Source organism: Amycolatopsis jejuensis, assembly GCF_000717335.1.
Classification (GTDB): Bacteria; Actinomycetota; Actinomycetes; order Mycobacteriales; family Pseudonocardiaceae; genus Amycolatopsis; species Amycolatopsis jejuensis.
Map to the genome: position 1 here is coordinate 1 of NZ_JNYZ01000014.1, position 114,381 is coordinate 114,381.

The window sequence follows — 114,381 nt, forward strand, 5'->3', positions numbered from 1 at the left end:
CGCAGCAAGGAAGGTGGGCGCAGCAAGGAATGTGGGCGAGGAAGGTGGGCGGGGCAGGGAAGGTCGGCGGGGCAAGGAATGTGGGCGCAGCAAGGAAGGTGGGCGCAGCAAGGAATGTGGGCGAGGAAGGTGGGCGGGGCAGGGAAGGTCGGCGGGGCAAGGAAAGTCGGCGGGGCAGGGGAGGTGGGCGAGGGTGGGTCAGGGCATGGCGGAGCAGCCGAGCGGGGGGAGTGAGGCGTTGCGGGGGGAAGTGAGGCGTTGCGAGGGGAAGTGAGGCGTTGCGAGGGGAAGTGAGGCGTTGCGAGGGAAGATGAAGCGTTGCGGGGGAAGATGAAGCGTTGCAAGGGAGGAAGGCGGAGCGGACGTCGGCGCACTAGGGGCAGGCCGGTCACGGGGGCAGGGTGAAGGCAGGGGAGGGCGAAGGCAGGGCAGGGCGAAGGCAGGGCAGGCAAAATCAGGGGTGGGCAAGAATTAGGGGTGCGCAAGGATGGGGCGGGGGCAGGCGCGCGGAGGACTATACCGAGTGAAACGGGCAGACAGGGCAGGTGAGCCAGAAAAACGGCAGGCCAACGAAACGCCGAAAGCGAAACCGAGGCAAATGCAAGGAAAAGCGATTCCCGCGCCACGAGCGGGCCCGATGCGCGGGCTACCTCAACACAACAGGGAAACCCACCTCAAGAAACCCGCCGCCGCAAGAAGTACGCGGTGGTGCCTACCGCCAGCACCAAGCAGCCACCGACGACGGACGACAGGGGCAGGCTGAACGCCAGCACCACGCACCCCACCAACCCCGTCACTGCCACGGCCTTCGGGGCGGCGTTCTCGGTCCGGCTGAGCGTCAACGCAGCAGCATTTGCCACCGCGTAGTACGCAAGGACCGCAAACGACGAGAACCCGATCGCGCCGCGGAGGTCGGTCGTTGTGGCCAGGATGGCGACCACTACCCCTACCGCCAGTTCCGCGCGGTGTGGCACCTCGAACCGCGGGTGTACGGCCGTGAGTGCGCGGGGGAGGTGACCGTCGCGGGCCATGGCCAAAGTAGTTCGCGAGACGCCCAATACCAGGGCCAGCAAGGAACCCAGCGCGGCCAGCGTCGCGCCTCCGCGCACGACCGGGGACAGCCACGGCGTCACTTCGGCAAGCGGGTCCGGGCTGGTGGCAAGGCGATCCGGCCCGAGGGTGACCAGCAGAACCACTGCGATGACGGCGTACACCACGAGCGTGAGGCTCAGCGCGAGCGGGATCGCCCGGGGGATGGTGCGGGCGGGGTCGCGGACTTCTTCGCCCAGGGTGGCGAGGCGGGCGTAACCGGCGAAGGCGAAGAAGAGCAGACCGGCTGCTTCGAGGATGCCGTTGCCGTGAAAGGGAGTCCAGGAAACAGCAAAGCCCGCAGAAAAACCGGAAAAGGAGACGAGTGCAAGTACTGCAAGCGTAACACAAACGATCACCCGCGTGGCAAGGGCTGATCGTTGCACGCCGAGGTAGTTCACGCCGGTGACGACAGCGATGACGCCGACTGCGAGCACGCTCCGCCAAGGCTGGCCGAGTCCGGGAGCGGCGTAGGCGACGACGGTCAACGTCATGGCTGCGCAGCTTGCCGTCTTGCCGGTGATGAAACCCCAACCCGCCAAGTATCCCCAGAATTCACCTAGCCGTGCGCGTCCGTACACGTAGGTGCCACCGGATTCCGGATACTGCGCCGCGAGCCGGGCGGACGACGTCGCGTTGCAGTAGGCGACCAGTGCGGCCACGGCGAGCGCTGGCAGCAGTCCGGACCCGGCTGCCTGCGCTGCCGGGGCGAAAGCGGCGAAGACGCCGGCGCCGATCATCGAGCCCAGGCCGATGAAAACGGCGTCGGTCAGGCCTAGTTTGCGGGCCAGTGGCATCGCGAGTCCTCCTGTAGTCCTGGGACAGCGAACCATGAGACGCGCATCTGGCATAGGGTCGAGTCTCGTGCCCACGTTTTCACGACTGTCCGCCGACGGACCCGTCCGCGACGGCATTCCCGACCACGGCCGTGTACCGCGCTACTACGCCGTGAAGGTCGAGCTGTTGACCGTGATCGCCGAGCTGGGCGAAGGCAGCGCCTTACCCACCGAACGCGAGCTGTGCGAGCGCTTCGAGGTGTCGCGCGCGACAGTGCGGCAGGCGGTGAGCGAGTTGGTCCTCGAAGGCAGGTTGTCGCGTCGGCAGGGCAGTGGTACGTACGTCGCCGCGCCTAAGCTCGTACAGCCTCTCGCGCTCGTCAGCTACACCGAAGGCCTACGCAGGCAAGGTATCCGTCCTGGCCGCACGCTCATCACCCTCGAGCGCCGCGCAGCGGGTCCCGCGTTGGCTGTCGACCTCCAGATCGACCAGTCCGCCGAGGTGATCCACCTCGAACGCGTGCTGCACGCCGACGATGAACGCGTCGGCCTCGAATCGACGTACCTGCGTGCCGACCAATTCCCGACGCTCCCCGAGGCGTTCGACCCGGAGCAGTCGCTGTACGCCTACCTGCGCGACGAGCTGGGCGTGGTGTTCGACGGCGCCGAGGAACGCGTCGAAACAGTGCTCGCGACACCCCGCGAAGCGCTGCTCATCGGTACGAATCCGGCGTTGCCGATGCTGCTCATGCACCGGGTTTCGTGGGGTCCGGACGGCAAGCCGTTCGAACGCGTCCGCTCGCTCTTCCGCGGGGACCGGCTGAGCTTCGTCACGCGCCTGGGGCGGACAGAGCAAGAGATAACAGAACGGTAACTCATCCGGTCCAATATTCCAGGCCGATTCACCGGGCGTTCCCGGTCCGGACAGGCTCCGTTGACGGCAAACAGCGACCGTTGCGGCCGTGCGAATCCTCATCGTGGGCGGCGGCGTGCTCGGCACCCTGCACGCCTGGCAAGCTGTGGAACGGGGACACGACGTCCTCCAGCTGGAACGCGAACCCGAAGCGCGCGGAGCGTCTGTACGCAACTTCGGGCTCGTCTGGGTCAGCGGGCGCGCTGCTGGGCCGGAGCTGGCGACGGCCGTGCGCGCGCGGCAACTGTGGGAGCAGATCGGGAAACGCGTGCCTGCGCTGGGTTTTCGACCCAACGGCTCGCTCACTGTGGTCCGTACGGACGCGGAACTGGCTGTCGCGCACGAAGTCGTCGCAGCTGCCGATGAACGCGGCTTCAAACTCCTCGACGCCCACGAGACCCGCAAGCTGAACCCGGCGCTTCGCGGTGACTTCGCCGGAGCGCTGTGGTGTGAACGCGACGCGGCGGTCGAGCCACGTACCGCCCAGCCCGCGTTACGCGAAGTCCTTGCCACGACTGGACGTTACCGCTGGCTGCCCGGCCGCGAGGTGCGAAACCTGACCGCGACCGGGGTCGTCGACGATCACGGCGAACGGCACGAGGGTGACGTCGTGCTGGTCTGCACGGGGGCTTGGCTCGGCGGGCTCGTCCGCGAGATCGCGGGGGAGATTCCGGTACGGCGGGTCCGGCTGCAGATGGCGCAGACCGAACCGCTCGGCGAACCGTTGCCCACCAGCGTTGCGGACGGCGACAGTTTCCGGTATTACCCGGCTTACCGCGGCGCCGCCCTCGATGCGCTCAACGAAAGCCAGCCACAGAGCGAAATCGCTGCGCAGAACGCCATGCAACTGCTGATGGTCCAACGCAAAGACGGTTCACTCACTATCGGCGACACACACGAGTATACCCAGCCGTTTCCCTTTGACGTCAACGAAGACCCGTATGAGCACCTCAAGAAGGTCGCAACAGCATTGCTCGGCCGTCCGCTGCCACGGATCCGGCGGCGCTGGGCAGGCGTGTACGCGCAGGCGACCGACCCGGCGGCAATTGTGCACCGAGAACGCTTGTCCGACAACGCTTTCCTCATCACCGGCCCAGGCGGCCGAGGCATGACCTGCTCGCCCGCGATCGCCGAGGACACCGTCAAGGAGCTGGGATTATGACCACCGAACTCGTCGTACTCGACATGGCCGGCACCACCGTCGCGGACGATGGCCTGGTCGAACGGGCTTTCACCGAAGCCATCGGAGGAGGAGTGTCCGAAGAGGACCTGCCCAAGATGCTCGACTACGTCCGGGAAACCATGGGCCAGTCGAAAATCACTGTGTTCCGCGCCCTGCTACCCGAAGACCGCGCCCAGCGTGCAAACGCCGAATTCGAAAGCGCGTACGGACGTCTCGTCGTCGCAGGGGAGTGCACGCCGATCCCCGGCGCCGAAGAAACGATCCGCAGCCTGCGTGACCAAGGCGCACGCGTCGCGTTCACCACCGGCTTCGCCCCGACAACCCAGCGCGCGCTGCTCGAAGCGCTCGGCTGGGAAGACCTCGCCGACCTCGCGCTCGCGCCCGGCGAAGGCGTGCGCGGCCGTCCGTACCCCGACCTCGTGCTGGCCGCTGCGCTTCAACTGCAAGTCAGCGACGTACGCAACATCGCCGTCGTAGGTGACACACCGTCCGACGTACGCACTGGTCTCGCCGCCGGTGCCGGGTTCGTCGCGGGCGTGCTCACCGGCGCGGGCAGCCGGGCCGACCTCGAAGGCGCCGGTGCCACCCACGTGCTTGATTCCGTCCGCGACCTCGAAGGAGCCATCCAGTCATGAAGATTTGGAAAGCGACCGTCCTCGCCACCCTCGCGCTCCTGCTGTCCGCATGCGGCGGTACGGCGGGCGGTTCGTCCGGCGACCAGACCGTCACCGTGTACACCGCGGACGGCCTCGAAGACTGGTACACCGCCCGCTTCGCCGAGTTCAAACAGCAGACCGGGATCACCGTGCAGGCGGTGACAGCCGGGTCCGCGGAGGTCGTTTCGCGCGTCAGCAAGGAAAAAGCCAACACTCAGGCTGACGTCCTGGTCACGCTGCCGCCCTTCGTGCAGCAGGCGGCAAAGGAAGGCCTGCTCACGGCGTCCACCCCGAAGGGCGCCGACCAGGTACCCGCAGCGCAGAAAGACCCGCAGGGCCGCTATTTCGCGCTGATGAACAACTATCTCAGCTTCATCCACAACGCCGCCCAACCTGCGCCGAAGACGTGGAACGACCTGCTCGACCCGCGCTACCGCGGCCGTCTCCAGTACTCCACGCCGGGCGAGGCAGGCGACGGTACCGCGGTGCTGCTGCAGGCCCAGCACGTGCTCGGCGACCAGGGCGCGCTCGACTACCTGGGCAAACTGCAGGCGAACAACGTCGGCCCGTCGTCGTCCACCGGGAAGCTGCAGCCGAAGGTCGCCAAGGGCGAGTTGCTCGTGGCCAACGGCGACCTGCAGATGAACCTCGCCGAGATCGACAAGAGCGGCGGGTTCTCGGTGTTCTTCCCGGCCGACGCGCAGGGTCGCCGGTCCACCTTCGCGCTGCCGTACTACGCCGGTCTCGTCGCGAACGCACCGCACTCCGGCAACGGACGAAAGCTGCTAGACTTCTTGTTCTCCCCGGAAACCCAAACCAAGACCAGCGACGCGTACGGCATCCCGGCCCGTTCGGACGTAAAACCGCAAGGTCCGAAGGCGGAAAAGCTCACCGCGGCGATGTCCGGCGTCGACGTCTGGAACCCCGACTGGAACGCGGTTCTCGCTCGGCTCGACGCCGACCTCGCCGCCTACCGGAAAGCCACCGGACAATGACCCCGGCCGTCGAATTCCGGGGTGTCTCCGTCCACTTCGGACCGACCCAGGCGCTGGCGCCGCTCGATCTCACCGTCGCCCGCGGCGAAACTCTGGCCCTGCTGGGTCCGTCCGGCTCCGGCAAGTCGACCGCGCTCAAGGCACTCGCCGGGTTCGTCCGGCCGAGCGCCGGGCGCGTGCTGCTCGACGGCCAGGACGTCACCGACCTGCCGCCGCACCGCCGCGGACTTGGCGTGGTGGTGCAGAGTTATGCGCTGTTCCCGCACCAGCGCGTGGCGGACAACGTCGCGTTCGGCCTGCGAGCGCGCCGGATGCGCCGCGCGGACGTGACGCGGCGGGTCGGTGAGGTGCTGGACCTGGTCGACATGAGTGCGTACGCGCGACGGTTTCCGCGCGAGCTGTCCGGCGGGCAGCAGCAGCGGGTCGCGCTGGCACGCGCGCTGGCGATCCGTCCGTCCGTGCTGCTGCTCGACGAGCCACTGTCCGCATTGGACGCTTCGTTGCGCGAGGACATGGTCGCCGAACTGCTGCGATTGCGCGCCGAACTGCCGGACACGACGCTGATCTACGTCACCCACGACCAGGGCGAAGCCCTCGCGCTCGCCGACCGGATCGGCGTCCTGCGCGACTCCCGGCTGGTCGAAATCGGTCCGTGCGAACAGCTTTACCGCCGTCCGGCCAGCGAGTTCACCGCGAGCTTCCTCGGTGCGGCCAACCTGATCCCGGTCGAGCTCGTGCGCGCGAACGGGACAGTCGCGACGGTCCGGCTGGCCGGACGGGAGCTGGCCGCCGAACCGTCCGGACCGCTCGAACCGGAGCGGCCGGTGGCGCTCGGCGTGCGGCCGCACCGGATTTCGGTCGGCGAACCGGGGCCGGAGACCTTCCCGGCGCTCGTGCGCGGGGTACAGTGGCGAGGTACCGGATACCGGCTCGACCTGCGGCTCACCGACGGTGCCTTCGACATTCGCGCTGAAGTGCCGGACACTGCCGGGCTGCCCGCGGTCGGCGATCGCGTCGGAGTGTCCATTCCGGACGGTTGCCCGCTGGTGGGAGTCGGATGACCAGCCTCGCCGCCGGTACCGTTTCCCCGGCCCGCCACTACCGGATCGGCTGGCTGCTGCCACCCGCCATCGTGGTGGCCGGATTCTTCGGCTACCCGCTGGTACTGGTGGTCATGCAGTCCTTCACCGCGCCGGACGGCAGGTTCGGGCTGTCCGTGTGGACGGACGTGCTGTTGTCCCCGGAATTCGGCCGTGCGGTGTGGCAGACTGTGTTGCTGGCCTTGGGTTCTACCGTCGGCTGTGTGCTGCTCGGTGGTTTCCTCGCGCTGGTCGTCGCATTCGTCCCGTTCCCTGGCGCGACGCTGCTGGCCCGCTTGGTGGACACGGTCCTCGCGTTCCCGTCGTTCCTGATCGCCCTGGCATTCACGTTCCTCTACGGCGGCGCGGGCGTGTTCGGCACGGCCGGGTTCCTGTACTCGCCGTGGGGCGTGCTGCTGGCCGAAATCACGTTCTACACGCCATTCGTGATGCGACCGGCACTCGCCGCGTTCGGCCAGGTCCCGGCGGCGCAGCTGGAGGTGGCCGCGAGCCTTGGCGCCCGTCCGGGACGCGTGTGGTGGCGGGTCCTGCTGCCGGAAGCGTGGCCGTCGCTCGCGTCCGGGGCGTGCCTGGTGCTGCTGCTGACGATGAACGAGTTCGGCATCGTGCTTTTCCTTGGTGCCAAAGGGGTTTCGACGTTGCCGATGCTGGTGTACGGCAAGGGCATCGTCACCTTTGATTTCCCGTCCGCGTCCGTGGTCGCGGTGGTGAACGTGGTGCTGTCGCTGGCGCTCTACACGGTGTACCGGCGCGTGGCCGGGGGAGGAGGACGGCGTGCTGCTGTGGACCAGACGTAGCCGGATGCTGGTGTGGCTGGTGTTCGGCGTGGTGTTCCTGGGGGTGGTGGCCGCGCCGCTGGTGATGATCGTGCTGGCGTCGTTCGCCGGGCACTGGACGGGCGTGCTGCCCGGCGGGCTGACCGGGGCGAACTACGTGCAGGCGCTGTCCGGCGAGACGTTCGCGAGCCTGTCGGTGAGCGTGCAGACCGGCGTGATCACCTCGCTGGCCGCGGTGCTGCTCGGGACCTGGGCTGCGCTGGCTGTCGACCATGCGCCGCCGCGGGTGCGCCGGATTGCGGATTCGGTGTTCCACCTGCCGATCGCGGTGCCATCGGTGGTGCTGGGGCTGGCGTTGCTCGTGGCGTTCAGCCGTCCGCCGCTGGCGTTCAACGGAACTCGCTGGATTGTGCTCGCTGGACACCTGATGATTCTGCTGCCCTTCGCGTACAGAACGGTTTCCGCTGCGCTGCACCGCGTTGACCCGCTGCTGGCGCAGGCCGCGGCGAGCCTCGGCGCTCGCCCGCTGCGGGTACTGCTGCGAGTCCGGTTGCCGGTGTTGCTGCCCGCAATGTCGGCTTCGGCCGGTTTGGCGCTGGCGATGTCGATGGGCGAGCTGGGCGCGACGATGATGCTGTACCCACCGGACTGGCGCACGCTCCCGGCGACCATTTTCTCCCTGACCGACCGTGGACAGGTTTTCCTCGCCTCGGCCAGTACGGTGCTGTTGCTGGTGGTGACGTTGGCAGGAGTGGTGCTGCTGGGGCTGGTGCGGGGCCGGGCTTCCGTGCGGTGAAATTCCCGCCGGGTCCGCATGCAACCTCCGGCGCGTCGATTCCGTCCGCGAGGTATGCGGACAACAGGGAAAATCCTGGGAGCGAGCGCGCTGCTGCTGGCGGTGGCGGCGTGCGGGGCGAAGGGGACGCCGGTTTCGTCCTCCCCGTCAACAACGCCGACAACGCCGACAACGCCCACGTCGGTCTCGGCGCCCCCGCCGGTGGCTTCTGCGCCACCGAAATCCCGGCCGACACAAGGGGTACCGCCGGGCGACACCGCGCCTGCGGCAGGTCAGATCGACGCTTCGGCGATGCCCGCGGGATATCCGCACGACGTCACGCTCGCCGAAGGTGGTGCAGTGGTGGTGATCCAGGCGGAGGAAGGCGGATGCGACCACCTCAGCGCGAAGGCCGGGACGCAGACGGCGAAGGAGGTCGTCGTTCTCGTGACGCTCACCAAGGCACCCCACGGCCAGATGTGCCCGATGCACATCCGCGAGGTTTCGCTGCCCGTACGGCTTTCCGAACCGCTCGGCGGACGCCAGCTCATGCTGCGGCCGGGTCCGTGAAGATCGCGTGCAACCCGGTGGCGCGGTCGTTCCGTCGTAGGGGCATGAGGTATTCGACGAAGCTGATCGGAACGGCGCTCGTCCTCGCCGCGGTGACCGCGTGCGGCAATCCGGCGGGGATGGCGGCGGCACCGGCGTCCGGAGGCCCGTCCACGGCACCCGCCTCCCCCACCTCTTCACCGGCTAAACCGCAGTTCACCGCCCCGCCGGGCAGTACCCCGGTGCCGTTCGCGCAGGTCGATTCCACGGCGCTGCCGAAGACGTTCCCGCGTGAGGTGTATTCGGACAAGGGCGGCACCGTGCTGTGGGTGCGCGCCGAGGAGGGCGGCTGCGGGCACGCACTCGGCGCGGCAGCTGTGCAGGACTCGCAGCGCGTGGTGGTGGACCTGAGTGAAACCAAGGCGCAGACGGGTCAGATGTGCACGATGGACCTGCGGCACCCGGTGATTTCGGTGCCGCTCGCCGCGCCGCTCGGGGAGCGGACGGTGGTACTGAAGCAGTCACCGCCGCGGTGACTGCTTCCCCCGGTTGGCCGGGCGACTTCGTCGGGGGGCCGCCCGGCCAACCGGTACCGCCAGTCAGAAGGCTCTAGGCTCGGCCGCATGGGTACTCGCCAGGTTTCGCGCAGCACCGTCGTCGCCGCGCCGCCCGAGCAGATTTTCGCGCTGCTCGCCGATCCCGCGCAGCATCCGCTGATCGACGGGTCCGGCACCGTGCGTGCGAGCCGTGGGTCCGCGCCCGCGAAGCTATCGCTCGGCGCGACTTTCGGGATGGACATGCGGATGGGCGCGCCGTACCGGATCCAGAACACCGTGGTCGAGTTCGAGGAGAACCGGCTGATCGCCTGGCGGCATTTCTCCGGACACCGCTGGCGCTGGCTGCTCGAACCGGCCGGTGACGCGCACACTTCGGTCACCGAGACCTTCGACTGGTCCACCGCGCATTCGCCGCTTGCGATCCGGCTGCTCGGCTTCCCGAAGCGCAACGCCGAGGCCATCGAGAAAACCCTCGCCCGGCTGGACGGGATGTTCCCCGGCTGACCCCGGCGTCGGTACTCAGCGGAAACTGATCTGCAGCACGGGTTCGCTGGTGGCTTCGAAGAAGTCGTTGCCCTTGTCGTCGATCACGATGAACGCGGGGAAGTCCTCGACCTCGATCTTCCACACGGCTTCCATGCCGAGCTCGGCGTACTCGAGGACGTCGACCTTCTTGATGCAGTCCTTGGCCAGCCGCGCGGCCGGGCCGCCGATCGACCCGAGGTAGAACCCGCCGTGCTCCTGGCAGGCCGCGGTGACCTGCTTCGAGCGGTTGCCCTTCGCGAGCATCACGAGTGAGCCACCGGCGGCCTGGAACTGGGCGACGTACGAGTCCATGCGGCCCGCGGTGGTGGGCCCGAACGACCCGGACGCGTACCCGTCGGGCGTCTTGGCCGGGCCCGCGTAGTACACCGGGTGGTCGCGGAGGTACTGCGGCATCTCCTCACCGGCGTCGAGGCGCTCGGCGATTTTGGCGTGTGCGATGTCGCGGGCCACGACCAGCGGACCGGTGAGCGACAGCCGCGTTTTGACCGGCAGCTGCGCGAGCTGCGCACGGATGGCGTCCATCGGCTGGTTCAGGTCGACGGAGACGACCTCGTCGGACAGGTCGTCCTCGGTGACGTCGGGGAGGAAGCGAGCCGGGTCGCGTTCAAGCTGCTCAATGAACACGCCGTCGGCGGTGATCTTGGCCTTGGCCTGCCGGTCGGCCGAACACGAGACGGCGATGCCGACCGGGCAGCTCGCGCCGTGCCGCGGCAGCCGGATCACGCGGACGTCGTGGCAGAAGTACTTCCCGCCGAACTGCGCGCCGATGCCGAACTGGCGCGTCATCTCCAGGACCTGCTGCTCGAGGTCCGGGTCGCGGAAGGCGTGGCCCAGTTCGGAACCCTCGGTGGGGAGGGTGTCGAGGTAGCGGGCGGAGGCGAGCTTGGCGACCTTGAGGTTGAACTCGGCCGACATCCCGCCGACGACGATCGCCAGGTGGTACGGCGGGCACGCGGCGGTGCCGAGGCTGCGCAGCTTTTCGTCGAGGAAACGGGCGAGGCGCTTCGGATTCAGGACGGCTTTGGTTTCCTGGTACAGGAACGTCTTGTTCGCGCTGCCGCCGCCCTTGGCCATGAAGAGGAACTCGTACGACGGGTCTTGGGCGTCGGTGTCTTTGTGATAGAGCTCGACCTGCGCGGGGAGGTTGGTGCCGGTGTTGCGCTCGTCCCAGAAGTTGACCGGGGCCATCTGCGAGTAGCGGAGGTTGAGCTGCTGGTAGGCGTCGAAGACCCCTTGGGAGAGGGCGCGCTCGTCGTCGCCGCCGGTGAGGACGCCCTCGGTCCGCTTGCCGATGACGATCGCGGTGCCGGTGTCCTGGCACATGGGCAGTACACCCCCGGCCGAGATGGCCGCGTTGCGCAGCAGGTCCATCGCGACGAACCGGTCGTTGCCACTGGCCTCGGGATCGTCGACGATCGCGCGGAGCTGCTGCAGGTGTGACGTACGCAACAGGTGCTGGATGTCGGTGATCGCGGTGCGGGCCAGCGTGGTCAGCGCCGTGGGCTCGACCTTGAGGAACTTCCGCCCGGCCGCCTCGACGACCTCGACGCCGTCGGCGGTGACCAGCCGGTACTCGGTGGTGGTGTCCTTGCCGAGCGGCAGGACTTCGGTGTGCTGAAACGTGGTGGACGGCACAGCCAGGCTCCTTTGCCCTGATCGGGATTGGCTCACGGTACTCAGGTGCCGTGGCGGAAGCGCAGGGACGCGGGGGCGCTGTGGGGTACAGCACGCTGGTTGGGGGTGGTTCTGCGTTTGGGGTGGTCGGCGGTTGGGTGGTTCTGGGGCTTGGGGTGGGTTCGGCGGCTTGTGGTGGGCTCTGCGGCGTGGGGTGGGTTCGGCGGTGTGGGTGGGTTCGGCGGTGTGGGGTGGTTCGGCGGTGTGGGTGCGTTCTGAGGTGCGGGCGCCTTCTTCGGTATGAGGTGCGTCCTGCGGTTTGGGATGGGTTCTGCGTTCGACCCTGCGACCGGCACGGTTGCGGCAGGCTGGGCATGCCGCGCGGCAAGCCAGGGCGTGCGGCAAGTCGGGATGTGTGGCGAGCCGGGATGTGCGGCAAGAGGTGCCGTGCGGATTCCGCGCAGGTTGTGGTCGGGAGGCCGGGCCCACCCCGACGGACCCGACCTCCCGGGGAAAGCGGGCCAGATGCGCACACATCCACCCGCGTGACTCGCGGAACCCCCGCCGGCGCGTTGACCGGACGCCGCCCGGCGGGGGTCGCGCCCGCTTGCTACCCACTCCTCCGGACCACCAAACGCGAACGTGACGCAGAAACCACGATCGGGCGCGCAGTGCGGTGGTGGGATTGCTCTGAGTAGTCGCGATCGGACTACGGGAAGGGGAGAAAAGGGACGGAACGGGCTTCTCAGCTGGGTCGAGCGGCGGGACGATCCCCAGTTGCTGGGGTTGCTGGGGTTGCTGGGGTTGCTGGGGTTGCTGGGGTTGCTGGGGTTGCTGGGGCGATGAACCTGCACCGACCTGACGATCTTCCGCGGAACGTGCGCAACCCTCGGCACCAAAGGCACCGAGGGTTGCGCGCAAACGAAATCAGCAATCCGGCAATGGATCCGGGCGCTCGTCGACGGGACGTGGCCCGCCGAGTGGATCGTGAGCCACCAGCGAAGCGACGCTTACCGCGCGGATCGCGAGGTACCACCCAGGCGACGCTTGTCAAAGGGTTCGCGAGTCACGGGTGACGCGGCGTTTGCCGAGCGGGTCGCGAGCTGTCGGCGGAGTGACGTTGATCGGGCCGGTTGCGGGTCACCGGTGACGCGGGGTTTGCCGAACGGGTCGCGAGGTACCGTCGAGGCGACGCTTGCCGAAGGGTTCGCAAGTCACCAGAACAGCGGCGTATGCCGAGCGGGTCACAAGTCACCGGAAAAGCGCCGCTTACCGGACAAATCGCCAGCCACCGAGCCACCCCCGCGAACACAGACGTCGCCATACCGCCCACCAAGCGACGGCCGACCCTCCCCGGAAACCCCGGCCCCGGGGAGGGGTCCGCAACGAAACTCGCAGTCTCAGCTGGCGTAAGCCCGCAGTCGATCCGCCCTCTCGCCCTGGCGCAGCTTTGCCATCACTTCCCGTTCGATCTGGCGGACTCGTTCCCTCGACAGGCCGAAGTGCTTGCCGATCTGGTCGAGGGTGCGGGGCTGGCCGTCGTCGAGGCCGTAGCGGAGGCGGATGACGTGCTGTTCGCGGTCGTCCAGCGTTGCCAGTACCCGGCGGAGGTCGTCTTGCAGCAGGCCCGAGATCACTGCACTCTCGGCGTCCGTCGCTTCCGAGTCCTCGATGAAGTCGCCCAGGGGGGCGTCTTCCTCGGTGCCTACCGGCATGTCGAGGCTCACCGGGTCGCGGGACTGGTCGAGCAGGTCCGAGATCTTGTGCACCGGGATGCCCGACTCGGCGCTCAGCTCGTCGTGCGTTGCGTCGCGGCCGAGTTGCTGGTGCAGGTCACGCCGGATCCTCGCCAGCTTGTTCACCTGTTCCACGAGGTGCACCGGCAGCCGGATGGTGCGGCCCTGATCCGCCATGCCCCGGGTGATCGCCTGGCGGATCCACCACGTCGCGTACGTCGAGAACTTGAACCCCTTGGAATAATCGAACTTCTCCACCGCGCGGATGAGACCCAGGTTCCCCTCCTGGATCAGGTCGAGCAGCGGCATTCCCCGGCCGGTGTAGCGCTTCGCCAGCGACACCACGAGCCGCAGGTTCGCCTCCAGCAGGTGGTTCTTCGCCGTGTGCCCGTCGCGCACCAGCGCGCTCAGCTCCTTGCGGCGCAGCGGCGTGAGGTCCGTGGCGGTGTCCAGCATGTGCTGGGCGAACACCCCCGCCTCGATCCGCTTCGCCAGCTCGACCTCGTCGGCCGCGGTGAGCAGCGCGGTCTTGCCGATGCCGTTCAGGTACACGCGCACCAGGTCGGCGGCAGGGCTCTGGGCGTCGAGGTCGGCGTCGGTGAGTGCCCCCACACCCGACGGCTCCTCGGTCTGCTGTGCTGGAATCCTGCGCTCGCGAATCCCGCGCGCTTCGCGTTCGAGAGTCTGGACTGACATTCTGCCTCCCCGGTCACGGGCTGAACGTGTCTCGCCGGCACCTGCGGAACGAGGCCTGTGGAATCCCGTGCCCGCGGGCCCAGCCGGCTTTGCTGGACATCCGTCTCAACGCTCCGGGTAAGTCAAACGTTCCCGGCTCGCCGAAATGAGGACGGACAGCTCCGTCCCGCGGTTGCTCCACCAAAACTGAGGTTTTGCTGAGAACCGCTTCGCGCCCGGGAAATGCGCGTCGATCGCGCGCCCCGCCGTCGATGTTACGCGCGTTTCGCGGTTGTGGTCTAGACCTCAATGAGAACGGTGAACGGGCCGTCGTTCACGCTTTCCACCGCCATCATCGCGCCGAACCGTCCGGTCGCCACGGTCGCGCCGCGTTCCCGCAGTTCCGTGACCACCGCATTCACCAGCGGCTCCGCGGTTTCCGGGCGGGCGGCGGCAGTCCACGACGGGCGACGTCCTTTCCGCGTATCGCCGTAGAGCGTGAACTGTGACACCACGAGCAATGGTGCATCGGTCGTCGCGCATGATTCTTCGTCGCGCAGCAATCGCAGTTCGTGCAGTTTGCGCGCCATCGGCACGGCTTTGCCGCGATCGTCGTCCCGGTGCACGCCGAGTAACACGAGCAGCCCCGGTCCGGTGATCTCGCCGACAATCTCCCCCTCGACGGTCACGCTCGCGCGGGTGACCCTTGCCACCACCGCCCTCATTGCGCCGAACCCGCAACGAGCATTCCGTGCCGGACCAGCTCGCGGACGATCGGCAACGCCGCCGCGGCCAGCTCACCCGGGTCGAGGCCCTCCGCGGCGGCCAGCAGCTCCAGCAGGTCCGACAGCGGCAGCGCGCCGCGGCATCCGGCCAGCAGCCGCGTGGTGAGCTCGTCGACCTCGTGCTGCCAGCCCGGCCCGTCGGTGCGGTGCAACCGGCGCACGGTCGTTTCCCATCCCTCGTCGCCGGGGGAGTCGACCCGTTCGAGCAGCACCGTTTCCGGGACCCGGAATGCGACGTCCAGTACCCCGTCGCCGTGTGTGCGCAGCCATTCGACGCGGTCGAGCCAGTTCGCGGCCTCCGGACCGAGCGGGTCGTCGTACGCCTGACGGAGGTCCTCGCACACGACTGCCGGCGTCCGGCTGTCCGCACGACGCAGCGTGACAAATCCGAATCCGATGCCCTGTACATCATTTGCGGCAAACCAATCCAGCCACGCCGCGGCCTTGGCCCGGCCCTCCGGTGACCGCGGATCGATGCCTTCGTCACGCAGCCAAGTCCCCACGTACAGCCCGGGATCGGCGACATCGCGCTGAACGAACCACGCGTCGGTCTCGGGCGGCAGCCATCGCGCCACCCGGTCGGCCCAGTCCTCGCCGCGCCGGTGCAGCCACGACGCGAGCAGTTGCCCGATCCCGCCGTCGGTGAGGAAACCCGGCAGCTGACGGACGACCAGCGCGCTCGCGTCGTCGCCGGCCAGCCCGGAATCGCGGTACGTGTAGTCCACCCGGGGCGGTCCGACCACGAACGGCGGATTGCACACCACCTGGTCGAACCGGCGCCGTGCGACTGGTGCGAACCATTCACCGCGCCGCAGTTCCACGTCCAGCTCGTTCAGCCGGAACGTGCCCGCGGCCAGTGCGAGCGCGCGGGCCGACACGTCGGTCGCGGTCACGCGCTGGGCGTGCCGCGTCGCGTGCAGGGCTTGGACGCCGTTGCCGGTGCCCAGGTCGAGGAGGCTGCCGACGGGACGACGGCTCGTCGCGCGGATCAGGCTCAGCGACGCGTGCCCGACGCCAAGGACGTGGTCCTCGGGGACGGTGTGCCCGAGGAGGTCGGCGTCGAGGTCGGAGACGACCCACCAGGAGCCTTCCTCGTCGCCGTGCGGGCGGATGTCGAGTGCGGCCCGGAATGCGTCGCCGTCGGCCCGCAGGATGCCTGCGGCGACTGCTTCGTCCGCTGACAGCGGCGAAAATGCGGATGAAACGGTCTTTTCCGGCTCTGCTTGGCCGAGCAGGAACAGCCGGATGAACGTGCCGAGGTCGCCGGCGTCGAGGCTGGCGCGACGGGCGGGTTCGGGCTCGCCGCGGCCGAGTGCCGCGTGTGCCGTGCCGCCGAGCGCGGCGACTACGCCGTCAGCGTCGTAGGCGGTGCGCTGGAACGCTTCGCGCAGCCGCGCGCAGACGTCGTCGGAAAGGTCGGGAAGAGGCGTGTTCGTGCTCACGGTGGGTAAGCCTGCCACGATGTGCATCGTGACCACCGAGACCACCGACCGTGTCCTGGCTCCACTCGACGCGGTATTACCCGAGCTCGAAGCTCTGTACGTCGATCTGCACCGACATCCCGAACTGTCGTTCGCCGAGACGCGTACGGCGGCGGAGCTGGCTCGACGGCTGACTGATGACGGCTACGAGGTGCACACGGGCGTCGGACGCACGGGGGTCGTCGGCGTCCTGCGAAACGGCGAAGGGCCGACCGTGCTGCTTCGCGCCGACATCGACGCGTTGCCGGTCGAGGAGCAGACAGGGCTGTCGTACGCGAGCACTGCGCGCGGTGTCGACAAGGACGGGCGCGAAGTGCCGCTCATGCACGCATGCGGACACGACATGCACGCAACGTGGCTTTCCGGCGCCGCGCACCTTCTCGCCGCTTCGCGCGACGCGTGGTCCGGCACACTCATCGCGCTGTTCCAACCGGGCGAAGAAGCCGGTGACGGCGCCGCTGGCATGGTCCGCGACGGTGTCTTCGACCTGACCGGCCGTCCCGACGTCGTCCTCGGACAGCACGTCGCGCCTGGTCCGGCCGGCTGGGTGCTTACCCGCCCTGGCGTGATCATGGCGGCCACCGACACACTGCGCATCACCCTGCACGGCCGCGGCGGTCACGGCTCGCGTCCCGAGACCACTGTCGACCCGGTGGTGCTCGCTGCGTCTGTCGTGCTCAAGCTGCAGACGATCGTGTCGCGCGAGACCTCCGCGACCGAACCGGCAGTGGTGACGGTCGGCTCACTGCACGCCGGTACCGCGGCGAACGTGATTACCGACAAGGCGGTGCTGGAGGTCAACACGCGCGCCTTCGACGACGCTGTGCTGCTTCGGCTGCGTAAGGCTGTCGAGCGCATCGTGAACGGTGAAGCAGCTACCGCGGGTGCGCCCCAGCCGCCGACCATCGAGGTGACGGCGTCGTACCCGGTCACCTCTAACGACGACACTGTCTCCGCGGAGCTGACCGAAGCGTTCCGTAGCCACTTCGGCACCGACGTCACCCAGCCCGCGCCGATGGTCACCGGCAGCGAGGACTTCAGTGAATTCGGTCGCGCGGCCGGTGTTCCATCGGTGTTCTGGCTGGTGGGCGGCTTCGACCCGCACGAGGTGATCACCGCGATGACCGAAGGCCGCTTCGAGCGCGACATCCCGTCGAACCATTCGCCGCGGTTCGCGCCGGTGCTGCACCCGACCCTGCGCACCGGCGTCGAGACGCTGGTCGTCGCCGCGTTGTCCCGATTTGCCCGCCCGGGTGTCGCGGACGGGCGGTGAGTGGGACGATGGAGAACGGAGGTGGTGCTGTGAACGCACCTGCCCACGGACCGGATCCCCGTCGGCCGGAACCGGTTCTGATCACCGGCGCCGAGCCGTCGCTCGACGATCAGCTCGCGGCGCGGAAGCGGAAGTACGTCATCATGATGGTCTGCCGCATCCCGTGTCTCGTCCTCGCGGGCCTGACGTACCACACGTGGTGGCTGGCGATGACGTTCCTCGTGATTTCCGTGCCGCTGCCGTGGATCGCCGTGCTGATCGCCAACGACCGCCCGCCGCGCAAGTCGGAGAACCCGAACCGCTACGCCCGCGACGCGAAGCAGATCGAACCCGCGAACCACCAGGTGATCGACGGCTGAGCACGGCCGGGCCCAAGTCCGTGAAGGGAACCATCACGGAACCAGATTCCCTCATGGTTCCCTTCACGGACCTACATTCTGTGAAGGTGGCCTTCACGGACTTCGGCTCACGGCTGCGGGCCCACGCGGCTCACGGCGAGTGCGCCGAGGCGGGTACCCGCGCGCAGAATGTCCACTGTGGACTTTCCGGCGAGCCACGTGGTGAGCACCCCTGCGTCGAAGGCGTCGCCCGCGCCCGTGGAGTCCACGCAGTCGGCCGTCACCGCGGGGACCGACGTCACGCCGCTGCCGTCGATCCAGCTCGCGCCGTCCAGGCCCGCGGTGACCACCACCGCGCCGACCGAGGCCAGCAGTTCCGCCGCGGACTCCGGGTCGGCGGACCCGGTGAGCGCCACGAGCTCCTCGGTGTTCGGCATGAGCAGATCGGTGCCGCGGACGTCGTCGAGGAACGCGGCCGGGTCGTGGATGTGCGCGGCTGCCTGCGGGTCCACCGACGTCGTCAGCCCGGCTTCCTTCGCCGCGGCGAGCGCCGCCAGCCCGGCCGGGCGGGACGACGGGTCGAGCAGCACGTAGCCGGACAGGTGCAGATGGCTGGAACCGGCGAGCGCCTCCGGCATGACGTCGGCCGGGCAGAAGCGCTTGTTCGCTCCGCGGTCGGCGAGCATGCTGCGTTGCCCCTCGCCGTCGACGAGCACTACGACACAACACGTGGCCGCCTCGGGGTCGACTGCGAACGCGCACCGGACGCCCGCCGCCTCCAGCTCGGAGCGGATCAGGCGACCTCCGGCGTCGTCGCCGATGCGGGCGACGAGCGTGGTGTCCGCGCCGAGGGAACGCAGCCACAGCGCGGTGTTCGCGCCCGAACCGCCGCCGGTGAAGCGGATGCCCGCCCGCGCGTCGCCGCCATGCGGGAGTGGCTGGTCGTGCCGCGCGACCACGTCCAGCCCGGCATCTCCGACCACCACGATGCCGGTCACGACAGCGCCACCGCGACCTCGGCCGCGACCTTCGCGTTCGACAGCACCAGCGCCTCGTTCGCGTCGATGCTCACGCCGCCGCTTTCGGTGTGGAAATGCTCCAGCAGCACCGGCGTCACCTCCGAGCCGTGTACCTCGCTGTCCGCCAGTTTCGCCAGCCCCTCGCGGAGCAGCCGGTCGTGCAGCCCACGGTCCATTTCGGACTCTTCCGGGATCGGATTCGCCAGCAGTACTCCGGAATTCGCGTACGTGCGGTGCGCGGCGATGACCGCGGCGGCCTGCTGCGCGTCGTCCACGCGCCAGCCGACCGGATGCCCGGACGAGCGGAGGTAGAAGGCCGGGAAATCGCCGGTGCGGTAACCGAGCACGGGTACCGAGTTCGTCTCCAGCACTTCGAGCGTCGCGGCGATGTCGAGCACCGACTTCACCCCGGAACACACGACGACGGTCGGCACTTTCGCGAGCACGCCGAGGTCGGCCGAGACGTCCCAGCTCTGCGCCGCGCCCAGGTGTACGCCGCCGAGCCCGCCGGTGGCGAACACGCCGATCCCGGCCGCGGCGGCCAGCGCGGAGGTACCGGCGACCGTGGTGGCGCCGGACTTGCCGAGGCCCACGGCGGGTCCGAGGTCGCGCAGGGACAGCTTGTCGAGACCGGCATCGGGCGCGCACACGCGTTCCAGCTCGGCAGGGGACAGGCCGATCACCGGCCGTCCGTCGAGCACCGCGATGGTGGCCGGTACGGCACCGCCGTCGCGGACGACCTGCTCGATCCGGCGGCCGACGTCGAGGTTCCGCCCGTACGGCAGACCGTGCGAAAGGATCGTGCTCTCCAGCGCGACGACGGGGTGGCCGTCATGCAACGCGGAGGCGACTTCTTCATGGACGAACAGCGGTGTGGTCACGGACGAACATCATCTGCGATCGGCCTGGGCACTGCGGCAGCGGGTCAGCTCGGCCTGCAGATTCGTGCGGGCCGCAGTTTCCCAGCGTGACCGCGCGCTCTCGGTGAGGTACAGCGAAATGGCGTAGCCACTCCGCGCCGTGCTGCTCGTCTTGACCGGGTACAGCGTCGTACACGACATCGTGCGCCGCTCGAGTTCGGACCACGGGGCTGTGCCCGCATCACGGTCGCCGCCGAGATGCATGAGCGTACGCAGCTTCGTGTGGCATGCCGCCTCCTGGTGGTCGGCGGGCTGGTCAGGGGAGCGTAGCCGGGCATTCCGGGAGGCGCATGGCTGAGGCATGATGGTGGGGTGAGCACCGAGACGCTGACCAAGCCGGAGACCGACAGCACCGAGTCGACCGACGACGACACCCCGAAGATGTTCCACTACGTGCGCAAGAACAAGATCGCCGAGAGCGCGGTCATGGGCACGCACGTGGTGGCGCTCTGCGGCGAGGTCTTCCCGGTCACGAAGTCGCCCAAGCCGGGGTCCCCGGTGTGCCCGAAGTGCAAGAAGATCTACGAGCGCATGCGTCCCGGCGGCGACGACTGACCGGTCTGTCCGGGAACAAGATCCGAACAAACGCGAAAATCCTTCACGTGGGGGCTGTGCATCCGGTGGGGAACTGGTAGACCTGCAGTCCGCCAGCTGTCTCCCCGCAGGAGGGTCCGCGTGCGCAAAACCGGGATCGTGCTCTCGCTCGTCGTGCTGCTCACCAGTCTGACCGGCGCTGTCACCACCGCCGTCGCGGGCGCGGTGACCGGATGGACCACCATCGGGTCCGACCGGGCCCGCCCGCTCGACGAGAGCCAGGGCCTCGCCACCGTCGTCCGGCCGTCGGGCACGTCGATCCGCTACACCGGCATCGGCACGGTCGACGCCGGGCTCGCCGCGCGCGGCTGGAAGCACATCGGCGACCCGGGGTCGGCGCAGGGCTGGTACGTCGAGCCCTACCAGCGGGAAGATCGCGGCGCGAAGCTCTTCCGCGTCGAAGCCCCCGACGGCACCCGTGCGGACTACCAGCACGCGCTGGAATCGTGGGAGGCGAACAACAATTCCTTCGCCGCCGTGTCCCCCGACGCACGCTGGCTCGTGTCCGGCGAGTGGGGCACGATGGACCGCCTGCTCGTGCTCCCGATGCCCGGCGTCGCGGCCACCGACCCGGCGAAGAACCTCCCGTACGCCTCCGCGATCCGCCTCGACCACCGGGTACGGGACATCCAGGGCTGCGATTTCGTGTCCCTCACGCGCTTGCTGTGCTCGTCCGACGATCCGGACGGCAGCCTCTTCGGCACCACCAAACCGTTGCTGCAGGTGGATCTCGCGGGGCCGGTGTCGGGCTCGGACGTCGCCGGGCACGTGACGTCGCTCGGCCAGCTGCCGCTGCGAAGCGGGTGCAGCGGCAACTTCGAGACCGAAGGCATCGACTACGACGAGCGCGACGGGACCCTTCGCGTCGTCGTGATGTCACCCGGCGCGTGCGTTGCGTTCGACAGCAAGACGTGGCGGTTCCGCCAGGAGTAGTTCAGCCGGACGACTGGTGCCGATCCGGTTCGTCACTCGGCTCGGCATCCTGCTCCGACTGCCGTTTCGGCCGTCGCAGCGGAATCGTCGTGCGGTCCCACAGCCGGCGCCCGTCCTCGGCCCGCATGCGTTCCGTCGCGCGTTCCATCTCCAGCCGCCGCCACCTGCGCCGCTGCCGCCGGGTCGCCTTGGCCGGCCAGAGCTCCTGGATCGCGCTGTTGAAATACGCGCCCCCGACCACCGCCAGGCCGATGAAGAACATCAGCAGCAGGAACGCGATCGGAGCGGCCAGCGCGCCGTAGGTGTACCCGGTCTTGGTGATCCAGTTCAGGTAGATCCGCAGGCCGACACTGGACACGAGGAACACCACGCCGGCCAGCATCGCGCCCGGCAGGCCGCGGTGCCACGGCAGCCGCCGCGGCAGCGCGAGCTTGTACAACGTCGTCAGCGCCAGCACGATCATCACGCCCAGCACCGGGTAGTACAGCGCGCCGACCCACGCCGACACGGTGCCGCGCCAGTCGACCGGGAAGAACTGCGTCAGCAGGTCCGGCCCGATCGCCAGCAGCGGCAGCCCGATCACGAGCCCGACCAGCGCGCCGAGGTACAGCAGCAGTGCGAAGATCCGCTGCCACACCTCGTTGCGGACGCCGTACTGGTCGTGCGCCACGGTGATCGCGTCGACGAACGACGACATCGCCGACGAACCCGCCCACAGCGAGATCAGGAACCCCACCGACACGATCTCGCCCTTGCCGACGGTGAGGATGCTGTTCACCGTCGGTTCGATGATCTCGCCGACTGCGTTGGTGCTGAAGATGGTGTGGCTGAAGGTGATGATGCGGTCGTGCACCGCGGTGACCACGCCCTGGCCGAACCACTCGCCGACGAACCCGAGGCTGCCGAGCAGTCCGAGGAGCAGCGGCGGCAGGGACAGCGTCTGCCAGAAGGCCGCCTCGGCCGCCTCGGAGAAGATGTTGCCGTCCCACGCTTTCGCGAGCGTGCGCGTGAACAGGCGCCACGGCCCCTTGCGGACTCGCTTCTCCGGCCGTCGCGTGTCCGGCTGCCGTTCGTCCGGCGCTGTCTCCGGCCGCCCGCCGTCCGGCTGCTCGTCCGGCCGCCTGTCCGGCCGCCTGTCCGGCACTGCCTTCTCCGGCCCGGCCTTCCCGGCGTCCGGCGTCACCTCACCCATGGTGTGTCACAGCATGGTCCATGCGCGCGGTTTTGGCTCGTCACCCCCACCGGGAAGGCGCGTGTCGGGCAACGTCACCCGTGGCGGTGCCGGGCACCCGCGGGTGCTGAAGGTAAGCTGACCGGCGTGCCCTCATCGCGGCGGCCGGCGTCGGAGCCGGTGCCACAGTGGGGGTTTTCGCACGTCACGGTCGCGCCGAGCGGCCCGAGGAGGGGGTGAACCGAGTCTTGTCCGAGACGATCCAGCCGGTACTCGGGGCACCGCCCGCGGAGAAGGACAGCACCGCCCGGCCGCTGCGGGCCTGGCAGCGCCGCGCGCTCACGAAGTACCTGGCCGGCAAGCCGAAGGACTTCCTCGCGGTCGCGACCCCCGGCGCGGGCAAGACCGTCTTCGGCCTCCGGATCGCCGCCGAGCTGCTGTCGGACCGCACGGTCGAGGCGATCACCATCGTCACGCCCACCGAGCACCTCAAGCACCAGTGGGCGGCCGCGGCCGCGGCGGCGGGGATCGCGATCGACTCGAACTTCCGCAACACCACCGGCGTCACGTCGCGGGACTACCAAGGCGTCGCCGTCACGTACGCGCAGGTCGCCGCGCATCCCACGCTGCACCGCGTGCGCACGGAGAACCGCAAGACCCTGGTGATCCTCGACGAGGTCCACCACGCGGGGGACGCCAAATCGTGGGGCGACGCCACCCGCGAAGCGTTCACCCCGGCAGTGCGGAGGCTTGCGCTGACCGGCACGCCGTTCCGCAGCGACGATTCGGCGATCCCGTTCATCACCTACGAACCGGACGCGGGCGGGTTCCAGCGCAGCAAGGCCGACCACTCGTACGGGTACGCCGACGCGCTCGCCGACGGCGTGGTCCGGCCCGTCGTGTTCCTCGCCTACTCGGGTGAGGCGTCGTGGCGCACCAGCGCGGGGGAGGAGTTCACCGCACGGCTGGGCGAACCGCTCACCGCCGAGCAGAACGCCCGTGCCTGGCGTACCGCGCTCGACCCGGCGGGCGAGTGGATCCCGTCGGTGCTGCAGGCCGCCGACACGCGGCTGTCGCAGGTCCGCCAGGGCGTGCCAGACGCGGGTGGCCTGGTCATCGCCACCGACCAGGAATCCGCCCGCGCGTACGCCAAGATCCTCGAACGGCTGTCGGGCGAACGGCCCACGCTGGTGCTGTCCGACGATCCCAAGGCGTCCGGCCGGATCAAGGAGTTCTCCGAGACGTCCGAACGCTGGATCGTCGCGGTCCGGATGGTGTCCGAGGGCGTCGACGTGCCGCGGCTGGCCGTCGGGGTGTACGCCACGAGTGCGTCCACGCCGCTGTTCTTCGCGCAGGCCATCGGCCGTTACGTGCGGGCCCGGCGCAAGGGCGAGACGGCGAGCGTGTTCCTGCCCAGCGTGCCGGTGCTGCTGGAGCTGGCCAGTGAGCTGGAAGCGCAGCGCGACCACGTGCTCGGCAAGCCGCACCGCGAGAAGGAAGGCTGGGAGGACGAGCTCCTCGCCCAGGCCAACCGTACCGAGGACGAGCCCGGCGAGGAGGAGAAGGCGTTCACGTCGCTGGGTGCCTCGGCCGAGCTCGACCAGGTGATCTACGACGGCAACTCGTTCGGCACCGCGGTCTTCTCCGGCTCCGACGAGGAGCAGGAGTACCTCGGCCTGCCCGGGCTGCTGGAGCCGGACCAGGTCCGCGCGCTGCTGCGCAAGCGGCAAGAGGAGCAGCTCGCCGACGACAAGCGGCGCAAGCCGAAGGAGGACGACGCGCCCGCGCCGGCCGCGCGCCCGCAGTCGGTCAGCGAGCGGCTCGGCACGCTGCGCAAGGAGCTCAACGCCCTGGTCGGGATGTATCACCACCGCACGAAGAAGCCGCACGGCGCGATCCACAACGAGCTACGCAGAGTGTGCGGCGGTCCGCCCACCGCCATGGCCACCGTGGAGCAGCTCGAGGAACGGATCGTCACGCTCCGGTCCTGGTAACCGCCGGTTTCGGGGGCTTCACCGGATCTGTCCGGGTGCACTTCCGGGCATACTTCGCGGCCGGACCGGACAAGACCGGACAGTCTTTCGCTACGCTGGGTGCGTGGCGCGGATCACTCTGTCAGCACAACCCTGCCTGACCCCCTGCGTTGCCGAACCGTGTCCAATTGGTGTCATTTAATCGATCCAGCCATCTTCCGCGGAGCCGCTCAGCGGCATATGTTGTCGGCCACAACATATCTGCGTCGGTGCGCCGGGCCCTCTTCCGGACCACCCCGCGAGCACGATCGGAGAAGGAACGAGGATGCGCAGCAGAACCCTTACCCTCCTCGCCGCGACGGTGAGCGCCGGACTGGCGCTGTCCGCATGCGGTGCCAACAGCTCGAACTCCGGGAGCTCGGGGAACAGCTCCTCGTCCGCGTCGGCCCCGGCCGGGGGCGGCGCCAGCGGCAAGGTCGGCGTGATCCTGCCGGAGACCGCCACCTCGGCCCGCTGGGAGGCCTTCGACAAGCCGATGCTGCAGGCCGCTCTCCAGCAGCAGGGCTTCACCGCGGACATCGAGAACGCACAGGGCGACAACCAGAAGTTCTCCACCCTCGCCGACGGCTTCATCAGCCAGGGCGTCAAGGTGCTGATCATCGCCCCGTCCGACCCGGCGGTCGGCGCGGCCATCGAGGCCAAGGCCAAGCAGGCCGGGATCCCGGTCATCGACTACGACCGCCCGAGCCTCGGCGGGTCGGCCGACTACTACGTGTCGTTCGACAACGAGAAGGTCGGCGAAATCCAGGGGCAGGGCCTGGCCGACGCGCTGAAGAGCAAGCAGGGCGCCGAAGTCGTGCAGATCGAGGGCGCGCCCACCGACAACAACGCGACGCTGTTCGCCGCGGGGCACGACAAGGTCCTCAAGCCGCTGTACGACTCGGGTGCGCTGAAGCTCGTGCAGAAGCAGGCCATCGACAACTGGGACGCCCAGGTCGGCGGCACCACGTTCGAGCAGATCTTCACGCGGGTCAACGGCAAGGTCGACGGCGTCGTCGCGGCCAACGACGAGCTGGCCGGCGCGGTGATCACCGTGCTGAAGAAGAACGGGCTCAACGGCAAGGTCCCGGTCACCGGCCAGGACGCGACGGCAGCCGGTCTGCAGGCGATCCTGCGCGGCGACCAGACGCTGACGATCTTCAAGCCGATCAAGCAGGAAGCCGAGAACACCGCGAAGCTCGCCGCCGCGCTGGCGAAGGGTGACAAGGCGGGCGCCGACGCGATCGCCACCGGCAAGCTGCACGACCCGAAGAACAACCGGGACCTGAAGTCGGTGCTGCTCACGCCGCAGCTGATCACGGTCAACGACGTCAAGATGGTGGTCCAGCAGGGCTACGTGAAGGCGTCCGACATCTGCGGTGGCGACCTCGCCGCCAAGTGCAGCCAGTACGGCATCTCCTGACGCCGTAACCCCGCCAGAGCAACCGGGCCGGGACGCGTCCCCCGACCGCGTCCCGGCCCGGTTCCCCACGCGAGAGACAGCGAATCCATGAGCGAGCCCATTCTCGACATCTCCGGCCTGAACAAGAGCTTCGGCCCGGTCCACGTCCTGCACGACGTGGACTTCGCCGTACGGGCGGGCGAAGTGACCGCGCTCGTCGGCGACAACGGAGCCGGCAAGTCCACTTTGGTCAAATGCATTGCCGGCATCCACCCGTACGACACCGGGGTCGTGCGGTTCGCGGGCGAGGACGCGCACATCCGCGGCCCGAAGGACGCCGCCGAGCTGGGGATCGAGGTCGTCTACCAGGACCTCGCCCTCGCCGACAACCTCGACATCGTGCAGAACATGTTCCTCGGCCGCGAACGCGGCAGCAGCTGGCTGCTCGACGAGGCCAGCATGGAGAAGGCCGCGCGCGAAACACTGGCGTCGCTCGGCGTGCGCACGGTGAAATCCGTCCGCACGCTCGTTTCCGCGCTGTCCGGCGGGCAGCGGCAGACCGTCGCGATCGCGAAATCGGTGCTGTGGAACAGCAAGGTCGTGATCCTCGACGAGCCGACCGCGGCGCTCGGCGTCGCGCAGACCCGGCAGGTGCTCGACCTCGTCCGCCGTCTCGCCGAGCAGGGCCTCGGCGTGGTGCTGATCAGCCACAACATGGCCGACGTGTTCGAGGTCGCCGACCGCATCGACGTGCTCTACCTCGGCCGGCTCGTCGCCGAGGTGCAGACGAAGGACGTCACGCACAGCCAGGTCGTCGAACTCATCACCGCAGGCCGGTCGGGCGACCTCGGCCTGGCCCGCCCCGAAGCCGTCGCGCTGTGAGCAGCGAGAAAGAACCCGCCATGACCGACACTTCCTCCCCGTCCGCGACCTCCGACAAACCGGACGCGCCGGCCGGGGCGATCACCGACTTCGGCATCGACACCACGTCGATGTCCACCGGCGAGGCGATCAAGGACTACTTCGCGCGGATGAAGGACGGCCAGCTCGGCTCGATCCCCGCCGTGCTCGGCGTGATCGTGCTGGCGATCCTGTTCAGCGCGCTGTCTGCCGACTTCTTCACCCTGCGCAACATCGCGAACCTGCTGGCGCAGGGCGCCGGGCAGACCATCATCGCGATGGGCATCGTGTTCGTGCTGCTGCTCGGTGAGATCGACCTGTCCGCCGGTACCGCGTCCGGCGTGTGCGCGTCGCTGATGGCGCTGCATTACGTCCACAATGGAAACCTGCTGGGCTCCATGGGCACCGGCGTGTTCATCACGTTCATCGCGGTGCTCGTGCTCGCGGTGGCGCTCGCGGTGCTGCAGCGGATCTGGGCCGGGGCGGCGATTTCGCTCGTCGGCATCGTGGTGATCCTGGTCGGCTCGCCGGTGAACGCGTGGGTCGAGATCCTCATCGCGATCTGCACCGGTACCGCGATCGGCTGCATCACCGGGTTCCTGGTGTCGAAGATCGGCATGCCGTCGTTCGTCGTCACGCTGGCGCTGTTCATCGTGTGGCAGGGCGTGATCCTGCAGTTCATCGGCGAGGGCGGCACGCTGCCGATCAGCACGAGCGACACGCTCAACGCGGTCGCCAACGGCAACCTGTCGGTGGCGGGCAGCTGGATCCTGTTCGTGGTCGCGGCGGGCGGGTACGCGCTTCTTGCGCTGGGCCAGCACTTCTCGCGGCAGCGGCGCGGGCTCGTGGTGCAGCCGACGCCGATCGTGCTGTTCAAGGTCGCCGCGGTCGCGGTGCTGTCGGCGATCGCGACGTACCTGCTCACGGTCAACCGCTCGTCGAATACTCTCGTGGTGATCGAAGGCGTGCCGTACGTGGTGCCGATCGTGCTGGTGCTGCTGGTCGCGGGCACGTACGTGCTCAACCGCACGCGCTACGGGCGGCACCTGTACGCGGTGGGCGGCAACAAGGAGGCCGCGCGGCGGGCCGGGATCAACGTGCCGAAGCTGCGGACGAGCGTGTTCGTGATCTGCTCGTCCTTCGCGGCGATCGGCGCGATCGTGTACTCGTCGAAGATCGGCGCGGTCAACCCGCAGGCCGGTGGCCTCAACACGCTGCTGTTCGCGGTCGGCGCCGCGGTCATCGGCGGTACGTCGCTGTTCGGCGGCAAGGGCCGGATCATCGACGCGGTCATCGGTGGTGCGGTGCTGGCGATCGTGAACAACGGGCTCGGCCTGCTGCAGCAGAAGCCCGCGGTGGTCAACATCGTCACCGGCCTGGTGCTGATGCTGGCCGCGACGGTCGACGCGTTGTCGCGACGGCGGGCTGAGGCATCGGCCCGCTGAGGGCGGATGGGAAGATGACCCGGTGAGCAGCTCGCCCGTTGCCCGCCCGGACGAGGTGCGCAGGCACAACCGCACCACTCTGCTGCGCCTGCTGCACGTCGGCGGGCCCAGCACCAGGGCGGCACTGGCCACCGAGCTGGGGCTGAACCGGAGCACCATCAAGACGCTGGTCGACGGGCTTGCCCAAGCCGGTGTCGTCGAGGAGAAGGTGCCGCGGCCGGGGCGGGGGGCGGGCCGCCCCTCGCTGCTGGTCCTGCCGCAGCCGCACGCGGCGGTCGTGCTCGCGGTCGACCTGCAGGTCGAGCACGTCGCGATCGCACTGGTCGGGCTGGGCGGCCAGATCCTCGGCCGCAACAGCTGGAACCTGCACTCCCGGACCCGGACGCCCGACGAGGTCATCACGCACGTCATCGAGTCGGCCCGGATGCTGGCCGGTGACCTCGGGGTCGAGCCGGTGGCGGCGGGGGTGTCGGTGCCGGGGGTCGTGCGGCGGGCGGACGGGCTGGTGCACGAGGCACCCAACCTCCGGTGGACGGATGTCGCACTCGGGGACCGGCTCACGGCGGTGCTGCGGGTACCCATTCTGGTCGGCAATGATGCCGAGCTGGGGGCGGTCGCGGAGCATCTGCGGGGAGCGGCCCGGGGATCGTCGGATGCGGTTTACGTGTCGGCGGATGTCGGCGTGGGGGGCGGGGTGATTGCGGAGGGGTCCTCGCTGCGCGGGGGAGCGGGGTACGTCGGGGAGATCGGGCACATGGTGATCCGGCCCGGCGGACGGCCCTGTTACTGCGGGAGCAGCGGATGCTGGGAGACGGAAATCGGCGAGGCTGCGCTGTGCCGCGCGCTGGGGCTGCCGGAGGACACGCCGCGCGGGGCGATTCTCGTGGAACTGCGTGAGCTGGGGCGGGATCCTGCTGCGGCGCTCGCTCGGTTGGGGGAGTTTTCGGAGTGGCTCACGCTGGGGTTGGTGAATGTGGTCAACCTGCTGGGCCCGCAGCTGGTGGTGCTGGGGGATCTGCTGACGGTGCTGCCGGAGTCGGTGGTGCATTCGGTGGGGGAGGAAGTCCGGCGGAGGAGCCTGGTTTCGCGGGCGGTCGGGGGGACGCGGATCGTGAGCTCGGCGCTGGGGGCGGATGTGAAGCTTTTGGGGGCGGCTGAGGTGGCTTTCGAGGTGGTGCTGGATACGGTGTGATCCGGTGGGTGCGTGGCCGGTGGGGCACCCCGAAGCTGGATTGTGACTACGTGCGGAGGGTGCTTGTCAAGGCGGGAAAGATGCCTTGACAAGCACCCTCCGCCCGTGTTTCTGGCTTCGTATCGGGGTGCAGGGCGCGGGCTGGGTGCCCGGTCTCGTGGGGTTCGTGCGTGCGGCCTGGGTGGTGGGGGAAGGGCCGTGAAGGGAACCATCACGGAATCAGATTCCCTCATGGTTCCCTTCACGGACTCGTGTTTCGTGAAGGGAACCCTTCGCGGACTTCGGCTGCGCCCTTTGGGGCGCCTGCCTGCGGCAGAGGCCTGTCTACGGGGACCGCTCCGGGGCGGCCGCTCACGGCAGCGGTTGCCTGCCCGTGACTTGGTCTGACCCCGGGCCTAGCCCTTGATCCCGGCGTGGCTCCCTGAACGTGGCCTGGCTTCACGGCTGGATGCCGCCACGGACCCGCGCCGGGGCTTGGTTGCAGGCGGTGGTTCCGTTCTCTGAGCCCGGGCGGCCGCACATCCCGGCCTGGCCTCATCACCCCGGCTTGGCCTCCTGACCCCAGCTTGGCCCCTGAGCCCGGCTCGGCCGCACATCGCGGCTTAGCCCCGCTGACCTCGGCCTGGCCCGTCGACCTCGGCCTGGCCCGCTGACCCCGGCCTGGCCCGTCGACCCTCGGCTCCTGGCTTGGCCCGTCGACCCCGGCTCGGTCTCGCGTCCGGGCCTGGTCCGCTAGTCCCGGCCTGGCCCCTGGCTCCGGCCTGGTCCCGCCAACCGGGCCTGACCCGGCCAACCCCTCCGAAACCCCCGCAAATAGCCGGAGGCGGCAAGCGCCAAATGCGCTGCCGCCTCCGGGACTGATGGTGGGTGGGCTACTTCTGGATCTCCGCGGCCAGTTCCTTGAGCTTGGCCTCGTGTTCGCGGGCGTGGTGCCCGCAGAAGAGGAGCTCGCCTCCGGAGTTGAGGACGGCGCGTACCTGTGCTGCTGCTCCGCACCGGTCACAACGGTCGGCGGCGGTCAGTTCGGGGCGGGTGAGCGTGGGTGATGTCATGGGGGTCTCCCTCCGTCCCGGTACCGGTTGCCCGGTACCTCGATCCAGCTACGCCCACTTCGGTGGTGATGCCGTCGGCGGGATGCTTCCGGCTCCGCTGTGTCGTGCTTCCACTCTTGCAGACGTTCGGCGGCCCGCAAGTGTTCCCGCGCCGGTGGGAGGTGCGTCACGCCGAATTAGCCCGGTTGCCGCAGCCGTGTCTCACCCCGTAGGACCAGACCACCCGCGTGCGAGCGTTTTCCGTGGTCAGGCACTATGCGGGGGTGGGCTCTGCACTCTCCGGGAAACGCTTCGGCGCCATTCCGGCTCCGGTCTTGTTCGTTCTCAGCGGAATTTCCATGTATGCCGGTGCGGCCATCGCAGTCGACCTTTTCGGGCACGCCAGTCCGTCCGGGGTTGCGTGGTTGCGATGTCTCGGGGCGGCGGTCGTCCTGCTGCTGTGGCGGCGGCCTCCGCGGGCGGCATGGCGCGGGAAGCGGCTGCTGCTCGCGGGCACTTTCGGCGTCGTCACCGCCGGGATGAACGTGGTCTTCTACGAGGCGATCGCGCGGCTGCCGCTGGGGACCGTCGTCGCGCTGGAGTTCGCCGGGCCCGTCGTCGTGGCGGCGATCGGGTCGCGGACCCGGCGGGACCTGATCGCGCTCGTGCTGGTGGCCGCGGGGGTGGTCGCGATTGCCGACGTCCGGCTGGCCGGCAGCCCCCTCGGCGTCGTGTTCGCGCTGGCCGCGGCGGCTGCCTGGGCGGGGTACATCGTGCTCGGCAAGCGGGTCGCGATCGGCGGTGACGGTCTCGATTCGCTTGCGGTCGGGTTCGTCGTGGCGACCGTCGTGCTGTCGCCGCTCGTCCTCGGTACGGCGCAAGTGTGGTCTTCGCCACGTATGTTGCTTCTTGGCATCGGAGTAGGCGTGCTGTCCACCGTCGTGCCGTATGCGCTCGACCAGGTGGTCCTGCGCCGGCTGGGCCAGGCGCGGTTCGCGGTCCTGCTCGCCCTCCTGCCGGTGACCGCGACCGTCGTCGGCTTCCTGGTGCTGGCGCAGGTACCGAGCATCGTCGAGGCCGTTGGGACGCTCGGCGTGGTTGCCGGGGTGGCGTTGCGCAGCCGGGACGACGGCCCGGTGCCCGAACCGCCCGGCTGAACGGATGGCCCGCGGCGCCTCGTCCCGCGATACTGATCCGGAGCCCGAGGAGGTTGCCATGACCAAGGCGGCGTCGGCGGCGGCGAAGGATCTGGCTGCGGCGGGGGTCGGGGGCGTCCACCTGGCCTGGGCGGACAACAACGGCATCCCGCGCTCGCGCGTGGTCCCGGTCGGCGGGCTGGCCGACGCGGCCGTCCGCGGCGTGGGCGCGACCTCCCTCTTCGCCGTCTTCGACAGCCACGACGCGATCACCTTCAGCCATCCCGGTCTCGGCACTCCGTCCGGCGACATCCGGCTCGTGCCCGTCATCGACCGGCTGCGGCGGCTCGCCGGGCAGCCCGCGCTGGCCTGGGCACCGGTGCACCAGCTGGCCGCGGACGGGTCGCCATGGCCGTACTGCCAGCGTTCCGTGCTGGAACGCCAGGTTGCCGAGGCGACCCAGCGGGGGCTGGAGTTCCGGGCCGGGTACGAGCTCGAGTTCACCGTCACCCCGGCCGGGAGCGAGGACGTCGTGGCCGCGCCCGGGCATCGCGGACCGGCGTACAGCCCGCATGCGCTGGTCGGTCTCGACGGGTTCGTCGGCGCACTGCTGCACGACTTCGCCGCCAACGGTCTCCAGATCGGCCAGCTGCACGCGGAATACGGCGTGGCACAGCTGGAACTTTCGCTGGCGGCCACCGATCCGGTGTCCGCGGCCGACGACCAGCTGCTCGCCCGCCAGACCATCCACGCGGCCGCGCACACGCACGGGCTTGCGGTGAGTTTCGCACCACTCGTCGGCCTCGGCACCGCCGGGAATGGCTGGCACCTGCACACTTCGGTACGTCGCAAGGGCCGAAACCTCTTGTCCGGCAACGGGGTTCCGGCCGACGAAGGGGCGAGCTACCTCGGCGGCCTGCTCCGGGACCTGCCTGCGCTGACCGCGATCACGGCGCCGAGCGTGCCGTCCACGATGCGGTTGCGGCCGGGGTTCTTCGCCGGTGCCTACGCGTTTTGGGGCGTGGAGAACCGCGAGGCGCCGCTGCGGTACGTCCCGGGGTCGGCGCTGCTCGGTGCCGACCACGCGAATGTCGAGCTGAAAACGTCGGACGCGTCGGCCAATCCGTATCTCGCCATGGCGGTCGTGCTCGCGGCCGGGATGGCCGGGATCGAGGACGCGGTGGTGCCACCGGACCCGATCGCGGAGGACCCGGGCGGCTGGAGCGAGGGGGAACGTGACACGCGGGGCGTGCTGCGGCTGCCGTCGAGTCCGTCCGAACAGGACAGTGCGCTGCTGGCGAATTCGCGCGTGGCCGGGGTTTTGGGGAACGAGCTGCTCGGCGCGTTCCGTGCGGTGCGTGCCTCGGACGCGGCGTGGGCCGCCGAACGGGCGCCCGAGGAGATCGTGGCGGCACACCTGTGGCGGTACTGAACACCGGCTTGTCCGACGTCCATTGGCTGCCCGGCGGTGCCCGGCTGGTGGCCGAGGCGCGGGCGGAACTTCCGCAGAAGGACGGTCTCGCTGCGGCGTTCTGTGCATTGGCGGTGTTACGGGCGGCCGGAATCGCGGTGGCCGACCAGGACGAGGTCGCGAAGGCTGCCGGCACAGTCCGCGCGCCCGACGTCCCGCCAAGGGGTGCGTTGTCCCGCAACGACTTCCGCCTCGAACTGCCGTACGACGCGGCAACCGCAGGCACGTCGGCGGCGGGGCTCGCGCAGGCGATCCGGACGTTGTCCGGCGGCAGGCTGGCGGTGGTCCCGGCGCGGGGAGACTGGCGGCCCGAGACGGTCTCGGACCTCTTGCTCGGCCTGTGGGAGCTGCCGCGCGTGGCGGTGCTGGCGCGGGTCGACCCGGCGGAGCTGGGCTCGCCGGACACCCCGGAACGTGCCTTGCTGGACTACCTCGACACCGGCATCCCTCCCTTGTGGACGAACCGGTGGCGCCCGCCCGCGCCGCACCACGTGCTGATCGCCGGGGTGCGGCTGGGTGCGGCGGGGACCCTGCTGTCCATTGTGGACACCTACCGCGAGCTGGGTGACGACGGCGTGCACGACCAGCCGGTGGAATGGGTGGCCGCCGGGCTGGAGTCGGTGCTGCTGGTGGCGGACGCCGAAGTCGGCCCGGTGCTGGCGCAGGCGGTCAGGTACGCTGGTCTGCAGTAGCGAAACGAGAATGCTTGCGGCCGTAGAGGAAATAGATCAGCAACCCCACGGCCAGCCATGCGGCGAAGCGGAGCCAGGTGAGCACGTCCAGGTTCAGCATCAGGTAGAAGCACGCCGCCGCGGCGATGATCGGCACGATCGGCGAGAACGGCACGGTGAACGGGCGCTGCAGGTCCGGACGGCGTCGGCGCAGCACCGGAACCGCCACCGCGACGATGATCATCGCCGACAGCGCGCCGATGCTGACCATGTCGGCCAGCGCCGAAATCGGGACGAACGCCGCGAGCGCGGCGATCAGGACGGCACCGCCGATGGTCATCCGGTGCGGCGTGCCCCATCGTGGGTGCACGGTGCCGATTGCCTTGGGCAGCAAGCCATCCCGGCCCATCGCGAAGCCGATCCGGCCGATCGTCACCAGCTCGACCATCATCACCGACGTCAGGCCGGTGACTGCGCCGAGCGAAATCAACGCGCCGACCCAGTGCTGGCCCACGCGGTCGAAAGCGTCGGCGAGCGGGGCGCCGGTGTCGATTTCGGTGTACGGGACCATCCCGGTGAGCACGATCGACACGCCCAGGTACAACACCGCGCACACGGCCAGCGCACCGAGAATCCCGACGCGCAAGTCCTTGCGCGGGTTGATGGTTTCCTCGCCGAGGTTCGCGAGCGCTTCGAAACCGGTGTACGCGAAGAAAACCACGGCCGCCGCGGTGACCACCCCGGCGATGCCGTACACGGACTGCTCGAGCCCCAGCGCCGCCTGCACCACGGGCTGGTGCAGCGCCGACGGGTTGTCCGCCGGCGGGCGCGCGGGCGGCACGAACGGCGTGAGGTTGGCGCCCTTCACGTAGAACACGCCCACCGCGAGGATCAGCACGCACACCGCGACCTTCACCAGCACCAGCACGTTCGTGAGCCACGCGGACTCCTTGATCCCCATCACCGCGACGACCGTCAGCACCGTGATGATCAGCACCGCGCCGACGTTCACCGTCGCTTCTTCGCCGAACCACGCCGGGGAGAGCCCGAGCAGGTTGGCGAGGTACCCGGACCAGCTGCGGGACACCACGGCGGCGCCGAGCGCGAACTCCAGCAGCAGGTCCCAGCCGATGATCCAGGCGAACAGCTCACCGAGCGTCGCGAAGGCGTACGTGTACGCGCTGCCCGCGGTCGGCACGCTCGACGCCAGCTCGGCGTAACAGAGCGCGGCGAGCCCGGCGACCACCGCGCCGATCACGAACGACAGCGTGACCGCCGGTCCGGCGTGCGTCTTCGCCTCGACCCCGGCGAGGGTGAAGATGCCGGTGCCGATGATGATGCCGACGCCGAACCCGACCAGGTCGCGTCCCCGGAGCCGCCGCTTCAGCTCGCCCGATTCCTGCCGCTTCAGGACCTCGTCGACGTCGAGAGTTCTCCGCTCACCCATGCGAGCACGTTAGAAGGTCACGGCCACCTGCGCAGGGTCAACCCGGTGGCTTGATGCCCTGGTCCTGGGCGAGGATGGCCGCTTGCACCCGCGAGCGCAGGTCGAGCTTGGCCAATACGCGCGAAACGTGCGTTTTCACCGTGGTCTCGCCGATGTGCAAACGGGCACCGATTTCGGCATTCGAGGCACCGGCGCCGAGGCAGCCGAGCACCTCGCGCTCGCGTTCGGTGAGCTCGGCGAGCCCGGACGGCGCCGGCACCGGCTCGGCCGACGTCCGGGCGAACGCGCTGATCAGCCGTTTCGTGACCTGCGGCGCCAGGACCCCTTCACCGGCGGCGACAAGCCGCACGGCCTCGATCAGCCGTGGTGCCTCGACCGACTTCAGCAGGAACCCGGCTGCTCCGGCACGCAGCGCGGCGTGCACGTACTCGTCGAGGTCGAACGTGGTGAGCACGAGGACCTCGGCCAGTCCCTCGGCGATCAGCGCCCGGGTGGCGGTGATCCCGTCGGTACCCGGCATGCGCACGTCCATCAGCACCACGTCCGGCCGCAGCGCGCGGGCCTGGCGCAGCGCGATCTCGCCGTCGGCCGCCTCGCCGACCACCTCGATGCCCTCGGCGTTACCCAGAATCAGCACCAGCCCGGCGCGGATGGCGCCGTGGTCGTCGGCGACCAGTACCCGGATGGTCATGTTCCTCCTCCGGCGAGCGGGAGTTCCGCGTGCACGAGCCAGCCCGGTCCGGACGGGCCTGCCTGCAGTGTCCCGCCGACGGCGTGCGCGCGCTCGCGCATGGTCAGCAACCCGTGCCCACCGCCGTCGGAGCGCGGGGCGCCGCGAAGCTCGTTGCCGATCTCGACGGTGAGCGCGCTGCCGGTCGCCTGCAGCTGCACCGTCACCCGGCCGCCGGGCGCGTGTTTCACCGCGTTGGTGAGGGCTTCCTGCGCGATCCGGTACGCGGTGAGGTCGACTGCCGCTGGTAGCGCTGTTTCGTCCACAGTGGAATCCACAGTGACCTCCATCCCGGCCGCCCGCGCGGATTCCACGAGTCGCGACAATTCCGCCAGCCGGGCCGGAGCCGTCACCTCTTCGCCGTCGGACTCCGCCCGCAGCAGGCCGATCATCGCGCGCATCTCGTCCAGCGCGCGCACGCTGTTCTCCCGGACCGCGGTGAGCACGGCCTGCGCGGTTTTCGGGTCACCGGCCATCGACAGCGCTGCTTCGGACTGGATCGCGATCGCGGACAGGTGCCCGGCGATGACGTCGTGCAGGTCCCGGGCCATCCGCGCGCGCTCCGCCGCGACGGCCGCCCGCTGGTCCAGCGCGGCGATGGTGGCGAGCTGCTCGGCATTCGCGCGTTCGGACTCCGCGATGTCGCGGTGCTGCCGGACGTTCGCGCCCCACCACACCGGTACCAGCACGACCGGTAGCACGCCCAGCGCACCGAGCAAGGCCATCCGCCAGTTCGCCGCACCCCAGAGGATCGCCAGGAACACGGTGAGCGAGGCGACGGCCGCGGTGCCGACCAGGACATGGGTCGCCCGCCGGGTGCCGTAAAGCGTTGCGGCGTAAAGGAAATCCGTGTAGATGGCGACAACCGGCAGTGACGGCCCGAGCGCGACGTCGACAACCAGGACCCCGGTGGCGACCAGCAGCCCCCACGGCACCTTCCGGCGCAGCATCAGGATGGCGCACATCGCGCCGAGCTCGGCGAAGCGGACCCAGACCCCGTACGGATCGCCGCCCGGCAGGAGCCGGTGGATGCCCACCAGGTAGAGCGCCGTGCCGCCGGCGAGGAAGACCAGCGCGACGAGGGCGTCTTGCTGCCGCGGCGGCAGCTCGCTCGGCCGGGGCAGGTCACGCAGGAGCACGTCACCATGACAGCACATCGGGCCGTCGCGGTCGTCCTACGAAGTGATGACCCCCCGATCGTGCTGTCAGCCGACGCGCGCGAGGGCCCGCAGCCGCGACAGTGAGGGCATGGACGTGATTCTGCACAGCCCGCTGACTTTCGCGATTGTGGCGTGCGAGATCGGCTTCTGGGTGCTCCTCGTGGGTGGTCTGGTGGTCCGCTACCCGTTGCGCCAACGGCGGGTCAGCACCGTGCTGCTCGCTGCGGTGCCGGTGGTCGACCTGGTGCTGCTCGTGGTGACCGTGATCGACCTGCTGAACGGCGCGGTCCCGAACATCACGCACGGACTCGCCGCGGCTTACCTCGGTTTCTCCGTCGTGTTCGGGCCGTCGATGGTGCGGTGGGCCGATGTCCGGTTCGCGCACCGGTTTGCCGGTGGACCGCCGCCGGTACGGCTGCACGGCCGGGAGAAGGCCCGCAAGGAGTGGCGGGACTGGGGTAAGTGCGTGCTGGCCTGCGCAATCAGCGCGGGACTGCTGCTGGCCGCCATTTTCGTCGTCGGACGGCCCGGCCAGGTCCAGCCGCTGTGGGACTGGCTCCCGCGGCTGGGCACGGTCACCGGCATCTGGTTCCTCGTCGGGCCGCTGTGGCAGGAGATCTTCAAGCCGTCGTCGAAAGCGCAGGTGCGGTGATGGTGGAGCTGTTCGGCATTCTGCTGGTGGTACAAGGCGCCGGCGGGCTGATCAACCGCCTGGCCGGATCGGCGAACCCGAGCTGGTTCGTGCAGCTGCACCTCTTGCCGCCGCAGCTGCACGTGATCGCGAGCGTCGTGCTGCTGGTGGCCGGGGCGGCGGTGCTGTTCAGGCATCAGGCGCGAAAACGGCGTTCGGGGAGCTAGACTCGGACGATGGCGGCCGGGCCTCTCGTGCTCTTCGCCGTGGTCAGCGTTGCTCCCTCGGCGTTGTTCTGGGCTGCCCTCAAGCTTCCGGCCGGATACCGATGGCTGCGCGGATTGCGTACGGCGCCGGTCCCGGCGGGGCCACCGCTGGAGCGGGTGGCCGCCGATCTGCGCCGGGTACGCCGCACGCTGGCGCAATTCCCGTCCGGCACGCCCGCCGCCCGCCGGATCGGCACCCGGCAGGCGTACGACGAGCTGCTCGTCACCGCGTGCCGTGAGGTCGGGGTCGTACATCGGCTGGACGGGCTGCCGGAGGGCGTCGAACGGGACCTGGAGCGGTTGCGGGTGGAGGACTCACTGAGCCGGGAGGGGCTCGTGCTTTCCTGAGCGGGTGGATTTTCAGCTGAGGTCCGTCGATGCATCGCTCCGACGACCCGTAGCTCCGGAATCGGCACGGGCAGACCCGGATCGAGCCCGAATTCATGCGTAACGAATACCTGTCCGCGCCGTATTTCGCACCGATTGCGCCGTTGCTGCCGCGCACGCTCGTCGCGGACTTCACGCATCAGGTGATCGGCCGGGACTACGTGCTGCAGGCCGTGCTGGCCGGGCAGCCCGGTCCGGAGGTCCTGCGCGGCTTCGCACCGGAGGCGCGCACGCCGTACTTCCACCGGCTCGGCGAGATCACGCGCGCCGTGCACGACGTGCGCGGTCCGGGGTTCGGCATCGTGGCCGGACCGCATTTCGCAACCTGGAGTGAAGCGTTGATCTCGTACTTCGCGGACAACGCGGCGGACGTCGAGGACGTCGGTCTCGATGCGACGGACCTGCGCGCGGTGGGCGCCCACGCCGAACGCGAAGCCGCGCTGCTCGACGAGATCACCGAACCACGGCTGATGCACGGGGACCTGTGGCACGCGAACGTGATGCTGTCGCCGGACCTGGACATCACCGGAGTCTTCGACCACGACCGCAGCTGGTGGGGCGACCCGGCGGCGGACTGGACGATCTATCTGGCGTCGGCGAAACCGGACAGGAACGCCTTCTGGGACACGTACGGCCACCTCGACGACTCCCCGGCCGCCCGCCGCCGCGCGTTGTACTACCGTGCCCGGCACATCGGCGCCGTGCGGTTGGAACGGCATCGGCTGGGTAAAGCGGGTCGGCTGGTGGAGTCGTATGCCGAGCTGGCCGAGGTCCTGAACGCGCTGGCTTTTCCGTCCTGACCCGCGGTCCAGACCGCCCCAATGTGGCATTGGGTGCATGCGACGCAACGAATGTGGCGTTGGGTGCGTCAGACGCAGCGAATGCCACATTGGGGTGGTTGGGTCAGGAGGGGTCGGAGCCGCGTAGGGCGGCCCACCAGAAGCCGAATGCGGCGATCAGGACGGTGACCGTGAGCCAGCCGGTGAAGCCGCTGCCGTCGACGAAGGCCCAGAACGCGCCGACCACGGGGGCGACCGCCAGCACCGGCAGGTCGGCGCGGAACTGTCGGCCCAGCGAGACCGGACGCACAGCGGCGAGGGAGCGGTCGTCGTCCGGCAGGGACGGGTTGTCTGTGCGGCGGCCCCGCGGCTCGCTCGTGCGTACCGCACCCGCTGGGTAAAGCACTTCGCCGTTGATGCGGACTGCCACGTGCCGGTTGGTGCGCACGTCGCCCAGTACCTCGACCGGCGTGGGGGACGGCAGGCTGATCAGCGTCGGCGAGAAGTACACCGGAATCCACCGTGGCGTCGCGGTTTCCGTCTCCAGCCACGACCGTGTGAGCAGACCGCGTTGCACCTTCACCCGCCGCATCGCAACCGACGGGCCCGAACGCCGCCGAGAAGGCTGCACGAACCTCGTAAAGAACAGAAACCCGTTCACCGCCAGCATGGCCAGCACGGCGACCACGGTGACCGTCGCGTACGTCGCCGCACGGTCCGCGGTTACCAGCGAAGTGGCGCCGCCGGTGATTGCGCGGGTTGGGGCGGCCGGGTCGTACCGCACAGGAACGCGCGTGCCGAGTGGCGGGGGAGTGGTGTCCAGCTCGATGGCGGCAGTGGCCTCGGGCTGGTCCGGCACCGGGAACCGCACGGTGACAGTGTTGTCGTCGCTGTCGTCGCTGTCGTCGACCCGCGCGACCACCCCGGTGGCACTCGCCGTGAGCCCCGCCAGCCGCGCCCGCGTGCTCTGGAAATCCAGCAGCTGCAACGAAAACACCACGGCGCACGCGACGAACACGGCCGCGCTCGTGGCCAGGACGTACCGCACCGGCCGCAGGGAACTCCGCACGGAAAACCACCCTAACTGTCCACAACGGAGAGAGCGGCGCAGGCCGGAGCCCACGCCGCTCTCCCGGGAAACGTCGCTACTTCACGAAACCGATCTTCGTGTAGTCGTACGGGTTGTTCGCGTACCCCGGCGAACCGAAGTTGCCGAGCGTCTTGCGCACCGCGAACGCGCCGGTGGACTGGAAGATCGGCAGCTGGTGGCCCAGTGCCCAGATCTCCTTGTCCGCGGCGTTGATGTCCGCGGCCCGCTTGGTGTCGTCCAGTTCCTGCGACGCGGCGTCGAGCAGCTGGTTCGCCTTGTCGCTGCCGATCCGCCCGTAGTTCTGGCTGATGTTCTTCGGGTCGAGGTAGTAGATGCCCTTGCTGCCGCCGATCGGGAACGAGTTCGAGATCCAGCGGAACAGCGTGAGGTCGAAGTTGCCGACGTTCACGAAGTTCTTGAAGAACTCGGTCGTGGGCACCGGCTGGATGTCGACCCCGACGCCGATCGCTTTGAGCTGCGACTGCAGGATCTGGCCGGTCTGCTGGCTGATCGGCGTGCCGGACGGGATCACCAGGCGCAGTTTCAGCTGCTTGCCGTCCTTGGCGCGCAGGTCACCGGACTGCTTCCAGCCCAGCTTGTCCAGCTCTGCCTTGGCCGCGTTCGCGTCGAACTGGTACGGGCCCGCGTTGTCCTCGTAGGTCTTCGCGCCCTTGAGGTACAGGTGGTTGCCCAGCGGCGAGGTGTCCTTCTGCATCTGGCCGAGGATCGACTTCGCGATGGTCACCCGGTCGACCCCGCGCAGCACGGCCAGCCGCAGGTCCTTGTCCCCGAGGATCGAGGACGACGCGCCGTTCAGCGTCAGGTGCGTGTAGTCCGGGTACGCGGACTGCCGCACCGCGGCGTTCGCGTCCGACTGTGCCCGCTTGAACGCGTTGATGTCGTTGTTCAGCGGGTAGTAGTCGATCTGCCCGTTGGCGAAGGCGTCCGCGAGCGCCGGCCGGTCGACGACCTTGTACGTCACCGTGTCGAGCTTCGGCTTGTCGCCCCACCAGTTCGGGTCACGCTCGAATACAGCGGTCTTGCCGGTGTAGTCCACGTTCTTGATCTTGAACGGACCCGCGGTGATCGGTGCGTTCTGCGCCCACGACTTGTTGAACGCGGTCGCGTCGGCGTTCAGCTCCTTCGGGTACAGCGGCGAGAAGAGCGACTTCCACTCCGCGAACTTCTTCCCGAAGGTGACCTTGACGTCGAGGTCGTCGGTGCCCTTCTCGACCTTCGCGATGTCCTCGTACCCGGTCGTGCTGGACACCTGGTACGCCGGGTCCTTGCCGTTCAGCACCTTGGCCTGCGCGGCGAAGTCCTCCCACGAGAACTGCCTGCCGTTGCTCCACTTGGCCTTCGGGTTGATCTTGTACTCGATGACCTGCGGGTCCTGGCTGACGATCTCGGCCGAGGTGAGGTAGTTCTTGTCCAGGCCGACCGTCGCGTCCGCGTTCTGCGGGAACGGGTACGGCAGGATCGCGCCGAACATGCTCGCGCCGTCCAGCACCGTGCCGTCGACCTGGTAGTAGTTCCAGTTGTCCGGCAGCTGGTCGACCGGCCACTTGAAGTCGCCGCCGTCCTTCAGCTTGTCCGGCGGCTGCTCGTTGATGTCCGCGGTCTTGACCGCCTGCGAACCGGCGTCCTGCAGGCCGTTGCCGCCGCTGGTGCCGCCGCCGCACGCGGCGAGCAAGAGCCCCAGTGCGGCAACGGGGGCCACGAGTGCGGCCATTCTCCGTCGCATGTGTGTACCTTTCTTCTCTGGTGTGCCAACGGAAATGTGGCTACACGACTTCGCGGGTCCGGGCGTAGTGGCACGCGACGTCGTGGTCGCTCGCGCGGGGTTCGCGCGGCGGCTCGACGTCGATGCACTTCCGGCGGTCCTCTTCGGACAGTCGGGAGAACACGAAACAGCGCGTGCGGAACCGGCAGCCGGACGGCGGGTCCGCCGGGCTCGGCAGGTCGCCGGTGAGGATGATCCGGCTGCGTTCACGCTCCTTGGCCGGGTCGGGGATGGGAATCGCCGACAGCAGCGCCTGCGTGTACGGATGCTGCGGGGCCTCGAAAACCGTGCGCACGTCACCGATTTCCACGATCTTGCCGAGGTACATCACGGCCACCCGGTCGGCGATGTGCCGTACCACCGACAGGTCGTGCGCCACGAAGAGATACGACAGGCCGAGCTTCGCCTTGAGCTCGTCGAGCAGGTTGATCACGCCCGCCTGGATCGACACGTCGAGCGCGGACACCGGCTCGTCCAGCACGATCAGCTTCGGCTCCAGCGCGAGCGCGCGGGCGATGCCGATGCGCTGGCGCTGCCCGCCGGAGAACTCCGCCGGATACCGCTCGGCGTGCTCGGCGCGCAGGCCGACCAGCCCGAGCAGCTCCGGTACCCGCTTCGCGATTTCCGCCTTGGCGAACCCGTGCGTGACCAGCGGTTCGGCGATGATGTCGCCGATCGGCAGCCGTGGGTCGAGCGCGGTCATCGGATCCTGGAACACCACCTGCAGGTCACGCCGGATCGCCGTGCGGTCCTTCCCGCCGAGCTTCGCGACGTCCTTGCCGAGCACCGCCACCGACCCCGCCGACGGCGCGGCCAGCTCGAGGATCTCCATCAGCGTGGTCGACTTGCCGCAACCGGATTCGCCGACCAGGCCCAGCGTTTCGCCTTCGACGATGTCGAAGCTGATCCCGTCGACCGCCTTGACCGTGCCGACCTTCCGCTTCAGCACCACCCCTTTCGTGACGTGGTAATGCTTCTGCAGGTCTTGCACGTCGAGCACGGTGGACCGGTTTTCCCGCGGCACGGACGCGACCTCGGCCTCCGCGATCACGTCGGCGCCGTACACCTCCGCGGCATCGGTGCCGCCGAGTTCCTCGGTGCGGATGCACGCGGCCCGGTGCGTGGTGTCCACCGGCGCGTTCGGATTGCCCGGCGTGATCGGGTACAGCTCCGGCTCGGCCTCGCGGCACGCGGCGATCGCGAGCGGGCAACGCGGCGCGAACGGACAGCCGGACGGCAGGTTCACCAGCGACGGCGGCTGCCCCTCGATCGGTACCAGCGGCTGCTTCTCCCGCGCGTCGACCCGCGGGATCGACCCGAGCAGACCCAGCGTGTACGGCATCCGCGGCTGCGCGTAGATCGTGTCCACCGGGCCCTGCTCCACCGCGCGCCCGGCGTACATCACCATCAGCCGGTCGGCGAACCCGGCGACCACGCCGAGGTCGTGCGTGATGATCACGATGCCCGCGCCGGTGACCTCCTGCGCGGTCTTCAGCACCTCCAGCACCTGCGCCTGCACCGTCACGTCGAGCGCGGTGGTCGGCTCGTCGGCGATGATCAGGTCCGGGTCGTTGGCGATCGCGATGGCGATCACCGCGCGCTGCCTCATCCCGCCGGAAAACTCGTGCGGGAAGGCCTTGGCCCGCGCCGCGGCATTCGGGATCCCGACCAGGTCGAGCAGCTCGACCGCGCGATTGCTGGCTTCCTGCTTGGACATCGCGCCCCGCGCATGCACGAGCAACGCCTCGGCGATCTGCGCGCCGACCGTGTACACCGGGGTCAGCGCGGACAGCGGGTCCTGGAAGACCATGGAGATCTTCTTGCCCCGGATCTTCGACAGGTCGGTGTCGGACTTCCCGATGAGCTCGGTGTCCTGGAACCGGATCGACCCGGACACCCGCGCCTGCGGCGGCAGCAACCCCATCACGGCGAGCGAGGACACGGATTTCCCGGACCCGGATTCGCCGACGATCCCGAGCACCTCACCGGCGGCGACCTGGTAGTTCAGCCCGCGCACGGCATGCACGCGGCCGGATTCCGACGGGAAGGACACTTCGAGATCCGAGACCTCCAGCACGGTATCGGTGGGTTTACCCGTTTCCGCGCTCAGTTCGAGTGCGGTGCTCATGCCGCCTCCGCGGTGAAAAGTACGTCGGCGGCGCTCATGCTTCTGCTCCCACGGTCTTCAAGGACTTGGTCTTCTCCGCGATCCGCTTGCGTTCCTTGCGCCGCGAACGGCTCGACGACGGGTCGAGCGCGTCGCGCAGGCCGTCCCCGGCGAAGTTCACCGCAAGCACGGTGAAGACGAGGAACCCGGCCGGAATGTAGAAGAGCCAAGGGAAAGTACGGACCGCTTCCGACCCGGTGGCGATCAGCGTGCCCAGCGAAACGTCCGGTGCCTGCACGCCGAAACCGAAGAACGACAGCGAGGTTTCCATGATGATCGCGACGCCGACGTTGATCGTCGCGTCGATGATCAGCAGCGACGCCATGTTCGGCACGATGTGCTTGAAGATGATCCGCCACGACGGCTGGCCCATGAAGCGCGCGGCTTTCACGAACTCGCGTTCGCGCAGCGTCAGCGTCATCCCGCGGACGATCCGCGCGGTGATCATCCACTGGAACAACGCGATCAGGCCGACCAGGATCAGCCACGTCTTGCCGCGGAAGGCGGGCGACAGGATCGAGATGATCAGGAACGGCGGCAGGATCAGCAGCAGGTCGACGAACCACATCGCGATCCGGTCGGTCCAGCCGCCGAAGTACCCGGCCGCGGCGCCGACGATCGACGCCACCCCGGTGGAGAACAGCGCGGCCAGCAGCCCGATCGTGAGCGACTTCTGCAGCCCGCGCATGGTCTGCGCGAACATGTCGCCGCCGATCTGGTTGGTGCCGAACCAATGCGTGCCGTCCGGCGGCATCAGGGTGGCGGCCGGGTCCAGCTGGTCGTAGGCCCATGGCGCGTACCAGGTGTAGGTGAACGCCGCGAGGTAGAAGAGCACGATCAGGGCCAGCCCGCCAACCGCGAGCTTGTTGCGGAAGAACCGCCGCGCGACGAGCTTGCCGCGGCCGGAGGAGCTGCCGCTCGTCTCGGTTTCGGCGACGGTGACGGTGTTGTCGGCGGTGTCGGCGAGGTCGGCCTCGTTCAGTGGCGTGGCCATCAGATCCTCACCCTCGGGTCGAGTGCGGCGTAGAGCACGTCGGCGAGCCAGCCCGCGAGCAGCACGCAGACCGCGATGAACAGCGTCACGGTGGCGACGATGTTGGTGTCCTGCTTCTGGATTCCGGTGACGAGCCAGTCGCCCATGCCGTACCAGCCGAAGATCTTTTCGGTGAAGATGCCGCCGGTGATCAGCAAGCCGAAGCCGAACGCGAACAGCGTCGCCATCGGGATCAGCGCAGTCCGCAGGCCGTGCTTGAAGAGCGCGCGCCGCCGGGTGAGCCCCTTTGCCTGTGCGGTGCGGAGGAAGTCCGAGCCGAGGACGTCGAGCATCGCCGAGCGCTGGTACCGGCTGTAGTAGGCGACCTGGGTGAGCACGATCGCCAGCGTGGGCACGATGATGTGCTGCAGCCGGTCGAGGACCACGTCGCCGAAACCGCCGTCGACACTGCCGGATTCGCCTTGCACGATGAAGAACTGGTACCCGCCGAGCAGGTTGTCGTTCACCGATTGCGCGCCCGCCTTGAGGATCGTGGCGATCACGAACACCGGCGTCGACAGGATCACGAACGAGAACGTGGTGGCGAGATAGTCGCTGATCTTGTACTGGCGGATCGCGCTGACCACGCCGACCAGGACGCCGATGATGATCCCGATCGTGATGCCGAGCAGGAAGAGCCGCAGGCTCACGCCGGCGCGGCGGAACAGCTCGTCGGTGATCGGCTGGTCGGCGACCGTGCGGCCGAAGTTGCCCTGCAGCACCCCGGTCAGCCAGGTGAAGAACCGTTGCGGGATCGGCTGGTTCAGGTACAGCTCGGCGGCCTTCGCGTCGATGGTCGCCTGCGGGGCGGGCGGGTTGCGCAGCTTGAGCGCGTCCAGCGGGCTGAACGACAGCGACGCAAGGGAAAACGCCGCGAACGTCGCGACGAGGCACAGGGCGAGGTAGTTGACGAGACGGCGGAGAAGGAAACCGATCACGGCCGCCTCTCTTCACCGGGGCCGGAGGATCCGCTCCGCGCCGCCGGGCTCGTGCGCAATGGAGTTTTCGCTGAAAACACTGGCGGGTTGCTGCCTTCCGAATACTGACGCTCGTTGCAGGCGCAGCATATTCTCGATCACCGGCGTGATCTTCGTTCCCAGGCAACCAAACAATCACGATTTACGCGGACAGGTCGTGAAGAACCGACTTTCGCATGTTGCGTTCGCCGCGGGTTCTCGGTCGGTGAAGGTCCGAGTACCGGCGATGAGTGTTCCGGAACGGTTCCACGTCGTTCCGGTGAACGCCTGTGAACGGGAAACGCAAGTCCGTGAAGGGAACCATCACGGACTCAGATTCCGTGATGGTTCCCTTCACGGACTTGCCGGACGCGGGGAGTGTCCACAGTGGCCGGAAGGGGCGGGAAACGAAAAACCCCGCCACCGCGGAATGCGGGGACGGGGTTTTCCGGAAAAGTGGTTCAGTCCAGATAATCGCGGAGGACCTGCGACCGCGACGGGTGCCGCAGCTTCGACATCGTCTTCGACTCGATCTGGCGGATGCGTTCCCGCGTGACGCCGTAGACCTGGCCGATCTCGTCGAGCGTGCGCGGCTGGCCGTCGGTGAGGCCGAAGCGCAGCCGGACCACGCCCGCCTCGCGCTCGGACAGCGTCTGCAGCACCGACTGCAGCTGGTCCTGCAGCAGCGTGAACGACACCGCGTCGACCGCGACGACCGCCTCGGAGTCCTCGATGAAGTCACCGAGCTGCGAATCGCCCTCGTCGCCGATGGTCTGGTCCAGCGAGATCGGCTCGCGCGCGTACTGCTGGATCTCGAGGACCTTCTCCGGCGAGATGTCCATCTCCTTCGCCAGCTCCTCCGGGGTGGGCTCGCGCCCGAGGTCCTGGAGCAGCTCGCGCTGGATCCGGCCCAGCTTGTTGATGACCTCGACCATGTGCACCGGGATGCGGATGGTGCGGGCCTGGTCGGCCATCGCGCGGGTGATCGCCTGGCGGATCCACCACGTGGCGTACGTGGAGAACTTGTAGCCCTTGGTGTAGTCGAACTTCTCGACCGCGCGGATCAGGCCGAGGTTGCCCTCCTGGATGAGGTCCAGGAACGCCATGCCGCGGCCGGTGTAGCGCTTGGCCAGCGACACCACGAGCCGGAGGTTGGCCTCCAGCAGGTGGTTCTTGGCCCGCTCGCCGTCGCGCACGATCCACTTGAGATCGCGGCGCATCTGGGTGACGAGCTTCTCGCCCTCCTCCTCGGCGGTGCGCACGCGCTCGGCGGCGTAGAGCCCCGCCTCGATCCGCTTGGCGAGCTCCACCTCCTCCTCGGCGTTCAGCAGTGCGACCTTGCCGATCTGCTTGAGGTAGGCCCGGACCGAGTCGGCCGACGCGGTGAGCTCGGCGTCCTTGCGCGCCTGGCGCAGTGCCTCGGACTCCTCCTCGTCCCAGACGAAGTCCGGGTTGTCCGAGGACTTGCCGCCCTTCTCCGCCGCGGCGGCACGGCGGCGCGCGGCCGTCGAGCCCTCGGCGGGCCCGGCCGTGCCGGACTCGGTGGATCCCGCGGCGGAGTCGTCGGAGTCGTCGTCTTCGTCGTCGGAGTCGGGCTCGTCGTTGACCGTCTCGTCGACGACGTCGACCTCGACCTCTTCGAGGTCCGACAGATCCGGGCTCTCGAGATCGGCTTCGTCGAGGTCCTCGGGACCGTCGGGATCGCCGTCTTCGGTCTTGGGACCCTTGGCCGCCGCCTTCTTGGCCGGTGCCTTCTTGGCCGCAGGTTTCTTCGGGCCGGCCGGCTTCGCCGGGGGCTTCGCCGCTCCGGTGGCTGCCTCGTCGGCTGGCTCGCCGGCTGCGGTCGCTGTCTTCGTCCCGCCTCGGGTTGCGGTTCTTGCGGCTGCCACTTACGCCCTTTCGCAGCGGTCGATCATGACGAGCCGAGATGTCGCCACCTCGGCTGCCTCACATTCGGGGAACACGCCTCGGCCTGCGGTTTTCCGTCCGCAGCTCCTGCGCCGTGTTCCATTGTAACGACGTCGGCCCGGTGCGTCGCGAAGCGATCACCCTCCGGCCTGCCGCCCGGTACCTCGCCGTGACCCTTCCGAGACCTGCGGGTCAGTGCCCGGCGCCGTCGACGGCGGCCGCCGCGGCACCCACGATGCCCGCGTTGTTCTGCAGCGACGCGACGAGCACCGGCGTGCGGATCTCCAGCAGCGGTACCCACTTCTCGGCCTTCTTACTCACGCCGCCGCCGACGATGAACAGGTCCGGCCAGATCAGGTTCTCCAGCACCGAGAGGTACCGGTGCACCCGCTTGGCCCATTGCGAGTACGACAGACCTTCGTTGTCCTTCACCGAAGCGGCGGCGCGCTTCTCCGCGTCGTGCCCGTCGACCTCCAGATGGCCGAATTCGGTGTTGGGCACGAGCTTGCCGTCGTGGAAGAGCGCGCTGCCGATGCCGGTACCGAAGGTGAGCAGCGCGGTGACGCCGGTGCGCGCGGCCGGGTCGCCGAACCGGATCTCGGCGAGGCCTGCCGCATCCGCGTCGTTCAGCATCGTGACTTCTTCGACGCCCTTGCCGAGCCGCTTGGCGAAGAGCGCTTCGGCGTCGGTGCCGATCCACTTGTGGTCGATGTTGGCCGCGGTGTGCGCGGTGCCCTTCTTGACGACCGCGGGCAGCGTGACGCCCACCGGGCCTTCCCATCCCGCCGTACGGACGATCTCGGCGACCACCTCCGCCACCGCGTCCGGGGTGGACGGCTGCGGCGTTTCGATCCGGTGGCGGTCGCCGATGAGCTGACCCCGTTCCAAATCGACCAGCGCGCCCTTGATTCCGCTGCCGCCGATGTCGATTCCGAAACCTCGGGTGGCCGTCACTGACGTGGTCCCTTCTCGCACGATTCAGAAGTCTGCTTCGGAGACTTTAACCGGATGTGGTGACATGGCGGGTGTGGGAGTGAAGCAGAACGAGCTCAAGGACATCGCCGAGCAAGTCGCGGTCGAGGCCGCGCACCTGGTGCGGTCGGCGTGGGTCCGGATGCAGTCCGGCGGTGCGGTCGCGGTGGACACGAAGTCGGCGGAGACCGACGTCGTCACCGCGGTGGACCGCGAATCGGAGGAGCTGGTGCGCGCGCGGCTGGCGCGGCTCCGGCCCGGTGAGGCGGTGCTCGGCGAGGAAGGCGGCGGTACCGCAGGCGGCGGGGTGACCTGGGTGGTCGATCCGATCGACGGGACGGTCAACTTCCTCTACGGCCTGCCGTCCTTCGCCGTTTCGGTCGCCGCGCAGGTCGACGGGGTCTCGGTGGCGGGAGCGGTCGTGGAACCGGTGAGCGGACGGCGCTGGACCGCGGTCCGCGGCGGCGGTTCGTGGCTCGACGGGCGGCGGCTGTCGGTGTCGGCACCGGCCCGGCTCGACCTCGCGCTCGTCGGCGTGGGGTTCTCCTACGCGCAGGAGCGCCGGGTCCGGCAGGGACGGCTGGCGGCGGACCTGGTGGGCCGGGTCCGCGACATCCGGCGGCGGGGCGCGGCGTCGCTGGACCTGTGCGCGGTGGGCGCGGGCTGGCTCGACGGGTACTTCGAGCACGGCCTGCACCGCTGGGACTGGGCCGCAGGCGCGCTGGTGGCCTCGGAGGCGGGCGCGACGGTACTGCTGCCGGGCGAAGCACCGGACCTGGGGGAGGACGCGACGTACGCGGCGTCTCCGGCCGTCGCAGCGGAACTCAGGGCCACGCTGGCCGGTGCGGGCGCGGCCGAGGTGTGACTAGCAGGTGACAGCGCGCGCCGAGGCCAGGAGCGTCTGGTCGATCACCGGCGCGCCCGTTCCGGCGGACTGCTCGTTGCTGCCGCCGCCCTGGTGCGCCTTGGACCACTCGGTGAGCTGCTTCAGCACCTGCACGGCCTCCGGGCGCGGCTGGATCGAGGTGAAGAGCGTGCCGGTGGTGAGGTCGACGCTGGCGTCCTTGCGGTTGTCGTGCACCAGCTCCGCGCACGGCGCGACCAGGCTGACCGTGCGGGCGGCGGCCGCGCCGTTGTCGCCGTAGCGGATCTGGCCGCGGCACCGGGCGTCGCCCTTGGGGTACGCGGCGTCGTTGCCCGGTTCGCCGATCGCGGTGAAGCCCAGGTCGCGCAGGGCAGTGGTGGCGATGCCGCCCTGCCCGCGCGTGGTGCTCGCGTTGAGCACCTTCATCGCGACCTTGTCCGGCGGCACCGGGGAGCGGTCGTCGAGGCCGTTGTGCGGCATGCGCGTGTACGTGACTCCGGCCGGTGCGGTGGGGTCCGGGCTGCAGCGCACAGCCTCGTCGACGTCGCCGCGGCCGACCACGGCGTTCACCCACACGAACACGGCGCCGAGCGCGAGGATGCCGATCACGATGAGCGCGGGCAGCGGACGGTGCTTGCGATACGGCCGCGCACCACGGTTCCCCGGCCCGTTCCCCGACGCCACCCTGCCCCGTCCCTTCCCCTCGCGGAACCCGTCCGCACCCCGGCTGCGTGTTCGCCGGTGTACTCACCGGCATCGTCGTAGCCGGTGAGCCTAGGCGTTACCACCGGAACCCGGTGGCGCGGGTCACCTTCACCCGTATTGCGTACGCGCCCTCCGTGTCGATCGCACCACGGAGGGCTCCGCGGGAGCAAGCGGACACGGCGTGCGGGTGACGTTCGCGACCTCCGGGCAACCCGGACGGAGGATGGGCGTCTCACCTGCGCGTTCCCCCTCTCGGGTGACACTGGCGGGGCATTGCCCGACTCGGTGTGGCACGCGCGCGCCGGTGAGCTACCCTTCCCGGGCTCCGGCCGCCGGACCAGGGCCGACCGGGCTGAGACCTGGGTCACTGGCACGCCGGGCACAAACAGGGGCGCTGGAACGTTGACCAGCGGCACGACCGATCCCGGGCGCCTCCGGGACCGGTGCACCACGACACGCTGAATCGCAGGGGTGAGGGACACCATGGCTACCGACTACGACGCTCCGCGCCGCAGCGAAGCCGACGAGCTGGCCGAAGACTCGTTGGAGGAGCTGAAGGCCCGGCGCAACGAGAACCAGTCCGGCGTCGTCGACGTCGACGAAGACGCGACCGCGGAGAACTTCGAGCTGCCCGGCGCGGACCTCTCGGGGCTCTCCGGGGAAGACATGACCGTGAAGGTCGTGCCGAAGCAGGCGGACGAGTTCACCTGCTCGGTCTGCTTCCTGGTGCACCACCGCAGCAGGCTCGCGGAGGACAACGGCGGACGCCTGATCTGCCGCGACTGCGCCTGAGCCGGGGATTTTCGCGGGGACACACGGGGAAATCGCGGACGCGGCAGCCGCCGCGAGCCGGGTACAAGGGGGTCGGCCTTCCGGGGCCGGCCCCCTTCCCTGTCTCCCGGCCGGGTCAGGCGCCGCGGAGCAGGTCCGCGATGCGACCCGGTTTGCGGGTGCTGAAGAGCCAGTACGGGGTCGGGTCGGCCGGGTCGGTGAGGCGGACCCGGACCGCCAGGCCCACCCAGCCGCGGTGCAGCACGAACGCGGCCGGGTCGCCGTCGCGGCCGAGGGCGTGCCGTTTGGCGTCCTTCTCGACGATCTCGACCTCGCCGACGTACCGCAGCGGCAGGTGCGCGTCGCCCACCCAGAGTTCCGGCTCGTCGCCGCCGGTGACCCGGATGCGGGCACGGCCGAGCGACAGCAGCAGCGCGGCCATCACCGGCACCGCCACGGCCAGCGGGATCCACATCGGGATCGACGGGTAGCCGAGGTGCAGCTCGACGCCGAGCAGGATCGCCCCGAGCATCGGCAGGGGCCAGCCCCACCACGGCAGGTAGAGCCGTTCGGAGTGTGCGACGGTGCCCGTCGCGGCGGTGTTCACGCGGTCAGCCACGGGACAAGGGTAGTCTCGCCGCCCGTGTCCAGCGTTCAGGTCCTCCTCCAGCGGCTCGACCCCGATGTCCCGCCGCCCGTCTACGCCCGGCCCGGTGATGCCGGGGCCGACCTCGTCACCACCTCGGATATCGTGCTCGGACCCGGCGAGCGCGGGGTCGTCGGCACCGGGGTCGCGATCGCGCTGCCGCCCGGGTACGCCGGGTTCGTGCACCCGCGGTCCGGGCTCGCGGCCCGGGTCGGGCTGTCGGTGGTGAACACCCCCGGCACGATCGACGCGGGCTACCGCGGCGAGATCAGGGTGTGCCTGATCAACCACGACCCGCGGGAGAAGATCGTGCTGTCCCGCGGCGACCGGATCGCGCAGCTCGTGGTGCAGCGGGTGGAGCACGCGGAGTTCGTCGAGGTCACCACGCTCGACGAGACCGAACGCGGCGCGGGCGGCTACGGCTCGACGGGCGGGCACGCCACACTGGTACCCGGCGCCGGAGACACCGGCGCGGGCACTGGGGAAGGAACGGAGAAGTAGTGGGGATTTTCGGACGCAAGCGCCGGTCCGGCGACGACGAGACCGGGGGCGTGACCTCCCAGAACTCCCAGTCCTCCGAGCACGACGGTGCTGCCGAAGAGGGCGTGGAGCCCGCCGACCAGCTGTCGGAGATGTCGGACGGCCCGTTCGACGCCACGGTCGCGGAGGAAGACGGCATCCCCCGCATCGACCTGGGCTCGGTGCGCGTGCCGGTGCCCGACGGGTCGCAGGTACAGGTGGAGATGGACCCCGAAGAGGGCGGCGTGCGCGCAGTGCACGTGGTGACCGAAGTGGGACAGATCACGGTCAGCGCCTACGCGGCCCCGAAATCGGGCGGCCTGTGGCGCGAAGTGAGCACCGAACTGGGCGACCAGCTCCGCGCAGACGGCGCAAAGGTGAACATCGGCAGAGGCGAATGGGGCATGGAACTGTCGGCAATCGTCGGCGACGTGGCCCTGCGCTTCGTCGGCGTGGACGGCCCCCGCTGGATGCTCCGCGGCGTCATCGCGGGCCCGCAGTCGACCGCCGCGCAGGCTCCTGAGGTACTGCGCGCAATCGTCCGCCGCACGATCGTCGACCGCGGTGCTTCGCCGATGCCCGTCCGCACCCCGCTACCGATCACCCTCCCGGACGCGGTCGCCCAGCACATCGCAGAACAACAGGGCTGACCCCGCCACGCAACAAGGCTGTGAAGGGAACCATCACGGAATCAGATTCCGTGATGGTTCCCTTCACGGAACTTGGTCCGGCAGCCCAAGGTGACGGTTGCTGCCTTGCGGCAGGTCCCGGGCGTCAACGCTGACCGCGGAGCCAGAGCCAGCCGACCATGGCCAGCAACGCGGCCACACCTCAGCCCACCCGAGGCGGTACCCCGCGGATAAAACCCAAGGTTCCCTTCACCGCCTTCACCGCCTTCACCGACCGAGGGCACGAAGAAACGCCAGCACGGCCGCCCGCCCGAGCGCTTCCCGGTCAGCCCCCACCGCAGCCAGCGAAGTTTCGACATATCGCCCCCTCGGCAACGCCTCCGCCCAAGCCCGCGCCGCCCCGGCCGGATGTACCGGATCGTCCCCGCACCCGGCGACCCCGGCCGGAACGTCCAGGCTTCGGAGAGCAGCCAGCGACGGCGCAGGCCTCGCGGCTGCCTCCCGCAACCCGGCCGCCAACCCGTCCCCGTGCCGCCCCCAGGCCCGTCTCAACTCGGCGGCAATCCACGGAGGGCTCCCCGCCTCGGCCCACCGGACCGCGGCCTCCACCCCCTCCGCAGCCACCAGATCCGCCGTGAGCGTCGCTGCAACCGCCGCGGGTGCTTTCCCCGGTTCGCCGTACCAAGCCGGGAGCGCCACCAGCAGCCCCTCGCATCGCCCCGGATTCGCCACCGCCCACTCCGCCGCCAGGTGGGCCCCGTACGAAATGCCCCCGACCAGCAGCGTCCCGTGCCGCCGGGCCAGCCGGTCCAGCTCCTCCAGGAACCCCTCCGCAACGTCGCCCCCGCCGGTGGGCGCAGGGGTGACCAGCGGCACCCCGAGTGCCGCCATCGGCCCTCCGAACACTGCCCGGACGAACACCTCGTCGGAGCCAGTTCCGGGCAGCAGCACTGCCGCCGGGTACCGGATTGCGGACGTCACGTTGCGATCTTGCCCCAAACCCGTTTCCCTGGCTGAGACCGAAGCTACGCTGGATACGCACGGGCCGAACGAAGTCGGGGGCCCCGGAGCACAGGAGCACACCATGTCCGCCAAGGACGGCGGCTACTTCAGCCGGTTGGTTCGCAAGCTGACCAGCGACGTCGAGGACCTCGACGCCGACGAGATGTCCGAGAGGTCCGGGGCCGAGGGCGCGCAGCGCGCCTGCGACTGCCGGTCCGGCGAAGAGGTGACCGTGCTCGGCAGGCTGCGCAGTGTCGAGCTGTCGCCGACCGACGGCCCGGCCTCCCTGCAGGCGGAGCTGTTCGACGGTACCCAGGGCGTGACGCTAATCTGGCTGGGCAGGCGCCGGATCCCCGGCATCGAGCCAGGCCGCACCGTCAAGGTCCGCGGCCGGATGGCCGAAAAGGACGGGCAGAAGGTGCTTTACAACCCGTATTACGAACTCCAGAGCCCGGTAGGATGATCAACGCTCGTGACTGAACCCGCTCCCCGCGACGCGAAAGACGGACCCGGCAGCGGGGACGACGACCAGCGCCAGCCCACGATGATGGAGCAGATGGGCGGGGTATCCGGCCTGTTCTACTCCTCGGTGCCGGTGATCGTGTTCGTGCTGCTCAACGCGTTCTTCGGGCTCACCGCCGCGATCTGGGGGTCGCTCGGCAGCGCCGTGGCCATCACCGTCCTGCGCGTGGTGCGCAAAGACCCGCTGCAACCGGCCATTTCGGGCTTTTTCGGCGTGGCGATCGCGGCGTTCATCGCTTTCCGCACCGGATCGGCGAAGGGGTTCTTCCTCTTCGGCATCTGGGCGAGCCTCGTGTACTGCGGCGTGTTCGTCGCGTCGGTGCTGGTCCGCTGGCCGCTGGCGGGGGTGGTGTGGAACGCGCTCAACGGCAAGGGCACGGCCTGGCGAGCGGACAAGCCGTCGCGCTACGGCTACGACATCGCCACGCTCGCCATGGCGGTCATCTTCGCCGCCCGCTTCGTGGTGCAGCGCTGGCTCTACGACGGCGACTACACCGGCTGGCTGGCGTTCGCGAAGATCGCGATGGGCTACCCGCTGTACGCGATCGGCCTGCTCGTGGTGGTGTGGGCGGTCCGCCGCTCGGACAAGCGCCTCAAGGCACTGGCCGAGTCCGCCCCGGAGCCGGAGACCGACGCCCAGGCAGAAGCCCGCCTGCGGCAGAAGTACGCGCAGGCGCCGACCACCGAAACCTGAAAGCCGTGAAGGGAACCATCACGGAATCAGATTCCGTGATGGTTCCCTTCACGGACCTTGGTCCGGCAGCCCAAGGTGACGGTTGCTGCCTTGGGGCAGGTCCCAGGGTGTTGGGCAGCTGCCGAGAGGGTCACGCTGGGCGTTGACGCAGGTTCGCGCTGGCCAGCAGGTTTCCGTGAACCTGCAGTAATTCTCGTGGCTCGTCTGGCTCGTCATCCACTATCACCGGCCCGTGGCCCCGCGCGAGGGAACGGGGACTGACCAGCGCCAACGCTGACCGAGGAGCCATGGCTAGCCGACCATGGCCAGCAACGCCGCCAGACCCCAGCCCGCCCAAGGCGGTACCCCACGGTCAAAACCCGAGGTTCCCTTCACGGACCTTCTCAGTAACCCAGGGCAGTGCGGATTTCCGGTTCCACGTCCGAGGTAGCCACGAACAGCAGCTCGTCGCCCGGCTCCAGTGGGTCCTCCGGCTGCGGCACGATCACCCGGTCGCCGCGCAGGATGGTCACCAGCGCCGCGTCGCGCGGCAGGGCCAGCTCGCTCACCGGCTTGCCCGCGAGCGGCGTCTCCTCCGGCAGCGTGAGCTCCACGAGGTTCGCCTGGCCCTGCCGGAACGTCATCAGCCGGACCAGGTCGCCGACGCTCACCGCCTCCTCGACCATCGCGGCGAGCATCCGCGGGGTCGACACGGCCACGTCGACGCCCCACGCGTCGGTGAACAGCCATTCGTTGGCCGGGTTGTTCACCCGCGCCACCACGCGGCGGACGGCGAACTCCGTCTTCGCGAGCAGCGACACCACCAGGTTGGCCTTGTCGTCGCCGGTCGCCGCGATGACCACGTCGCAGCGCTCGATGCCGGACTCCTCGAGGATCGACACCTCGCACGCGTCGCCGAGCACCCAGTCCGCCTGCGGGACGGCCTCCGGCTCGAACTGGTCGGACTCGCGCTCGATCAGCATCACCTGGTGCCGCGCGTCGATGAGCTCGGTGGCGATGGACTGCCCGACGGCGCCCGCGCCCGCGATCGCGACCCGCATCAGTTCTCCTCCTCCGGGGCGCGAGCGGCCACGCTCGTCACGTCTCCGACGGTGCCCGACACCGCCGCGACCCACACGTCGTCGTCGGCCTGCACCACGGTCTTCGTGTCCGGCAGCACGGCCGTGCCGAACCGCATCATGAACGCGACCCGCGCGCCGGTCGCCTCCTGCAGCTCGCGCACGCTGCGGCCGATCCAGTCCTCGTGCAGCGGCAGCTGGAGCAGCGCGACGTTGCCGGACGGGTCGCGCCACGCGGAGGCGACGCCGTCGGGCAGCAGGGTGCGCAGGAACCGGTCGGTGGTCCACGGGACCGTCGCGACGGTCGGGATGCCGAGCCGCTCGTACACCGCGGCCCGCTTGTGGTCGTAGATCCGCGCGACCACGTGCTCGATGCCGAAGTTCTCGCGCGCGACCCGCGCGGAGATGATGTTGGAGTTGTCGCCGCTCGACACGGCCGCGAAGGCGCCCGCGCGCTCGATCCCGGCCTCGATGAGCACCCGGCGGTCGAAGCCGACGCCGACGACCTGCTGTCCGTGGAAGTCGCTGCCGAGCCTGCGGAACGCCTGCTGGCTCTTGTCGATGACGGCCACTTCGTGGCCGAGCCGCTCCAGCGCCGCGGCCAGGGATGCGCCGACCCGGCCGCATCCCATGATCACCACGTGCACGCTTAGCCTCCTCGCAAGGGGGTGCCGATGACCCGTCCGTAGGTACCCGTGGGCACCCGCGCCGAACCTACCCTGCCGCCTCCCGGTGAGCTCCACCGTCCTCCCTGCCACGGCCCCCGGCGCAGCGGTGCCGCTCCGCTGTAGATTCGTGCAGGTGTCGAAGTTCCCGACCGTGCTGAAGCGGCTGGTCCTCGGGCGTCCGTTCCGCAGTGACCGGCTCTCCCACACTCTGCTGCCCAAGCGCATCGCGCTGCCGATCTTCGCCTCCGACGCGCTGTCCAGCGTGGCCTACGCGCCGGAGGAGATCTTCCTGACGCTGAGCGTCGCGGGCCTGTCCGCGTACGCCTTCGCGCCCTGGATCGGCGTCGCGGTCGCGCTGGTGATGCTCGTGGTCGTCGCCTCCTACCGGCAGAACGTGCACGCCTATCCGAGCGGCGGCGGCGACTACGAGGTCGCCACCACCAACCTGGGCGGCAAGTTCGGCCTCACCGTCGCGAGCGCCCTGCTCGTGGACTACGTGCTCACCGTCGCGGTGTCCACCTCGTCCGGGGTGGCGAACATCGGGTCGGCGATCCCGTGGGTGGCCGACCACAAGGTGATCACGGCCGTGGTGATCGTCTCGATCCTCACCGCGCTCAACCTGCGCGGAGTGCGCGAATCGGGCAAAGCGTTCGCCATTCCGACCTACGGCTTCATCGCCGGGATCCTGATCATGGTCGTCTGGGGGTTGTTCCAGACCGTCACCGGCACCGAGATGCGCGCCGAGAGCGCGGGCTTCACGCTGCACGAGGAGGGCAACTGGGCGGGGATCGCGTTCGTGTTCCTGATCCTCCGGTCGTTCTCCTCCGGCGCCGCGGCGCTGACCGGGGTCGAGGCGATCAGCAACGGGGTGCCCGCGTTCCGCAAGCCGAAGTCGAAGAACGCGGCCACCACGCTGCTGCTGATGGGCGTGCTCGCGGTGACCATGCTCGTCGGGATCATCACGCTCGCGGTCGTCACCAAGGTCAACTTCGCGGAGGACCCGGCGCGGCAGCTGGCCGGTGCGCCCGCGGGGTACGAGCAGAAGACGATCGTCGCGCAGATCGCGCATGCGGTGTTCGAGTCGTTCCCGCCCGCGTTCTACTACATCTCGTTCTCCACCGGCATCATCCTGCTGCTGGCCGCCAACACGGCGTTCAACGGCTTCCCGGTGCTCGGCTCGATCCTCGCGCAGGACCGGTACCTGCCGCGCCAGCTGCACACCCGCGGCGACCGGCTGGCATTCTCCAACGGCATCCTGTTCCTCGCGATCTTCGCGCTGGTGCTGATCATCGCGTTCGACGCGGAGGTCACCCGGCTGATCCAGCTGTACATCGTGGGCGTGTTCGTGTCGTTCACGGTGAGCCAGGCGGGCATGATCCGGCACTGGAACCGCTTGCTGGCCAAGGAAACCGACCCGGCGGTGCGGCGGCGGATGCGCCGTTCGCAGACGGTGAACGCGATCGGCCTCACGATGACCGGCACCGTGCTGGTGATCGTGCTCATCACCAAGTTCCTGCTCGGCGCATGGATCGCAATCGCCGCCATGGTCGCGATCTTCGTCCTGATGACGGCGATCCGGAGGCACTACGACCGGGTCTCCGAGGAGCTCAAGGACATGGGCGAGGCGCCGACCGTGCTGCCCTCGCGCAACCACGCGATCGTGCTGGTGTCCAAACTGCACCGGCCGACGCTGCGTGCGCTGGCGTACGCCAAGGCAATGCGGCCGGACGTGCTCGAGGCGGTCACGGTCAACGTGGACGATGCAGACACGCGTCAGCTCACCCAGGAATGGGAAGCGCACAAGTTCAAGGTGCCGCTGAAGGTCGTCGAATCGCCGTACCGGGAAATCACGAAGCCGGTGCTGGACTACGTGAAGCGCGTGCGCGGCGCCAACCCGCGCGACGTGGTCACGGTGTTCATCCCGGAGTACGTGGTGGGACACTGGTGGGAGCAGGTGCTGCACAACCAGAGTGCGTTGCGGCTCAAGGGAAGGCTGCTCTTCCAGCCGGGCGTGGTCGTGGCCAGTGTGCCGTGGCAGCTGGAGTCGTCGGCGAAAGCGGCCGCGCGGGAACGGAAAACCCGTCCGGCGGCCGGTGACGTGCGGCGTGGCTTCGCGGCCGGCTCCCCGCGTCCCGCGAACGGCGCGAAATCCGCTCAACCCTCCGAGACCACCAAGGAACCCGCTGAATGACGGAAAACTGGCTGGGCCGCACGCTGGAGCTGGAAGTCGGCCCGGTCGCGCACGGCGGACACTGTGTGTCCCGAGTGGACGGACGGGTGGTGTTCGTACGGCACGCGTTGCCGGGCGAACAGGTACGGGCGGAGGTCACCGAGGACAAGGGCGGATCGTTCTGCCGGGCCGATGCGGTCGAGGTACTCGATCCGTCGGAGTACCGGGTCCCGCCGCCGTGTCCGCTTGCTGCGCCGGGCGGCTGTGGTGGCTGCGATTGGCAGCACGCCGATCCGGGGTACCAGCGTGAGCTGAAGGCTGCGGTGGTCGCCGAGCAGCTGCAGCGGCTGGCCGGGATTTCCCGTGCGGTGGAGGTGGAAGCGCTGGACGGCGGTCCGCTCGGCTGGCGCAGCCGGGTGCGGCTGGTCGCCGGTCGGGACGGGCGCGCGGGGTTGCGTGCGCACCACAGCCACCGCGTGATCCCGCTCGACGACTGCCCGATCGCGGTGCCGGGGTCGCTCGAAACAGCGCTGGGCAAGCGCTGGCGGCCGGGGACGGAACTGGAGGTCACCAGCGACGGCGACGGGCACCTGCACCTGCGTGAGCTGGCGACGGTCCGCGGGCGGACCCAGGGTAAGCAGCTGTCCGGCGGTCTGGCGGTGCAGCACGCCGCGGGCCGCGACTGGCGGCTCGACGCGCACGGATTCTGGCAGGTGCACCCGCTCGCCGCGGACACCTTCGCGCAGCTCGTGGCTTCGTGGGCGGAAGCGCCACAGGGTGGGGTCGCATGGGATTTGTACGCCGGGGTCGGGCTTTTCGCTTCGGTGCTGGCGGAGCAGGTCGGCCCGTCGGGGCACGTGCTGGCGGTGGAATCCGGGCGCCGCGCGGTGTCCGACGGGGAACGCAACCTCGCCGACCTGCCGCAGGTGAGCTGGCAGGCGGGACGGGTCGAGCACCTCGTCGCGGACGCCCCGAAACCGGTCGACGTGGTGGTGCTCGACCCGCCGCGCAAGGGCGCCGGACGGGCGGTCGTCGAGGCGATCGCGGCGGGCGAGCCGGACCGGATCGTGTACGTCGCGTGTGATCCGGCCGCGTTGGCGCGGGACGTGGCTTTCTTTGCGGGGCACGGGTATTCGCTCACCGACCTGCGAGCGTTCGACGCGTTCCCGATGACGCATCACGTGGAGTGTGTCGCGCTGCTTCAGTGAAGCGCGGCGGCGATCTTGGGCACGCATTCCTTGAGCCCGTACGGCACGCTCAGCGCAGTCGGGAAGGCGAGCGCGATGGCGGTCGTCATGTCGAGCGGGATGTAGGAACCGCGCCGGACTGCGGGCAGCTGCTGGAAAAGCGGCTCGGCCTCGAGACGTTTGCGGCTGTCGGGGGTGGCGTAGGTCAGCACGAGGACGTCGGCGTCGAGGAGGTCGAGGCGCTCCGGGCTGATCTGCGAACGACCGGGGATCGACGTGTTCGGCAGCGACGTCACCTTCGGCGACAACACGAGCCCGAGCTGGGCGAGGAACAGCGCGGACGCGTCCTGCGGGCTGGAGATCGTGGTGACGGTTTCGCCGGTCACCGGCCCGATGGTGAACGTGCGGCCGGCGAACTTCGGGTTGGCTGATTTTGCTGCGGAGATCGCGGACTCGACCTCGCCGACCAGCCGTTCGGCCTCGGCGGACCGCCCGAGCGCGGAGCCGATCCGGCGCGTGGTGACCTGCCAGGTGTCCTTGTTGTAGCCGGTGTCGGGGGAGATGGTCGGCGCGATCCCGGTGAGGGTCGGATAGTCCTGGGCGAGCGCCGGACGATCGGTGCCGAGAATGAGGTCCGGCTTGGCGGCGGCGATGCGCTCGAAGGGGAGCTGGGCGTCGGCGTAGAGCTGGGGGAGACGGTCCCCGGCGCGGGCGCGCAGCCAGGGCGAGGTGCCGCCGGGAAGGAACTTGCTGAGATCCGGGGTGAGCAGAGGGACAACGCCGAGCGCGACGGCCGCATCGGTGTCCCGGTACTGCCCGACGGAGACGACCCGCTCCGGCTTGCGCGCGACTGTGGCGGTTCCCTGCACACCCCGGACTTCGACGGGGAAGCCCGGACCTGCTGGGGCGGTGGTTTCGCCGGAGGGGCTGCCGCAGGCCGCGAGGGCGGCGGTTGCGGAGAGGGCACCGGCGGCGCGGAGGAAGGTACGGCGGGAGGTTCCGGCGGGGAGGACGCCGCCCTTGGCAATGGGGGCGATGCCGGGGGTGGGTGTGGCGGCGGGGTGGGTTGCGTGGCTGTCTTTGGGGGTGTGAGGGATGGTGCGGTCGGGCGTGTCGGTGGGGGAGAAGCCGGTGGCGGGCGTGGCGGCCGGGTGGAAGGCACGGCTGTCCGTGGCGGCGCGGTTGGACATTGTGGAGGTGAGGATGCCGCGGCTCGGCGTGGCCGCGGGGCGGACGACGCGGCTGCCTGTGGCGACCGGAGGGATGGCGCGGTTGGGCACTGCAGAGGGGATGGTGCCGCGGCTCGGTGTGGCCGCGGGGCCGACGACGCGGCTGGGCGTGGCACTGGGGGAGATGCCGCGGCTCGGCGTGGCCGTGGGGCCGACGACGCGGCTGTCCTTGGCGGTTGGCCGGATAGGGCGGTCGGGTGTGGCGGTGGGGGAGTTGCCGGGGCCGGGCGTGACGGCACTGCTGCCCGTGGCGTTTGGTGCGACGGTGCGGCTGGACGTCACCGTGGGGAGGCTGCCAGGGCCTGGTGTTGCCGTGGAATGGGCGGCGCGGCTGGACGTCGCGGCAGGAGGGACGTCGCGGCCGGGCGTCGTGGAGGGGAGGGTGCCACGGCCGGGCGTGGTCATGCGGTGGGCCGAGGCGGAGTCGTGTGCGGGCATGCGCGGATATTAGGTTAGCTTTGCCTATTTTTCCAGAGACCGCCTCCGCTCAAGTGAGCGCCCATGACGGTTCTCACTGGCGCGCCACCGGCCATCACGGAGCTTTCGGGCGCTGCACAGCAGCGGCGGCGGCAAGCCCGGTCGCGGTCAGGACCAGGCCGGACGCCAGGAGGACCCACGTCCCGGCAGCGGGCCGGATCTCGGCGGCCGGGGCGAGGTCGCCGGCGCGGGGGAGGGTGATCAGGACGTACCGCAGCAGGACGCCGGCCACCGCGAGGCCCGCGAGGGTGGCGAAGGCCAGTGGTTCGTCGCGGCGTCGGCGGAGGGTCAGCAGGGCGAGCGCGAAAGCCAGGGCCAGTGCCGCGGCGCAGGCCAGCCGTAGGCCCAGGTCGAGGTCCGGTTCGGGGGTGCCGGACGGGAGCCGCGTGGTGAGGTAGTGCGCGGTCGGCAAGGCGAGTCCGGCTCCGCCACCCACCGCGGCGGCCACGCCTGCCCACGCGCGCACCCTGCGGAACGCCCGATCGCCTGCCACGAACCGGATTCTACGGGCCTGGGACCGGTTGCCCAGGGTGCTTCCGGAGTAGCGGCAGGCCGCCATTGAAGTGTGATGCTGATCACAAAATCGCGTCCAGAGAACCTGGACGATCTCCACCGCGACTGACCGGATGAGTACCGGCAAGGTGCTCATCCGGGTACTTCCGAGGGGTGGAACATGGTGGTGCGCAAGCTCGTGACCCTGGTGGTCGTGGTCATGGCGAGTGTGGTGGTGGTCGTCCAACCGGCCGCGGCGGAGGTGTCGTGGACACCCTGTACGAAGCTGGCTGCGTCGTGGCCGAAATCCGCTGGCACGAGCGCGGAATGCACCACGGTCACCGTGCCGGTCGATTACGCGCGGCCGGACGGGCGCACGGTCGCGATCGCGGTGGACCGGATTCCGGCGTCCGATCGCGCGCACCGGCGGGGCGTGCTGGTGCTGAATCCGGGCGGGCCGGGTGGCACCGGTGTCTCGATGCCGGAGCGGATCCGGCAGAGCAGGCTCGCGGAGCTGGGCAAGTACTACGACCTGGTCGGGTTCGATCCGCGCGGTACCGGGTACAGCGCGCAGATCTCGTGCCAGGCCATGGGCGGTGGGCCGGAACCGAAACCGGGCCAGTCCGCGAAAGACCAGACAGTGGCCCGGATTCTCTGGCGCGCCGACCAGTTCGGCGAGTGCGAGGCGAAGGATCCGGAGTTCGCGCGCACCCTCAGCGCGGACACGATCGCGCGCGACGTCGACCGCATCCGGCAGGCACTGGGCGAGGAAAAGATCAGCTATTACGGCATTTCGTGGGGGACCGGACTGGGCGCGGCGTACCGGAGCCGCTTCGACGAGCACGTCGACAAGATGGCTCTCGACTCTGCGCTGCCTGCCACCATGGACCTCGACCGTTTCGAATGGAGCCAATCCGAGGCGGGCGACGCGAACGTACGCCGGTTCGCCGATTGGATGGCTGCCCGCGACGCAGTCCTGCACCTGGGCCGGACAGGCGACGCGGTACTGGACACGGTCCGAGCCATCCGCGACGAGGCCGACGCCCATCCCCGGCAGATCGTGGAACACGACACGCCGGTCACCCTGAACGGAGCCTGGGTGATGAACCAGCTCTACGCGAGGTCGCCGGACTGGGGAACGGCAGCGTCCGCGCTGGCCGCGCTGCACGCCGGCAAAGACCCGGTGGTGGAACCCAGCAAGGCTCCGGCGACCGTATTCGGCTGGGACGAAAAGCGGCCGCTGGCGCTGAACCGGTACGTCCAGCACGCAGTCAACTGCAACGACTCCACCGGAACCCGCGACATGGACGAAATGTGGCGCAAACTCTCCGCCCTCAAGGCCGACTACCCGTTCGGCGCGTTGGGCGAGCCGGTCTACATGGGAAGCTGCATCAAGTGGCCATACGCCGGGGCAAACCCGGCTCTCCGCCCCGGCCGAAGCCCGCTGCAGCTCATCGGGCACCTCTACGAAACAGTCACGCCGTACCGCGATACGTTGAACATGCAACACCACATCGGCGGCAACATCCTCACCGTCCGCGACGACGTCCACGGCTCACTGGCGCAACTCCCCTGCGCGAGCAAGGTGGTGAAGTTCTTCGAAACCGGAGTCCCGTCCACGGACACCTGCGACGGCCAGCCATCCCAGGAACCGAAGCCGACGCCATGAGCCCGCCAACCATCGGAACGCCACGAGCGGTTCGGCCTCGCCGGACGCGGCCGCTGGCATCGACCCCCTCCTACTGCAGCCCACCGAGGGCCGCCGACCGCACCTCCACCACGACCCTCCCGGCCGCCGCCGGGATCCCGGGAGCACCGACGGCCGCCCGGCCCGGCACCCGGTCACCGCTTCGGACCGGTGTGTCGCCAGCGGCGGACCAGCCGAGCGCAGGTCCGCACCGGCGAGCCGCCGACGGTGGGCTGGCTGGTGTTTGGTTCAGGACTGGCCAGTTACCAGCGGTCGGCCGGTCGAGCTTGGCGTGGGAAGGGTGTGCTGCCAGCGTTGGCGTGGCTGGCGTTGGCGTGGGAGCGGTGTGCTGCCGGCGTTGGCGTGGCTGGCGTTGGCGTGGGAGCGGTGTGCTGGCGGTGGTGGCGTGGCGGGCGTTGGCCTGGGACGCGTGAGTTCCCAGCGGTAGGCCGGTCGAGCTTGGTGCGGGACGGGTGCGTTGCCAATGGTGGCGTGGCCGGAGTTTGGTCTGGGCCTGGCGAGTCGTCAGCGGTCGGATCGGTCGAGTGTCGGCCGAGGGCCGGTCGTTGCGGGGGCGGGCGTTGGCCCCCGGCTGCCGCGTCGCCAGTGGTGGGCCGGTCGGTTTTGGTCTGCGGCCGCTCGGTTCGCCGGTCGCCGGCCGGTCGGGCATTTCACCCGGAACCGGCGAGCCGACAGGCTCGGCCCCGACCGGCCAGGCCCGAGCCATGAACCGGCCCAGAACCGGTCACTCGCCAGCCACGGACAGGCAAACCATGCCCAAAGACCGACCGAAGCCCAGCCCCCACAACCACAACGTCAGCCGCGGTCCTCCTTCAGGAGATCCGCGCACTTCTCCCCGATTGCCATCGTCGTGATGCACGGGTTTACCGTCACCAGGAAAGGCATCACCGACGCGTCCGCCACGCGCAGGCCGTCCACCCCTCGTACGCGGAGGCGGGCGTCCAGCACTGCGTCCGGGTCGCCGTCTGCGCCCATGCGGGCCGTGCAGGCCGGGTGGTAGACCGTGTTGTGGGTCTTGCGGAGGTAGTCCGCGATTTCGTCGTCGGTGGTGCAGTCGCGGCCTGGCGCCAGTTCCACGCCTGCCCACTCGTCCAGGGCCGGCTGGGCGGCGATCTCCCTCGCCAGCTTCACGCCGTGGGTCATCACGCGCATGTCGTGCTCGTCGGTGAAATACCGGGGGTCCACGCGGGGCTTGTCGCGGAAGTCGCGCGTGCGGAGGCGGACTGTGCCGCGGGAGCGGCTGCGCGTCACGTTCGGCGTGAGGCAGAAGCCGTTCTCCGTCGTCGGGTAGCCGTGGCGCACTGTGTTCATGTCGAACGGCACCGAGCCGTAGTGGAACATCAAATCGGGGCGGTCCAGGCCGTTCTCGGTGGTCGTGAAGATGCCGATTTCCCACCACTGCGTGGATTCGGCGACCATCGGCTGCAGCGCGTCCCACATCACCAGGCCCTCGGGATGATCTTCGAGGTTCGAGCCGACGCCGGGGGAGTCCACGAGCACGTCCACGCCCACCTCGCGCAGGTGCGCCGCCGGTCCGATGCCGGACAGCATCAGCAGTTTCGGCGTGTCGATGGCGCCGGAGCTCACCACGACCTCGCGGCGTGCGGTGATCCGCGTGTGGTGGATCAGGTCCGGGTCCAAGACCTCGACGCCGGTGCAGCGGCGGCCGTCGAACAGGAGCTGCTTCGCTCGGGCGCCGGTGCGGATCTCCAGGTTCGGCCGTTTGCCGATGATCGGGTGCAGGTACGACACCGACGCCGACGACCGGGTGCCGTCCTCGCGGGCGTTGATCTGGAACCAGTTCGCGCCGCGGGTCACGGTGCGGCCGGAGTTGAACTCCGTCGTCGGGATACCCGCTTGCGCGCACGCCGCGAGCAGCGCGACGCCCGTCGGGTCCTTCGGCGGCACCGAGCGGATGGTGACCGGGCCGGAGCGGCCGTGGTGCTCGCCCGGTCCATCATTGGTCTCGAGCCGTTGGTACAACGGGAAAATGTCGGCGGCCGACCAGCCGGGCAAGCCCCAGTCGTCGAGATCCTCGGCCGGGGCCCAGAACGCAATGCACGAGTTGTGCGACGAGCAGCCGCCCAGTACCCGTGCGCGGGCCTGCCGCAGGTACGAGTTACCCGATTCCTGGGGCTCCACCAGGTAGTCCCAGTCGAAGCCCGACTCCAGCAGGCCCATCCAGCGGGTGAGCTCGAGCACCTCCGGAGTGTCCACATCGGACGGTCCGGCCTCGAGAAGGCACACCGTCACGTCCGGATCCTCCGACAGCCGCGCGGCCACCACCGATCCGGCCGTGCCTCCGCCGACCACCACGTAGTCGAACTCGCTCACTGCGCAACCTCCTCCGAAGCTTCGGCCCCACGAGCGGCGTGATCCGCCAGTACCCCGACCTTGTGCCGCTGCACGAACCAGTAGTACGCGAACCCGCCCGCCGCGAAGACGCCGACGAACAGCACCGAAATCCACTTGAGATACCAGTGGAACGGCTCGGTCGCGTTGTAGATCTCGTTGCGGGGCCAGGCCAGGTTGATCGTCATCGCGCCGCCCCACAGCACCGCGAGCACGTTCACCGGCAGGCCCCAGCGGCCGAGCGAGAACCGGCCGGACGGCGTGTCCTTCCGTGGCCAGCCACCGCGTACCCGGCGGACCAGCATCGGCACGGTGACCAGCAGGTACGCCAGATAGATCAGGATGATCGCGAGGCTGGTGACGGCGGAGAAGATCTGCGTGGAGTTGATGTTGAGCACCAGCAGGGCGATCGCGAGCACGCCGATCACGATCGCGGGCAGCACCGGCGTACCGGTGGTCTTGTTCACCCGCGCCAGCGCCTTGCCGCCGGGCAGCGCGTTGTCCCGCGCCATCGCGAACGCGATCCGGATCGCGGCGGTGTGCACCGCGAGCACGCACACGGTGATCGCGATGAACACGACGAACAGGAACACTCGCCCGATCGCCGGGCCGAGCGCGTCGGTGAGCACGAACTGCAAACCGACCGTACCCAGTTCCGGCGCCTGGATGTTGCCGACCGCCATCAGCGCGAACAGAATGATCAACCCGCCCAGCACGAACGACGCCACCAGCGCGCGCAGGATCGCCTTCGGCGCATTGCGGTGCGGGTTCAGCGATTCCTCACCGAGCGAGGCGGCGGTGTCAAAGCCGTACATCACGTACGACGAGGCAATCCCGGCGATGAGGAACGCGCCGAGGTACCCGGCGGAATGCCCGGCGCCGGTGTTGTTCGTCTCGGTGACCACCGACGGGCCGCGCACGAAGTGGAACGCCAGGAACACGATCAGCAGCACCGCGAACAGCAGCTCCACGAACACCCCGGCGCTGTTGATCCGGGCCATCAGCTTCACGCCGAACGCGTTGATCAGCGTGGTGAACACGATCAGCACGGTGGCCAGCAGCACGCCGTTGGCCGCGTCGCTGGTGCCGGTGCCGTCGCCGATGAACTGGAAGAACGACGTGATTTGCGGCAGCGTGCGCTGGTACGCGAGAGCGGTCGCGGAGATCGACACGATCGACGCCAGCAGCATCATCCAGCCGGCCATCCACGCGAGATGCGGGTTGCTGAGCTTCTTCGCCCAGTTGTAGACCGACCCGGCGACCGGGTACTGCGCGGCCAGTTCGGCGAAGCAGAGCGCCACCATGAGCTGCCCGATGAAGACTGCGGGCCAGGACCACCAGTAGGCCGGCCCGCCCTGGGCCAAGCCGAGGTAGGACAGCTGGAACACGCCGGTGAGCACGGAGATGTAGCTGATCCCGGCGGCGAAGGTGTGGAAGCTGCCGAGCGTTCTCTTGAGCTGGTTGGTGTAGCCGAATTCGCCGAGTTCGCGATCGCCGGTGTCGCTCAAGGGCGGGTTTCCTTTCGGTGGGGGTCCGCACCCGGGATCAGCCGGAGAACCAGCGCTGGGGACCGGGGCGCAGGTTCTGGTGGATGTGCTTGACCTCGGTGTATTCCGCCAGCCCTGCCGGGCCGAGCTCGCGCCCGAAGCCGGACTGCTTGTAGCCGCCCCATTCCGCCTGGGGCAGGTACGGGTGGTAGTCGTTGATCCACACTGTGCCGTGCCGAAGCCGGTTCGCCACGCGCTGGGCCCGTGCGGCGTCCTGGGTGAACACCCCGCCGGCGAGGCCGTAGTGGGTGTCGTTGGCGATGCGGACTGCGTCGTCCTCGTCGGTGAAGGTCTCCACGGTCAGCACCGGTCCGAACGACTCCTCGACGACGGCAGTGCTGCCTTGGCGCACGTCGTCGAGGATCGTCGGGAGGTAGTAGAAGCCGTCCTTGAGCGCCGGATCGTCCGGGCGCTTGCCGCCGGTGCGCAGGACGGCGCCTTCTTCGAGCGCGGTGGCGACGTAGCGTTCCACCTTCTCGCGGTGCGCGGCGGAGATGAGCGGACCGGTCTCGGCGTTCTCGTCGAACGGCCCGCCCAGCCGGATCCGCTCCGCGCGGCGCACCAGCTCGGCCACGAACTCGTCGTGCCATTCCCGCTGCACGATCAGCCGCGCACCGGCCGAGCAGACCTGGCCGGAGTGCAGGAACACCGCGGTGAGGGCGTAGTCGACGGCGGTTTCGAAATCCGCGTCGGCGAACACCACGTTCGGGTTCTTGCCGCCCAGTTCGAGGGCGACCTTCTTCACGGTGGCCGCCGCGTTCGCCGCAATCACCCGTCCGGTGGCCAGGCCGCCGGTGAACGACACGAGGTCGACGTCCGGGTGCTGCGACAGCGGGCCACCGGCAGCCGGACCCGCGCCCAGCACCAGGTTCGCGACGCCGCCGGGCAGCCCGGCCTCGGCGAGCAGCCGCATGAACAGGATCGACGTGTGCGGCGTCAGCTCGCTCGGTTTGAGCACGAACGTGTTGCCCGCGGCGAGCGCCGGTGCGATTTTCCAGACTGTCTGCAACAGCGGGTAGTTCCACGGGGTGATGAGGCCGCACACCCCCACCGGCTCGTGCACGATCCGGCTGAACGAGTCCGCGCTGCCGGTGTCCACGATCCGGCCCGCGTCGTTGCCCGCGAGCTTGCCGAAGTACCGCAGGCAGGCGGCGATGTCGGTCATGTCGTAGCGGCTTTCGACCAGGCGTTTGCCGGTGTCGAGCGATTCGGCGCGGGCGAACTCCTCGGCGTCGCGGTCGAGCAGGTCGGCCGATCGCAGCAGCAGGTTCCCGCGTTCGGCGGCCGGGGTCGCGGGCCACGGCCCGGTGTCGAACGCCCGGCGCGCGGCGGCGATGGCGGCCTCGGTGTCCTCGGCAGTGGCCTCTGCGACCTCGCCGACCAGCGATCCGTCGGCCGGACACCGGATCTCCCGCCGCCCGCCTGCGCGCGCGTCCACCCATTCGCCGCCGATGTACAAGTCCGCCATGGGGTCCTCTCGGGCTCGGGTCCGACCGCAGTATCCCGGCCACGGGGCGTGACCGCTACCTGACCGACCGGACAGATGATCTCCCCGGTCGTGGAATTGCCCTGCCGTCCCGGTTGTGATCCGGGACGCGGGTGGCCGGACCCCGGTGGCGCCCGTCCGTAGACTGGCCGGAGCGAAGGGCGAGGTGGAGGGGTGACGATGCTGGACTCGGTGCACGGACCGGCGGACCTGAAGCGCATGAGCGTCGAGGACCTCGGCGAGCTGGCGGCCGAGATCAGGGACTTCCTCGTCGACAAGGTGCGCCGCTCGGGCGGGCACCTCGGCCCGAACCTCGGCGTCGTGGAGCTCACGCTCGCGCTGCACCGCGTGTTCGACTCGCCGCGCGACGCGATCGTGTGGGACGTCGGGCACCAGGCATACGTGCACAAGATCGTCACCGGCCGGCACCCCGGCTTCGACCTGCTGCGCCAGCAGGGCGGGCCCACCGGGTACCCGTGCCGCGGCGAGAGCGAGCACGACCTGGTGGAGAACAGCCACGCGTCCACCGCACTGTCCTATGTGGACGGTCTGGCGAAGGCGTTCGAGCTGTCCGGCGGGCCGCGCCGGCACGCGGTGGCGGTGGTCGGCGACGGCGCGCTCACCGGCGGGATGTGCTGGGAGGCGCTCAACAACATCGCCGCGCGCAAGGACCGGCCGGTGGTGATCGTGGTCAACGACAACGGCCGGTCGTACTCGCCGACCATCGGCGGGATGGCCGACCACCTCGCGTCGCTGCGCTTGCAGCCCGGGTACGAGCGGCTGCTGGACGGTGGACGCGAGCTGCTGCGGGCCACCCCGGTGGTGGGCAAGCCGATCTACGCGGCCCTGCACGCGGCGAAGGCCGGGATCAAGGACGCGCTGAGCCCGCAGGAGATGTTCTCCGACCTTGGCCTGAAGTACCTCGGCCCGGTCGACGGGCACGACCTGGTGGCGTTGGAGAAGGCGTTCCAGAGCGCGCGGGCGTTCGGCGGCGCGGTGATCGTGCACGTGGTCACCGAGAAGGGCCACGGGTACGCGCCCGCGGTGAACCACCAGGCCGACCAGATGCACCAGACCGACCCGATCGACCCGGAGACCGGCCTGCCACCGGTGAAGGGCCCGAGCTGGACCGGCGTGTTCGGCGACGAGCTGGCGAAGATCGGCGCCGAGCGCGAGGACGTCGTCGCGATCACCGCGGCGATGCTGCGCTCGACCGGGCTGGAGAAGTTCGCGGAGAAGTTCCCGGACCGCTGGTTCGACGTCGGCATCGCCGAGCAGCACGCGGTCACGTCCGCGGCCGGGCTCGCGATGGGCGGCTGCCATCCGGTGGTCGCGGTGTACTCGACGTTCCTGAACCGCGCGTTCGACCAGCTGCTGATGGACGTCGCGCTACACCGCCAGCCGGTCACGCTGGTGCTGGACCGGGCGGGCATCACCGGCCCGGACGGCCCGAGCCACCACGGCATCTGGGACCTGTCGCTGCTGGGCATGGTGCCGGGCATGCGGGTGGCCGCGCCGCGCGACCCGGGCACGCTGCGCGAGGAACTGCGCGAGGCGGTGGCGGTGCAGGACGGCCCCACCGCGCTGCGGTTCTCGAAGGGCAGCGTCGGCCCGGACGTGCCGGCGGTGGAGCGGATCGGCACGGTCGACCTGCTGCGCCGCCCGTCGGCCTCTACTGATGTGCTGCTCGTCGCGGTGGGCCCGTTCGCGAAGCTGGCGCTGTCGGCCGCGGACCGGCTGGCGGACCAGGGCATCGGGGTGACGGTCGCGGACCCGCGCTGGGTGGTGCCGGTGCCTGCGGAGCTGGTCGCGCTGGCGGAGCAGCACAAGCTCGTGGTGACGGTGGAGGACAGCGGCCGCCATGGCGGGTTCGGGTCGGCGCTGGCAGCGGTTCTGCGTGATGCGGAGTGTGATGTGCCGCTGCGTGATCTGGCGGTGCCGCAGGCGTTCCACGACCACGGGACTCGGGACGAGGTACTGGATCGGGTGGGCTTGACGGCGCAGGATGTGGCCCGGCGGATCACGGAGTGGGCGGCGGGGCGGTTGGGGTCGGATGTGGCTCCGGCGGAGAACCGGCAATCCTGACGCGCTACTCCTCACTCCGGTCTGAAGCGCCCCAATGTGGCATTGGGTGCATGTGACGCAGCGAATGCCACATTGGGTGCGTGGGGTGCAGCGAATGCCACATTGGGTGCGCGGGATGCAGCGAATGTGGCATTGGGCCGCTGCGGGGTCTGAGCGTCACTCGAACCGGGTCATCACATGCTTCACCCGGGTGTATTCGGCGAACGAATACGCCGACAAATCCTTGCCGTGTCCCGAGTGGCCGTACCCGCCGTGGGGCATTTCCGCCGTCAGCGGGCCGTGGGTGTTGACCCAGACGCAGCCGAAATCCAGGTCGCGTGACACTCGGGCCGCGCGGGCCACGTCGGTGGTCCAGACCGACGACGCGAGGCCGTACGGGACGCCGTTTGCCAGGTCCAGCGCTTCCGTCTCGTCGGCGAACGGCTGTACCGTGATCACCGGCGCGAAGACCTCCTGCTGTACCAGCTCGTCGTCCTGGTGGAGGCCGGACACCACGGTCGGCGCGAGCTGGAAGCCTGGTCCCACAGCGGTGCCGCCGGTTTCGACCCGGGCGTGTGCCGGGAGGCGGTCCAGCAGGCCGAGTACGCGGTCCAGCTGGGCGCGGCTGTTGAGCGGGCCGTAGTCGACCCCCGGGCGCTGCGTGGCGGCGATCTTCGTCAAAGCGGCGACCAGCGAGTCGTGCACGCTCGCGTGGACCAGTACGCGACTGCCTGCGGTGCAGTCCTGACCGGCGTTGTAGAACGCGGCGCCCACGATCCGTTCGGCGGTGTCGGCATCGCTGTCCGGGAAGACCAGCAGGGGAGCGTTGCCGCCGAGTTCGAGGTGCGTGCGCTTGAGGTCGGCCGCGGCGACGGTCGCCACGTCGATTCCGGCGCGGGTCGAGCCGGTGATGGACACGAGATCGGTGGCCGGATGTGCGACCAGTGCGCGTCCGGTTGCCCGGTCGCCGCACAGCACGTTGAACACGCCGGGCGGCAGGAATTCCGCCGCGAGCTGTGCCAGCAGCACGGCGGTGGACGGCGTGGTCTCGGCCGGTTTGAGCACCACGGTGTTACCCGCGGCGAGGGCCGGGCCGATCTTCCACACGCCCATCATCAGCGGGTAGTTCCACGGCGCGATCTGCGCGCACACGCCGACCGGCTCGCGGCGGATCACCGACGTGTGCCCCTCCAGGTACTCGCCCGCGCCGGTGCCTTCGAGCTGACGCGCGGCGCCCGCGAAGAACCGCAGCGCGCTCACGCTCTCCGGGATTTCCTCCTCCAGCACCACGGCGCGGATCTTGCCGGTCTCGCGGACCTCCGCGTCGGCGAACTCCGCCGCGCGGGCCTCCAGCGCGTCGGCGATCTTGAGCAACGCGTGCTGGCGCTGGGCCGGGGTACTGCGCCGCCAGGTCCGGAACGCGCGGGCGGCTGCGGCCATCGCGGTGTCCACCTCGGACTGTCCGGAAAGGACACTCGTCCCGAAGGCTTCGCCGGACGCGGGGTCGGTCAGGTCGAGTTTTCCTTCGGCATCAAGGGAAGCGCCGTCGACTAAGTTCAGGACGTGGGTCACGAATGCTCCAAATGGGTCGGGGCGAACATCTTCAGCACCGCGGGCAGGACCACGACGGACGGACCTGGCGTGCGAAGGGCTTCGGCCAGGTCGGCGCGGATGGAGTCCACCGTGGACTGTCGAGCCGGAATGCCGAACGACTCCGCCAGCGCGACGAAATCCGGCCGGGGCAGCTCGGTCGCGGTGGTCTGGCCGAACGCGCCGGTGAGGTATTCGCGCAGGATGCCGTACCCGCCGTCGTCGATCACCAGCCAGGTCACGTCGAGGTCGTGCTGTACGGCGGTGGCCAGCTCGGCCAGGCCGTACATCGCGCCACCATCGCCGGACACTGCCAGCGCGCGCACGCCCGCCGCGGCGGCGCCCAGCGCGCCCGGAAGGCCGTAGCCGAGTCCGCCCGCGCCCTGTGCAGTGTGGATCGGCGCGCCGTCCGGATTCCACGCCGACCACGCCCAGTACGCGGCGATTGTCATGTCCCAGAACGTCTGCGTACCCTCGGGGAGCGCGGCCCGGACGTCCTCGATCAGTTTGCGCTCCACGTCGAGCGGCTGACTGTCCAATCGGGACGCCACGCGCGCGAGCAGGTCCTTCACCGCGGTTTCGGCGCGACCGTCGGCGGGCCGCGGCCGGAGCCGGTCCAGCAGCGCGCGGAGGGTGAGCCGGACGTCGGCGTGCAGCCCGAGCGCGGGGTAGTTCGACTCCAGTTTCCCGAGATCGGCTTCCACCTGCACGATCCGGCCGCGCGGCGCGAACTCGCGGTAGTTGCTGGACAGTTCGCCCAGTCCGGAGCCGAGCACCAGCAGCACGTCGGCGTCGGCGAGGAACTCCGTGGTGTACCAGTCTTCCAGCCACGACTGCGCGGACAGCTCGTGGTCCCACGCGAATACGCCCTTGCCGCCGAACGTCGACACCACCGGCGCACGCAGGGCCTCGGCCAGCCGTCGCAGTTCGTCGGAAGCACCCGATCGCAGTGCGCCGCCACCAGCGAGAATCACCGGATTCTCCGCGCTGCCAAGGAGTTCCGCCGCTTCCGCAACCAGCTCCGGCAGCGGTTCGAGCTGCTTGACCTCGGCGGGGACCACGGTCAGCGGCGGCAACGTCGTCGAAGCCAGCAGCACGTCCTGCGGGATTTCCACCCACACCGGCCCGTACGGCGCCGTCGCCGCGGAGGTCCACGCCTCGCACAGCGCCGTCGGGAGCTGGCTCACCGAGCGGACCACGTGCACCGACTTCACGATGTCGCGGAAGCTCGCCTGCTGGTCGGGCAGTTCGTGCAGGTACCCGTGCCGCCCGCCGCCGAGCCCGGCGACCGGGATCTGGCTGGAGATCCCGAGCACCGGCACCGACGCCGCCCGCGATTCCTGCAGCGACGCCAGCGTGAGCAGCGCACCGGGCCCGGTCGACACGATCATCGGTGTGACCGGCACCGGCCCGTGCGGATCGGCGGCGAGCCGGGCGCGGGCGTACCCGTCGGCGGCGAACGCGAGGTTGTTCTCCACCCGCGAGCTGACCACGCGCAGGTCACCGGCCCTGCGCAGCGCTTCGAACAGGCCAAGCGCGTGCTGTCCGGGCAAACCGAACACGGTGTCCGCGCCGAGCGCGCGCAGGGTCTCGACGACGACGTCACCGCCGATGCGGGTCATTCGCTCTTCCCCAAGGCCAGCAAGCTCACCAGGTCGTACGCGACATGCGAAGCGGCGACCGCGGTGATCTCAGCGTGGTCGTAGGCCGGGGCGAGCTCCACGACGTCCGCGCCGACCAGGTTGAGCCCGCGCAGGCCGCGCAGGATTTCCAGCAGTTCCCGGCTGGTCATGCCGCCCGCCTCGGGCGTCCCGGTGCCGGGGGCGTGCGCGGGGTCAAGCACGTCGATGTCCACGGACACGTACAGCGGACGGTCGCCGATGCGCTGCCGCAGCGCGTCCACCGTCTCGTCGACACCGCGGCGCAGCACGTCGCCGGACGTGACGATCCCGAAGCCGAGCCTGCGGTCGTCTTCGAGGTCGCGCTTGCCGTACAGGGGTCCGCGCGTACCCACGTGTGAGACCGCGCTGGTGTCGAGGATCCCTTCTTCGACCGCGCGGCGAAACGGCGTGCCGTGCGTGTATGGCTCGCCGAAGTAGGTGTCCCAGGTGTCAAGGTGTGCGTCGAAGTGCAGCAGTGCGACCGGACCGTGCTTCTTCGCCGCCGCGCGCAGCAGCGGCAGCGCGATGGTGTGGTCGCCGCCGACGGTCACCAGCCGCGTCGTACCCGCAGTGAGCGCTTCGGCTTCCTGCTGCAGCTTTTCGATCGCTTCGCCGATGTGGAATGGATTGACCGCGATGTCTCCGGCGTCGACGACCTGCTTCGCGGCGAACGGCGAAACGTCCAGACCCGGGTGGTACGGCCGCAGCAGCCGGCTCGCTTCGCGCACCGCGGCAGGCCCGAACCGCGCGCCGGGCCGGTAGGACACGCCGGAGTCGAACGGCACGCCGACCACTGCTACGTCCGCGCGCGGCACGTCGTCGATGCGCGGCAGCCGCGCGAACGTCGCGAAGCCCGCGAAGCGCGGAATTTGCGACGAGTCGAGCGGGCCGACCGGAGGCTGTTCACTCACTGGGGTAACTCCTGTCTTGACTCAGATGTACTGCGCTCTTCGAAGCCGTGTAAGCGTTGCGTCCACACGGAAAGAATGCTGTCCGGCGTACGCGGCGTCGAGAGGCTGACACCTACGTACACGACAAGGCTTACCCCTAGACCCCAATAGATCGGACTCTGCGCCGCAACCCCGTCGACAATCATGAAGGCGATCACGGACACCGTCCCGGCCACTATCGACGCGTACGCGCCCTGACGGGTCCCGCGCTTCCAGAAGAGCGCGCCGACAATCGTCACGAGCAGACCGCCCACGAGGATGTCGTACGCAATGGTGAGCGCGTTGACGACGTCGTCCACGAGCATGGCGATCCCGATGGCGCCGACGCCGAGCACGAGCGTCGTCACGCGGTTGCGAAGCAGTTCGCCACTCTTCAGGCCCACCTTGCGCAGAAGGTCTGACGTCGTCGTGGCGGCGCACGCGATCAGCGCGCCACTCGCGGTCGACATCAGGGCCGACAGCGCCGCTGCCAGCACGAGACCGCGTACGCCGGTAGGTAGCAACCGTTCGGCGATGGTGGCGAAGGCGTCCTGCGCGCTACCGAGGTCTGGGTACAGCGCCTTCGCCGCGGTACCGATCAACGCGCCTGCAACGCCGTAAACGAGGCAGTAGACGCCAGCGATAATGCCGCCGCCGGTTGCGACCCGCGGCGTGCGCGCGGTGAACACGCGCTGCCAGATGTCCTGTCCGATCAGCAGGCCGAAGGTGTAGACCAGGAAGTACGTCAGGATGGTCTCGCCGCCGATCGCGCTGAACTCGAAGTACGACGCATCGAGTTTCGCGGCCATTCCGCCGAACCCGCCCGCGGAGACGACCGCGACCGGCAGCAGCACGAAGAGGATGCCGACGGTCTTCACCACGAACTGGGCGATGTCGGTGAGCGTGATCGACCACATCCCGCCGAGCACCGAGTACAGCACCACGATGGACCCGCCCAGCGCGATCCCGGCCCAGCTCGGGATCGAGAACAGCACCTTGAAGATCGACGCGAACGCCAGCGTCGAGGTGACCGTGAGCATCAGCGTGTAGCCCCACATCACCACGCCGGACACCGCGCTCGTACGCCCGCCGTACCGCAGGTCGAGCATCTCGCCGACGGTGTACACACGCAGTTTCACCAGCCGCCGCGCGAAAACCGCATGCAGTACCAGGATTCCGACCCCGATGGTGATCACCAGCCAGGCGCCGGAGACCCCGTAGGTGTAGCCGAGCTTCACGCCGCCGACCGTGGACGCGCCGCCGAGCACGACGGCCGCCATCGTGCCCGAGTACATCGGCCAGCCCAGCCGCCGCCCGGCGACCAGGTAGTCGGACTTGGTCCTGGCCAGCCGCAGGCCGATCCAGCCGACCCCGATCATGCCCGCGATGTACAGCGTGATCACCGCGTAGTCGCCGCCCACGGTGGTCCTCCCTCGATGCCGGTGTGGGGGTCCTAGCGGACACCGTAGGGTCCGCGGGCCGCCGGTGGGCCGGGATGATCCGTCCAGGACTTCCCGGCGGACTGGAGGAAATGACCCGCCGCTGCCCTCGTTGGTAACCGGAAAGTTACCTGGAGTAATTGATCGTGCCTCTCAGGTGCTCTCAGGAACCTGTGGGATTGTGGTCTGGTGCGAGTTCTGGTAGTCGAAGACGAAGAGCCACTGGCCGACGCGATCGCCCGCGGGCTGCGGCGGGAGGGCATGGCCGTGGACGTCGCGCTCACCGGCGACGACGGGCACGAGAAGTCGTCCGTCACGCGGTACGACGTCGTGCTGCTCGACCGCGACCTGCCCGGCATGTCCGGCGATGACCTGTGCCGCGAGATCGTCACGTCCGGCGAGCTCACCCGCGTGCTCATGCTCACCGCGAGCAGTTCGGTGTCCGACCGGGTGGACGGGCTGTCCCTCGGCGCGGACGACTACCTGGCCAAGCCGTTCGCGTTCCCCGAGCTGGTGGCGCGCGTACGGGCGCTCGGCCGCCGTGCGACCCCGGCCGCGCCGCCGTTGCTCACCGCGGGCGACGTCGAGCTGGACCCGGCGAAGCGCACCGTCCGGCGGGCGAGCGGGCCGGTCGAGCTCACCCGCAAGGAGTTCGGGGTGCTCGAGGTGCTGCTGTCGGCCGCGGGATCCGTGGTGAGCAGCGAGGAACTGCTGGAACGGGTGTGGGACGAGAACGCCGACCCGTTCACCACCACCGTCCGCGTCACGGTGATGACCTTGCGCAAGAAGCTCGGCGAGCCCGGCATCATCGAGACCGTGGTCGGCTCGGGTTACCGGGTGCCGGTGGCCGGCGCGGAGTGAAGCTGCCCGGCACCCGCAGCCTGCGGGTGCGCGTCACCGTTCTGGCGACAGTGCTGGTCGCCGCCGCGGGTCTGCTGCTGTTGTGGCTCGCGTGGACGCTAGTCGGCGACGCGGTCGACGCGGTGCCGCACATGCCGCCGGGCACCGTCGTGCGGGTGGACGGCGTGGATGTCGACGCGTCCACGCTCGCGCAGCATCTGCGTACGCACGCGGTGAACCGGGTGCTGGTCTTCGGCTCGCTGGCGTTCCTCTTCGTGGTGGCCGCCGCGGCAATCCTGGCGTGGACGTTCACGTCTCGCGTGCTGCGGCCGCTGCGCGAGATCACCGGTACGGCGCAACGGCTTTCGGTGGAATCGCTGGGCGAGCGCATCGGCGAGATCCGCTCGCGCGACGAGCTGGCCGAGCTGGCGCGCACCTTCGACGACATGCTCGACCGGCTGCAGGACGCCTTCGATTCCCAGCGGCACTTCGTGGCCAACGCGAGCCATGAGCTGCGTACGCCGCTGTCGGTGATCCGGACCGAGCTGGACGTCACGCTGTCGGACGAGCACGCGGACGAGGCCGAGTTCCGCCGGATGGCCGGGGTGGTGCTGGACGCGACGGAACGCGCGGGTCAGCTGGTGAATTCGTTGCTGCTGCTGGCCCGCACCGACGGAGCGGGCCTCGCGATGCGCGAGCGCGTGGATCTGGCGGCGCTCGTGGACCGCGCGTGGCGCGCCGTCCGCGGGGAGGCCGAGCAGCGGGGCCTGCGTGCGGAATTCGCCCTGCAACCGGCCCCGGCGATCGGCGATCCTGCGCTGCTGGAACGGATTGCGGGCAACCTGGTCGAAAATGCGGTGCGGCACAACGTGGACGGCGGCTGGATCGAGGTCGGCACCGAACCGGGCGCGCAATGGTCGACCCTGCGGGTGCGCTCCTCGGGCGGCTTGCTCGACCCGGCGGCGGTCCCGGAGCTGTTCCAGCCGTTCCGCCGCGCGGGAGTCGCGCGAACGGCCCGCTCAGGCGCGGGGCTGGGGCTGTCGATCGTGCGCGCGGCGGTGCAGGCACACGGGGGAACGGTGTCGGCGGAACCGGTGGTGGGCGGGGGATTGACGGTCACGGTTCGCCTTCCGGCCGCGTAGCACCCCGGTCTACGATGGTTCTGGTGGGAGAAACGATCGACCGGCGGACGCTTCGTGACGACACCGCGGAGATCATGCGACGGGTGGCAGCAGGAGAGAGTCTTGTCGTGATGTCCGGCGGGCATCCGGTCGCTGATCTGGTGCCGCACCGGGCCCGCCGGACGCTCGCCGAGGTCCAGGAGGCGTTCCGTGCGCTGCCGCCGATGCACAGCTCGGAATGGCGCCGCGAGCGGGACGCCGATGACGTCGTCTTCGGACCGGATGATCCAGGGCGGCCCGGGCACCACCGGTGATCGCTCGGGCCTGGACGCAGCTTGGCCCGTCGAGTGTCCTCGGGCTCGAACGCCGCGGACCCGGTTCGAAACCGGCCGTTCGACCTCAAAGCGGCCAAGATGTACGGCACCGTTGCGGCGCTGGTCCGGCGGATCGGGCGGGATCCGCGTCCCCGCTTTCCTGGTATCCGGCGTCTGATCGGGGCGGCCCTGGTGACCAGGCCGCCCCGATCACTCAAGCCACCGGAACCGAAGCCACGCCCGGCGAGAGGAACGGCTTCCCGTTCACCCGTTCCGACACGCCTGCCCGGTCCAGGTACGGCGTGATGCCACCCAGCCAGAACGGCCATCCGGCGCCCAGGATCAGGCACAGGTCGATGTCCTGTGCTTCCGCGACCACGCCCTCGTCCAGCATGATCCGGATCTCCCCGGCGATGGCGTCCAGCGCGCGGTCCCGGACCTGCTCGGCGGTGGACGGCCGGGCGCCCTGGGTCCACAAAGCGGCGACCTCCGGGTCGACCGACGGGGTGCCCGTCGCGTCCCAGGTCCACACGCCCTTCTTGCCTGCCTTCACGAACTTGTCCAGGTTCTCGCTCACGGTGAAGCGGTCCGGGAACGAGCCGTGCAGTGTTTCGCCTACGTGCAAGGCAATTGCGGGTCCGACGAGCTGCATCAGGTTCAGCGGCGACATCGGCAGGCCGAGCGGTTCGAGCGCCGAGTCGGCCACCTCGAACGGCGTGCCCTCGTCGACGGCCACCAGCACCTCGCCGAGGAACCGCAGCAGCAGCCGGTTCACGACGAACGCCGTGGCGTCCTTCACCAGCACGCTCGACTTCTTCAGCTGCTTGCCCACCGCGAACGCCGTCGCCAGCGCGGCGTCGTCGGTCTTCTCGCCGCGCACGATCTCCAGCAGCGGCAGCACCGCGACCGGGTTGAAGAAGTGGAACCCGACCACGCGCTCCGGGTGCTGCAGCTTCGCCGCCATCGCGGTGATCGACAGCGACGACGTGTTCGTCGCCAGGATCGTCTCCGGCGACACGTGCTGCTCCAGCTCCGCGAACACCTGCTGCTTCACGCCGAGCTCCTCGAACACGGCCTCGATCACGAAGTCCGCGTCGGCGAAGGCGGCCTTGTCGAGCGACCCGGTGACCAGCGCCTTCAGCCGGTTCGCGCCGTCCGGGGACACGCGGTTGCGCGCCAGCAGCTTGTCGATCTCGTCGTGGACGTAGCCCACGCCCTTGTCGATCCGGTCCTGGTCGACGTCCGTGAGCACCACCGGCACCTTCAGCCGGCGGACGAACAGCAGCGCCAGCTGGCTCGCCATCAGCCCGGCGCCGACGATGCCGACCTTGTTCACCTTGCGCGCCAACGACTTGTCCGGCGCTCCGGCCGGTCGCTTGGCCCGCTTGTTGACCAGGTTGAACGAGTACAGCCCGGCCCGCAGCACGTCCGACATCAGCAGCTCGGCGAGCCCGTCGGTCTCCGCCGCGTAACCGCGGTCGAGATCATTGGACCGCGCCAGGTCCAGCAGCTCGACCGCCTTCGTGGCACCCGGGGACGCGCCGTGCGTCCGGCCGTCCACAATGGACTTGGCGCGCGCGATGGCGGCGTCCCACTCCGCTCCGCGATCGATCTCGCGCCGCGCCGGGGTGATTTCGCCACGGACCACTTTGGACAGCCACCGCAGCGACTGCTCCAGGTAGTCCGCCGAACCGAAGACCTCGTCGACGATCCCGAGCTCGGCGGCCTGGCGCACGTTCAGCATCTTGTTCTGCGCCAACGCGTTCTCGACGATCACGGTGACCGCGGCGTCCGGGCCGATCAGGTTCGGCAGCAGCTGCGTGCCGCCCCAGCCGGGGAAGAGGCCCAGGAAGACCTCGGGGAACGCGATGGCCGCGGTGTTCTCCGACAGCGTCCGGTAATGGCAGGACAGCGCGAGCTCGAGCCCGCCGCCCATCACCGCGCCGTTGATGAACCCGAACGTCGGGATCTTCGATTCGGTGAGACGGCGGAAAACGTCGTGTCCGGTCTGCGCGATCTCCCGCGCCAGCTGCGGGTCGCTCACCGCCTCGACGCCGGACAGGTCCGCGCCGACCGCGAAAATGAACGGCTTGCCGATGACCGCGATCGCGGCCGGTTCGGCGGCGAACGCCTTGTCGAGCGCGGCATTGAGCGATACGAGACCTTGCGGGCCGAAGGTGTTCGGCCGCGTGTGGTCGTGTCCGTTGTCCAAAGTGATCAGGGCGACCGGCTTGTCGAGACCGGGGACCTTGACCAGGTTCGTGACCGCGTTGGTCACCACCTCGTCCGGGAACGCGGCCTTCGCCGCTGCTTCGGTGAAAGTCATTACTTCGCCCCCTCGAACGCCGGGTTTTCCCAGATCACGGTGCCGCCCATACCGATACCGATGCACATCGTCGTCATGCCGTAACGCACGTCCGGCCGCTCGGCGAACTGGCGCGCGAGCTGTGTCATCAGCCGTACGCCGGACGAGGCCAGCGGATGCCCGCACGCGATCGCGCCGCCCCACTGGTTCACCCGCGGGTCGTCCTGCGAGATGCCGAAGTGGTCGAGGAAGGCGAGCACCTGTACCGCAAAGGCCTCGTTGATCTCGAACAACCCGATGTCGTCGACGGAAAGTCCGGTGCGTTTGAACAGTTTCTCGGTGGCCGGTACCGGCCCGATGCCCATCACCTCCGGCTCGACGCCCGCGAACGCGTACCCGACCAGCCGCATCGCGACCGGCAGGCCCAGCTCGCGCGCGGTGTCCTCGTCGGCGAGGAGCGCTGCCGTGGCCCCGTCGTTGAGGCCGGCCGCGTTGCCCGCGGTGATCCGGCCGTGCGGGCGGAACGGCGTCTTCAGTTTCGCCAGCTGCTCGACGGTGGTCCCCGGCCGCGGCGGCTCGTCCTCGGTGGCGAGACCCCAGCCGAGCTCGGGTGACCGCGTTGCCACCGGGACCAGCTCCGGGCCGATCTTGCCGGTCTTCACCGCCTCGGCGTACCGCTCCTGGCTGCGCGCGGCATACGCGTCGGTGCGCTCCTTGGTGATTTCCGGGAAGCGGTCGTGCAGGTTCTCCGCGGTCTGGCCCATCACGAGCGCAGTCGGGTCGACGAGCTTGTCCGCGATGATCCGCGGGTTCGGGTCGACGCCCTCGCCCATCGGATGGCGGCCCATGTGCTCGACGCCGCCCGCGATGGCGATGTCGTACGCGCCGAAACCGATGCCGCTCGCGGTGGTGGTGACCGCGGTCATCGCACCCGCGCACATCCGGTCGATCGCGAAACCGGGTACCGACTTCGGCAGCCCGGCCAGCAGCGCGGCGGTGCGGCCGATGGTGAGGCCCTGGTCGCCGATCTGCGTGGTCGCGGCGATCGCCACCTCGTCCACCCGCTCGGCAGGCAGTCCGGGATGCCGCCGCAGCAGCTCGCGGATGGCGTTGACGACGAGGTCGTCCGCGCGGGTCCCGGCGTAGATGCCCTTGTCGCCCGCCTTGCCGAAGGGAGTGCGCACCCCTTCCACGAAGACGACGTTGCGCACGCCTCGCGCACTGGGCGCGAGCGGCGGCGTAGCTGGTCCGGCCACGAATGCTCCTGAGGTCGACAGATTTCCTGCCCGCAGGGTAGCCCTTGTTACCCGCGGGTAACCAGGGGTGTGGCCCGGTCGAGTGGGGGACGGCACACTCCCGGGGCGCGTGGCGTACGGCACACTGGCCGGGAAGGACCAACCGGATGGGGGACGGCAATGGGGCTTTTCCGGGCGAACCCGGCGCGCAAACAGGCGGCCGAGATGGCGCGGCTGCGCAAGGCACTCGCGAAATCCGGCGACCCGGACAGCCCGCAAAGCCTGCAATTACGGCACCGGCTGGGCTTGCTGCTGGTCGAAACCGCCGATTGGCCTGCCGCCGAGGAGCACTACACCGAACTCGCCGACGCCCAGCTGCGCGTCGCCGGTGATCGGGACCCGGGCACGCTCGGCGCGTGGGCGAACCTGGCCGTCGCGCAGGCGGCGCAGGGCCGGGTGGACGACGGCGTGCACCTGCTGGAGTCCACTGTGGAGGTTTACGAGGACGCCATCGGGGCCGACGACCCGGCCACCCTGCAGGTACAGGTGATGCTGGCGGAAATGCTGTCACTGGCCGGGGATTACGACGGCGCGCTGGACGTGCTCGACCGGCACCGGGCAGCCTGCGAGCACCGGTTCGGTCCCGGGCACGAGCAGACCGTGGCAGCCGGGCACCGCATGGTGGCAGTGCTGCGGACGCTGGGCCGGTTCAAACAGGCCGAGGAGCTGCACGACGAGCTGTCGGCGGACCTGCACAGCGCGGAGGAACGCGACGCGGCCCGCGCGGTTTCGTTGCTCATCAAGGCGGAAAGCGGACGGGCGAACGGAGTCCGCACCGCGGCGAGGCTGCTCGTCGAACGCCGTCCGACGGCGGACTCGGTCGAAGCGCTCGCCTCGGTGCTGCGGCATGCGGGCGAACCGGCGGAGGCGGCCGAGCTGTATCGGCAGCTGGTCGCCGCACACGGCCCGGGATCGCCGCGGACCTGGGGCCTGGCGGCGGAACTGGCGCGGGCGTACCTGGAAAGCGGCCAGCTGGACGAGGCCGAGCAGCTGACCGGCGAACTCCTGGAATCCCGCGGGCTCCCGGACCTGCATCCGATCACGCTGGGCGTCCGCGCGACGTCCGCCCGGGTGGCCAGGGAGCGCGGCCGGAACGCAGACCGTGAGCTGGCCGCTGTGGTGGCCGGGTTCGAGGAGGTGTTCGGGCCGGAGCATCCGGATACCGTCGAAGCGGCGGGGTGGCTGAAGAAGGACTGAACCACGGGATCGGCCAGCCACCGACCTCGTCCCGGCGGTTCACGCCACGCTCGGCCCGCGGGCGCCGAACACCCTTGCCCCGTGGGGGAATCCGGCCCGCGGTCAGGTGGCGCGGGGCCGCCCGCCGGAGGCGATCCCGATCTTGGAACGCGCGGCGGAGCTGTTCGAGGAGACGCGCGGAGGCAGGGACCCGGCGGCTATTCCGCCATTGCGTGAACTGGTGGTGCGTCGGCCCGGCGCGTGGGTGCGGGAAGCTTGGGCCACGGCGCTCCTGCTGGAGCCGGGCCGACCGTGACTCTGCAGAATCCCGGTACCATGGCCCCTGATTACCTCATTACACCCATGCGAAGGGGCCCGATGAGCCTTCGGCAGTTCGAGTACGCACTGGCGGTCGCCGAGGCGGGCTCCGTCACCGCGGCGGCCGAGCGGTTGCACGTTGCCCAGCCGTCGGTGTCGCAGCAGATCCGGGCGCTGGAGCGCGAACTCGGCGTGACCTTGTTCGCCCGCACCCCGGCCGGGCTGGTGCCCACCGTCGTCGGTCGCGCGTTTCTCCAGGATGCCGAGGTTGCCGTGCGGGCGGCGCGGCGCGCACGGGCCACGGCGCGGGCCGGGGCCGACGAGCTGGTGGGGGAGCTCGTCGTGGCGGTGCAGATGGGGCTTGGCACGCGGCAGCTGCCGGGTGCGCTCGCGGCGTTGCGCCGCCGGTTCCCGCGGCTCGAGGTCACCGTTTTCGAGGAGCCGGACCCGGTCGAAATGGAGCGGCTGGCCCGCCGCGGCGCCCTCGACGTCGCCCTCATGGACGGGCCTTGCGAGGAAGGCCTCTACGACGGGCACCACCTCGGCGACGAGGAGTTCGTCGTGGTGCTCGGCGCCGGGCACCGGCAGCTCGCCGCCGAGCGCGTGCAGCTGAGCGAGCTGGCCCGCGAGCCGTGGATCAGGTTCGACCGCGGCAGCGCCCTCGACGGCGTCCTCGAGAAAGTGGTGCAGGACAACGGGCTTTCCCCCACCACGGTCGCCCGCGTGTCCCAGACCGCGACGGCCGTGCGCTGGGCCGCGCACGGTCTGGGAGTGACGCTCGTTCCGGCGTCCGCGGTGCCGCCGGGCCACGAGCACCTCACACGGCGGGTGTTCCCGGTGGTGGCTCAGTCCGTCGTCGCCGCGGTCCGGCCAGGGGCCGGCCGCGTGGAGGCGGCGCTGCTCGATTTCCTGCGGCAGGAAAAGTGGGACTCCACCGCGGAAATCGAGCTCAAAGCTGGGTGAACCCGCCGTCCACGGCCAGTTCGGCGCCGGTCGTGTAGGTGGCGTCGAAGGCAAGGAAGACCGCTGCCCGCGCGACCTCGGCGGGGGTGCCGAACCGCCGCATCGGGTTCTCCGCCGCCCGGTCCGCCTTGAACTGCTCGGCTTCCTCCTCGGACATCCCACTGGCCAGGATTCCGGTGTCGACCGGACCCGGGCTGATCGCGTTCACCCGGATTCCGCGCGGCAGCAGCTCACTCGCGAGGTTCCGGGCCAGCGAGCGCACCGCTGCCTTGCCTGCCGCGTAAACACTCGCCGTCGGCATGCCGCGGACATTCGCGACCGACGTCGTCAGCACCACCCCGGCGCCGTCGCTCAGCAGCGGCGCGAGCTTCTGCACGGTGAAGAAGGCGCCCTTCGTGTTGACCGCGAACAGCTCGTCGTACAGCTCCTCGGTCACCGATTCGAGCGGTGCGGTGCGGGCGGCTCCGGCATTGACGAACAGCGCCTCGACCGTCCCGAACTCGCCCTTCACCCGGTCAGCCAGGGCCTCCAGATCGGACAGCGAAGCAACATCGCCGCGTACACCCACCGCGTTCTCGCCGAGCTGCTCGACGGCGGCGTCGAGAGTGGCCTGGGAACGGCCGGTGATGGCCACGCGTCCGCCACCGTCCACCAGCAGCTGGGCCATCGCCAATCCCATACCGCTGCTGCCGCCGGTGATCACTGCATTCTTACCGCGATATGCATTCATTCTTTGCTCCCGATCGTTTTCGTCAGCGGTGGAATTCGCCACCGTCGACGACAAGACTGCTGCCGGTCAGCCATTGCGCTTTTCCGGATACGAGAAAAAGCACCGCATCGGCAATGTCGTCCGGCGCTCCGTCGCGGCCGAGCGGTACGGCGGGCGCTGCCGCGTCGCCGTGGACCTGCGCCCACAGCTCCCGCGTCGCTTCGCCGCCCGGCGTCGCGGTGCGGCCGGGGGACACCGTGTTGACCCGGATGCCGGACGGCGCCAGCTCCAGCGCCAGCCCCCGGCTGTAGTTCTCCAGCGCCGCCTTCGCGGCCGTGTAGTGCAGGAACGCCGAGACCGGCGTGGGTACCGCGGCGGACGAAACGTGCACGATCGCCCCCGAGCCCTGCTGCGCCATTCCCGGGGTCAGCAACGCATCCAGGCGCACCGACGACAGGAGGTTCAGGTTGAGCGCGTCCAGCCATTCGTCGTCCGGGATGGTCGCACTGCCCTGGTGCGGCCGCGCTCCGCCCGCGTTGTGGACCACGATGTCCACCCCGCCGAGCACCTCCTGGGCAGCCGCGGCGACCGCCTCCGCACCGGCCAGGGTCCGCACGTCGGCCTGCACGAACGACGCTCCGTCCGGCGCCTTGCTCTCCGCGGACCGGGCGGTGGTGAGCACCTCCGCGCCCGCCTTCAGGAATTGCCGGACAATGGCCGCGCCGATTCCGCGCGAACCGCCGGTGACCAATGCCCGCTTTCCGGTGAGTGCACGCTTTTCCGCGCCATTTTCGGTCGTGGTCATACCACTGGTCCTCTCGCTTTGATACAGAAGAAGAATCGCGTGCCGAACTCTTCAACCGTACTTTCGGAAAAGCGCGAGAAGCAAAGACGAAAAGGTGCGGGAACGCCATAGGGAAGTCCTATGGCGGGGTTTCAGGCGGCCGTGACCTGCAATGCCTCGGTCAGCGCGCGCACGGTGAGCTCCACCTGCCACGGCCGCGCGCCACCGGCTCGCAGCGTTTCCGCCACCGACTCCCCGGCCGGCGGGCGCCAGCAGGTGCGGCGGAGCAGGTCGGGCAGCAGGAGGTTTTCGACCGGCAGCCGGCGGTCCTCGGCGATCGCGGCCAGTGCGGTGCGGGCGGCGGCGAGGCGGGCGGCGGCGTCGGGGTCCTTGTCGGCCCAGCGGTTGACCGGAGGGGGACCGTCGTTCGGCTGGCTCGGGCTCGGCAGTTCGCTCGCGGGCAGCGTTTTCGCCGCCTGCAGATGTCTCAGCCAGCTGGCCGTGTACTTGCGTTGCACGCGCCCGCTGAACACCGGCAGCGCCTGCAGCTCCTCGACCGTCTTCGGGTCGGCCGTGACGGCGTTGATGATCGCGCTGTCGGGCAGGATGCGGCTCGGGGCGCGGTCGCGTTTGCGGGCCAGCTCGTCGCGGGCCTGCCACATCTCGCGCACCGCGGCGAGGCCACGCGGGCTGCGGACCTTGTGCACCCCGGACGTCCGGCGCCACGGTTCGGCGCGCGGCGCAGGCGGCGGCGCGGTGCGGACGGCTTCGAACTCCTGCTGCGCCCACTCCAGCTTGCCCTGTGCGGCGAGTTCGGCTTCGAGCTTCTCGCGCAGTTCGTTGAGCAGTTCGACGTCGAGGGCGGCGTAGTTGAGCCAGTCGACCGGCAGTGGCCGCTTCGACCAGTCCGCGGCGCTGTGCCCCTTCTCGAGGGTGTACCCGAGCAGCAGCTCGACGAGCGTGCCCAGCGCGACGCGTTCGTACCCGGTCAGCCGTCCGGCCAGTTCGGTGTCGAAGAGCGACCGCGGATGCAGGTCCAGTTCGGCGAGGCAGGGCAGGTCCTGCGAGGCCGCGTGCAGCACCCACTCGGTGTCGTTGAGGACCTCGCGCAGCAGGGCGAGGTCGCCGTCCAGGGCGATCGGGTCGACCAGCACGGTGCCGGAACCTTCGCGGCGCAGCTGGACGAGGTAGGCCTTGGGCCAGTAGCGGTAGCCGGACGCCCGTTCGGTGTCGACGGCCACGGCGCCGGTGCCGGCGGCGAGCCGCGCGCAGGCCTCGGCGAGAGCGGCGGGGTCGGCCACCACCGGTGGCGTGCCCTCCGCGGGTTCGCGGAGCAGCACCGGCGGCGGCGTTCCGGAGTCCTCGGTGGTGGCCTCTCCGGTCCGGGCTCCGTCCGCCTGTGCAGTTCCCATGTCCGACGACCCTACGGGACGGGCGGACCGCGCCTGGTCCGCCCGTCCCGCAGGGTCGTGGTCGGTCGTCGTCAGCGGATCACGCCGGCTCGCATCGCCAGCGCGACCATCTGTGCCCGGTCGCCCGTACCGAGCTTGCGCCCGATGCGGGACAGGTGGGACTTGACGGTGAGCGCGGAGAGGGAAAGCTCCTCCCCGATCTCTTTGTTCGACTGCCCGTCGGCGACGAGCTGCAGCACCTCGACCTCGCGCGCGGAAAGCTCGCGCGGGGTGTTGTCGGTGCCCGCCACCCGTGTACCGGTGGCGAGGACCGGGGCCACACTCGGGTCGGCGTACACGCCGCCCTCGAGGACCCGGCGCACGCCGTCGGTGACGACCACGGGCGAAGCCGACTTGAGCAGGTAAGCCTGAGCACCGGCCTGGAACGCGGAGCGCACCGCGTACGGGTCGTCGGAAGATGCCAGGACCACTACGCGCGGCCAGCCATGACTGCGGAGCTCGGTGACGAGCTCGATGCCGCTGCCGTCGGGCAGTCCGAGATCGAGGATCGCCAGGTCGCACGGGCCGGTGGCCTGTGCTCGCGCCCTCGCCTCGGCCACCGTGGCGGCTTCGTGAACGGTACCCGCACCCATCTGTGCGAGTCTTGCTGCGATTGCCTCCCTCAACAGCGGGTGGTCATCGACCACCAACACGGAAAACAGCTCTTCCCGCGGGTGCGGAACCATGCTCGCCGGCAAAGCACCGGCTGGCGTGGATCGGACGGCCTGAGATAAGCCGACGGTAGCCACGTCACTACCTCCCTGGAGTCGGTCGTGCCCCCCGACCGGCACCGGGACCTTCGGCCGTTCAGCCGCGCCAGCTTTAGACCGAAAGTGGTGTCGTCCCAGGCACTGTAGCCGCCCCGGCGCGGTTGCGGGGGGATCGAATGGGTATCTATCCGAAACAGTTCGTCACTCAGTGAGGTCGTTGTAACACGATCGGACTAACGATCGGCCACGTGTTAACGACTGGCGGTGCTACCGCGATGCACCTGAGTTACCGCCTCGAAAACGGGCGTGCAGATGGTCCGTGCACCTGCGGGTGCTGCCGGGCTCCGGCTACCGGGCCGCCCGCTCGGGTCCGGAAATGCCCCCCGGCCGGGGCAAGATCACTTTCTTTCACATTTGAGCGAGTTCGGGTCCCAGTGTGCGGGGCCGCCGGTGGCGGCCGGTGCGCGGGGTCCGGAACCGGTCCGGGGCGGTGACCTGGGGTTGACTGCCTGTGATCACGACCGGCCACGAACGGGCAGCATCCGGTGCAACGGTATGCGCGGTCCAGGATGGACGGACGACGGCCGCACCGCCGCGAAGGGGTGCGCCGCGGGCGGACACGGGTCCGGAAACGGCGTGGCGGCGGAAAGGTGCGCGTGCAGGGGCCCCGGACGGGCTGCCCGTCCGGGTGAACTTGGGGAAATCAGGAGCTCTGGCGCTGCTCGAACAGCGTGACGCCCACCGGCGGCAGGCCCACGACGCTCGCCATCACCTGGCAGAACGCGAGCCCGTGCGGGCCCAGCGCGCCGTCGGTGGGGGTCCAGGAGGCGCGCAGTTCGAGGTCGTCGGTGCGGGCCGGTCCGGCGATGTCGCCGAAGCGGGCCGAGGACGTCTCGGTGACCGTGCCGCCGAGCGCCTTCCACGCGGCGCCGGACGCCTCGAGCGCGTCGGTGAGCCACGACCAGCCGACGGCGGGCAGGAACGGGTCGGTGGCGAGCTCGCGGTCGAGCTCCGCGCGCACGTACATGACCAGCCGCAGGACGCCTTCCCAGCCTTCCTGGCCGTCCGGGTCGTGCAGGAGCACCAGCCTGCCGGACGCCATGACGTCCGCCGGACCGGAAACCTCGCAGCTCAGCGCATACGACCACGGCGCGAGCCGCTGCGGCGCGCGCATCGTCTCCAGCCGGATCTCCGGACGCGGCCGGACGGCTTGCAGCGCCGCGACGGCTTCGCGGAAGAGATCGGGCACTGGCGTCATCGCGGTCACGCAAAGACTGTAGGGCGGCAACGCCCGGTTGCGGACGCAGGCGCGCCGAGGGTGCGTGAAGCAGGCGGCCGCACGCTGGCGCCCCGGCTCCCGGGGCCGGTTTTTCAGACGTCCCGGATGCCGGGTTGGTTGCGCTGGGATCGCCCCAATGTGGCATTGGGTGCGCTGGACGCAACGAGCGCCACATTGGGTGCGTGGGGATCGCCCCAATGTGGCGTTGGGTGCATCTGACGCAGCGAACGCCACATTGGGTGCGTGGGATGCAGCGAATGTGGCATTGGGGTCATTCCTTGCGGCAAGAGTCCCGGCGGGGGCAGGGCGGAAGTGGGTGGCCCGGAGGTGGGGCCCGGCGGGGGCAGGGCGGAAGTGGGTGGCCCGGAGGTGGGGCCCGGCGGTGGGGCCCGGCGGGGGCAGGGCGGAGGTGGGTGGCCCGGAGGTGGGGCGGAGGTGGTGGGGCGGGGTCTGCGGCCGGGAGTGTCGGACCCGCGTGGGACCATGGGGTTCGTGCCTCAGGTTTCGTCAGCGTCAGCTTCGCTCGTCCGGTCCCGTCGCAGTCTGCCCGGTTCGCCGTTTCTCGCGGCCGCGCGCGGGGAGCGGCCTGCGCACGTGCCGGTGTGGTTCATGCGCCAGGCCGGGCGTTCGCTGCCGGAGTACCGCGCGCTGCGCGAGGGCGTGCCGATGCTCGATGCGTGCTTCGACCCGGAGATGCTCGCCGAGATCACCCTGCAGCCGGTCCGGCGGCACGGCGTCGATGCGGCGATCCTCTTCAGCGACATCGTCGTCCCGCTCAAGGCGGCCGGGGTCGACATCGACATCGTGCCCGGTACCGGGCCGGTGTTGGCCGAGCCGATCCGCGACGCGGCTGCCGTGCGGGCGTTGCCGGAGCTGGCGCCCGAGCAGGTCGGCAAGGTGGCCGAGGGCGTCGGGCTGCTGGTCGAGCGGCTCGGCGACACGCCGCTGATCGGGTTCGCCGGGGCGCCGTTCACGCTGGCCAGCTACCTCATCGAGGGCGGGCCCAGCCGCAACCACGAGCACACCAAAGCCCTCATGCACTCCGAGCCCGAGTTGTGGCACGCCCTCGCCGCGCGGCTCGCCGACATCGCCGCCACCTTCCTGCGCGCCCAGCTCGACGCGGGTGCCGACGCGGTCCAGCTGTTCGACTCCTGGGCCGGCGCGCTGTCCGAGCGCGACTACCGCGAGTTCGTGCTGCCACATTCGGCCCGCGTGCTCGCGGCTGCAGCGGGGTACGACGTGCCACGCATCCACTTCGGCGTCGGCACCGGCGAGCTGCTGGGCGCGATGCGCGAGGCGGGCGCGGACGTCGTGGGCGTCGACTGGCGGGTGCCTCTCGACGTGGCGGTGCAGCGGCTCGGCGGTGACGTCGATCCGGTCGTGGTGCAGGGCAACCTCGACCCGGCGCTGCTGCACGCGTCGTGGCCGGTGCTGGAGGCGGAGGTACGGAGGATCGTCGAGGAGGGCCGCGCCGCTCGCGGGCACGTCTTCAACCTCGGCCATGGCGTGCTGCCGGGGGTGGATCCGGAGGTGCTCACTCGCGTAGTCGAGCTGGTGCACTCCCTGTGAAGCAGGTCGCCGTCGTCGGCGGCGGGATTTCCGGGCTTACCACGGCGTATCGGCTGCGCAGGCTGCTCGGCGACCGGGTGGAGATCACGGTTTTCGAGAGCACACCCGCGATCGGCGGGAAACTGCGCACGGCCGAGGTCGGCGGGGTCGGTTACGACGTCGGTGCCGAAGCGTTCCTCGCGCGGCGGCCCGAAATGCTCGATCTGGTGGCGGAAGTCGGGCTCGCGGATCGGCTTGTCCACCCCACGAAGGCGCGCGCGAAGATCCACGCGGGCGGGTCCGTGCAGGGGCTGCCGCCGGGAACCGTGATGGGCGTGCCGGGGTCGGCGGACACCGTCGCCGGAGTGCTGTCCGACGACGGCCGCCGTGCGGTCGAGAAGGAACGTTCGCTCGGGCCGGTCGAGCTGGGTGAAGCAGATGTGCCGCTCGGGCCCTTGCTGCGTGCGCGATTCGGCGACGAGCTCGTGGACCGGCTGGTCGACCCGCTGCTGGGCGGCGTCTACGCGGGCGGTGCGGACGGGCTCGGTCTCCGTGCGACGATGCCTGGGCTGGCCGATGCGGTCGCGGCGGGAGCAGGTTCGCTCACCGAGGCGGCGTCGTCGCTGCTGCCCAAAACACCCGGCACCACACCGGTGTTCGGCACGCTCGCCGGTGGCCTGCAAGGACTTCTGCAGCGATTGCTGGACCTGTCCGGCGCGCGGCTGCGTACGTCGGCCACGGTCCGTTCGCTCACCCGGACCACCACCGGCTGGCGGCTCGACATCGGTGCGGCTGCCCCGGCGCACGCGCCTGCGGACAGCCCGATCGGGGTCGACGCGGTCGTCCTCGCCGTTCCCGCGCCCGCCGCGCGAAAGCTTCTCGATGGAGTGGCCCCGGCGGCGTCGGTCGCGTTCGGTGAGGTCGAGCTGGCGTCGATGGCCGTCGTCGCGCTCGCGTTGCCGCCGGGTACCGAACTGCCCGAGGCATCCGGAATCCTCATCGGCGCGGGGGAGCGGGATGCGGAAGGCGTGCTGTACGCGGCCAAGGCGTTCACGTTTTCGTCGAACAAATGGGCGCACTACGGCGGCCGACGGAACCACGGTCCGGTGCTGGTGCGGGGTTCCGTCGGCCGGTTCCGTGAGCCCGGTGCCCTGAACGGGGACGACGACGCGCTGGTCCTCGCGGTCCGTGACGATCTCGCGCGGCTCGCCGGCGTCACCGCGACGCCCATCGACACCCTGGTCACGCGCTGGGGCGGCGGCCTGCCGCAGTACGGCGCCGGGCACCTCGAGCGGGTCGCGCGGATCGAGGCCGCGGTCGCGGACGTGCCCGGGCTGGCCGTGGCGGGCGCGACGTTGCACGGCGTCGGGCTGCCCGCGTGCGTGGCCACCGCCGACGCCGCCGCCCGGCGCATCGCCGCGCAGCTCACGATGTGATGGAGCCCCTTGGCACGCCGGGCAGGTGCAGTGCCAGGATGGGGTCATGGCGCGGCTGAATTACAACGAGCTCAACGACACCATCCGCTACACCACGTGGTCGGTCTTCCGGATCGAACCGGGGAAGCTCGGGGACGATCGCGGCGCCGCGGGCCGGGAGACGGCCGAGTACCTCGACGGGCTCGAGGCCAAGGGCGTCGTCGTCCGCGGGGTCTACGACGTGTCCGGCCTCCGCGCCGACGCCGACTACCTGATCTGGTGGCACGCCGAGGAAATCGAGCAGGTCCAGGCCGCGTACACCGGATTCCGCCGCACGCCGCTGGGTCGCGCGTCCACCCCGGTGTGGAGCCAGACCGCGCTGCACCGGCCCGCCGAGTTCAACAAGAGCCACGTGCCCGCGTTCCTGGCCGGCGAGGAAGCGCGCAAGTACATCTGCGTGTACCCGTTCGTCCGCTCGTACGACTGGTACCTGCTGCCCGACGAGGAACGCCGCAAGATGCTGGCCGACCACGGCAAGGAAGCACGCGACTACCCGGACGTGCGCGCGAACACCGTCGCCTCCTTCGCACTCGGCGACTACGAGTGGATCCTCGCGTTCGAGGCCGACGAGCTGCACCGGATCGTCGACCTGATGCGGCACCTGCGCAACACCGAGGCGCGGCGGCACGTGCGCGTGGAAATCCCGTTCTACACCGGCACGAAGGTGCCGCCCGCCGAGCTCGTCGCGGCTCTGCCGTAACCGGTGCACGACGTACTGGCCGGGGCGTGGCAGGCGCTCACCGGTGAACCGCTGCCCGCGGTGTCGCTGACCGGCGGCGAAAACGTGCTGCCCGGGCATTTCCGGGTCGCCGCGATGGCCACCGCGAGCGTCGCCGCGGCCACCCTTGCGGCGGGTGAACTGCTGCGGGTGCGGGGAATCGAACCCGGCACGGTCGCGGTCGACACCCGGCATGCCGCGGCGGCGTTCCGGAGCGAGCAGCTGCTGCGGATCGACGGCGAACCCGCGCCGAGCCCGTGGGGCCGCATCGCAGGCGACTACCGGGCGGCTGACGGCTGGGTCAAGCTGCATTGCAACTACCCGCGGCACGAGGCGGCGGTGTGCTGGGCGCTCGGGGTCCCGTCCGTGCGCGAGGCGGTGACCAAGGCGGTGGCCGGGAAAACCACGGCGGAGGTCGAATCCGCCGTGGTCAGCGCGGGCGGCGCGGCGGCGCTGATGCGGTCGCGCGAAGACTGGCTGGCGCACCCGCAGGGGCAGGCTGTCGCAGGGTTGCCGCTCGTGGAGCTGAACCGGATCGGCGACGCCCCGAAGCGCCTGCTGTTCGATTCCGCGCGTCCGCTGGGCGGAGTCCGGGTACTGGAGCTGACGCACGTACTCGCCGGTCCGGTCGCGGGCCGGGTGCTGGCCGCACACGGCGCGAACGTGCTGCACGTCGGCGCCGCGCACCTGCCGCGGATTCCCGTGCTGACCATGGATACCGGACAGGGCAAGCGATCCGCGTTCGTCGCGCTCGACACCGAAGGCGGCCGCGCGAAACTGAAGAAGCTCATCGCCCGCGCTGATGTGCTGGTGCAGTCGTTCCGTCCCGGCGCGCTCGCGCGGATCGGGTTCGGCCCGGAGCAGCTGGCCGAACTACGTCCGGGCCTGGTGGTAGCGGACCTGTCGGCGTATGGCTGGCAGGGCCCATGGGCGCGGCGGCGGGGGTTCGACAGCCTGGTGCAGATGTCGTCGGGCATCGCGCAGGAGTACGCCACCGACGCCCCGGCGCCACTGCCCGCGCAGGCCCTGGACCACGCCACCGGCTGGCTCACCGCGGCGGCGATCATGACGGCCCTCCGCCACACGGTCACCGATGGCGGTACCTGGCAGGCGCGCCTTTCCCTGGCGGGTACCGGACGATGGCTGGATTCGTTGGGGCGCAAGGATCCTGAACCGTCCGAAGTGGACTATGTGGACCTGCTGGAGGACGTGGAGAGCGCCTTCGGCCGGATGACCAGGGTCCGCATGGCGGGGGAGTTACCGGGAGCCCCACCTCGCTGGGACAACGCAACCCACGAGCCGGGTGCCGATACGGCGGTGTGGTCCCCGGTCACGTGAACGAGACACGCGCCCCGGAAGCTAACCCCGGCGGAACCACCGGCGTCGTGGCTTGGGCAAGTCTCCCCGCGTGATCAGCCACTCCGCGAAAGCGTCCGCGTACTCCCGTGCCCGGACGGCGGTCGTCTTGGGGTTCTCCGACGCGTAGGTATCGAACAGCGCCCGGTACCTCTCGCCCAGGGCGTCCGGCAGATCGGGGCGCAGGTAAGTCACCAGCCGCCGCCGTTTGCTCAACAGGACGTCTGCCTCGATCTCCAGACGGGACGGGTCGAAGCCGGACGGAGCGGCCGCCCCCGTGAGCAGGCTGTTCAGCAACGCCGCCTGCCGCGCGGCCAGCTCCGCGCGGCTCACGACATCACCACGGCCCGCAGCGCAGCCAGCTCGGCGGCCAGTTCGCTGTCGGCCGGGTAGTCGTCGTCGCGTTCCAGGAGAACGCCTGGGGGGTCGGTGCGGCGGCGGAGTTCTGCCAGCAGGTCCAGGACTTCCGGCAGTACCGGGTGTGCATGCGTGTCGTGGTAGACGCCGTTGCGTTCGATGCCGCCTGCCATGTGCACGTACGCGAGCCGCTCCCACGGGATGCCGTCCAGGAACGCCGCCGGGTCGGTGCCCACGTTGCGGGCGTTCGCGTACAGGTTCGCCACGTCGATGATCAGCAGGCAGCCCGTCCGTTCGGTGAGCTCGGTGAGGAACTGCTCCTCGGTCAGCTCGCTGTCCGGCCATTCCAGCAGTGCGGCGATGTTCTCCAGCGCGAGCGGGACGTCCACAATGGACTGTGCCAGCCGGACGTTGTCCACCAGCACGTCCAGCGCCTCGCGGGTACGGGGCAGCGGCATCAGGTGCCCCGAGTCGAGCCCGCCTGCCCGGACGAAGCACACGTGGTCGCTGGCCAGCGGTGCGTCGAGGGCGCGGGCCAGCGACGCCAGATGCTCGACCCGCGCGGTGTCCAGCGGTTCGGCGCCGCCAAGGGACAGCGACACCGCGTGCGGCAGCACCGGCATTCCCCGTTCCCGCAGGGCCAGCAGGCTTTCCGGCAGGTGCGGGACGTGCAGGTTCTCCGCGACCACCTCGACCCAGTCGACGCCCGGCAGCCGCGCGATGGACAGGTCCAGCTCGGGCCGCCATCCGATGCCGATGCCCAGCCGTTCAGCCACCGCACCCTCCTCCGCCGCAGCCGCTTCCACCGCCGTCACCGCCCCCGTCGCCACCCGAGGACGAGCCCGCTCCGCTCTTCAGCGCCGCGCTCGTCGCATGATCCGGGTACAGCGCGATCCCGCCCAGCGCGACCAGCGACGCCGCACCCACGAACGCCACGCCGCCATACGCCTTCCGTGCCTTGGTGTCGGTGCGGGCGTAGGCGACGATGCCCCGTCCGGCCCTGGTGGGACGGGTTTTCGTGTTGCCGCGGAGAATCAAGGTGAACATCGCCAGCATCGCGGTGGCAATGAGCAGCCCGTTCAGGAACTCGTTCGGCCGATGCAAGGTCCCCCCGTTGATCGACCTGATCAGGCCGACCGCGAACAACGCCACGTACACCAGCACGAGCCGAGTGTAGAAGCGGTTGAACATCGACGACGGCAGTGTCAGGCCACGGCCTTCGAGGTCACGGCCGATCGCTTGCACCGCCGGCGCCACCGAACCCGACTTGCGCAGCTGGGCCGTCGTCTGGGCGGTACCCCGGCAGGCTTCGTGTACCGCCGATTCCACCCATCCGGCAGGCGAACCGGCGGCAATGGCGGTGAGCTGGCCCTTCGTGCTCACCCGCAGCAGGCCCCGTTCCAGCAGCGACGCGATCGCCGCGTCGACCGTGCGATGCGGGCCGCCCGCGAGGTACGCGAGCTGGTACACGTCGAGCGGGCTGCGCACGTCCGCGGGCGGCTGCTTCCGCACGGCCCGTGCAATCGGCGGCCAGGCGAGCTGCACGATGACCACCAACGCGAGCGCCGGCCCGTAGATCAGCAGGAACTGCGGTCCCGAGAGGCCCCAAGGTTGTTCCATGATCTCCCCCTTCTCGATCCGGTCGACCTCCGGACGTCCGAGGTGCCCGGTTCGTTGCGTCTCAGCCGCCGCATCCGCCCCCGCCGCCACAGCCACCGCCCCCGCCGCAGGAAGACCCGCTGCTGCACGAAGATCCCCCGCTGGAACCCCCGCCGCCGCCCCAAGTGCTGCTGCCGCTGGCCAGGGCCGCGCTCTTCGCCTCGTCCGGGTACAGCGCGATTCCGCCCAGCGCGACCGCTCCCGCTGCCCCGGCGAACAACGCCGCATTCCGGCCCGCCACCGTCGCATCTTCCCGCGCTTTCGTCACGACTGCGTAGCCTTCATCGGTCGGACGGGCAATCTTCGCGCCCTTGCGCGCCGCGTAGGCGATCCCAGCCAGCACGACGGTCAGCAGGAGCAGCAGCACCAACCCGGTGATCGGCCGGTCCAGCTGCGCGCCGTTGACCGCCCGGACTACGCCGATCACCAGCAGTACCAGGTAAACCAGCGCAATCCCGGTGCGGAACCTGCCGAGCTGGCCGGCCGACACCAGGCCGCGGCTGTCGAGGTCCTTGCGCAGCTTTTCCAACGCCGGTGCGACAAGCGGCGACCTGCGCAGGTCGCCCGTGGTCCGTGCGACGCTCTGCGTTGCCTCGTGTACCGAGCGTTCCAAACCTTGGCGCTTCGGTGTCTTACCGACCGCGCTGAGCTTGCCTTTGCTGCTCACGCGCAGAAGATCGTTCTCCAGCAACGTCGCGATGGCCGTGTCGACCGCGCGGTGTGCGCCGCCCGCGAGGTACGCGAGCTGGTAGACGTCGGGCTGCATCGTCGGCACGGCCCGCGGCGCGTTCCGGCGCCAGGCCCGCGAAATCGGCGGCCACGCCAGCTGCACTACGAACACCACCGCCAGTGCAAGTCCGTAACCCAGCAGGAACTGCGGACCGGAGATCCCCCAAGGCTCGCCCACGGCCGTCCCCTCTCTCGAACGAAACTTCGGCAGAACTGACGCGGCTGACACCGGATTCGTTCCGCCTCAGCTGCTGCCCCCACCACCGCAGCCGCCACCGCCACAACCGGAACCACAGCCGGCCCCGCATCCCGAGCCGCCGCAGCCGGCCCCGCAACCTGCCCCGGCCGCCCAATAGCCACCCCCGGCCAGCCCACCCGCGGCCCCGGCCACCGCGGCCCCTGTATGTCTGGTCGCCGGAAGACCACGAAGCAGCGCGACCCGCAGGTCACGGTCCGGATGGTTGACGAGCCCGCCGACGGTCACCTTCCCCGCGGCCCCGGCCAGCAGGCTCTGGTCCGGCCACGCGGATTCGAGCAGGTCACGTCCGGCGTCGGTCGGGCGGATGCGGGCGGCGGCGCGGCGACGGGACAGCGCGGCCAGCCCGCACCACACCGGTAGCAGCGCCGACACCACCACGAAACCGTTCAGCCCACCGGCCGCGAAAGCCGCCACCGCGACCGCCGCCAGCACCGCTTCTCCGGCCGCGACCCACTTCCACAGCCGCCGAAGTGCTTGCCCGTCCACGAGAAGTCCCTGCGCGGTGAGGTCGCCGACCAGCTCGCGCAGCGCCGGACCCCGGACGAGCCCGCCCAGCACGGTCGCGACACTGACCCCCGCACCGGCCAGCTCGGCGGCTTCCCGGCCCAGTTCGTCGGACGGCACGAGTGGCGTGCGGTAGATCCGGCCGGTGGTGTCGGCCCGCAGCTGCTCGCGTTCCAGCATCGCCGCGACCGTGGTTTCCGCGACCCGGATCGGTCCGTTGGCCAGCAACGCGACCTGTGCCGAGGTGGTCAATCCCTTGCCGCTGCGGCCTTTGCGCGCCCGCGCCGCGGCGCGCAGCCCGAGTCCCCAGCACACCAGCGCGAGCACCAGGATCAGCGCGGCAGGCAACGCGCGGCCGATCGTCCATTCCATCGAGGCCCCCTTCCCGATGAAGGGTTCACGCTACCTCAGCGGCCGGGGTTGCCCGGATGACAAAACTGCCCTCCCCGGACGATCCGGGGAGGGCAGCTCCGCGACCAGGTCAGCCGGATTCCGGGACGAGCTTCAGCGAGATCGAATTGATGCAGTACCGCTGGTCGGTGGGCGTGGCGTAACCCTCGCCCTCGAAGACGTGCCCGAGATGGCTGTGGCACGAAGCGCACAGCACCTCGATGCGCCGCATGCCCATCGTGCGGTCCTCGCGCAGCAGCACCGCGTCGGAGTCCGCCGGATCGAAGAACGACGGCCAGCCGCAGTGGCTTTCGAACTTCGTGTCACTGCGGAACAGTTCCGCGCCACAGGCCCGGCATTCGTAGACGCCGGTGGTTTTCGTGTCGGTGTACTCGCCGGTGAACGGCCGCTCGGTCCCTGCCTGCCGGAGCACCGCGTACTCCTCGGGGCCGAGCTGCTCCCGCCACTCCTGCTCGGACTTCACCACGCGCGGGGTGGTGCCGACCACGGGTTTCATACCTTTCACCCCGTCCACGTTACCTGGAGAGGAAAGCGATCGTGTGGTGTGCGATGTCCCAGGCCGTGACCAGCAGCCCGAACACGATCAGCACCGCGATCAGCGCGGACACCCAGTACCGCAGACCGCCGGTGCGGTTGCTCGACTCGGCGAAGTCCGCGACCTGGTCGAGGCACGCTTCGACGGTGTACGTGGGCCCGGTGCGCTCCATCCGGTCGAGGTGCGCGGCGAACGCGCGGGCCTCGGGGTCGCCGGGGTCCAGCCCGACCAGGTCCTCGTGGAACCGCGGATTCCAAGCTGCACTTTCGGCCATGGGTCAACGGTAAGCCATCGGCACCGCCCGACCCACCCTCATTGCGCAGGCGCGCCCGATCCGAGCCGCGGGTCGCTGTTGAGCTGCAACGTGCCGTCCGATCCGGTGATGACCTGCACGACCTTGGGCGCTGCCGAGCCGCCCTCCGGGGTGAGCGAGATCTGGATGTCGACCGAGCCGTCTTCGTTGTTCGCGTGCTTGTACGCGCTGGCGCCCTTGTAGCTGCCCAGCTTGTTCTGCGCCCAGTACGCGGCGAACGCGTCCTGGCTGCCGAAGCCGGCCTGCGCCGACGGCGACAGCATCGCCCAGGCCCCGGCCGGATTGGATCCGACCGCCTCGTAGAACGCCACGACCCGCTGACCCGCGGCGCCCCAGTCGACCTTCCCGGTGGACTTGGCGGGCGGCGGCGAGCTCGGCGAACTGGGTGGCGTGGCCGGCACGGACGAGTTCGCCGGAGGCGGCTGCGCGTTCGACGTGCCGCCGGAATCGCCGCGGCTGTTGCTCAGCACCAGGAACACCACCAGCGCCACCACGACCACCGCCGCGGCGCCGCCCGCGAGCAGGGCGATCCGGCGTTTGCGGGCGGCCGCGGGGGAGACCCGGGCACCCGAGCCCGCGCCGGAGTAGTTCGGGGCCGCGGCGGTCGGCGTGACGCGGGTCGCCGGTTGCGCGCGCGGCGGGGTGTTCGGCGCCTGCGGCGGACCCGCGGCAGGCGAGCGCATCGGCATGAACGCCGCGGTGGGCGTGCGGGGCGGGTTCGACGGGGCCTTCTGCACGGGGCCAGGTCGTTGCCACGGCGGGCGCGACCCGTTGCTCCCCGGGCCGCGGTTGCCCGACAGCAGCGGCGGCGACGCCGGTTCCCCGGTGGCCAGCGCGGCGAGCCGCTCGCGCGTCTCGGCCATGCTCGGCCGCTCGTTCGCCTCGCTCCGCAGCAGGCTCATCAGCAGCGCGGTGGCCGGACCGGCCTGGGTGGGCGGGTTGACCTGGCCGTTCGCCGCGGCGTAGAGCAGCGCGAGCTGGTTGGTGGTGTTGCCGTACGGCGTCTGGCCCTCGATCGCCTGGTACAGCGTGGCGCCGAGGGCGAAGACGTCCGAGCTGGGCACCGGGTCGGCGCCGCGGGCCAGCTCCGGCGCGAGGTACGCGGGGGTGCCGCCGATGAGGCCGGTCTGGGTGAGCGTCATGTCCCCGGCCGCGCGGGAGATGCCGAAGTCGGTGATCTTCGCGGTGCCGGTCTCGTCGATGAGGATGTTGCCGGGCTTGACGTCGCGGTGCACGATCCCGGCGCGGTGCGCGGCCACGAGCGCCGCGGCGACCTGCTCGCCGATCCGCGCGACCTGGCCCACCGGCAGCGTGCCCTGCTCGGCCAGCACCGCGGACAGGCTCGGGCCGTTCAGGAACTCCATCACCAGGCACGGGTCGCCGCTGTGCTCGGCGATGTCGAACACGACGATCGCGTTCGGATGCTGGAAGCGGGCGGCGTTCTTCGCCTCGCGCATGGCGCGCTGGCGCATGTTGTCGCGCTCGGCCTCGGACACGCCCGGCTGCGGCAGGATCTGCTTGATCGCCACGGACCGTTCCAGGCGCACGTCGACCGCGCGCCACACCACGCCCATGGCACCGCTACCAATGTGCTCGACGAGGCGGTAGTGCCCCGCGATCAGCTGCCCGGTGTCGATGACGACCGCTCCTGACGAAATCCCGGTGATCGGTGGTCTTGCGCAGCGCGGATACCCCTCGCGCACCCGAACGAGTGTAGCGGTCGGGAGTCCTTGCCCGCCGTCAGCCAGCCGCTGTCGACGGTACGGGTTCCTCCGCCGCGACCGCCGGGACGCGCTTCCGCAGTACCCGTACCAATCCCGCCACCCCGACGGCGGCGAAAACCGCGTAAGAAGCCAGTAAAGCGGGCGGCGTGTCGCCGGTGAGCGCGTCCGCGAAGACGACCACCGCGATCGTGCCGGGGATGCTGCCGAGCGCGGTACCGGCCAGGTACGGCAGCAGTTTCACCGACGAAACGCCGCACAGATAGCTCAACGGGGCGAACGGGACGAGCGGGATCAACCGCAGCGACGTGACGGCGAGCACGCCACCGCCGGACAGCCGCTCGTTCACTGCCCGTACCGGCGCGCGGTGCAGGTGCCGGAGGATCAGGTCGCGGCCGAGCAGCCGCGCCAGTCCGAACGAAAGCCCGGCCGCGATCGTGGTGGCGGCCAGCGCGATCACCACCCCCGCGACGCTGCCGACCAGCAGCCCGGCGGCGAGGTTGAACACGGTGCGCGGGATCGGGGCGACAGTGAGCAGGGAGTACGCCACGAGCAGCACCAGCGGCGTGGCCGGGCCGGTCGCTGCCGCCCATGCCCGCAGCTGCGCCGGGCCCGGGATCGGCAGCCACACCGCGGCCGCCGCGAGCAGGGCGAGCACGGCCATGGCGAGGATCAGCTTGGTTCTGCCGGACACGCCGCCACGGTACGGCACCCCGGGTTACGGTGAGCAGATGGCCAAAAACGGCGATCCGGTCGAATACCGGGTGGGGGAGCGCACGGTGCGGGTGTCGAGCCCGGACAAGGTCTACTTCCCCGAACGCGGCATCACGAAGCGGCAAGTGGTCGAGTACTACCTCGCGGTGGGGGACCCGTTGCTGCGCGCGATCGGCGAGCGGCCGACCACGCTGAAGCGGTACGTCGACGGCGTCACCGGCGAGTGGTTCTACGCCAAGCGCGTGCCCAAGGGCGCGCCGGACTGGGTCGAGACGGCGCGGATCACCTTCCCGTCCGGCCGTACCGCCGACGAGGTCTGCCCCACCGAGCCCGCCGTGTTCGCGTGGGCGGCCAATCTCGGCACCTTCGACTTCCACCCGTGGCCGGTGCGCCGGTCCGACGTCGACCGTCCGGACGAGCTGCGGATCGACGTCGACCCGCCGGAACGCGCCGGATTCGCGGACGCGGTGGAGGTCGCCGCCGTGGTCCGCGAGGTGCTCGCCGACGCCGGGCTCACCGGGTACCCGAAGACGTCCGGCGGCCGCGGGGTGCACGTGCTGGTGCGGATCCGGCCGGAATGGGACTTCATCGCGGTGCGGCACGCGGTGATCGCGCTCGGCCGCGAGGTGGAGCGGCGGATTCCGGACAAGGCCACCGTGTCGTGGTGGAAGGAGGAGCGCGGCGGACGCGTGTTCCTCGACTACAATCAGGCGGCGCGGGACCGCACGGTCGCGTCGTCGTGGTCGGTGCGCGGCACGCCGCGGGCGACCGTGTCGACGCCGTTGACCTGGGACCTGCTCGGCACCGTCGATCCGGACGACTTCGACGTACGCACCGTCCCGGATTTCCTCAACGAGCACGGCGACCTGCACGCGCCCATGGACGAAACGGCGTTCGGCCTGGAGACCCTGCTGGAGTGGTACGACCGCGACGACCGCGACCTTGGCGGCGCGGAGCTGCCGTATCCGCCGGACTATCCCAAGATGCCGGGAGAGCCGAAGCGCGTACAGCCGAGCAAGGCGCGTCCCGACCCCGCGTGACCGTTCGATCGCCGGCCGTGATCACTGTCAGTGATCATCTCCGACGGGTTTTCCGGTGATATTTCCGCTGGTCAGCGCTGTTTTCTTCGATGAGGTTACCCGCTGGTCGGGCACCGGGTGGTAACGCGCCGGGGTTGCGGTGCGACTATTGCCGGGGCTGGAGGGGGACTCTAGGGGGCTCTCGGGGGCTATCGGAGGGAGACCGGCGTGGACGACCTGATCGCGTTCCTCGCCGCGCGGGTTGGCCAGCGGCAGGCGCTGATCATGCAGGCGGTGCAGAAGCGGCAGGCCGGTGAGCAGCTCACCCGCGGGGAGACGAAGGTCGCGCTGGAGGAGCGGGTACGCACCCTCGGTGACCTCGAGCTCGACGTGGTGAACCAGATGATCAACGAGATCGAGGCGACGCGCCGGATCATGCTCGCGCACCGCACCACGGTGTCGGAAAAGGTGCCGGGCTTTCCGCTGTACGGCAGCGAGTACTGGTGCGAGACGTGTCACGTTCCGGCCGACGAGGCGGGGACGAACTGGTGCCCGACGCTGCGGTTGCTGGCACTGCCGTATGCGGACCACCCGGATTACAGCGAACGGTGGCGCCCCTGAGGGGTGCTCGCCGGGGAATCCGGGGCGTGGGAACCGTGTTGCGCTGAGGGTGGATGTTCCGATTTCCGTGCTCGACCGGTCGCCGGTGCGGCGTGGGCGGGGGACTGCCCAGGCGATCCGGGACACCGTCGCGTTCGCGCGGGAGATCGAGGCGCTCGGGTACCACCGCTTCTGGGTTTCCGAGCACCACGGCGTGCCCGGGGTCGCCGGGTCGGCGCCCGCGGTGCTGGCCTCGGCAGTGGCGTCGGCGACTTCGCGGATCAGGGTCGGGACCGGCGGAGTGATGCTGCCGAACCACCGGCCGCTGGTCGTCGCGGAGCAGTTCGGGGTGCTGGAGTCGTTGTTCCCGGGGCGGATCGATCTAGGGCTGGGCCGGTCGGTCGGGTTCACCGAAGGGGTCCGGCGCGCGCTCGGGCAGGGCAAGGACGCCGCCGGTGATTTCGGTGCGCAGGTGCGTGAACTGCTCGCGTTCTTCCGCGGCGAGTACCCGGGGATGCACGCCATTCCGGGGGAAGGGCTGTCCGTACCTGTGTTCCTGCTCGCGACCGGCGCGGGCGCCGGCCTCGCCGCCGAGCTCGGCCTGCCGCTCGTGATCGCCCCGGCGCACGGCGAGCGGGCGATGGTCGAGGCGATCACGCGATACCGGTCCATTGTGGACGATCCCTATGTCGTCGTGTCGGCAACCGTTGCCGTGGCGGATACCGCGGAACAGGCGCGCCGCCTGCTGGTCCCCGAGGCATGGTCCACTGTGTACTCGCGCAGCCACGGCGTCTTCCCGCCACTGTCGCCCGCGGAGGAGATCCTGGCCCTGCCGATGACCGACCGCGAACGGCGTCGTCTCGAAGACACCCTGGCCGGTCAGATCGGTGGTACGCCGGACGAGGTCGGCGACCGGCTGGCGGACCTCGTCGCCACCACCGGCGCCGACGAACTCCTCATCAGCACCAGCACGTACGACCCGGCAGCGCGCGTGGACTCCTTCGCGGCACTCGCCCGGCTCGCCGATTTGCCTGTCGCGGAACGGGTTCCGGGTGCTAGGGTGAGTGCATGACTGCCGGGTCGGCCGAGAGCCGTGAGCAGACGGGTCACCCGGCTGTGCCGTGACCTCCGGGCGGGCGCGTGGCCCGCCGCCTCCCGCACGTACTCGCGTTTTCGTGGACGTGCACGGGGAAGGAGGTGAAGAATGTCCACTTCGGAATCTGGCGCTTCGGCTGAGTGGCGGGAGTTCCTGTCTGCCAACGCTTCCGGCGGAGTCCTCGACGGGATCGTGGTACAGCAGCTGCCGTTCGGCGCGTTCGTCGAGGTCGCACCCGGCGTGCAGGGGCTCCTGGTGACCGACCGCGGTGCCGCCCCAGCGGAAGGGGAACGGCTCCGGGTCCGCATCGAACAAGTCGACGTCCAGCGGCGGCGGTTCAGCGTGGTACCCGCGTGAGCTGAGGTGGTGCGGGTGAAGCAGAGCGCTCTGCTTCACCCCCGCTGCCGGGTTTATCCCAGCACGACCAGCAGTTTCGCGGCCAGCGGGCCCAGCGCGGCCGTCTCCACCTCGGTCGGGGAACGGCGTCCGGTTGCCACCAGGACTGCTGCCTGGTCGGCCAAGGACGGAGGCAGTGGTGCGCCCAGCACGTCCTCGATGATCTGTCTCGTCATGGCCAGCGGCGCTGCGTCCGGACCGTCCACTCCGGACAGATGGGCGATCAGGTCGAGGTGGTGCAGGGTGGCTTCCACGACGTAGGTCGCGAAGTAGTCCTCGACGGTCAGGACCTGGTCGCGGGTCTCCACCCGCGACGTCGGGTCGGCGGCTGCTGCGGCGCGTCCGGCAGCGGCGGCGAGGTCGTCGAAGTGGTGGGCCAGCCATGCAGTGGTGCCGTAGCTCGCTGCCGCGCGGCGGGTGAACGCGCTGTCCTCGTCGATGCCGGTCGGCAGGTCGCCGCCCAGTTCCCAGTAGCCGGACGCGGTGCGGGTCGGCTCGGCGCTGGTGGGGGTGGCCAGCGTGATCAGGATGTCCTGCGCGTCGATGACCAGGTGGAACACCAGGTCCTGCACCAACCATCCGGTACAGCCCGACGGTGCCACCCACTGCCCGCCCGCCAGCGAGCCGACGGCCTTCTGCAGGGAATTCCACGCGTGCGAGAAGAGATCCACTCCGGCAGCTTATCGCCGACACCATCGAGCGCACCTGGTTTTACCGGGGCAGGAGACCGCCGTCGAGGGTGATGACCTTGTTCGTGAGATACCCGTTGGTCAGCATGGCGAACGCCAGGTCGGCGACCTCGCCGGGCTCGCCGAGCCGTCCGGCGGGGATCGGCGCCGGGAGCTCGGCGGCGTCCGGGCCGGTGGGCAGGATGCGGGTTCCGCCGACGAGGGCCGGTGCGAGGGCGTTCACCGTGACGCCCTGGCCCGCGACCCGTGGTGCGAGATGGTGCACGACACCGTGCAGTGCGGCTTTGCTTGCCGCGTAATGAGGCCCGACGAGTCCACCGGTGATCGCCGCGATCGACGAGACCATCAGGATCCGTCCCCAGTTCCGGTCGAGCATCCCGGGTAGCGCGGCTTGCGCCAGCAGGAACGGGGCGCGCGCGTTCACCGCCATGGTGGTGTCCCAGATGCCGGCGTCGACTTCGTCCCACGGCAGCTGCCGTCCGGTGCCTGCGTTGGCGACGACGATGTCGAGCCTGCCGAACTCGGCACCGGTTTCCTGGACCCACCGGCCGGGCACCGTGGGGTCCGCGAGGTCACCGTGCAGGAGGAGGGTGCGGACCCCGTGGTCCCGGGCGGAGGAGGCGGCGCGTTCGGCGTCGTCGCGGTGGCTGGTGTAGGTGAGGGCGAGGTCGGCCCCGGCGCGGGCGAGCCGGACGGCAAGTGCGCTGCCGATGCCGCCGGACGCTCCGGTGACGAGCGCGACCCGTCCGGCGACTGGACTGTCCAGAGTGGACACGGGCGTTTCCTTCCGGCCGGACCGGAATCCGGCACTAGAAATGCCGGATTCCGGTCATCAGGGTGCGGGCCCAGGGAGCGTCGATGCGTTCGACGCTCATCGCGATCAGTGCGTTGCAGAGCAGCCCTTGGGCGAAGAAGCTCTGGATGTCTTCCTCCTCCGCTCCGGACACTGCGCGCACGTACTCGACTTCGCGAGCGTAGGTGCTGCGGATCGCCGCACCGATCGCCGGTTCGGCCGCCGCGCAGACGGCTTGGTTGAGCACCAGCAGCAGGTCCTTGTCGGCGATCAGTTCTGCGTACCCCTGACCGAGTGCGCCGAGGACGGCCTTCGGCTCACTGCTGGTCGCTTTGGCCGCGGCTCCCGCGAAGCACTCTCGCAACCGCGCCGAGCAATGCTCGATCACGGCCACGAAGAGTGCTTCCTTGTCGGGAAACAGCCGGTAGACGTACGCCTGCGAGATTCCGGCCGCCTTCGCCACTTCGGTTGTCGTCGTCCCGTAGTAGCCACGGGCGGCGAACGCGCCGACAGCAGTCCGCAGTACGGTCTCGCGACGCTCGTCTGCCGTCGAAAGCTGACGGCCCACCGCTGATCCGGTCATTTGACTAATCAACCACTCACTCGTCGGGTACGCAAGTCGATCAGGGAGCGCACACGGTGCCCGGAGCAGGCAGGACGCGCTCGGTCAGGTAGCGGTCGACGTGCTCGCGGACGCAGGCGGAGAAGATGTACATCGAGTACTCGTCACCGTCTCGCGTCAGCACCCTGCTGCCGGGCAGCGACGCGGCGAACCCGAATCCCGACGAATACGCGGCAGACGCCTGGTGCGTGGACTGGACCACGAGGGCCGCGGGCGCCTGGCGGACCGGCTTCGGCCCGCTCAGGTCCGGCTGCACCGGCCAGCCCTGGCAACCGGCGAGCGCGGTCCAGCCCTGCACAGCCCCGCCGAGATGCGGCGACAGCTGCTTGGCCATCCGCGCGAGCTGGGTCATCCCGGCCAGGTCGGTGGCCGGCTGCGGACCTTCGGCACACGCGCGGACCTGCGCCTGGATCGGGTCGAGAGTCTTGTCCTGCGGCGCGAATGCGCTGCCGTCCCCGGCGATTGCCTTCTTGAGCGCCGCGGCGGTCGCCGGCCAGTACGGGCTCATGTTGAGCATGCCCTGCATGCGTGAGCGGATCTCCTGGCCGTCGAGCGGCCGGCCGTTCCGGCCCGGGATCGGCGTCTGGTCGGCCTTGGCGACGAGCTGGTCGAACACCGCGCCGACGTCCTGCCCGTGCAGCGCGCACTTCGCGTTGTCCCGGCACCACTGCGTGAACCGGTTGAACGAATCCTCCGCCGCGCTGATCTCGGCGGCCAGCCGCGCGACCGGCGGCTGCGTGAAATCGGGGGTGCTGTCGGCGACCAGGCTGCGCAGGCGGCCGGGGAACAGCTGCGCGTACGTCTTGCCGAGCTCGCTGCTCCACCCGATGCCGTACCAGGTGATCTGCCGTTCGCCCAGCCCGGCGCGGACGAGGTCCAGGTCGCGCGCGGTGGTCCCGAGGTCGAGGTTGGTCAGCGGCGCGCTCTTTGCGCAGGCCGCGGCGAGCTTCCGGTTGTTGTCGACGAGCGCTTGGTACTGCTCGCCGGTGGACGGGAAGAACGTCACTCCCGGCGCACGTTGCGGCTGGTCGGCGCAGGTGACCGGGGTGCTGTGGCCGACCCCGCGCGGGTCGACGGCCACCAGGTCGAACCGCTTGGCCAGGCCGGTGCCCGGGATGGCTTTGGACTCGAGGCCGTAGCGCAGCTGTTCGATGCTGGAGGCGCCTTCGACGTTGTTGAGCAGCAGGCTGCCCACTCGTCCGGCGGAGTCTTCGGCTTTTCGGCGGACGAGCGAGAGGGTGGTTTCGCCTGCCCAGGGTCGGGCGTAGTCGGCGGGGGCTTTCAGCGTGCCGCAGTCCAGGCCCTGGAAGTACGGCTCGGTACAGGCTTGCCAGGAGATTTTCGCCGAGCGGGTTTCCGGGGGCTGGGCCTGGGCCGGGGCGGCGAGGGGGAACAGTGCCGCGGTCGCCAGGCCCGCAACGGCCAGCTTCTTCGTGAAGGTCATCGTGGCTCCTGTGATTGGTCGATCGCACACTTTCCCGTCGTGGAAGCCCAGTCGCGGCGTGTGCGGTGGATATTGAGTAATAAACCACTCACACTTTGCCGGTGTCAAGTCCCGCGCCGGGTAGTGCCCGTTTCTACAGGCGCAGCTGTAGTTCGGTCAGGAGGCGCTGGGCCGGGTCGGTGAGGTCGAGGCCGGAGACCTCGGCGGCCCGGCGTACCCGGTAGCGGACGGTGTTGGGGTGGATGTTCAGTTCCCGTGCTGCGGCGCGGACGTCGCCGAAAGCGTTCAGGTACGCGAGCACTGCGGGGACCAGGATTTCGCCGTGGTCGGCGTCGTAGGCGAGCAGGTCGGACAGGCGTGGGTCGCGCAGGCGGGGCTGGTCGGCCAGGTAGGCCAGCACTTCCGACAGCAGAACGTCGGCGCGTACGTCGGCCAGCGACGCGACATCCGACGGCCAATGGCCACGGGTCATGGCGGCCAGGACTCGGTCCGCGTCATTCCTCGAAGCTGCCGCTTCGGAGAGCCGCGGGACGATTCCGCCCAGCGCCGCGCGTACCGGTGCGTCGAGGTGTTTTCGGGCTGCGCCAACGATTTCCTTCGCCAGGGCGAGTACCGCGGCGTCGGAATTCTCCGGCAGGTCGGGCAAAAGCGCGTACACCCGCCCGCCCAAGACGCTCACCAGCGCGGTTCGCCGGTACGCCGCCGTGTGGACTGCGATCAGGTGGACCAGTTCGGCTCGGCGCAGCAGGCGGGCGGCCGGTTGCTGCAGGGCGAGGGTGAACGCCAGTACCTGCGCGGGCCGGGCCGGGTCGGCGCCGATGTCGTCGGCGACCGACTCCGCATCGACGCGGTCTTCCAGCAGCCCGGCCAGGAGGTCCTCGCGCAGGCGTAGCTGCGGGTCGGGCAGCGTGCGGGCGCGGATCAGCTGCGGGGCCAGCGTGCGGCTTGCGCCGAGCAGGGCGATCTCGGCCTGCTCGGTGAGCGGTTGTGCGCCCTCCTGGACCCAGATCGTGCCGAGTGGCTGCGAGCCCGCGTGGATGCCCGCCGCGATCCGGCGGCGGATGCCCAGCTCCGGCCGCTCGTCCACGCGCACGATGCCCTCCCCGGCCCGTAACCGCTGGTAGACGCCCCATTCGCGGAGCATCGCCAGGTATCGCTCCGGCCCCTCCCGGCCGAGGATCGACAGCCGCCGCAGCTCGTCGACCTCGTCTCCGGCGCGCGAGTACGCCAGCACGCGGCTGGCGGTGTCCTCGATGCTGACGAGGCCGCCGGTGAGCGTCGCGACCGTCTGGGCCAGCGCGAACAGGTCACCCAGCACCTCACCGGTTTCCGCCTCGCCGCCCGCGCGAGCTGCGTCGACCACGCCCCGCGCCAGCGCCTCGACCTGCTCCCACCGCGCTTCCGTTCCGACCGTGAGCAGCGCGACGCCCGCGTCGGCCGCGATGTCGGTGCCGCCTTCGCCCTTGACCGCCACCGCAGCGGCCCCGCCCCGCCCGGCGGCCCGGATCGCCGCGGCGGCCGCCCGGCCCCGCGCGCCGATGACCAGCACCAGGTCGCCGGGATGCGTTTCGGGCGGGTCCTCCGGGTCGAGGATCACCACGTCCTGCACCGGGACCCCGAGCCCGCGCGGGGCGACGAGGACCCGGACGAGCGGCTCGCCGAGCGTGGCAAGGACGTGCCGCAGCGAGGTACCGGCGAGAGGGTCGGTGGCCGTCACTGCGTAGGCCGATCGGACAAAACCATACGGGCGATTCTAGTCGGTCGGACAAACCTGTGAACCGCTCGCGGAGTTACCGTTCGGGCAGACGACAAAGAAGCCGACGAGGAGCCGCCGTGGACGCCGTGACCCAGACCCCCGCCCCGAAGAACGAGCCGGTGCGGACGTACGCGCCGGGCAGCGCCGAGCGCGCCGAGCTGGAGGGTGCGCTGAAGAAACTGGGTCAGGCCGGTCCCGTCGACCTGACCGTGACCGTCGGCGGAGAGCAGCGCCCAGGCGGCGGCGAAAAGATCGACGTTGTCGAGCCGCACAACCACCGCCACGTCCTCGGCACCATCCAGAGCGCTTCGCAGCAGGACGCGACTGACGCGATCGCTGCCGCCGCGAAGGCCGCGCCGGAGTGGCGCGCGCTGTCCTACGACGACCGCGCGGCCATTCTGCTGCGCGCCGCCGACCTGCTGAGCGGCCCGTGGCGCGCCACGCTGAACGCCGCCACCATGCTCGGCCAGTCGAAGACCGCCACCCAGGCCGAGATCGACTCCGCGTGCGAGCTCGCCGACTTCTGGCGGTTCAACGTCGAGTTCGGCCGTCGCGTCCTCGCGGAGCAGCCGGTGAGCTCGCCGGGCGTGTGGAACCGCATGGAGCACCGTCCGCTCGAAGGCTTCGTTTACGCGATCACGCCGTTCAACTTCACCGCCATCGCCGGCAACCTGCCGACCGCGCCCGCGTTGATGGGCAACACCGTGCTGTGGAAGCCGTCGCCGACGCAGAGCTTCGCCGCGCACCTGACCATGCGGCTGCTCGAAGAGGCCGGTCTGCCGCCGGGCGTGATCAACCTGCTGCCGGGCGACGGCAAGGCCGTGTCCGAGGTCGCGCTGAAGCACCGTGACCTGGCCGGGATTCACTTCACCGGCTCCACTGCGACCTTCCAGCACCTGTGGAGCACTGTCGGTGCCAACATCTCCGGCTACCGCAGCTACCCGCGGCTCGTCGGCGAGACCGGCGGTAAGGACTTCATCCTCGCGCACCCGTCCGCTGACATCGATGTGCTGCGTACGGCGCTCGTACGCGGTGCTTTCGAGTACCAGGGCCAGAAGTGCTCCGCTGCTTCGCGCGCGTACGTCCCGCGCAGCATCTGGGCGCAGCTTAAGGACAGCCTGGCCGCCGAGACCGAGGCGATCAGCTACGGCGACGTCACCGACCTCAGCCACTTCGGCGGCGCAGTGATCGACCGGCGTGCATTCGACAAGCACGCGGCGCTGTTCGACCGCGTCAAGGGCGACAGCGAGGTCGAGATCCTCGCTGGTGGCACGGCCGACGACAGCGTCGGCTACTTCGTGCAGCCGACCGTTCTCGTGTCCTCGAACCCGAAGCACGAGATCTTCAGCACTGAGTACTTCGGTCCGATCCTTGCCGTGCACGTGTACGAGGACGCGGACTTCGACAGTCTCCTGAAGGTGATCGACGAGACCGCTGCCTACGCCCTGACCGGCGCTGTGATCGCGAACGACCGCACGGCGGTTGCGAAGGCGTCGGAAGCGCTTCGCTTCACCGCGGGCAACTTCTACGTCAACGACAAGCCGACCGGCGCCGTCGTCGGACAGCAGCCGTTCGGCGGAGCGCGTGCCTCGGGGACCAACGACAAGGCAGGCTCGATCTTCAACCTGCTCCGCTGGACGAGCCCGCGCTCGATCAAGGAGACGTTCGTGGCGCCGACGTCCGTGCCTTACCCGCACCAGGGCTGAGAAGGAGAGGTCGCAATGTTGCGTGCCCCGTTGCTCGCCGCCGCCCGCTCCCGGCGGATGCGCGCGCTGGTGGAAGCCGTGCCGGTGACCCGTTCCGTGGTACAGCGGTTCGTGTCCGGGTCCAAGACCGCCGACGCCGTACGCGTCGCGCGGGAACTGGCCGCCGACGGCAGGCAGATCACCATCGACCATCTCGGCGAAGACACCACTGACGCGTCGCAGGCCACGGCCACCGTGCAGGCGTACGAGGAGTTGCTGTCGGCGCTGGCCGAACAAGGGCTCGCCAACGGCGCCGACGTTTCGGTGAAGCTGTCCGCGGTCGGCCAGTTCCTGCCGGGCGACGGCGAAGGCGTGGCGCTGGAGAACGCGCGGAAGATCTGTGCCGCCGCGGAAGCCGTCGGCGCAACAGTGACGCTCGACATGGAGGACCACACCACCACGGATTCCACGCTCGGCATCCTGCGCAAGCTGCGCGGCGAGTACCCGTGGGTCGGCGCGGTGCTGCAGGCCTACCTGCGGCGTACCGAGCAGGACTGCCGCGACCTGTCCGGTGCCGGTTCGCGGGTCCGGTTGTGCAAAGGTGCTTATGCCGAACCGGAAACCGTGGCGTTCCAGGAGAAGTCCGAAGTGGACAAGTCCTACGTGCGCTGCCTGCGGGTGCTGATGGCAGGCGACGGTTATCCGATGGTGGCCTCGCACGACCCGCGGATGATCGCGATCGCGGGCAAGCTCGCCGCCGACGCCGGCCGCACCCCGGCCGACCACGAGTACCAGATGCTGTACGGCATCCGGCCCGAGGAGCAGAAGCGGCTCGTGGGCGAGGGTGCGACGGTGCGGGTGTACGTGCCGTGCGGCGACGAATGGTACGGCTACTTCATGCGGCGGCTGGCCGAACGCCCGGCGAACCTGGCGTTCTTCCTGCGTGGTCTCGTGACGCGGTCCTGACCTCGGGCAAAGGCCCCGGCACCCCCCTTTTTTTTCGCGGGGATGCCGGGGCCTTCTGTTCCCCGGTTCCTGTGGTGGGTCAGGCCTGCTCTGCCTGCTCGGCAGCGGCTTTGCGGACCTCGTCCATGTCGACCTCGCGGGCCTGGCGGATGAGATCCTCGAGCGCCGGCTCGGGCAGCGCACCGGGCTGGGAGTAGATCAGGGTCTTGTCGCGGATCACGGCGAGCGTGGGAATCGAACGGATGTCGAAGGCGGCGGCGAGCTGCTGCTCGGCTTCGGTGTCGACCTTGGTGAACACGATGTCGTCGTGCTTGTCCG

108 protein-coding genes (1 of these 108 only partly in view) are annotated in these 114,381 nt (G+C 70.0%); 52 read left to right on the plus strand and 56 right to left on the minus strand.

Annotated features, from left to right (window positions below; genetic code table 11):
- Window positions 1–674: 674 nt before the first annotated feature.
- Window positions 675–1,886, minus strand: coding sequence for an APC family permease (locus OO71_RS20895; protein WP_033291534.1), 1,212 nt, complete (start codon window positions 1,884–1,886; stop codon window positions 675–677).
- Window positions 1,887–1,953: 67 nt separating this feature from the next.
- Between OO71_RS20895 and OO71_RS20900 the strand changes: the two genes are divergently transcribed.
- From OO71_RS20900 to OO71_RS20945, 10 genes are all read left to right on the plus strand, one after another.
- On the plus strand, window positions 1,954–2,739 hold the full coding sequence (locus OO71_RS20900; RefSeq protein ID WP_033291535.1) for a GntR family transcriptional regulator: 786 nt from the start codon (window positions 1,954–1,956) through the stop codon (window positions 2,737–2,739).
- A gap of 88 nt (window positions 2,740–2,827) precedes the next feature.
- Entirely contained in the window at window positions 2,828–3,940 is a 1,113-nt protein-coding gene (locus tag OO71_RS20905) for a TIGR03364 family FAD-dependent oxidoreductase (RefSeq protein ID WP_033291536.1), read from the plus strand.
- Window positions 3,937–4,596 (plus strand): phosphonatase-like hydrolase, encoded by a 660-nt coding sequence (locus OO71_RS20910; RefSeq protein ID WP_033291537.1) that lies wholly within the window; start codon window positions 3,937–3,939, stop codon window positions 4,594–4,596. The genes OO71_RS20905 and OO71_RS20910 overlap by 4 nt, the downstream gene beginning before the upstream one ends.
- Complete coding sequence (locus OO71_RS20915) at window positions 4,593–5,612, plus strand: 2-aminoethylphosphonate ABC transporter substrate-binding protein (RefSeq protein ID WP_033291538.1); 1,020 nt, start codon at window positions 4,593–4,595, stop codon at window positions 5,610–5,612. Before OO71_RS20910 ends, OO71_RS20915 begins: the two co-directional genes overlap by 4 nt.
- Window positions 5,609–6,673 (plus strand): ABC transporter ATP-binding protein, encoded by a 1,065-nt coding sequence (locus OO71_RS20920; RefSeq protein WP_033291539.1) that lies wholly within the window; start codon window positions 5,609–5,611, stop codon window positions 6,671–6,673. Before OO71_RS20915 ends, OO71_RS20920 begins: the two co-directional genes overlap by 4 nt.
- On the plus strand, window positions 6,670–7,509 hold the full coding sequence (locus OO71_RS20925) for a 2-aminoethylphosphonate ABC transporter permease subunit (RefSeq protein WP_033291540.1): 840 nt from the start codon (window positions 6,670–6,672) through the stop codon (window positions 7,507–7,509). The genes OO71_RS20920 and OO71_RS20925 overlap by 4 nt, the downstream gene beginning before the upstream one ends.
- A complete protein-coding gene (locus OO71_RS20930; RefSeq protein WP_033291541.1) occupies window positions 7,487–8,284 on the plus strand; it encodes an ABC transporter permease in 798 nt (265 codons plus the stop codon). Before OO71_RS20925 ends, OO71_RS20930 begins: the two co-directional genes overlap by 23 nt.
- A gap of 291 nt (window positions 8,285–8,575) precedes the next feature.
- On the plus strand, window positions 8,576–8,833 hold the full coding sequence (locus OO71_RS52285) for a hypothetical protein (protein ID WP_245633740.1): 258 nt from the start codon (window positions 8,576–8,578) through the stop codon (window positions 8,831–8,833).
- A 44-nt stretch (window positions 8,834–8,877) separates the two neighbouring features.
- Window positions 8,878–9,348 carry a DUF3558 domain-containing protein gene (locus OO71_RS20940; RefSeq protein ID WP_245633741.1) on the plus strand — a complete coding sequence of 157 codons (471 nt, stop codon included), beginning with the start codon at window positions 8,878–8,880 and terminating at the stop codon, window positions 9,346–9,348.
- An 87-nt stretch (window positions 9,349–9,435) separates the two neighbouring features.
- Window positions 9,436–9,873 (plus strand): SRPBCC family protein, encoded by a 438-nt coding sequence (locus OO71_RS20945; RefSeq protein ID WP_033291543.1) that lies wholly within the window; start codon window positions 9,436–9,438, stop codon window positions 9,871–9,873.
- Between the two features lie 15 nt (window positions 9,874–9,888).
- Here the strand turns inward: OO71_RS20945 and OO71_RS20950 are convergent, their stop codons facing one another.
- From OO71_RS20950 to OO71_RS20965, 4 genes are all read right to left on the minus strand, one after another.
- A complete protein-coding gene (locus OO71_RS20950) occupies window positions 9,889–11,550 on the minus strand; it encodes a fumarate hydratase (protein ID WP_033291544.1) in 1,662 nt (553 codons plus the stop codon).
- Between the two features lie 1,379 nt (window positions 11,551–12,929).
- Window positions 12,930–13,961: a sigma-70 family RNA polymerase sigma factor gene (locus OO71_RS20955; RefSeq protein ID WP_033291545.1), complete on the minus strand. Its 1,032-nt coding sequence runs from the start codon at window positions 13,959–13,961 to the stop codon at window positions 12,930–12,932.
- Between the two features lie 278 nt (window positions 13,962–14,239).
- Window positions 14,240–14,665: a D-aminoacyl-tRNA deacylase gene (dtd, locus tag OO71_RS20960; RefSeq protein ID WP_033291546.1), complete on the minus strand. Its 426-nt coding sequence runs from the start codon at window positions 14,663–14,665 to the stop codon at window positions 14,240–14,242.
- Window positions 14,662–16,167, minus strand: coding sequence for a DUF7782 domain-containing protein (locus OO71_RS20965; RefSeq protein WP_033291688.1), 1,506 nt, complete (start codon window positions 16,165–16,167; stop codon window positions 14,662–14,664). Before OO71_RS20965 ends, dtd begins: the two co-directional genes overlap by 4 nt.
- 19 nt (window positions 16,168–16,186) lie before the next feature.
- Between OO71_RS20965 and OO71_RS20970 the strand changes: the two genes are divergently transcribed.
- Window positions 16,187–17,479, plus strand: coding sequence for an amidohydrolase (locus OO71_RS20970; RefSeq protein WP_033291547.1), 1,293 nt, complete (start codon window positions 16,187–16,189; stop codon window positions 17,477–17,479).
- Between the two features lie 8 nt (window positions 17,480–17,487).
- Window positions 17,488–17,838 (plus strand): DUF3099 domain-containing protein, encoded by a 351-nt coding sequence (locus OO71_RS20975; protein WP_033291548.1) that lies wholly within the window; start codon window positions 17,488–17,490, stop codon window positions 17,836–17,838.
- 107 nt (window positions 17,839–17,945) lie between these two features.
- On the opposite strand, the gene OO71_RS20980 is transcribed toward OO71_RS20975, so the two are convergent.
- The 3 genes from OO71_RS20980 to OO71_RS20990 are packed head-to-tail and all read right to left on the minus strand — an operon-like array spanning window position 17,946 to window position 20,059.
- Window positions 17,946–18,815 (minus strand): carbohydrate kinase family protein, encoded by an 870-nt coding sequence (locus tag OO71_RS20980; protein ID WP_033291549.1) that lies wholly within the window; start codon window positions 18,813–18,815, stop codon window positions 17,946–17,948.
- A complete protein-coding gene (locus OO71_RS20985; protein WP_033291550.1) occupies window positions 18,812–19,717 on the minus strand; it encodes a pseudouridine-5'-phosphate glycosidase in 906 nt (301 codons plus the stop codon). The genes OO71_RS20980 and OO71_RS20985 overlap by 4 nt, the downstream gene beginning before the upstream one ends.
- 9 nt (window positions 19,718–19,726) lie before the next feature.
- Window positions 19,727–20,059, minus strand: a complete 333-nt coding sequence (locus OO71_RS20990) for a hypothetical protein (RefSeq protein WP_156096449.1) — start codon at window positions 20,057–20,059, stop codon at window positions 19,727–19,729.
- Between the two features lie 9 nt (window positions 20,060–20,068).
- Between OO71_RS20990 and OO71_RS20995 the strand changes: the two genes are divergently transcribed.
- Window positions 20,069–20,311, plus strand: coding sequence for a DUF3039 domain-containing protein (locus OO71_RS20995; RefSeq protein ID WP_033291552.1), 243 nt, complete (start codon window positions 20,069–20,071; stop codon window positions 20,309–20,311).
- 120 nt (window positions 20,312–20,431) lie between these two features.
- Window positions 20,432–21,283 carry a hypothetical protein gene (locus OO71_RS21000; protein WP_033291553.1) on the plus strand — a complete coding sequence of 284 codons (852 nt, stop codon included), beginning with the start codon at window positions 20,432–20,434 and terminating at the stop codon, window positions 21,281–21,283.
- Between the two features lies 1 nt (window position 21,284).
- On the opposite strand, the gene OO71_RS21005 is transcribed toward OO71_RS21000, so the two are convergent.
- Window positions 21,285–22,475: a YihY/virulence factor BrkB family protein gene (locus OO71_RS21005; RefSeq protein WP_211260571.1), complete on the minus strand. Its 1,191-nt coding sequence runs from the start codon at window positions 22,473–22,475 to the stop codon at window positions 21,285–21,287.
- Between the two features lie 227 nt (window positions 22,476–22,702).
- Between OO71_RS21005 and OO71_RS21010 the strand changes: the two genes are divergently transcribed.
- From OO71_RS21010 to OO71_RS21030, 5 genes are all read left to right on the plus strand, one after another.
- The gene (locus OO71_RS21010; protein WP_033291690.1) at window positions 22,703–24,448 is read left to right on the plus strand and encodes a DEAD/DEAH box helicase; all 1,746 of its coding nucleotides are present in this window, start codon (window positions 22,703–22,705) and stop codon (window positions 24,446–24,448) included.
- Window positions 24,449–24,752: 304 nt separating this feature from the next.
- The gene (locus OO71_RS21015; RefSeq protein WP_033291554.1) at window positions 24,753–25,889 is read left to right on the plus strand and encodes a sugar ABC transporter substrate-binding protein; all 1,137 of its coding nucleotides are present in this window, start codon (window positions 24,753–24,755) and stop codon (window positions 25,887–25,889) included.
- Window positions 25,890–25,976: 87 nt separating this feature from the next.
- Window positions 25,977–26,750, plus strand: coding sequence for an ATP-binding cassette domain-containing protein (locus tag OO71_RS21020; RefSeq protein WP_033291555.1), 774 nt, complete (start codon window positions 25,977–25,979; stop codon window positions 26,748–26,750).
- A gap of 20 nt (window positions 26,751–26,770) precedes the next feature.
- Window positions 26,771–28,213 (plus strand): sugar ABC transporter permease, encoded by a 1,443-nt coding sequence (locus OO71_RS21025; protein ID WP_033291691.1) that lies wholly within the window; start codon window positions 26,771–26,773, stop codon window positions 28,211–28,213.
- Between the two features lie 22 nt (window positions 28,214–28,235).
- Window positions 28,236–29,405, plus strand: a complete 1,170-nt coding sequence (locus OO71_RS21030; protein ID WP_033291556.1) for an ROK family transcriptional regulator — start codon at window positions 28,236–28,238, stop codon at window positions 29,403–29,405.
- A gap of 872 nt (window positions 29,406–30,277) precedes the next feature.
- Here the strand turns inward: OO71_RS21030 and OO71_RS21035 are convergent.
- Complete coding sequence (locus tag OO71_RS21035; RefSeq protein ID WP_033291557.1) at window positions 30,278–30,457, minus strand: DUF7455 domain-containing protein; 180 nt, start codon at window positions 30,455–30,457, stop codon at window positions 30,278–30,280.
- A 338-nt stretch (window positions 30,458–30,795) separates the two neighbouring features.
- Between OO71_RS21035 and OO71_RS21040 the strand changes: the two genes are divergently transcribed.
- Genes OO71_RS21040 through OO71_RS21050 form a run of 3 tightly spaced genes read left to right on the plus strand, consistent with a single transcriptional unit; the run spans window position 30,796 to window position 33,735 of the window.
- Window positions 30,796–31,593 carry an EamA family transporter gene (locus OO71_RS21040; protein ID WP_033291558.1) on the plus strand — a complete coding sequence of 266 codons (798 nt, stop codon included), beginning with the start codon at window positions 30,796–30,798 and terminating at the stop codon, window positions 31,591–31,593.
- A 58-nt stretch (window positions 31,594–31,651) separates the two neighbouring features.
- Window positions 31,652–33,004 (plus strand): type I glutamate--ammonia ligase, encoded by a 1,353-nt coding sequence (locus tag OO71_RS21045; protein WP_033291559.1) that lies wholly within the window; start codon window positions 31,652–31,654, stop codon window positions 33,002–33,004.
- Window positions 32,992–33,735 carry a DUF6885 family protein gene (locus OO71_RS21050; RefSeq protein WP_033291560.1) on the plus strand — a complete coding sequence of 248 codons (744 nt, stop codon included), beginning with the start codon at window positions 32,992–32,994 and terminating at the stop codon, window positions 33,733–33,735. Before OO71_RS21045 ends, OO71_RS21050 begins: the two co-directional genes overlap by 13 nt.
- On the opposite strand, the gene OO71_RS21055 is transcribed toward OO71_RS21050, so the two are convergent.
- The 3 genes from OO71_RS21055 to OO71_RS21065 are packed head-to-tail and all read right to left on the minus strand — an operon-like array spanning window position 33,713 to window position 37,048.
- Window positions 33,713–35,161, minus strand: coding sequence for an APC family permease (locus OO71_RS21055; protein WP_033291561.1), 1,449 nt, complete (start codon window positions 35,159–35,161; stop codon window positions 33,713–33,715). The two genes, OO71_RS21050 and OO71_RS21055, sit on opposite strands and share 23 nt — an antisense overlap.
- A 37-nt stretch (window positions 35,162–35,198) precedes the next feature.
- Window positions 35,199–35,852 carry a response regulator gene (locus OO71_RS21060; protein WP_033291562.1) on the minus strand — a complete coding sequence of 218 codons (654 nt, stop codon included), beginning with the start codon at window positions 35,850–35,852 and terminating at the stop codon, window positions 35,199–35,201.
- Window positions 35,849–37,048, minus strand: a complete 1,200-nt coding sequence (locus OO71_RS21065; RefSeq protein WP_033291563.1) for a sensor histidine kinase — start codon at window positions 37,046–37,048, stop codon at window positions 35,849–35,851. Before OO71_RS21065 ends, OO71_RS21060 begins: the two co-directional genes overlap by 4 nt.
- A gap of 91 nt (window positions 37,049–37,139) precedes the next feature.
- On the opposite strand from OO71_RS21065, the gene OO71_RS21070 reads away from it, so the two are divergent.
- From OO71_RS21070 to OO71_RS46540, 4 genes are all read left to right on the plus strand, one after another.
- On the plus strand, window positions 37,140–37,703 hold the full coding sequence (locus OO71_RS21070; protein WP_033291564.1) for a hypothetical protein: 564 nt from the start codon (window positions 37,140–37,142) through the stop codon (window positions 37,701–37,703).
- Window positions 37,703–37,909: a hypothetical protein gene (locus OO71_RS21075; RefSeq protein WP_033291565.1), complete on the plus strand. Its 207-nt coding sequence runs from the start codon at window positions 37,703–37,705 to the stop codon at window positions 37,907–37,909. The genes OO71_RS21070 and OO71_RS21075 overlap by 1 nt, the downstream gene beginning before the upstream one ends.
- Window positions 37,910–37,918: 9 nt before the next feature.
- Window positions 37,919–38,296 carry a hypothetical protein gene (locus tag OO71_RS21080; RefSeq protein ID WP_033291566.1) on the plus strand — a complete coding sequence of 126 codons (378 nt, stop codon included), beginning with the start codon at window positions 37,919–37,921 and terminating at the stop codon, window positions 38,294–38,296.
- A 95-nt stretch (window positions 38,297–38,391) separates the two neighbouring features.
- Window positions 38,392–39,135, plus strand: a complete 744-nt coding sequence (locus OO71_RS46540) for a phosphotransferase family protein (protein ID WP_156096451.1) — start codon at window positions 38,392–38,394, stop codon at window positions 39,133–39,135.
- Window positions 39,136–39,238: 103 nt separating this feature from the next.
- Here the strand turns inward: OO71_RS46540 and OO71_RS21090 are convergent, their stop codons facing one another.
- The 7 genes from OO71_RS21090 to ppgK all read right to left on the minus strand — a co-directional run bounded on the left by OO71_RS21090 (window position 39,239) and on the right by ppgK (window position 49,005).
- Entirely contained in the window at window positions 39,239–40,183 is a 945-nt protein-coding gene (locus tag OO71_RS21090; protein ID WP_033291567.1) for a DUF3592 domain-containing protein, read from the minus strand.
- Window positions 40,184–40,259: 76 nt separating this feature from the next.
- Window positions 40,260–41,948 carry an ABC transporter family substrate-binding protein gene (locus tag OO71_RS21095; RefSeq protein ID WP_051791791.1) on the minus strand — a complete coding sequence of 563 codons (1,689 nt, stop codon included), beginning with the start codon at window positions 41,946–41,948 and terminating at the stop codon, window positions 40,260–40,262.
- A gap of 40 nt (window positions 41,949–41,988) precedes the next feature.
- Window positions 41,989–44,115, minus strand: coding sequence for an ABC transporter ATP-binding protein (locus OO71_RS21100; protein ID WP_033291569.1), 2,127 nt, complete (start codon window positions 44,113–44,115; stop codon window positions 41,989–41,991).
- 34 nt (window positions 44,116–44,149) lie between these two features.
- On the minus strand, window positions 44,150–45,148 hold the full coding sequence (locus OO71_RS21105; RefSeq protein ID WP_033291570.1) for an ABC transporter permease: 999 nt from the start codon (window positions 45,146–45,148) through the stop codon (window positions 44,150–44,152).
- Window positions 45,148–46,125: an ABC transporter permease gene (locus tag OO71_RS21110; RefSeq protein ID WP_033291571.1), complete on the minus strand. Its 978-nt coding sequence runs from the start codon at window positions 46,123–46,125 to the stop codon at window positions 45,148–45,150. Before OO71_RS21110 ends, OO71_RS21105 begins: the two co-directional genes overlap by 1 nt.
- 479 nt (window positions 46,126–46,604) lie before the next feature.
- Window positions 46,605–48,032: an RNA polymerase sigma factor gene (locus OO71_RS21120; protein ID WP_033291573.1), complete on the minus strand. Its 1,428-nt coding sequence runs from the start codon at window positions 48,030–48,032 to the stop codon at window positions 46,605–46,607.
- 211 nt (window positions 48,033–48,243) lie between these two features.
- Entirely contained in the window at window positions 48,244–49,005 is a 762-nt protein-coding gene (ppgK, locus tag OO71_RS21125) for a polyphosphate--glucose phosphotransferase (protein WP_033291574.1), read from the minus strand.
- A 64-nt stretch (window positions 49,006–49,069) separates the two neighbouring features.
- Between ppgK and OO71_RS21130 the strand changes: the two genes are divergently transcribed.
- Window positions 49,070–49,888 carry an inositol monophosphatase family protein gene (locus tag OO71_RS21130; protein ID WP_033291575.1) on the plus strand — a complete coding sequence of 273 codons (819 nt, stop codon included), beginning with the start codon at window positions 49,070–49,072 and terminating at the stop codon, window positions 49,886–49,888.
- Here the strand turns inward: OO71_RS21130 and cei are convergent, their stop codons facing one another.
- Window positions 49,889–50,572, minus strand: coding sequence for an envelope integrity protein Cei (gene cei / locus OO71_RS21135; RefSeq protein ID WP_033291576.1), 684 nt, complete (start codon window positions 50,570–50,572; stop codon window positions 49,889–49,891).
- Window positions 50,573–51,076: 504 nt separating this feature from the next.
- Here cei and OO71_RS21140 point away from each other — a divergent pair.
- Entirely contained in the window at window positions 51,077–51,385 is a 309-nt protein-coding gene (locus OO71_RS21140) for a DUF4193 domain-containing protein (RefSeq protein WP_013224476.1), read from the plus strand.
- 115 nt (window positions 51,386–51,500) lie between these two features.
- Here OO71_RS21140 and OO71_RS21145 read toward each other — a convergent pair whose 3' ends face one another.
- Window positions 51,501–51,983 (minus strand): DUF3093 domain-containing protein, encoded by a 483-nt coding sequence (locus OO71_RS21145; protein WP_033291577.1) that lies wholly within the window; start codon window positions 51,981–51,983, stop codon window positions 51,501–51,503.
- Window positions 51,984–52,007: 24 nt separating this feature from the next.
- Between OO71_RS21145 and dut the strand changes: the two genes are divergently transcribed.
- Window positions 52,008–52,511 carry a dUTP diphosphatase gene (gene dut, locus OO71_RS21150; RefSeq protein ID WP_033291578.1) on the plus strand — a complete coding sequence of 168 codons (504 nt, stop codon included), beginning with the start codon at window positions 52,008–52,010 and terminating at the stop codon, window positions 52,509–52,511.
- Window positions 52,511–53,179 carry a DUF3710 domain-containing protein gene (locus OO71_RS21155; RefSeq protein ID WP_033291579.1) on the plus strand — a complete coding sequence of 223 codons (669 nt, stop codon included), beginning with the start codon at window positions 52,511–52,513 and terminating at the stop codon, window positions 53,177–53,179. Before dut ends, OO71_RS21155 begins: the two co-directional genes overlap by 1 nt.
- Window positions 53,180–53,425: 246 nt before the next feature.
- Here OO71_RS21155 and OO71_RS21160 read toward each other — a convergent pair whose 3' ends face one another.
- Window positions 53,426–54,139 (minus strand): alpha/beta hydrolase, encoded by a 714-nt coding sequence (locus OO71_RS21160; RefSeq protein ID WP_245633742.1) that lies wholly within the window; start codon window positions 54,137–54,139, stop codon window positions 53,426–53,428.
- Between the two features lie 103 nt (window positions 54,140–54,242).
- Between OO71_RS21160 and OO71_RS21165 the strand changes: the two genes are divergently transcribed.
- On the plus strand, window positions 54,243–54,623 hold the full coding sequence (locus OO71_RS21165; RefSeq protein ID WP_033291580.1) for an OB-fold nucleic acid binding domain-containing protein: 381 nt from the start codon (window positions 54,243–54,245) through the stop codon (window positions 54,621–54,623).
- 9 nt (window positions 54,624–54,632) lie between these two features.
- Window positions 54,633–55,376: a DUF3159 domain-containing protein gene (locus tag OO71_RS21170; RefSeq protein WP_033291581.1), complete on the plus strand. Its 744-nt coding sequence runs from the start codon at window positions 54,633–54,635 to the stop codon at window positions 55,374–55,376.
- Window positions 55,377–55,759: 383 nt separating this feature from the next.
- On the opposite strand, the gene OO71_RS21175 is transcribed toward OO71_RS21170, so the two are convergent.
- Both OO71_RS21175 and OO71_RS21180 read right to left on the minus strand, forming a co-directional pair.
- Window positions 55,760–56,416: a potassium channel family protein gene (locus tag OO71_RS21175; RefSeq protein WP_033291582.1), complete on the minus strand. Its 657-nt coding sequence runs from the start codon at window positions 56,414–56,416 to the stop codon at window positions 55,760–55,762.
- Window positions 56,416–57,081 carry a potassium channel family protein gene (locus OO71_RS21180; protein WP_033291583.1) on the minus strand — a complete coding sequence of 222 codons (666 nt, stop codon included), beginning with the start codon at window positions 57,079–57,081 and terminating at the stop codon, window positions 56,416–56,418. Before OO71_RS21180 ends, OO71_RS21175 begins: the two co-directional genes overlap by 1 nt.
- Before the next feature lie 154 nt (window positions 57,082–57,235).
- On the opposite strand from OO71_RS21180, the gene OO71_RS21185 reads away from it, so the two are divergent.
- Both OO71_RS21185 and OO71_RS21190 read left to right on the plus strand, forming a co-directional pair.
- The gene (locus OO71_RS21185) at window positions 57,236–59,293 is read left to right on the plus strand and encodes an APC family permease (protein WP_033291693.1); all 2,058 of its coding nucleotides are present in this window, start codon (window positions 57,236–57,238) and stop codon (window positions 59,291–59,293) included.
- Window positions 59,290–60,480: a class I SAM-dependent RNA methyltransferase gene (locus tag OO71_RS21190; RefSeq protein WP_033291584.1), complete on the plus strand. Its 1,191-nt coding sequence runs from the start codon at window positions 59,290–59,292 to the stop codon at window positions 60,478–60,480. Before OO71_RS21185 ends, OO71_RS21190 begins: the two co-directional genes overlap by 4 nt.
- Here OO71_RS21190 and OO71_RS21195 read toward each other — a convergent pair.
- Window positions 60,474–61,649, minus strand: coding sequence for an iron-siderophore ABC transporter substrate-binding protein (locus OO71_RS21195; RefSeq protein WP_156096452.1), 1,176 nt, complete (start codon window positions 61,647–61,649; stop codon window positions 60,474–60,476). The genes OO71_RS21190 and OO71_RS21195 overlap by 7 nt on opposite strands.
- A gap of 82 nt (window positions 61,650–61,731) precedes the next feature.
- Here OO71_RS21195 and OO71_RS21200 point away from each other — a divergent pair, with 82 nt between their 5' ends.
- Complete coding sequence (locus OO71_RS21200) at window positions 61,732–62,139, plus strand: hypothetical protein (protein ID WP_156096453.1); 408 nt, start codon at window positions 61,732–61,734, stop codon at window positions 62,137–62,139.
- Between the two features lie 81 nt (window positions 62,140–62,220).
- Here the strand turns inward: OO71_RS21200 and OO71_RS21205 are convergent, their stop codons facing one another.
- The gene (locus OO71_RS21205) at window positions 62,221–62,658 is read right to left on the minus strand and encodes a hypothetical protein (protein WP_033291694.1); all 438 of its coding nucleotides are present in this window, start codon (window positions 62,656–62,658) and stop codon (window positions 62,221–62,223) included.
- A 180-nt stretch (window positions 62,659–62,838) separates the two neighbouring features.
- Here OO71_RS21205 and OO71_RS21210 point away from each other — a divergent pair, with 180 nt between their 5' ends.
- Entirely contained in the window at window positions 62,839–64,326 is a 1,488-nt protein-coding gene (locus tag OO71_RS21210; protein WP_033291587.1) for an alpha/beta fold hydrolase, read from the plus strand.
- Window positions 64,327–65,160: 834 nt separating this feature from the next.
- On the opposite strand, the gene OO71_RS21215 is transcribed toward OO71_RS21210, so the two are convergent.
- From OO71_RS21215 to OO71_RS21225, 3 genes are read right to left on the minus strand one after another with little or no spacing between them, the layout of a single operon-like run.
- Window positions 65,161–66,699 (minus strand): GMC family oxidoreductase, encoded by a 1,539-nt coding sequence (locus OO71_RS21215; RefSeq protein ID WP_033291588.1) that lies wholly within the window; start codon window positions 66,697–66,699, stop codon window positions 65,161–65,163.
- A complete protein-coding gene (locus OO71_RS21220) occupies window positions 66,696–68,225 on the minus strand; it encodes an APC family permease (protein ID WP_033291589.1) in 1,530 nt (509 codons plus the stop codon). Before OO71_RS21220 ends, OO71_RS21215 begins: the two co-directional genes overlap by 4 nt.
- Window positions 68,226–68,262: 37 nt before the next feature.
- Entirely contained in the window at window positions 68,263–69,732 is a 1,470-nt protein-coding gene (locus tag OO71_RS21225) for an aldehyde dehydrogenase family protein (protein ID WP_033291590.1), read from the minus strand.
- Window positions 69,733–69,924: 192 nt separating this feature from the next.
- Between OO71_RS21225 and dxs the strand changes: the two genes are divergently transcribed.
- Window positions 69,925–71,835 carry a 1-deoxy-D-xylulose-5-phosphate synthase gene (gene dxs, locus OO71_RS21230; RefSeq protein ID WP_033291591.1) on the plus strand — a complete coding sequence of 637 codons (1,911 nt, stop codon included), beginning with the start codon at window positions 69,925–69,927 and terminating at the stop codon, window positions 71,833–71,835.
- Between the two features lie 156 nt (window positions 71,836–71,991).
- On the opposite strand, the gene OO71_RS21235 is transcribed toward dxs, so the two are convergent.
- From OO71_RS21235 to OO71_RS21250, 4 genes are read right to left on the minus strand one after another with little or no spacing between them, the layout of a single operon-like run.
- Window positions 71,992–73,386 (minus strand): aminobutyraldehyde dehydrogenase, encoded by a 1,395-nt coding sequence (locus OO71_RS21235; protein WP_033291592.1) that lies wholly within the window; start codon window positions 73,384–73,386, stop codon window positions 71,992–71,994.
- The gene (locus tag OO71_RS21240; protein WP_033291593.1) at window positions 73,383–75,026 is read right to left on the minus strand and encodes a thiamine pyrophosphate-binding protein; all 1,644 of its coding nucleotides are present in this window, start codon (window positions 75,024–75,026) and stop codon (window positions 73,383–73,385) included. Before OO71_RS21240 ends, OO71_RS21235 begins: the two co-directional genes overlap by 4 nt.
- The gene (gene speB, locus OO71_RS21245; RefSeq protein WP_033291594.1) at window positions 75,023–75,976 is read right to left on the minus strand and encodes an agmatinase; all 954 of its coding nucleotides are present in this window, start codon (window positions 75,974–75,976) and stop codon (window positions 75,023–75,025) included. The genes OO71_RS21240 and speB overlap by 4 nt, the downstream gene beginning before the upstream one ends.
- Window positions 75,973–77,415 (minus strand): sodium:solute symporter family protein, encoded by a 1,443-nt coding sequence (locus tag OO71_RS21250; protein WP_033291595.1) that lies wholly within the window; start codon window positions 77,413–77,415, stop codon window positions 75,973–75,975. Before OO71_RS21250 ends, speB begins: the two co-directional genes overlap by 4 nt.
- A 207-nt stretch (window positions 77,416–77,622) precedes the next feature.
- On the opposite strand from OO71_RS21250, the gene OO71_RS21255 reads away from it, so the two are divergent.
- The 3 genes from OO71_RS21255 to OO71_RS21265 are packed head-to-tail and all read left to right on the plus strand — an operon-like array spanning window position 77,623 to window position 79,708.
- A complete protein-coding gene (locus tag OO71_RS21255) occupies window positions 77,623–78,294 on the plus strand; it encodes a response regulator transcription factor (protein ID WP_033291596.1) in 672 nt (223 codons plus the stop codon).
- The gene (locus OO71_RS21260) at window positions 78,291–79,415 is read left to right on the plus strand and encodes a sensor histidine kinase (RefSeq protein ID WP_033291597.1); all 1,125 of its coding nucleotides are present in this window, start codon (window positions 78,291–78,293) and stop codon (window positions 79,413–79,415) included. The genes OO71_RS21255 and OO71_RS21260 overlap by 4 nt, the downstream gene beginning before the upstream one ends.
- A gap of 23 nt (window positions 79,416–79,438) precedes the next feature.
- A complete protein-coding gene (locus OO71_RS21265; RefSeq protein ID WP_156096454.1) occupies window positions 79,439–79,708 on the plus strand; it encodes a type II toxin-antitoxin system Phd/YefM family antitoxin in 270 nt (89 codons plus the stop codon).
- A gap of 214 nt (window positions 79,709–79,922) precedes the next feature.
- Here the strand turns inward: OO71_RS21265 and OO71_RS21270 are convergent, their stop codons facing one another.
- Window positions 79,923–82,034, minus strand: a complete 2,112-nt coding sequence (locus OO71_RS21270) for a 3-hydroxyacyl-CoA dehydrogenase NAD-binding domain-containing protein (protein ID WP_033291599.1) — start codon at window positions 82,032–82,034, stop codon at window positions 79,923–79,925.
- On the minus strand, window positions 82,034–83,224 hold the full coding sequence (locus OO71_RS21275; protein WP_033291600.1) for a thiolase family protein: 1,191 nt from the start codon (window positions 83,222–83,224) through the stop codon (window positions 82,034–82,036). Before OO71_RS21275 ends, OO71_RS21270 begins: the two co-directional genes overlap by 1 nt.
- Before the next feature lie 204 nt (window positions 83,225–83,428).
- Between OO71_RS21275 and OO71_RS21280 the strand changes: the two genes are divergently transcribed.
- Together OO71_RS21280 and OO71_RS46545 are read left to right on the plus strand one after the other, a co-directional pair.
- Window positions 83,429–84,505 carry a tetratricopeptide repeat protein gene (locus OO71_RS21280; RefSeq protein WP_033291601.1) on the plus strand — a complete coding sequence of 359 codons (1,077 nt, stop codon included), beginning with the start codon at window positions 83,429–83,431 and terminating at the stop codon, window positions 84,503–84,505.
- Window positions 84,506–84,862: 357 nt separating this feature from the next.
- Window positions 84,863–85,765 carry a LysR family transcriptional regulator gene (locus OO71_RS46545; protein ID WP_051791793.1) on the plus strand — a complete coding sequence of 301 codons (903 nt, stop codon included), beginning with the start codon at window positions 84,863–84,865 and terminating at the stop codon, window positions 85,763–85,765.
- On the opposite strand, the gene OO71_RS21290 is transcribed toward OO71_RS46545, so the two are convergent.
- The 5 genes from OO71_RS21290 to OO71_RS21310 all read right to left on the minus strand — a co-directional run bounded on the left by OO71_RS21290 (window position 85,752) and on the right by OO71_RS21310 (window position 90,686).
- Window positions 85,752–86,495: an SDR family oxidoreductase gene (locus tag OO71_RS21290; protein ID WP_033291602.1), complete on the minus strand. Its 744-nt coding sequence runs from the start codon at window positions 86,493–86,495 to the stop codon at window positions 85,752–85,754. The two genes, OO71_RS46545 and OO71_RS21290, sit on opposite strands and share 14 nt — an antisense overlap.
- Before the next feature lie 22 nt (window positions 86,496–86,517).
- Window positions 86,518–87,279: an oxidoreductase gene (locus tag OO71_RS21295; RefSeq protein ID WP_033291603.1), complete on the minus strand. Its 762-nt coding sequence runs from the start codon at window positions 87,277–87,279 to the stop codon at window positions 86,518–86,520.
- A 131-nt stretch (window positions 87,280–87,410) separates the two neighbouring features.
- Window positions 87,411–88,670 carry a ribonuclease D gene (locus tag OO71_RS21300; RefSeq protein WP_051791795.1) on the minus strand — a complete coding sequence of 420 codons (1,260 nt, stop codon included), beginning with the start codon at window positions 88,668–88,670 and terminating at the stop codon, window positions 87,411–87,413.
- A gap of 71 nt (window positions 88,671–88,741) precedes the next feature.
- Window positions 88,742–89,458: a response regulator transcription factor gene (locus OO71_RS21305; RefSeq protein WP_033291604.1), complete on the minus strand. Its 717-nt coding sequence runs from the start codon at window positions 89,456–89,458 to the stop codon at window positions 88,742–88,744.
- A gap of 664 nt (window positions 89,459–90,122) precedes the next feature.
- The gene (locus OO71_RS21310) at window positions 90,123–90,686 is read right to left on the minus strand and encodes a DUF3000 domain-containing protein (RefSeq protein ID WP_033291605.1); all 564 of its coding nucleotides are present in this window, start codon (window positions 90,684–90,686) and stop codon (window positions 90,123–90,125) included.
- Between the two features lie 495 nt (window positions 90,687–91,181).
- Between OO71_RS21310 and hemE the strand changes: the two genes are divergently transcribed.
- From hemE to OO71_RS21330, 4 genes are read left to right on the plus strand one after another with little or no spacing between them, the layout of a single operon-like run.
- Window positions 91,182–92,267 (plus strand): uroporphyrinogen decarboxylase, encoded by a 1,086-nt coding sequence (gene hemE / locus OO71_RS21315; RefSeq protein WP_156096455.1) that lies wholly within the window; start codon window positions 91,182–91,184, stop codon window positions 92,265–92,267.
- A complete protein-coding gene (hemG, locus tag OO71_RS21320; RefSeq protein WP_033291606.1) occupies window positions 92,264–93,682 on the plus strand; it encodes a protoporphyrinogen oxidase in 1,419 nt (472 codons plus the stop codon). The genes hemE and hemG overlap by 4 nt, the downstream gene beginning before the upstream one ends.
- A 46-nt stretch (window positions 93,683–93,728) precedes the next feature.
- On the plus strand, window positions 93,729–94,421 hold the full coding sequence (hemQ, locus tag OO71_RS21325) for a hydrogen peroxide-dependent heme synthase (protein ID WP_033291607.1): 693 nt from the start codon (window positions 93,729–93,731) through the stop codon (window positions 94,419–94,421).
- A 3-nt stretch (window positions 94,422–94,424) separates the two neighbouring features.
- On the plus strand, window positions 94,425–95,777 hold the full coding sequence (locus OO71_RS21330; RefSeq protein WP_033291608.1) for a CoA transferase: 1,353 nt from the start codon (window positions 94,425–94,427) through the stop codon (window positions 95,775–95,777).
- A 21-nt stretch (window positions 95,778–95,798) separates the two neighbouring features.
- Here OO71_RS21330 and OO71_RS21335 read toward each other — a convergent pair whose 3' ends face one another.
- The 9 genes from OO71_RS21335 to OO71_RS21375 form a co-directional block, all read right to left on the minus strand.
- Window positions 95,799–96,128: an SCO6045 C-terminal-like domain-containing protein gene (locus OO71_RS21335; RefSeq protein ID WP_033291609.1), complete on the minus strand. Its 330-nt coding sequence runs from the start codon at window positions 96,126–96,128 to the stop codon at window positions 95,799–95,801.
- Complete coding sequence (locus OO71_RS21340) at window positions 96,125–96,928, minus strand: MbnB/TglH/ChrH family RiPP precursor modification enzyme (RefSeq protein ID WP_033291697.1); 804 nt, start codon at window positions 96,926–96,928, stop codon at window positions 96,125–96,127. Before OO71_RS21340 ends, OO71_RS21335 begins: the two co-directional genes overlap by 4 nt.
- Window positions 96,921–97,772 (minus strand): TIGR04222 domain-containing membrane protein, encoded by an 852-nt coding sequence (locus tag OO71_RS21345; RefSeq protein ID WP_033291698.1) that lies wholly within the window; start codon window positions 97,770–97,772, stop codon window positions 96,921–96,923. Before OO71_RS21345 ends, OO71_RS21340 begins: the two co-directional genes overlap by 8 nt.
- A 61-nt stretch (window positions 97,773–97,833) precedes the next feature.
- Entirely contained in the window at window positions 97,834–98,718 is an 885-nt protein-coding gene (locus OO71_RS21350; RefSeq protein WP_033291610.1) for a TIGR04222 domain-containing membrane protein, read from the minus strand.
- A 66-nt stretch (window positions 98,719–98,784) separates the two neighbouring features.
- Window positions 98,785–99,675: a TIGR04222 domain-containing membrane protein gene (locus OO71_RS21355; protein WP_033291611.1), complete on the minus strand. Its 891-nt coding sequence runs from the start codon at window positions 99,673–99,675 to the stop codon at window positions 98,785–98,787.
- A 109-nt stretch (window positions 99,676–99,784) separates the two neighbouring features.
- Entirely contained in the window at window positions 99,785–100,210 is a 426-nt protein-coding gene (msrB, locus tag OO71_RS21360) for a peptide-methionine (R)-S-oxide reductase MsrB (RefSeq protein WP_033291699.1), read from the minus strand.
- 19 nt (window positions 100,211–100,229) lie between these two features.
- On the minus strand, window positions 100,230–100,523 hold the full coding sequence (locus OO71_RS21365; RefSeq protein WP_033291612.1) for a hypothetical protein: 294 nt from the start codon (window positions 100,521–100,523) through the stop codon (window positions 100,230–100,232).
- A 38-nt stretch (window positions 100,524–100,561) separates the two neighbouring features.
- Window positions 100,562–102,184, minus strand: coding sequence for a serine/threonine-protein kinase (locus OO71_RS21370; RefSeq protein WP_084145123.1), 1,623 nt, complete (start codon window positions 102,182–102,184; stop codon window positions 100,562–100,564).
- A 118-nt stretch (window positions 102,185–102,302) separates the two neighbouring features.
- The gene (locus tag OO71_RS21375) at window positions 102,303–102,977 is read right to left on the minus strand and encodes a TVP38/TMEM64 family protein (protein WP_033291701.1); all 675 of its coding nucleotides are present in this window, start codon (window positions 102,975–102,977) and stop codon (window positions 102,303–102,305) included.
- Window positions 102,978–103,014: 37 nt separating this feature from the next.
- On the opposite strand from OO71_RS21375, the gene ligD reads away from it, so the two are divergent.
- From ligD to OO71_RS21395, 4 genes are all read left to right on the plus strand, one after another.
- On the plus strand, window positions 103,015–104,037 hold the full coding sequence (gene ligD, locus OO71_RS21380; RefSeq protein WP_033291613.1) for a non-homologous end-joining DNA ligase: 1,023 nt from the start codon (window positions 103,015–103,017) through the stop codon (window positions 104,035–104,037).
- A 207-nt stretch (window positions 104,038–104,244) separates the two neighbouring features.
- The gene (locus OO71_RS21385) at window positions 104,245–104,637 is read left to right on the plus strand and encodes a DUF6221 family protein (protein ID WP_033291614.1); all 393 of its coding nucleotides are present in this window, start codon (window positions 104,245–104,247) and stop codon (window positions 104,635–104,637) included.
- 43 nt (window positions 104,638–104,680) lie between these two features.
- Entirely contained in the window at window positions 104,681–105,688 is a 1,008-nt protein-coding gene (locus tag OO71_RS21390) for an MsnO8 family LLM class oxidoreductase (RefSeq protein WP_033291702.1), read from the plus strand.
- Between the two features lie 132 nt (window positions 105,689–105,820).
- Window positions 105,821–106,069, plus strand: coding sequence for a S1 RNA-binding domain-containing protein (locus OO71_RS21395; protein ID WP_033291615.1), 249 nt, complete (start codon window positions 105,821–105,823; stop codon window positions 106,067–106,069).
- Window positions 106,070–106,122: 53 nt separating this feature from the next.
- On the opposite strand, the gene OO71_RS21400 is transcribed toward OO71_RS21395, so the two are convergent.
- The 5 genes from OO71_RS21400 to OO71_RS21420 all read right to left on the minus strand — a co-directional run bounded on the left by OO71_RS21400 (window position 106,123) and on the right by OO71_RS21420 (window position 111,373).
- Window positions 106,123–106,779, minus strand: a complete 657-nt coding sequence (locus tag OO71_RS21400) for a maleylpyruvate isomerase N-terminal domain-containing protein (RefSeq protein ID WP_033291616.1) — start codon at window positions 106,777–106,779, stop codon at window positions 106,123–106,125.
- Between the two features lie 40 nt (window positions 106,780–106,819).
- Window positions 106,820–107,572 carry an SDR family NAD(P)-dependent oxidoreductase gene (locus OO71_RS21405; protein ID WP_051791797.1) on the minus strand — a complete coding sequence of 251 codons (753 nt, stop codon included), beginning with the start codon at window positions 107,570–107,572 and terminating at the stop codon, window positions 106,820–106,822.
- A gap of 34 nt (window positions 107,573–107,606) precedes the next feature.
- Complete coding sequence (locus OO71_RS21410) at window positions 107,607–108,173, minus strand: TetR/AcrR family transcriptional regulator (RefSeq protein WP_033291617.1); 567 nt, start codon at window positions 108,171–108,173, stop codon at window positions 107,607–107,609.
- A 40-nt stretch (window positions 108,174–108,213) separates the two neighbouring features.
- Window positions 108,214–109,656 carry an alpha/beta fold hydrolase gene (locus tag OO71_RS21415; RefSeq protein WP_033291618.1) on the minus strand — a complete coding sequence of 481 codons (1,443 nt, stop codon included), beginning with the start codon at window positions 109,654–109,656 and terminating at the stop codon, window positions 108,214–108,216.
- A 133-nt stretch (window positions 109,657–109,789) separates the two neighbouring features.
- Window positions 109,790–111,373, minus strand: a complete 1,584-nt coding sequence (locus tag OO71_RS21420; RefSeq protein WP_033291619.1) for a PucR family transcriptional regulator — start codon at window positions 111,371–111,373, stop codon at window positions 109,790–109,792.
- Between the two features lie 116 nt (window positions 111,374–111,489).
- On the opposite strand from OO71_RS21420, the gene pruA reads away from it, so the two are divergent.
- Together pruA and OO71_RS21430 are read left to right on the plus strand one after the other, a co-directional pair.
- Complete coding sequence (pruA, locus tag OO71_RS21425) at window positions 111,490–113,118, plus strand: L-glutamate gamma-semialdehyde dehydrogenase (RefSeq protein ID WP_033291620.1); 1,629 nt, start codon at window positions 111,490–111,492, stop codon at window positions 113,116–113,118.
- A 15-nt stretch (window positions 113,119–113,133) separates the two neighbouring features.
- Window positions 113,134–114,063, plus strand: a complete 930-nt coding sequence (locus OO71_RS21430; RefSeq protein ID WP_033291621.1) for a proline dehydrogenase family protein — start codon at window positions 113,134–113,136, stop codon at window positions 114,061–114,063.
- A 79-nt stretch (window positions 114,064–114,142) separates the two neighbouring features.
- Here OO71_RS21430 and trxA read toward each other — a convergent pair whose 3' ends face one another.
- On the minus strand, window positions 114,143–114,381 hold the 3' portion of the coding sequence (gene trxA, locus OO71_RS21435) for a thioredoxin (RefSeq protein WP_033291622.1). 130 nt of this gene lie beyond the right edge of the window; the window shows 239 of its 369 coding nt (coding positions 131–369); its start codon lies off the right edge, out of view; it ends in the stop codon at window positions 114,143–114,145.

Excerpts from the sequence above, each read along its gene's own strand:
- OO71_RS20895 (WP_033291534.1), bottom strand. The coding sequence starts at position 1,886 with ATGCCACTGGCCCGCAAACTAGGCCTGACCGACGCCGTTTTCATCGGC.
- OO71_RS20910 (WP_033291537.1), top strand. The coding sequence starts at position 3,937 with ATGACCACCGAACTCGTCGTACTCGACATGGCCGGCACCACCGTCGCG.
- OO71_RS20915 (WP_033291538.1), top strand. The coding sequence starts at position 4,593 with ATGAAGATTTGGAAAGCGACCGTCCTCGCCACCCTCGCGCTCCTGCTG.
- OO71_RS20920 (WP_033291539.1), top strand. The coding sequence starts at position 5,609 with ATGACCCCGGCCGTCGAATTCCGGGGTGTCTCCGTCCACTTCGGACCG.
- OO71_RS20925 (WP_033291540.1), top strand. The coding sequence starts at position 6,670 with ATGACCAGCCTCGCCGCCGGTACCGTTTCCCCGGCCCGCCACTACCGG.
- OO71_RS52285 (WP_245633740.1), top strand. The coding sequence starts at position 8,576 with ATGCCCGCGGGATATCCGCACGACGTCACGCTCGCCGAAGGTGGTGCA.
- OO71_RS20940 (WP_245633741.1), top strand. The coding sequence starts at position 8,878 with ATGAGGTATTCGACGAAGCTGATCGGAACGGCGCTCGTCCTCGCCGCG.
- OO71_RS20945 (WP_033291543.1), top strand. The coding sequence starts at position 9,436 with ATGGGTACTCGCCAGGTTTCGCGCAGCACCGTCGTCGCCGCGCCGCCC.
- OO71_RS20955 (WP_033291545.1), bottom strand. The coding sequence starts at position 13,961 with ATGTCAGTCCAGACTCTCGAACGCGAAGCGCGCGGGATTCGCGAGCGC.
- dtd (WP_033291546.1), bottom strand. The coding sequence starts at position 14,665 with ATGAGGGCGGTGGTGGCAAGGGTCACCCGCGCGAGCGTGACCGTCGAG.
- OO71_RS20970 (WP_033291547.1), top strand. The coding sequence starts at position 16,187 with ATGTGCATCGTGACCACCGAGACCACCGACCGTGTCCTGGCTCCACTC.
- OO71_RS20975 (WP_033291548.1), top strand. The coding sequence starts at position 17,488 with ATGGAGAACGGAGGTGGTGCTGTGAACGCACCTGCCCACGGACCGGAT.
- OO71_RS20990 (WP_156096449.1), bottom strand. The coding sequence starts at position 20,059 with ATGCCTCAGCCATGCGCCTCCCGGAATGCCCGGCTACGCTCCCCTGAC.
- OO71_RS21005 (WP_211260571.1), bottom strand. The coding sequence starts at position 22,475 with ATGGGTGAGGTGACGCCGGACGCCGGGAAGGCCGGGCCGGAGAAGGCA.
- OO71_RS21015 (WP_033291554.1), top strand. The coding sequence starts at position 24,753 with ATGCGCAGCAGAACCCTTACCCTCCTCGCCGCGACGGTGAGCGCCGGA.
- OO71_RS21020 (WP_033291555.1), top strand. The coding sequence starts at position 25,977 with ATGAGCGAGCCCATTCTCGACATCTCCGGCCTGAACAAGAGCTTCGGC.
- OO71_RS21025 (WP_033291691.1), top strand. The coding sequence starts at position 26,771 with ATGACCGACACTTCCTCCCCGTCCGCGACCTCCGACAAACCGGACGCG.
- OO71_RS21035 (WP_033291557.1), bottom strand. The coding sequence starts at position 30,457 with ATGACATCACCCACGCTCACCCGCCCCGAACTGACCGCCGCCGACCGT.
- OO71_RS21040 (WP_033291558.1), top strand. The coding sequence starts at position 30,796 with ATGTATGCCGGTGCGGCCATCGCAGTCGACCTTTTCGGGCACGCCAGT.
- OO71_RS21045 (WP_033291559.1), top strand. The coding sequence starts at position 31,652 with ATGACCAAGGCGGCGTCGGCGGCGGCGAAGGATCTGGCTGCGGCGGGG.
- OO71_RS21055 (WP_033291561.1), bottom strand. The coding sequence starts at position 35,161 with ATGGGTGAGCGGAGAACTCTCGACGTCGACGAGGTCCTGAAGCGGCAG.
- OO71_RS21060 (WP_033291562.1), bottom strand. The coding sequence starts at position 35,852 with ATGACCATCCGGGTACTGGTCGCCGACGACCACGGCGCCATCCGCGCC.
- OO71_RS21065 (WP_033291563.1), bottom strand. The coding sequence starts at position 37,048 with ATGTGCTGTCATGGTGACGTGCTCCTGCGTGACCTGCCCCGGCCGAGC.
- OO71_RS21070 (WP_033291564.1), top strand. The coding sequence starts at position 37,140 with ATGGACGTGATTCTGCACAGCCCGCTGACTTTCGCGATTGTGGCGTGC.
- OO71_RS21075 (WP_033291565.1), top strand. The coding sequence starts at position 37,703 with ATGGTGGAGCTGTTCGGCATTCTGCTGGTGGTACAAGGCGCCGGCGGG.
- OO71_RS21080 (WP_033291566.1), top strand. The coding sequence starts at position 37,919 with ATGGCGGCCGGGCCTCTCGTGCTCTTCGCCGTGGTCAGCGTTGCTCCC.
- OO71_RS46540 (WP_156096451.1), top strand. The coding sequence starts at position 38,392 with ATGCGTAACGAATACCTGTCCGCGCCGTATTTCGCACCGATTGCGCCG.
- OO71_RS21095 (WP_051791791.1), bottom strand. The coding sequence starts at position 41,948 with ATGCGACGGAGAATGGCCGCACTCGTGGCCCCCGTTGCCGCACTGGGG.
- OO71_RS21100 (WP_033291569.1), bottom strand. The coding sequence starts at position 44,115 with ATGAGCACCGCACTCGAACTGAGCGCGGAAACGGGTAAACCCACCGAT.
- OO71_RS21105 (WP_033291570.1), bottom strand. The coding sequence starts at position 45,148 with ATGGCCACGCCACTGAACGAGGCCGACCTCGCCGACACCGCCGACAAC.
- OO71_RS21130 (WP_033291575.1), top strand. The coding sequence starts at position 49,070 with ATGGCGGGTGTGGGAGTGAAGCAGAACGAGCTCAAGGACATCGCCGAG.
- OO71_RS21140 (WP_013224476.1), top strand. The coding sequence starts at position 51,077 with ATGGCTACCGACTACGACGCTCCGCGCCGCAGCGAAGCCGACGAGCTG.
- OO71_RS21165 (WP_033291580.1), top strand. The coding sequence starts at position 54,243 with ATGTCCGCCAAGGACGGCGGCTACTTCAGCCGGTTGGTTCGCAAGCTG.
- OO71_RS21175 (WP_033291582.1), bottom strand. The coding sequence starts at position 56,416 with ATGCGGGTCGCGATCGCGGGCGCGGGCGCCGTCGGGCAGTCCATCGCC.
- OO71_RS21190 (WP_033291584.1), top strand. The coding sequence starts at position 59,290 with ATGACGGAAAACTGGCTGGGCCGCACGCTGGAGCTGGAAGTCGGCCCG.
- OO71_RS21195 (WP_156096452.1), bottom strand. The coding sequence starts at position 61,649 with ATGTCCAACCGCGCCGCCACGGACAGCCGTGCCTTCCACCCGGCCGCC.
- OO71_RS21210 (WP_033291587.1), top strand. The coding sequence starts at position 62,839 with ATGGTGGTGCGCAAGCTCGTGACCCTGGTGGTCGTGGTCATGGCGAGT.
- OO71_RS21225 (WP_033291590.1), bottom strand. The coding sequence starts at position 69,732 with ATGGCGGACTTGTACATCGGCGGCGAATGGGTGGACGCGCGCGCAGGC.
- OO71_RS21240 (WP_033291593.1), bottom strand. The coding sequence starts at position 75,026 with ATGACCCGCATCGGCGGTGACGTCGTCGTCGAGACCCTGCGCGCGCTC.
- OO71_RS21270 (WP_033291599.1), bottom strand. The coding sequence starts at position 82,034 with ATGACTTTCACCGAAGCAGCGGCGAAGGCCGCGTTCCCGGACGAGGTG.
- OO71_RS21280 (WP_033291601.1), top strand. The coding sequence starts at position 83,429 with ATGGGGCTTTTCCGGGCGAACCCGGCGCGCAAACAGGCGGCCGAGATG.
- OO71_RS46545 (WP_051791793.1), top strand. The coding sequence starts at position 84,863 with ATGAGCCTTCGGCAGTTCGAGTACGCACTGGCGGTCGCCGAGGCGGGC.
- OO71_RS21290 (WP_033291602.1), bottom strand. The coding sequence starts at position 86,495 with ATGAATGCATATCGCGGTAAGAATGCAGTGATCACCGGCGGCAGCAGC.
- OO71_RS21295 (WP_033291603.1), bottom strand. The coding sequence starts at position 87,279 with ATGACCACGACCGAAAATGGCGCGGAAAAGCGTGCACTCACCGGAAAG.
- OO71_RS21300 (WP_051791795.1), bottom strand. The coding sequence starts at position 88,670 with ATGGGAACTGCACAGGCGGACGGAGCCCGGACCGGAGAGGCCACCACC.
- hemE (WP_156096455.1), top strand. The coding sequence starts at position 91,182 with ATGGGGTTCGTGCCTCAGGTTTCGTCAGCGTCAGCTTCGCTCGTCCGG.
- hemQ (WP_033291607.1), top strand. The coding sequence starts at position 93,729 with ATGGCGCGGCTGAATTACAACGAGCTCAACGACACCATCCGCTACACC.
- OO71_RS21345 (WP_033291698.1), bottom strand. The coding sequence starts at position 97,772 with ATGGAACAACCTTGGGGCCTCTCGGGACCGCAGTTCCTGCTGATCTAC.
- OO71_RS21355 (WP_033291611.1), bottom strand. The coding sequence starts at position 99,675 with ATGGAATGGACGATCGGCCGCGCGTTGCCTGCCGCGCTGATCCTGGTG.
- msrB (WP_033291699.1), bottom strand. The coding sequence starts at position 100,210 with ATGAAACCCGTGGTCGGCACCACCCCGCGCGTGGTGAAGTCCGAGCAG.
- OO71_RS21365 (WP_033291612.1), bottom strand. The coding sequence starts at position 100,523 with ATGGCCGAAAGTGCAGCTTGGAATCCGCGGTTCCACGAGGACCTGGTC.
- ligD (WP_033291613.1), top strand. The coding sequence starts at position 103,015 with ATGGCCAAAAACGGCGATCCGGTCGAATACCGGGTGGGGGAGCGCACG.
- OO71_RS21395 (WP_033291615.1), top strand. The coding sequence starts at position 105,821 with ATGTCCACTTCGGAATCTGGCGCTTCGGCTGAGTGGCGGGAGTTCCTG.
- OO71_RS21410 (WP_033291617.1), bottom strand. The coding sequence starts at position 108,173 with ATGACCGGATCAGCGGTGGGCCGTCAGCTTTCGACGGCAGACGAGCGT.
- OO71_RS21415 (WP_033291618.1), bottom strand. The coding sequence starts at position 109,656 with ATGACCTTCACGAAGAAGCTGGCCGTTGCGGGCCTGGCGACCGCGGCA.
- OO71_RS21430 (WP_033291621.1), top strand. The coding sequence starts at position 113,134 with ATGTTGCGTGCCCCGTTGCTCGCCGCCGCCCGCTCCCGGCGGATGCGC.